Below are 108,560 nucleotides of genomic sequence, written 5' to 3'. Positions count from 1 at the left end.
CTCGCCATCTCCATTTTCAGTTTCATTCCGAAGGCGTTGGTGACGGTTCCGCTCTTCTCGACCCACACCCCGGCGGGAATCACGAGGACGTCGCCCCTCAGGTCCTCCACCGGCCTTCCGATCACGACGTAGGCCCCGCTCTCCGGGATTCCCGTTATTCCTGCCTTCAACAGTCCGGCGGCGTTGACCCCTTCATGGAGGATCAGCGTTGGAACGTCGAGAGGCTCTCCCCCTTCCACTATCGCAACGTCGTAGCCCTCCTCGACGATTTCCTTGCCCTTCAGGAGTATCTTGAGCAGCGGGAACTTCTCCAGGTCCGCCTTCAGGAGAACCCTCCTAGCGTTCCTTATGTCGTCCAGCGTGGCCGTGGATATGCCCCCGCTCACGGTTGAGCCTACTGGAATACCCCTCTCCTCGGCGAAGGCCTTGAGCCGGGCGATTTCTTCGTTCGTCAGCTCCGGCGTTAAGATCAGGGCGTAGCTCCTCTCGGAGAGGAACTTCTTGGCCTCTTCCCAGCCCACGGGTTCACCGTTGAGGAGCGGCCCGGCTAGGTCTTCGGCCCAGGGTCTGGCGAAGCGGCAGTAGTCGCAGAGGTGGCCGTTCCATGAGTTCTCTACCCTCGAAGCCCTCACGAGCATGCCGTCGTAGACCTCCACGTTCATCTCGCAGGCGAAGGAGCAGCCGTTGCAGACGGTTTTGACGGGCTTCGTCTTCCAGGGCCCGGGCTTGACGAACGGAAGCTTCTCGGTTATTGCCCCAACCGGACAGAGGTCTATCATCTCCCCGATGAACCTACCCTCCACCTCCCCGAGGCTCTCCCCGAGCGGCGGCGAGATCCTCGTCTTGAATCCGCGGAAGAGGTAGTCCAGCACACCCTCTCCGGCTATCTCGTGGGTGAAGTTGACGCACTGGCCGCAGAGGACGCACTTGTTGTTGTCGAGCGTCACCCACGGGTGGCTCTCGTCTATCTCGAACTTGTTCTGCTCGCCCTCGAAGGCATACTGTTCGGCACCGTAGAGCGTTGCATACTCCCTCAGCTTGCAACGGAAGACCTCCATACAGCCGCAGCTCATACAGCGCTGGGCCTCTTCAAGAACCTGCTCCTCGGTTAGGGCCGGCTCGACCTCCTCGAAGGTTCTCTTCCTCTTCTCTGGATCGAGGAGCTTCACCTTCGCCCTCGGCTTTCTTTCAACGTCCTCGTAGTCCTTCTCGGTTACTTTCTTCCAGTGGTTGTAGGGCCTGAGGTCGAAGAGAACTCTATACAGGTCGTCGTCGCTTAGGACTTCCTCGATGTGCCTCTCGGGCTCGGTGAGAACGGCTTTAGCCTTCTCCAGCTTTCCCTTGAGATATAGGTCTATCATTATCGCGGCTCTTCTTCCTGTGGCTATGCTCTCGATGACCGTTGACGGCCCGAGGACGAGGTCGCCGCCGGCGAAGACGCCGGGAACGCTCGTCTGGAGCGTCACCTCATCAACGAGGGCCTTTCCGCGCCTCGCCTCGATGCCGAGGCTCTTCAGGAACTCCTCGTCGCAGTACTGACCTATGGCAAGGATAACGTTGTCCGCTTTGACTTTAAACTCCGAGCCCTCAATCGGTATCGGCCTCCGCCTTCCGCTGGCGTCCGGCTCGCCGAGGCGCATCTTGATGAGCTCTACCTCCTCGACCTTCCTGTCTCCGAGAATCCTCACCGGGTTCGTGAGGAACATGAACTCAACGCCTTCCTCCATGGCCTCTTCCACTTCCCTCTCGTTGGCGGGCATCTCTGCCTTCGAACGGCGGTAAACGACGGTAACCTTTGCACCGAGCCTCAGAGCCGTCCTTGCAACGTCCATGGCCGTGTTTCCACCGCCGACGACTATAACGCGCTCCCCGAGCTCGACCCTCTCGCCCATGTTGACCTTCCTGAGGAACTCTATGCCGTGCATGACGCCTTCAAGCTCCTCGCCCGGAATCCCCATTTTCCTGCTTCTCCAGGCACCGACGCCGAGGAATACGGCATCATACTTCTCGCGGAGCTCCTCAAGGGTCACGTCCCTTCCGAGGGCGGTGTTGGTCTTCACCTCTATTCCCGTGTTGATTACGGTCGCTATGTCCCTGTCCAGAACGTCCCTCGGCAGCCTGTAGGGCGGAATGCCGTAACGGGTCATTCCGCCGAGCTCCGGCATTGCCTCGATTATGGTAACCTCGTGTCCCATCGTCCTGAGGTAGTAGGCGCAGGCAAGGCCAGCCGGCCCGCCTCCGACGACGGCTATCCTCTTTCCGGTTGAGGGCGGAATCTCGGGCATCCACGGGCCGTGCTCAAGGTCGTAATCTGCCGCGTATCTCTTCAGCTGCCTTATCGCGAGGGGCTCCTCCACGAGGTTCCTCCGGCAGGCGTCCTCACAGAAGGCCGGGCAGACCCTTCCAAGGACAGCCGGTAGGATGTACTTCTCCTTCATCAGCTTAACCGCCTCGTGATACTTGCCCATCGCTATGAGCGCGAGGTATCCCTGAACGTCGCTGTGGGCCGGACAGCCGTCCTGACAGGGGCCGATACAGTCGCCGTAGTGGTCAGAGAGGATGAGCTCAAGTGCCGTCTTCCTCATCGAAACGACTTCGTCGCTGAGGGTCTCCAACTCAAGCCCTTCCATCGGCTTGAGTGTGCACGAGGTGGTGACTCCCCTCTTGGTGGAGACGAGACAGAGCCTGCATGAGCCGTAGGGATCGAGCTCGTTCGTGTAGCAGAAGCCGGGAACGTGCTCCCCGATTTCACGGAGGAAGTCTATGAGCGGCTTTCCTTCCGGAGCGTCGATTTCCTTCCCGTTGACTATGATTTTGACCATTTCACTCACCCCCCGCATCGACTATCTCTATGGCGTTGAACCGGCACACCTCGTAGCAGGTCCCGCACTTGATGCAGGCAGACTGGTCGATGACGTGGGGCTTGAGCTTCTCGCCGCTTATCGCCTTCACCGGGCAGAATATAGCACACGCCGTACAGCCGGTGCACCTGTCGGTGATGATGACGTACCTGATGAGTGGCTTGCAGACCTTGGCGGGGCATTTTCCTTGGATATGGGCAAGGTATTCGTCCCTGAAGTAGCGGATGGTCGTTAGAACGGGGTTAGGTGCCGTCTGCCCGAGACCGCAGAGCGAACCGGCTTTGACCTGATATGCGAGCCGTTCGAGCTTTTCGAGGTCTTCCTCCGTTGCCTCGCCCTTGGTGAACTTGTCCAAGATTTCCCACATCCTTTTAGTGCCTAAACGGCAGAAGGTGCACTTCCCGCAGGATTCCTTCACGGTGAAGTCGAGGAAGAACTTGGCGACGTCGACCATACAGGTGTCCTCGTCCATGACGACCATTCCGCCGCTCCCCATTATCGCGCCGGTCGCGTTCACGCTCTCGTAGTCAACGGGTGTGTCGAAGAGATACTCCGGAATGCAGCCTCCTGAGGGACCGCCGAGCTGGACAGCCTTGATCCTCTTGCCGGTCTTGGTTCCTCCGCCTATCTCGTAGAGTATCTCCCTCAGCGTCATTCCCATCGGAACCTCAACGTTTCCGCCGTGCTTTATCTTGCCCGACAGGGCGAAGACTTTGGTGCCCTTGCTCTTCTCGGTCCCTATCGAGGCGTAGGCCTCCCAGCCGTGCTTGATTATCCACGGCACGTTCGCCCACGTTTCCACGTTGTTGATGTTGGTGGGCTTGTCCCATAGACCCTTTTGGGCCGGATAAGGCGGCCTCGGCCTCGGCATTCCGCGCTTGCCCTCTATCGAGGCTATCAGAGCCGTCTCCTCACCACAGACGAACGCTCCGGCGCCTTCCTTGATGACGATGTCGAAGGAGAACCCGCTTCCAAGGATGTTCTCACCGAGGAACCCCCTCTCGCGCGCCTGCTTCAGCGCTATCTTCAGCCTCCTTATGGCGAGCGGGTACTCTGCTCTCACGTAGATAAAGCCCTTCGTCGCTCCAATCGCGTAGGCACCAATTATCATACCCTCTATCACCCTGTGCGGGTCGCCCTCCAGGACGTTCCTGTCCATGAATGCTCCGGGATCGCCCTCGTCGGCGTTACAGACGATGTACTTGACGTCTCCCTTGGCTTCCCTCGCGAACTTCCACTTTAATCCCGTCGGGAATCCCGCACCGCCCCTTCCACGAAGCCCGGACTTCATGATGACGTCTATTATCTCCTCGGGCTTCATTTTGAGGGCCTTTTTCAGCGCCTCATAGCCACCGGCCGCTATGTACTCGTCGATGTTCTCGGGGTCTATGTAGCCGGAGTTTTCGAGCACTATCTTCCTCTGCTTGGCGAAGTAGCCATCAACGTCCCAGGTCTTCCTCTCGCCGTTCTCCCACCAGTCGCGCTTGACTATCCACTCCTCTATGGGCTTTCCGTTGATAACGTGCTCCTCTATAATCCTAGGAACCTTCTTGGGGTCGACGTGGCCGTATGTGATTATCTCCTCATCGGTGATGATGTCCACGAGGGGCTCGCGGTAGCACATGCCGACGCAGCCAACTATCTTGAGCTCCACGTCGAGGTTTCTCTTCTCGATCTCGGCCTTTATGGCCTCATAGGTTTCTCTCGCTCCCGCTGCTATCCCACAGGAGTTCATGCCGACGGCGATGGCCTTGATTTCAGACATCGAGCTTCCCCTCCCTGAGCTTTCTCATCAGTTTCCTGACTTTATCCGGCGTGAGCTTGCCGAATACCTTGTCGTTTATCATTATGACCGGTGCCAGGCTGCAGCATCCGAGACAGGCGACGCGCTCCAGCGTTACGAGGCCGTCCTCCGTCGTCTGTCCCTCTTCAATTCCAAGCTCCTCCGTTATGGCCTGGGATATATTCACCGCACCGTTGACGTGGCACGCCGTCCCGTGGCAGATTTTGACGACGTATTTTCCGAGGGGCTCGAAGCGGAACTGGGCGTAGAAGGTGGCCACACCGTAGACCCTGCTGAGGGGAATTCCGAGGTAGTTCGCAATCTCCTCAAGGGCCTCCCTGGGAAGGTAACCGAAGCGCTCCTGGGTTCTCTGAAGAAGAGGGATTAGAGAACTCGGTTCCGGCGGATAAGAGCGCATGTAATCGAACGAGGCTTCCATCTTGCATCACCGCAAGGATTTTTCGGAAAAGTTTCGACGTTAATGTTTATAAGAGTGCACTAAAGTACAAGTTTGTAACATCTGGTTGGCAACCATTTGTTTGAAAAATTCTTAAATCAATCCTTTACAAACTTAAAATTGCAAGCCCATTCAAGGCGGTGATGCCCTTGAGATACATAAAACTACCTTCCGAAAACTTTGAGAGGTTCTTCAAGTCACTTGAGGCCTGGGGTACCCTGTATGCCCCGGTAAAGAAGGGTGGCATCTATTCTTTCCAGGAAGTCCACGACCCGGCGGAGATAGCGCTGGACTACAACAGAACCATGCTCCCGCCGAAGAAGTTCTTCTTCAGGCCCAGAGAAGCGGTTCTCCGCATGAAAAACGGCCACTGGGAGGAAGAGATCGAAGCAGAACCGATGGTTCTCTTTGGACTCCATTCCTGCGATATCCACGGTCTGAAGATACTCGACAAGGTGTACCTCGACGAGCCGGCCGACCCGTACTACAAGAGCAGGCGTGAGAAGACCCTGATAATAGGAATAAGCTGCATGCCCGACGAGTACTGCTTCTGCAAGAGCCTCGGAACGCACTTCGCAATGGACGGCTTCGACCTGTTCCTGCACGAATTGCCCGACGGCTGGCTGGTCAGAATCGGGAGCGTCCGCGGCCACGAGATAGCCTGGGAGAACGGCGAGCTGTTCGAAGAGGTGACCGATGAGGACCTCGCCAACTTCAAGGAGTTCGAGGAGAAGCGCGCGAAAGCCTTCCAGAAGGAAGTCCCGCAGGAAGGCCTCGCCGACATGCTCGATTTAGCGTACAACAGCCCAGTGTGGAAGAAGTACGCTGAGATATGCCTCGCCTGCGGTAACTGCAACATGGTCTGTCCAACGTGCCGCTGCTACGAGGTCTGCGACAGCTGGATGGACGCATACAGCTCGGTGCGCGAGAGGCGCTACGACTCGTGCTTCATGGAGAACCATGGACTCGTCGCTGGAGGCCACAACTTCAGGCCTACGCGATTGGACCGCTTCAGGCACAGATACTACTGCAAGAGCTACTTTGACCCCACTGCCGGCTACAACTGCGTCGGCTGTGGAAGATGCGACGAGTTCTGCCCGGCGAAGATAGAGCACGTTAAGGTTCTTGAGGAGGTAAGGGGGTCCCTGAAATGAGCGAGAACCCGTACCAGACGTACGACGCAAGGATTCTCGAAGTGAAGGACCTAACGTCGAGGGAGAAGCTCTTCACACTGCGCTTCCTCGACCCCGAGGTTGAGGCCAAGTTCGACTTCAAGCCGGGACAGTTCGTCATCGTTGACATCCGCGGCTTCGGAGAGTTCCCGATAAGCATCTGCTCCTCACCCACGAGGAAGGGCTACTTCCAGCTCTGCATCAGAAAGGTTGGCAGGATGACCAAGTTCGTCCACAAGATGAAGGAAGGGGACGTCGTGGGAATCCGCGGGCCCTACGGAAACGGATTCCCCATGGAGAAGATGGAGGGCTCAAACCTGATTCTTGTCGCGGGCGGTCTCGGAATGGCACCCCTACGCTCGGTGCTCTGGTACGCCATAGACACCGGCAAGTACGAGAAAGTCTGGCTGCTCTACGGAACCAAGGCCTACGAGGATATCCTCTTCCGCGACGAGATAATACACCTCCTCAAGCACGGCGAGGCCATGAACTGCTCGGTAAAGCTGGCGTACGAGGTTGAGAGCCCATCGTGCATCTACCTCGAACAGGGCTTCTCGGACAGGGTGTGCAAGGGTGTCGTCACCGACCTCTTCAGGGGCGAGGAGTTCGACGTTAACAACACATACGCCCTCATCTGCGGCCCGCCGGTCATGTACAAGTTCGTCATAAGGGAGCTCCTGGACAGAAAGCTCTCACCTGGCAGGATTTACATGACCCTGGAGAGGCGCATGCGCTGCGGTGTCGGCAAGTGCGGCCACTGCGTCGTCGGAACCAGCGTCTCCATGAAGTACATCTGCCAGGACGGCCCGGTCTTCACCTACTGGGACGCTCTCTCCACGAGGGGGTTGATATGATGGACAAGCTCAAACTGGGGGTTTTCGAGCTTACCGACTGCGGCGGCTGTGCCCTCAACATGCTCTTCCTCTACGAGAAGCTCTTCGACCTCCTCGAATTCTACGAGATAACCGAGTTCCACATGGCGACGAGTCTCAGCGAGGAGAACCACTACGACGTCGCCCTCGTAACCGGAACCGTCTCGACCCAGCGCGACCTGAACCTGCTAAAAGAGGCAAGAAATCACTCCGAATACCTCATAGCCCTCGGAACCTGCGCAACCCACGGCTCGGTTCAGGCAAGCGTTGAACTCCCCATCAGGGAGAAGCTGAAGGCGGTCTACGGGGACGACGGCAACCCGATGCGCGCCCTCGACTCCAAGCCGGTCGTCGAATACGTAGCCGTTGATTTCGCCCTACCTGGCTGCCCGTACGACAAAAACGAGGTCTACCAGGTGCTTATGGACATAGCCAAGGGCATCGAGCCCGTCAGGAAGGACTATCCCGTCTGTCTGGAGTGCAAGCTCAACGAGTACGAGTGCGTGCTGGTAAAGAAAGGCCTTCCCTGCCTCGGCCCGATAACCTACGGCGGCTGCAACGCCGTCTGCGTGCGCTCGGGTCTGGGATGCATCGGCTGCCGCGGTCCGCTGCCAGGCGAGGTGAATCCGGCCGGGGAGTACGAGATACTCAAGGATCTCGGCTACGATGACGAGTACATCATAAGGAAGTTCAAGACCTTCGCGAGGTGGGAGCCATGATAATCGAGCTCCGCGAGTTCACGCGCGTTGAGGGCAACGGAAAGGCCGAGATAGTCATCGAGAACGGCGAGGTAAAGGACGTCAGGCTTAAGATCATCGAGGGGCCGAGATTCTTCGAGCTCCTGACCCTCGGAAGGCACTACTACGACGTTCCTGACCTCGAGGCCAGGATATGTGCCATCTGCTACCTCTCCCACAGCGTCGCTTCCGTCCTAGGAATCGAAAGGGCCTTCGGCGTTGAGGTTCCGGAGGAGATTGCCCTCATCAGGGAGCTCGGGCTCATAGGCGAACTGCTCGAGAGCCACGCGCTGCACCTGTACCTCCTCGTTGCGCCGGACGTGTTCGGTTACCCAGACGCCATAAGGATGGCCACGAAGCACGGGGAGCTGGTGAAGGAGGGCCTCGCCCTGAAGGCCTTCGGCAACAGGATAAGGGTGATGGTAGGCGGCAGGGAGATACACGGAATAAACGTCAAGCCCGGCGGCTTCGGCAGGTATCCAACGGTGGAGGAGCTCGAAAGGGTGGAGAAGGAAAGCGAAGCCCTCCTCAGGCTGGCGAGGAGAGCTGTGAGGCTCTTCGCCCAGCTGGATCCATACGGCGCCCAGGCAAGGCACTTCGTCGCCACCGACGGCTACCTCTGGGGTGAAAAGCTGGTCTCTGACGAGGAAGGTGCCTTCCACTACACCGAGAGGATAGAGGAGCGCTCCCTCGTCTACAGCTTCGCCAAACAGAGCCGCTACAAGGGTGAGGCGTTCTTCGTCGGGGCGCTGCCGAGGCTGCTCCTCAAGTCGGAGATGCTCACCCCCGGGGCCAAGAGGCTCTTCGAGGAGCACAGGGAGAAACTGGAGACCGGCTACGTCAGCTACAACAACCTGGCCCAGGCGATAGAGCTCGTCTATTCCCTCGAGAGGGCAAACGAGATAGCGAAGACCCTGCTCGATAGGGGCATCGAAGGGGAGAACGTCCCGGTTGAGCCCAGGGAGGGCGAGGGGATAGGCTACGTCGAGGCCCCGAGAGGGGTTCTGATACACCATTACAGGATAGACGCCAACGGTAAGGTCGCCTACTCCAACATAATAACCCCAACAGCGCTGAACCACGCGATGATGGAGGCCAGCCTGCTGGAGGAGGCGAGGAAGCTGTACGGTGAGGCCGACGAGAGGGCGATGATAGGAAGGCTCGAGGAGACCGTCAGGGCGTTCGACCCGTGCATCTCATGCTCCGTCCATCTGGTGAAGCTCTAGGCCGGCGAAAGATTTTTCCATTTTTATTTTCCGTACGTCCCCAATAAAGGGTGCTGGGCCGAGGATTCTTCCAAAACGTTTATATCTTTCCCAAATAACCTTTAAAAGGTGAGAGCCATGGAACAGGAAAAGGTCGCCGAAATCATCGACTCTGTTCTGCCCGGCGAAACGGTTCTGGTAACATACACCACATCCTACATCCCCGAATTCGCCCTGAAGTTCTTCATTGAGTACTCAAAGGAAAAGGGCATCCCCCTCGTTATTGATGATAATTTCGACACCCTTCACGCCATTATAATCCACGCTAAGACCATGGGACTTTCCCTGGACTTTGACAACGTCTACGTCCTGAAGACCGGGGGCAAGTTTGAGATAGGAAAAGTCCTGGCGAGGGTTCCGTTCCACCCGGATCCGAGGGTTTACCTCAAAAACTACGAGGAGAGCAGCGTTAAGGTCTTCAAGGAAATCCCCTCCCCGATGATAAACCTCGTCCTCGGGCTTGAGAACCTCTTCCTCGTCACGAGAACTCCCCTCGACACGTACCGCATCATACTGGCCATGCAGAGGTTCACAGGAAACGAAAGGAGGAAGGCGTTCTACCTGGTCAACGAGGGGATAATGAAGAGCCTCCCCGTCAAGAGCCTCTACGAGCTGGAAAGGATCTCCACGACGGTCATCAGGCTGACACCGTACCACACGGGAGCGGGGGTTAAAGTCCTGAAGAGCATCAACCCGAACTTGGTTGGCCTGGAGACGACGATAGACGCAGGGGGGTGGAGCTGATGGAGGCCCTCAAAAAACCCGTTCTGATTGCAGAAAAGGACCTAGACGAACTGCTGGAGCAGATCTGGCCAGGAGGGACCACCATAGTCGAGAACAGGGCATCGCTGGGGATAGAGTTCTCACTCCACGCATTCATCCAGTACTCGAAGAAGAAGGGAATCCCCCTCATAGTCGAGGACATATTCGACACACTACCGGTCTACATGACGCACCTTAGACTGATGGGGGTTCGGGTGAATGATTCCGACGTGAAGGTCATCAAGGTCGGAGGAACCCAGGAAGCCGGGGACGTAATAGCGAAGATAAAGTTCGGAAACGACCCCTACGTCTACCAGGAAAAGATCGATAGGGAGCTCCGGAAGATAACGGGCGACTCCATGTACGTACACCTCGTCCTCGGCCTAGAGAGACTGCTGGTCCTTCAGGGCGACGTCCGCAGCATCTACACCCTTATGGGGCTGATAAAGCAGAAACTTGGGGACGAGAGGAGAATCAACCTGTACCTAGTAGAAACGCCCATCATAGAAACCCTCGACTTCAATCCCCTCCCGATGCTCGAGGATCTTGCGACGTCGGTGATAGAACTCCAAGACGAGGACGAACTCATAGATATAAAGTTGAAAAAGTCGGTGTTCACCCTGCTCATGCACAGGGATCACCTGCTCGTCTCCCCGAGGGAGATACTGCGGTGGTGGATGTGAGCTTTCGGAGGTAGAATTCGCCGCGAGCGGCGATAGAGTGGCCCTCATGCTGGAGAACGGGATGTCCGCCGAAGAGGGGGATGTGCTGGAGGTATACCCGTGATAATACCGGGGAGCAACACGGGGCAAGTTTTAATTCCCCTTCGCCAATTTCTTCCGGGGGAAGAAGATGGGAATTTTCAAACGGTTCAGAAAGAAAAAGGACGAGCCGGAGATAGTCTCGAGGCACCCCGTCGGAAAGTTCAAAGTCATCGGGACGACCTACGTCCTCGGAAAGCAGGTTTTGGGTGGAGTTGTGCTTGAAGGTATCATATACCCAGGCTACAAGCTCAAGGGCGGGGGAATAGCGCTCGTTAGGGAGATACACATCCAGAACCGGAAGGTGGATTTCGTCGTGGAGCACGACGAGGCGGCCCTGGTTCTCGAGGGAAAGCTGAAGGTCAAAGATGGCGAAATCATAGAAGTTTACCGATCGTGAGGTGATGGTATGATAATCTGGGACGACCACTTCCACGTTGACCCCTACAAGGGGCTCTTCATTGAGGCCGTGAAGCAGTTCCACCGCGCTGGAGGGACGCATCTCGTCGTCGTTTACAAAACCGCCCACGACTACGGCTTCCCCGGGCTGAAGGCGGAGGACTTTATGAAGGCGATGGACTTCCACATCGAGCTCGTCGAGAAGATAAACAAGGAGACGCCCGTCAAGGCCTACGCCGTCGTCGGTGTGCACCCCGCGGAGTTCGTTTATCTCGCAGAGGAGAAAGGCCTCGAATACGCCAGAAACGAGGTCATGAAGGCCCTTGAATACGCCCAGAGGCTCTGCCTTGAGGGGAAGGCCATAGCCATAGGCGAGATAGGCAGGCCACACTACGAGGTGAGCGAGGAAATCTGGCAAGCGAGCATCGAGCTGATGAAGTACGGGATGAGCCTGGCCAAAGAAGCCGACTGCGCGGTTCAGCTCCACACCGAGAGTTTCGACGAGGAGAAGTTCAGGGAGCTTGGAAGATACGTGAGAGAGGTTGGAATAAAGCCGTATAAGGTCGTCAAACACTTCTCGCCGCCGCTCGTGAAGGTGGCAGAGGAGGTTGGAGTCTTCCCGAGCATAATAGCCAGCAAGAAGAACATCAAGGCGGCGATAGAGCAGGGGAACAGGTTCATGATGGAGACCGACTACATAGACGACAAGCGCCGTCCTGGTGCGGTGCTCGGGCCGAAGACAGTGCCGAAGAGGACGAAGGCATTCCTCCAGAACGGCCTCTTCACCGAGGACGACGTTTACAAGATTCACGTCGAGAACCCGAGGAAGGTCTATGAGGTAGAGGTGGAGGAGTGATCAAGAGTCATCACTTATTACCTCCACTCCTTTAATTGTCCTCCACTCAATGTTTATAGTACTCCTTGAATCAACTCTCTTAAGCTGTAACCAAGTATCATCAAAAACATTTTGCAAGATTCCAATGAACTCACGCCCATCTTGGGTATAAACTCTTAAAGTGATACTTTTACGTTCATTGGACAGTTTGAACCATTCTTCCCTAACTAGTTTGTCTTCTTTTTTGGAAAGACCCCATCCTAAAAGAATAATTGTTCCAAAAACTATTAGATAAACAGCTAAAAATTGTTCAGCAGAGTTTGAATTTAGAGTAGCTATCCCAAAAGAAGCTATAAACACCAAAGAACTTCCAAGATATATCCTGCTAACGGGATACAGGAAACTGTCCTTAAAAGCAAAAACAACATACGTTGCAAGTAGCATTAAGAACCAAGTAACAGAAGCCCACAATAACAGGATAATTGCGAGCGTGTTAAAAGTTAGAGGCGAAAGTTTATCATAGTACATGCCTACATAGCCTATAGTAAGTACAATAGGAATTAACAGCCCCAGCAATATCCCTATTGGAATTCCCCAAAACACTTCTCTCTGAAGATGCCTGCTGCCTAATTTAGACTGGGCATTTTTCTTGAGATTGTTTACAATATCCTTGAAATTCGGACTCTGTTCCAAAAGTATTCTCACAACGTTCTTACGTGAGGTCTCCCATGGAAAGTGCTGAGTAAAGTAGTACATTAAAATTGCAGATAGCAAACTAGCGGTACTTCCAATAATCGTTGAAATCGTAGTCAAGTCCATTGCTTTCACCTCATACATAATCCAATTATTTTGTTAAAGCCCTCACCAAGACGCCGCCTTCCTAACCACCCTCACAGTCCCGGGCCCTCCGATTTCTCCCTCCACTTCAAAGATTTTGCCAAGGAACTGCTCCACAACCCAGACGTTTGTGACGAGGTGGCTGGTGATCTCCGTTACCCCTATCTCGCCGCCCGCGAAGGCCAGGAACGGTATCAGATGGTCGCCGAGGAACCTGTCAACCGCTTTTCCGCCGGTCAGCTGGTCGAGAAGCTCATCGGCGGCTTCCCTGCCAACAACCTCTGCCGACTTTCCGCGTTTTCCAAGGGCATCCCCTCCGAGCCTCAGCGAATCTGTCTCAGCCCAGACGACGATGCCGCTTCCCGGCCCAAGGGAGCGTGAGATCTCGGTCTCTATCTCGACTGGGACGCTGTAAAGCTCCTCAAGCCTCTCCCTCGCTGCCTTTGCCTGCCTCTCAGCGACGTGGGCCGGCAGATTTGTTGCGTGGCTTATCCCGACGAAGCGCTCCACCTTGCCCCATTCGATGGCCTCCAGGGACTTCCTCTCCTCCCAAGGCTCGATCCTTCCGGTGACCAGCCCGCCGCCCTTCGGGTAGTGGCCCCTTCTCCTGATTTCGAGCTCGGCCTCAACCCCCATCTTTCCGAGGGCGTAGAGCGTTACGTTCTTCAGGTAGTCAGCTGGAGGGCTCCAAGGGACGTCGGTTCCGCCGGTTATCTCAAAGCTCCCGCCCGTGAAGGCCATCGCCGGTAGCAGAGCCTGAAGCACGAGGGTTATACTACCGGCGGTCTTTATGGGAACGCGGACGTGCCTTGGCTCGGCCTTCCCTGGAACGAACTCAAGAACCGTCGAGCCGACCTGGGCGCCATTAACCCTTGCGCCGCTCAGCTCCTTCAAGGCCAAAATCCCGTGGAGGTGCTGCGGTCTGAGACCGGGGTTTGGTCTGTTCGCGCGAATCTTGACGATTTTAACAGGCTTTTCGGTGATGACGGAGAGGGCTATGGCGGTCCTCAGTATCTGCCCCCCACCCTCGCCGTAGGAACCGTCTATCACTATCATCTCTCCCACCGTTAGGAGTTTCGATGGGAACGCTAAAAATTTTGCCGAAAGGCTTTTACTCGGTGAAGTCAACTCCAAGCGGTGTGAGTATGGACGAACTTGAGTTCTGCATCAAGAGCATGAGCTATCCCCTGGGCATGCCCATCGAGAACCTCCGGAGGGAGAGGGGCCGCGTTGCCACGATTTCGGGGGATACCCTGGTTGTGCCGGAAGCTCCCCTGGCGGTCGGGTGTTACCTCACTGCCCTGGTCGTCTTCGCAAGTCTCGACGTGGTGGACAGGAAACGCCTGAGCGACGATTACCAGAGGTTCGAGGAGTTCAGGCTGAAGATTCTGGGCTCAGAACTAGGGAACGCCGTTGGAAAATACCTCAGAGAACCCTGGGAGTACATCCGGGTGGAGACCTCAACGGCCATAGACTGGCTGGAGTTCGAGAGGCGGGAAGAGAAGGTACGACCGTACCTTAAAAGAATCGTGGAGCTCAGGGAGAGAACTCCAGACCGCTCCGAGTTTCTAGCGAAGACGGACTTTCTGAGAGAGCTGAGCGTTGACGATGCTCTGCTCTTAAGCTACCTGGCCGACGAAGCAGGGCTCAGGGAGCTTGTAAACGCCGCCTTCGGCAAGCACAACAGAGATTTCCGCGGGATGGTCGTTCGCTACTTCAAGGCCCTCCGAGGTTGAGCCTCACAGCGAGGGAAAGGGCCTCCTCAGGAGAAAGCCGCTTCCGTGTCATGAGGGCCCTGACCAGCCTGGCCAGGGCATCGACGTTTCTCAGATTCAGCCTCTCAGGGGGATAGTCGAGGAAACGCTCCGGCTCAACCCTGAAGCCCAGTCTCTCCGATAGCTCTGCCGCGAACTCCTCGACGGTGAGGGGCGGGAGGCGGACGATGGCGGGAAAATCCAGGGAGGAATACTTCCCCGCGTCCTTCGTTTCCACAACAATGGGAAAATCCCTCTCCTTTTCAAGCAGTTCGTAGACTTCCTTGAGCGGCGGCTCCCTCAGAAGAACCGCGTTTGGAGGGAGGACTTCTCCCAGCTCGGTTCCCCTCAGGTTCTCGACGAGAACGTCAACGCCGAGCGAGAGCACGTCCAGTGGCTCGAACTCGGGAACGGGCTCTTCCTTCACATCCTCCCCCTTTTCGAAGGTTATGCGCTGATAGAGAGCCTCGCTGACGAGCGTGAACTGGTAGATCCTCTCAACGCCCTCCAGGTAGAGAACCCCGTTGGAGAGTAGCCTGAGGCCGAGCCGGGCGAGGGAGGCGCTGAGCGAGGCCTCGCTCTTCGTTGTTATCGCCTTCCTCTCCCCTACTTCCTCGCTCCCCCTGCTGACGAGACGGTAGTCGCCGGGAAAGAGGCCCTTGGCACTGAAGAACTCCTCTAGGGTCTGCTTTGCCTTCTCCTCGCTGACCGCGTAGACCTTGATGAACTCCACGTTTTCATCGCGGTCAACTCCTATCAGCACGACCGCGTCGCGCCTTTCCTTCGGAATCAGTATGTCCTCCATACCCATCGCCGGTTCGTTTCTGCTGATTTGATGGCCAAAAATCGAGAGCGCGGAAGTTAGAAGCCCTTCAGAGACCCTCTTTAGAGACGCTCGTTAGAGACACTCTTCAGAGATGCTCATTAGAGACTCATTGCCCCCAGGAGCTCCCCGGTGTCGAGGTTGACTATCCGCACCTCCCTCTTCCTGGTGTCGAGCAGGGCGACGCTCTTCACTCCCGTAACGTAGCCGCAGACCTCGCCGGGGTTGACGAGTATGGTCCTGCCCTCCTCGCGTATCTCGTAGCGATGGGTGTGGCCGACTATGACAACGTCGTATAGCCTGCTCCTGGCAAGCGCACGGACGATGCGCTCGTCGGTACCGTGGGTTACGGCTATCTTCATGCCGTCGGCCTCGATTTCCAGTATCTCGTCGTAGATGCCCAGTGCCTCGTAGAGGCCTTTCCTTTCGCCGTCGTTGTTGCCGAAAACGCCCTTGAGAGGCGCCTTGAGCTTCTTGAGTTCCCTAGCAACGAATGGGGCAACGTAATCACCCGCATGAATAACCAGCTCAACGTTCCTCCCGTTGAACAGCTCGACCGCCTTTGCAATGGCGGGCAGGTTATCGTGGGTATCGCTCATTATCCCTATCAGCATGCCCTCACCCATGAGGATTACACCCTCAAGGCTTATAGGATTAACCGTGAAAATATGTGAAAACTCCCAGATTTTTTCATAGAAAATCCGGGCAAAAAAACAATAGCAAAATTAATAGGTCTCTGGGAGGATGGGTATATTCGAGAGGGTGATGTCATGTTCACCGGTAGAGCCGTCATAGCGGTTAAAATCCTCCGTCCTCTGGGCGACTGGAGCGCCGGCGACGTCGTTCTCCTTGAGGACTGGAAGGCAAAGGAACTCTGGGAGGCCAAGATAGTCGAGGTTATCGATGAGACCGACAAGGTCATAGGAGAGATAGACCGCGCGATAGCGGAGGAGCGTGAGAACGAGCCCCTGATGCCCCTGCCCGCCGGACTGTACGAGAGGGCCGAGTTCTACATGTATTACCTGGAGAACTACGTGAGGATGAACGCCGGAGAGGGGATAGAGACCATAAACGTCAAACTGACCAAGCTCGCAAACCTGAAGAAGAAGCTGGAGCACCTGAAGACGATACGCTTCAACAAAATCCTGAAGGCGGTTATGCTGAGGCCCAACAGCCTGGAACTCCTCTCAAGACTCTCGCCGGAGGAGAGGAGGATATACCTCCAGCTTTCCAGAATCAGAAACGAGTGGCTGGGTGAGGAGTGATGGACAGGGAGGACATGATAGAAAGGTACGCACGCTTTCTGAGGGAGTACGTGGACGACAGCGGAAACGAGGTCTACCTGAACAAGCTCAAGGATTTGCTCACGGTTACCCCAAAGCGCTCACTGGCAATAGACTGGACGCACCTCAACTCCTTCGATCCGGAGCTTGCTGGAGAGCTCCTTGAAAACCCCGAGGAGAGCATACTCGCCGCGGAGGATGCCATTCAAATAGTTCTCCGCGAGCCGCCCCTCCTCAAGGAGGAGGAGTTCAAGGTTCATGCGAGGTTCTACAACCTTCCGAGGACTCTCCTCGTCAAGGAACTCGGGAGCGAGCACATAAACAGGCTCATTCAGGTGGAGGGTATAATCACGCGCGTGAGCGAGGTGAAGCCCTTCGTCGAGAAAGCCGTCTTCGTCTGCAAGGACTGCGGCAACGAAATGGTTCGCCTCCAGAGGCCCTACGAGAACATAGTCAAGCCGAGCAAGTGCGATGCCTGCGGTTCCAGAAACGTTGACCTCGACGTCGAGAAGAGCCGCTTCATAAACTTCCAGAGCTTCCGCCTCCAGGACAGGCCCGAGAGCCTCAAAGGCGGCCAGATGCCGCGCTTCGTTGATGCGATACTCCTCGACGACCTGGTGGATACCGCCCTGCCGGGCGATAGAATCCTCGCCACCGGAATCCTCAGGGTCATTCTGGAGCAGAAGGACAAGAGGCCAATATTCAAGAAGGTTCTGGAAGTAAACCACATAGAGCAGCTCAGTAAGGAGATTGAGGAGCTGGAGATTTCACCGGAGGACGAGCAGAAGATACGCGAGCTGGCCAAGAGGAAGGACATCGTCGATGCCATCGTTGACTCCATAGCTCCCGCCATATGGGGCCACAAGACGGTTAAGAAGGGCATAGCCCTGGCACTCTTCGGCGGTGTACAGAGAACTCTCCCGGACGGAACGAAGCTTCGCGGTGAGAGCCACGTTCTGCTCGTTGGAGACCCTGGAGTGGCCAAATCCCAAATTCTCCGCTACGTTGCCAACCTGGCACCGAGGGCGATTTACACGAGCGGTAAGAGCTCAAGTGCAGCCGGTTTGACGGCCGCAGCGGTTCGCGACGAGTTCACAGGTTCGTGGGTTCTTGAGGCCGGTGTTCTTGTCTTAGCGGACGGGGGATTCGCGTTAATCGACGAGTTCGACAAGATGAGCGACAGGGACAGGAGCGCGATACACGAGGCACTCGAGCAGCAGACCATCAGCATCTCCAAGGCGGGTATAACCGCAACCCTGAACGCGAGGACAACGGTTATAGCGGCAGCTAATCCGAAATACGGCCGTTTCAACCGCCACAAGTCCCTCCCGGAGCAGCTTGACCTTCCACCGACCCTGCTCAGCCGTTTCGACCTCATCTTCCTGCTCCTCGACGAACCGGACGAGAAGGTCGACTCATCGATAGCCGAGCACATTCTCAAGGTGCGCCGCGGCGAGGCGGAAGCCGTTACGCCCAAGATACCATACGAGCTGCTCAAGAAGTACATAGCCTACGCGAGAAAGAACGTCCATCCCGTTCTGAGCAGGGAGGCGATGGAGGAGATAAAGCGCTACTACGTCAGGATGAGGAAGGGCTTTAAGAGGCCGGGTGAGGACGACGGCGTGCAGCCGATTCCCATAACCGCGAGGCAGCTCGAGGCCCTGATAAGGCTCAGCGAGGCCCACGCCAGGATGCGCCTCAGTGAAACCGTCACCAGGGAGGACGCGAGGGCGGCGATAGCGATAATCGAGGACATGATAAGGAAGATAGCCGTTGACGAGGAGGGGACGCTGGACGTCTCGATACTGGAGGTCGGCAAGAGCTCCAAGAAGATAAACAAGATCGACAGGATGGTTGACATCATAAAGAGCCTGGAGAGCGAGGGAGAGTTCGGAGCCCCGGAGGACAGGATACTCGAGGCGGCAAAGCAGGCCGGTCTCGGCTCGGAGAACGAGATAAAGAAGCTCATCAACGACCTCAAGCGCGACGCCAGGATATACGAGCCACGCGCGGGCTTCTACCGCGTCCTCTGATTCCCACCCTTTCCCCACGCCAAAAGGTTATAAACGTCTCCCGGTAGTTAAGATGGAGGTGAGGAAAGTGAGCGAGAAGAAGGTTGACTTTTACGATTTCGAGGGTCTGCTCGATAAGGCTTACGAGGAGCTTCCCGAGAACGTCAAGCATCACACTTCCCGTTTCGAGGTTCCGGCCGCGGTCGTCACGATAGCTGGAAACAGAACTATAATCGAGAACTTCGTGGACATAGCCGAGGCTATGAACCGCGACCCGAACCACCTGCTCAAGTTCATTCTGCGCGAGGTGGCAACGGCTGGAACGCTTGAGGGAAGGCGCGTCGTCCTGCAGGGACGCTTCACACCGTACCTGATAGGCAACAAGATGAAGAAGTACCTCAAGGACTACGTCATCTGTCCGGTCTGTGGAAGTCCGGATACGAAGATTATCAAGCGCGGACGCTTCCACTTCCTCAAGTGTGAGGCCTGCGGTGCCGAAACGCCTATTCAGCACCTTTGAATTCCCTTTTCTTTCCGGGGTTTGACGGTCGATAAAAACTCTTTTAAACTTTACAAACTACAAGTAGGCGACACTCTCAGCAGTCAGGGGGAGTTCTCATGAGCATGGAAGAGAAGGTTAACGACCTGTATGAGAGAAAAAGGAAGATTCTTGAGATGGGCGGCGAAAAGGCCGTCGAAAAACAGCACGCTAAGGGGAAGCTAACCGCACGCGAGAGGATTGAGAAGCTCCTCGACCCCGGAAGCTTCGTGGAAATCGGCATGTTCGTCAGGCACCGCGGAACCGAGTTCGGCATGGACAAGAAGGAGCTGCCCGCGGACGGCGTCATCACCGGCTACGGTACCATCGATGGAAGGCTCGTCTTCGTTTTTGCCCAGGATTTCACCGTCATGGGCGGTTCCCTCGGTGAGATGCACGCGGCCAAGATAAAGCGCGTAATGGAGCTGGCACTCGAGGCTGGAGCGCCTGTGATAGGCCTCAACGACTCCGGCGGTGCCAGAATCCAGGAGGGTGTTGACTCGCTCAAGGGCTACGGCGAGATTTTCAAGATGAACACCATTCTCAGCGGTGTCGTTCCGCAGATAACCGCGATAATGGGACCCTGCGCCGGCGGAGCCGTCTACAGCCCGGCGATAGGAGACTTCATCCTCATGGTGGACAACCCGGCGAGCTTCATGTTCATCACCGGCCCGCAGGTTGTCAAGGCCGTGACGGGTGTGGAGGTCACGCCGACCCAGCTCGGTGGAGCCATGGTTCACGCCCAGCGCGCCGGACAGGCCCACCTGGTCGGTAAGAGCGACGAGGAGGTTCTGGCGCTCATAAGGCGCCTCGTGAGCTACCTGCCCTCCAACAACATGGAGAAGCCGCCGCGCGTCAAGACTAACGACCTGCCCTTCAGGAAGACCGAGAGCCTCTACTCCATAGTCCCGGACGACCCGAACAAGGGCTACGACGTGAGGCAGGTAATCTACGAGATAGTTGACAGGGACGAGAACGGCAACCCGGACTTCCTCGAAATCCTTCCCTACTTCGCCCCGAACGCGGTCGTTGGATTCGGAAGGATGAACGGCCAGACCGTCGGTATAGTTGCCAACAACCCGATACACTTCGCCGGCGTTCTCGACATAGACAGCTCCGACAAGATTGCCAGGTTTGTTAGAACCTGCGACGCCTTCAACATCCCGATAGTCACCCTCGTTGACGTTCCGGGCTACCTCCCGGGAACCCAGCAGGAGTACGGTGGAATCATAAGGCACGGTGCAAAGGTCCTCTACGCCTACTCCGAGGCAACCGTTCCGCTGGTCACGATAATCCTCAGGAAGGCCTACGGCGGTGCCTACCTCGCCATGGGAAGCAAGCACCTTGGAGCTGACTTCGTCTTCGCCTGGCCCACGGCGGAGATAGCGGTCATGGGTCCGGAGGGAGCCGCCAACATCATCTTCAGGAAGGAGATAGCTCAAGCCGAGAACCCGGAGGAGGTTCGCCAGCAGAAGATACAGGAGTACAGGGAGCGCTTCGCCAACCCGTACGTTGCAGCGGCGAGGGGCTACATAGACGACGTCATAGACCCTGCCGAGACGAGGGCAAAGATAATACTCGCTCTCGAGGCCATGGAGAGCAAGCGCGTTAAGCTGCCGCCGAAGAAGCACGGCAACATACCGCTGTGAGGTGTTAGCATGGTTGTGATGAGCGAGTTCATGGAGGGCCTGAACCTGACGGTGCTGGGTGTCACAATAGTCTTCATGGTGCTCAGCATCCTGGCGGTCGTTCTCTACGCGGTTGGCTGGACCGAGAGAAGGCTGGTGGAGCGGGAAAAGCCAGCCCCCGCTCCGGTTCCACCCTCAAAGGTCGAGGCCAAGGAGGAAAAGCCGACTATACCCCCGAGGGACCTCGCGGTCATAACGGCCGCGGTTCTCGCGTACACCGCCGAGAAGGCTTCACAGCTCAGGCCGCTGCCGTTCAAGAGGAAAGTTTCAGACGCCTGGCGCCTCTACGGCGTCCAGTCGAGCATGGAGGAAGTTGAGGACTTCAACTACGAACTTGGGAAGTGGTGAAGATGGCGAAGGTCAAGGTCATCGTGGATGGTGTTGAGTACGAGGTTGAGGTTGAGGATCTCGGAATGGGCCGCTTTAAGGTTGCCTTTGAGGACAAGGAGTACACCGTTGAGGCGAAGGGCCTGGGAATCGATATGAGCGCCCTGAGCGCCAGTGCTGCCCCTGCAACCGCCACTCCTGCGCCCGCACCTGTTGCTGCTCCGGCTCCAGCCCCGGTTGCTCCGGCGGCGCCAACTCCCGCCCCGGCCGGGGAGGGTGCAGTTACAGCCCCAATGCCAGGCAAGATTCTAAGAATACTAGTCAAGGAAGGCGATGAAGTCAAAACCGGCCAAGGACTCTTAATCCTCGAAGCAATGAAAATGGAGAACGAAATTCCCGCACCAAAGGATGGAGTAGTAAAGAAAATCCTCGTAAAAGAAGGCGACACCGTCGACACCGGACAAACACTAATAGAACTAGGGTGAAGGGCCATGGTTGGACTCGTGGAATCGATAATAACGTTCTTCCAGGGCATGGGACTGATGAACCTCACGGCGGGCAACGTGATAATGATAATAGTCGGCCTCACGCTGGTCTACCTGGCCATAAGATACGAGATGGAACCGCTCCTGCTGCTCCCGATAGGTATCAGCGCGGTGCTGGTGAACATACCCCTCGGCCACCTGGCCAACTGGCCCATAGCCCCGAACCTTCCGGAGCATATAGCGGACAACATATTCGCAACCCTCAGCTACCTCAACCAGCAGTACGGCCCGCCCGGAATCTTTGATATCATCTATTACACCCTTATAAGGACGGAAATCGTCCCGCTCCTGATATTCTTCGGTCTGGGAGCGATGACGGACTTCGGTCCGATGATAGCCGACCCGAAGACGGCACTCATGGGTGCGGCGGCGCAGATAGGTGTGTTCATAGCGATGCTCACCGCTCTGGCGCTCGGTTTCAACCTCCACCAGGCGGCGAGCATAGGCATCATAGGCGGCGCCGACGGGCCGACGACGATATACCTCACCACGAAGCTTGCACCGGAGATACTCGGAGCGACGGCGGTAGCTGCATACAGCTACATGAGTCTGGTCCCGCTGATTCAGCCACCGATCATAAGGGCCCTCACGAGCAAGGAGGAGAGGCGCATAAGGATGGAGCAGCTCAGGCCGGTGTCAAAGAGGGAGAAGATAATCTTCCCGATAATCAGCATGATCGTCATCGGCCTCCTCGTTCCCAGCGCCGCCCCGCTCGTTGGAATGCTCATGATAGGCAACCTGTTCAGGGAGAGCGGCGTCGTCGAGAGGCTCAGCAAAGCTGCCCAGGAGGAGCTAATGAACATCGTCACCATATTCCTCGGCCTGGGCGTCGGTTCGACCATGAGGGCCGACAGCTTCCTCACCCAGGAGACCCTGATGATACTCGGTCTCGGAATAGTCGCCTTCGCCAGCGCCACCGCCGGCGGCGTGCTCTTCGGAAAGCTCATGATGAAGCTCTCCGGAGGAAGAATAAACCCGATGATAGGCGCCGCGGGAGTTTCGGCGGTCCCGATGTCGGCGCGCGTCGTTCAGAGGATGGCCAGCGAGGAGGACCCAGGAAACTTCATCCTCATGCACGCGATGGGTCCGAACGTCGCCGGAGTCATAGGAACCGCGGTGGCCGCTGGAGTTTTCCTGGCGGTTCTCGGGTGACTTCCCACCTTTTTGTCAATTTTTGAATGAAAAGCTTAAAATAGGAGAAGAGCGCTTTAGGTTAAAGCGGTGGTGAAGGAAATGCGTGTGAAGACTTTAATGACTCCAGACCCAGTGGCGATAGAGCTTCCGGCAACGAGGGAGTACGCCCTCAGCCTCTTCAGGAAGCACAAAGTAAGGTCATTCCCCGTCATCAACAAGAACACGAAGGCCCTCGTCGGAATAATAAGCATAAAGCGTGTTCTGCTCCACCCCGATGAGGAGCAGCTCGCAATGCTCGTTAAGAGGGACGTTCCCACCGTCAAACCAAACGATGACCTGAAGAAGGCCGTTAGGGCCATGCTCGAGATGGATTACAGGCGCGTGGTTGTGGTTGACGATGAGAACAAGGTTCTGGGAATTCTCACGGTTGGGGATATCGTGAGGCGCTACCTGGCGAAGAACGAGAAGCTGAAGAACGTTACCATCGAGAGGTACTACCAGAAAAACGTCGGCGTCGTCTGGCACGGGACGCCTCTCAAAGCCGCCCTCAAGGCGCTCCTCCTGTGCAACGCGATGGCAATCCCGGTCATCGACGACGAGGGCAACCTCGTGGGCATGGTTGACGAGACAGACCTCCTGAAGGACAGCGAGGTCATAAGGGTCATGAAGCAGACGGCACTGGCCGCCTCCAGCGAGGAGGACTGGATACTCGAAAGCAACCCGACGCTCCTCTTCGAGAAGGCCGAGCTCCAGCTCCCCAAGAAGCCCGTCTCGGAGATAATGAACCGCGAGCTCGTCGTTGCAACGCCCCACATGAGCATTTACGACGTCGCCCAGAAGATGGTTCAGTACCACATCGAGCAGCTGCCCGTCATCAAGGGAGAGGGAGAGCTCGTCGGCATCGTCAGGGACATGGACATCATAAAGGTCATCCTAAACAAATGAGCCCGCAAGGGCTTAAGGTATTCCCCTTTTCTTACGGGTGATATTCGTGAGGGAGGTAAGGCTGTCTCTCTTTGGTTTTGGAAACGTCGGCAGGGCCCTCGCGCGGGTTCTGATTGAGAAGGGTTCCATCTTCCGCGAGAGGTACGGTCTGGAGTTCAAGGTCGTGAGCATAGCGGACACCAGCGCCGTCGTCTGGCTTCCCGAGGGGGTAGACCTCAGGGAGGCGCTCATGGTAAAGGAGAACTTTGGAAGACTCTCCTCATGGACGAACGACTACGAGGTTTACAGTTTCACACCCGAGGAAGCGGTCAGGGAAATCGACGCAGATGTCGTTATAGACGTCACTAACGACAAAAACGCCCACACCTGGCACCTGGCGGCGCTGAAGGACGGGAAAGCCGTCGTCACGAGCAACAAACCGCCCCTGGCGTTCCACTACGCCGAGCTGATGAGGGAGGCGGAAATGAGAGACCTCCCATACCTCTTTGAGGCCACCGTGATGGCGGGAACACCGATAATAACCCTCCTCCGCGATGGGCTGAAGGGCGACACGGTGGAGAGGATCGAGGCGGTTCTAAACGCCACCACGACCTTCATTCTAAGCCGGATGGAGTCCGGGCTGGATTTTGAGGGGGCACTTAAGGAAGCCCAGGAGCTCGGGATAGCCGAGCGCGACCCCAGCGGGGATGTACTGGGTATAGACGCCGGATACAAGGCAACGATACTCCACTGCCTGGCCTTCCATCCAGTGACATTCAACGACGCTCATGTTAAGGGCATAGCGGAGGTAACCCCAGAGGACGTGAATAGAGCCATGGAGCGCGGAAGGACCCTGAGGCTGGTAGCGACGGTGGAGGATGGAAAGGTTAGGGTGGAGCCCAGGGAGGTGCCCCTCGACGGTCCCCTCGCCGTTGAAAGCCACGAGAACGCCGCGGTTATAAAGACAGACCTGCTCGATGAGCTGGTCATCAAAGGGGCAGGGGCGGGGCTGAAGGAGACGGCGAGCGGCGTGGTGAGCGACATTATAAAGGCAGCACTGAATCTCTGACCCAAACTTTTTTAATCCGCGTGCAAGCCCTAGCTCAGGTGAAACCATGGAGCACGTGATAGCGCTCCACCAGGTCTACGCGGAGCTGATATTCCGCGGACTGAAAACGGTAGAGCTGAGGAAAGCCAGGGCGTTCAGCGAGGGAGACACCGTTTTCCTCTACGTGGCGAGGGGAAACCCCTACGAGCTGAGGGACACGCTGAGAAGGCTCGGCCTCCACGAGGAGCAGACGCTGACGCAGAGGGGAACGATAGCCGGCGGCTTCGAGGTGGGTGAGGTAATAAAGGCCGACCTCGATACGCTCTGGGAGATGACAAAGGAAACCAGCGGTTTGGCCCTGGTTCACGGGGAGAACGGGAAGCGCTGGCTGGGCGAGTACATCAGGGAGTACGGTTACGCATTCACGATAGAGAAACCGTTCCTTTTCAAGGAGCCCATGAGCAGGGAGGAGATGAGGGAGCGCTATGGAGTTCACGTCGAGGGCATAATCCATCTCTCGAGAAAAACTAGAAAGCCCTGGGTGAGGGCTCTAATAGAGGACCTCTTGGCGCGGGAGGCCGTGTATCTCTAATCGTCTTTTTCCTCGCCTTCTTCCGGCTCAACGATTACGTAGGGGCCGAGACTGAGGCTCTCGATTTCCTCCTGCGTCAGGAGTCTGCTCTTCACTTTCTCGCCGATGAGGGCGCTGTTGCCGAGGGGGTCCATAATCCGCACTGTGAGCGGTTTTTTGCCCTCCTTGACCTCCTCGATGTACTGGAGTATTTCGTCGGCCTTTTTGGCGGCCTCCTCGTCGCCCTCGCCCTGCCGGAAGTGCTTGGCCATTACCAGCGTTTCTCTAACGCGTTCAAGGATTCCCTCGACGTTGGTGACGAAGCCCTCAGCGGCAGGCCCGGGCTCTATCTTGACGCCGATTTCCTCCAGCTCTATCGTTCCACTCTTACTCCTGACGACGCGGGTGAAGAGGTCCTTTTCCTCCTCAACCTTTACGCTGTAGAGCTTCGGAGGCCTGTCCTCCAGTATCATGACGTCGGCGTTTCTGTAGCCGCACTTCTCGCAGATTATCGTGCTCTCCATGACCTTCCCGAAGTAAGGAATGTCGTGAACGTACTGAAGGGCCTTGAGCGTGCCCTTACCGCCGCATATTGGACAGTCTCCCAGCCGGATTTCCTGAATCTCTCCTTCCCTCTCGGTCATCTCTCACCACCGAAGAATAGACTCAATTAACCCTTTATAAAATCGTAGGATAGAAAAAGAAAGCCGTCACTTGGTTATCCTGATGTCCGCCGGAACGAGAATCAGCTTTATCTCGTGCTTGCAGATTTTAGCGGCCTGTCCGCCAAGGGCGCTGACCATTCCCTTTATCTGCTCGGCAACCTTCTCAAGAACCTCCGGCTTGACCTCAAGCGGGGTGAGGTCGACCAGGATTATGTTGCCGTTCTGGAGCTCCTCGGAGATTCTCTCGAGGTCGGCATAGCTGGTAACGACGATCTTCTTGAGGTACCTGACCTGGGGCTTGACTATCTCCTTAGCAAGAACATCCTCCTCGAGAGGAATGACATCGATGTCACGCCTAGGAGCAACCTCCTTTTTAATCGCCGCGGGCGGCTTCTTCTTGGCCTTTTCGTCCTTCTTTTTGAGGCTGTCAAACAATCCCATAACTGTTCCCCCCAGTTAATCGTAAGGCTGGATTAATTTGGGCATTGGTGTTTATATCTCTTTCTGAAAACCCCCCAACCCCTCCTCTTCACGCAGCCGGAACAGCCCGAAGACGCTGAGGAGGAAGGTGGCAACTGCGAAAGCCAGGGGTACGTAGGTGTAGAAGTCCCACCCCCAGGTGAAGGAGGCGTTGTAGATGAGCCAGACGCCGAGGGTAATCGAAAAGAGCGCAAGCGTCAGGTAGAGCTCCTTCTTGGAGCCTCCAGCAACGGCTAGCCTGAGGAACTGGAGCAGGAAAAGCACCAGCACCGCGATGGCTATGACGTCAACGAAAAGGGAAGCCCCCATATCAACCACCCGGAAGGTGAAAAGAAAAGGTTCACCCGGCCTTGACGGCCTCAAGAACCTTCTCCCTGATCTCTGCGGCCTTCTTCAGGGCGAGGTCAACCGCGTACATGACCTCCTCCAGCTTGAAGCTGCCGCCCTCGCTCTTCTGGACCGAGGAAATCATGCCGTTCTCGTCGGTGGTTATCGTTATCCTGCCGTCCATGACGCGCTCCTCGTCGAGGTTCGGGTCGGCCAGCAGGTTGCCGCCTATCTTGGCTATGGTCACCGGGATTGGCACCCTGCTCACCGGAAGCGGCTCGTACTCGTCGAGGACCTGAACCTCGTCCTTCTCCTCGTCGTAGACGACCTTCGGGATCTTCGTGCTCAGCAGGGCAGCTATGGCACCTATTCCACTGGCATCGAGGAGGTTTCCGTCGTAGTCGAGGACGTGGACGTCGATGAAGACGACGCGGACGAGCTTGCCGGGGACTATGACGAGCTTCTCAAGCTCCACCGCCTGGCTCTCTCTTATGCCCCTGTCCACGACACGCGCCAGCTCGATGGCGTTCTCGTCGGGCGGCCCCGGCTCGAAGCTCGGGGAAGCGAGCGGCACGAGCTCGACGTTAGTCGTTATGACTCCCTTCTCCGGGAGGTCGGGGAAGGGCTCACCCATGTCCACCTTTATGCCGACGAGAACCTGGGTGTTGCCGAGCCTCACCCAAGCTGAGCCTTCCGCCTTCTCGATGACGTTGACCCTGACCTCAAGGTCGCGATAATCCTCAAGACCGCGGCCGTCTATGCGCCTGCCCTCCTTGAGGAGGCTCAGGATGTGGTCGCGCATTATGCTGGCCATCACTTCCATCTCACTCACCTCCACCGACCTCCTCGGCTATCTTGAGATACTTGACCTTCAGCGCCTCGCGCTGCTTCTGGTAGACCGCCTTGGCACCCTTGATGGCGAGCCTCACGGCCTCGACGAACTCATCCTTGGTGAGGTAGCCGTCCATCTGGAGCAGCGTTATGTCGTTCTTGAGGGGCATTATGGCAACTGGAACGTCGGCCTCGCCGTAGTTGTCCTCGTCCTTGTTGAGGTCGAGGACTATCTCGCCCTCTATCTTACCGGCGGCGCAGGCGGCGACCAGGTCCCTCATGGGCACACCCGCATCCGCCAGGGCGAGTGACGCTGCCGTTATTCCGGCGACCCTCGTTCCCGCGTCGGCCTGAAGGACCTCGATGAATACGTCTATGGACGTTCTCGGGAACATCTCGAGTATGAGTGCCGGCTCAAGAGCGCCCCTTATGACCTTGCTTATCTCGACGCTCCTCCTGTCCGGACCGGGCTTCTTGCGCTCCTCCACGCTGAAGGGCGCCATGTTGTACCTCACGCGGAGTATGGCCCTGTCCGGTCTCTGGAGGTGCTTGGGGTGAATCTCCCTCGGACCGTAAACGGCAGCGAGAACCTTGTTCTTGCCCCACTCAACGTAGGCAGAACCGTCGGCGTTCTTCAGCACGCCAACTTCCATCTTTATAGGCCTGAGTTCGTACTTCTTTCTCCCGTCTATTCTCTTCCCGTTCTCATCTATGAGCTTTAAACCCTCTGGCTTGCCCATCATTCTCCTTCACCCTCTCCAGCATTTGGCTCTTCAATCTGGGGTATCTCCTCAACGACTCCCTGCTCCTTGAGCTCCTGGAGTCTCGTCATGAGAAGTTCCTTGACCCTGTCGGTCAGTCCCTGGGTGTGGCTCTCCCTGTTCACCTTGAGTATCGCCTCGATCGCGAGCTTCTCCATCTCTTCCTTCTTGCCGCTGACCCAGACCCAGCCGTTCTGGCCGACTATTATCCTCGTCCCGGTCAGCTTCTTGATGAGGTTTATCATCGAACCGCCCTTACCGATGAGCCTCGGCACCTTGGAGGGCGTTATCTTCACTATCTGCCCTCCCCTGAGCGGACCGCCCTTGAAGGGCATGCCCCTCGTGGTCAGGTCTATCTGGTTTATCTCGTTGTACGCCTTTATCCTGGCGTAGATTATGTCGCCGATGTCGAATATCTTCCTCAGGTCGGTCTTCAGTATGTCTATGCGCTCCTCAGTGGCGTCCTGAACGCGCAGGTTGGCCTCGTAGGGTGCCCCTATGTCAACGCTCCAGTTGGAGAACCTGACGTCGGTTATCTTGCCGAGAACGTTGTCGCCCACCTCTGGGATGTACGGTCCCTCGAGTGGTATCACCCTTATGGCGTCTCCCCTGATCTCAACCAGTCCAACGACCGTCGAATATATCCTGTTGCCTTCTCTGAACGTTCCTCTTCCGCTCTTAAACGGTCCCTGGGCAAGCAGAGTCCCAGGAACCACCAGTTCCCTATTCTTTACAAAAATCCGTCTCATAGTCCCTTCCTCTCTATAAGTTTAGTTACCGCATTGCCCTTCGTGAGGGCGTTAAGCTTCTCATAAAACTCGTCCTCAATTCCCCCAGGAATCTCGATGAGGAACAGCCACGAACCGTCGCTGGCCCACTCCTCGCGCTTTATCGTTCCGAACTTCCTTACCTCCCCGTAGGCCTTGCCGACGTAGTCACCGGGTATCTTGACGGCTATGACCTTCAGCTCCATCTTTATCGGGAGAAGCGGCCTTATCGCCTTGATGACTCCGGGAACCTGTGCCTCGGCGTCCTTGAAGAGGTCAATGTGGACTCCAGCTTCTTCCATCGCCCTGAGGATTCTATCAACTGGGTGCGGGTAGCCGGTCCTCGGGTCGACGGCGTGCCTGTGGATCACGGTCGCTATGTAGCGCCTCTTGTCCTCGAGCATCTGCCTCCTCTGCTCCGCCGTCAGCTGAACCTCCCCCTTGCGGAGGATTATCTTCGCCACCTCGTAGGGGTCACTGGTGCCGAATATCTTCTCCATCTCGTGCTCGCTGGCCTTGTCGCCCTTGTGGGCGTCCTTGAAAACGTAGGGAGTGGCGAGGATCTCCTCAACGGGGACGTCCTTGCCCTCCTTGAAGTCCCTCGCCAGGTAGGGGTCAACGAGTATCTCGAAGGTCTCGCCGTGCGTCTTCAGACGGGCGATGACGGCTTTATCAACACTTATGGGCATCGCCCGTCACCTCAGTAGTTGCTGTCCAGCTCGGAGTAGTCCTCTTCCTTCTCCTCAACTTCCTCTTCCTTGACCTCTTCGAGGATTTCATCGAGGTACTTGGCAACGTCTTCCTTGCCGAGCTTCTTCCAGCGCTTGTCCTCCATCGTTATGTACGCGACCTCTATGCTGTCCGGACTCGGCTCCTCAAGGGTCTTCGCGAGGGCCATTATGGCGAGCTTTACCGCTCCCTCCATGTCTATGTCGTCGGTGTAGTGCTCCTCGAAGATGGCCATGGCGGTGTTCCTGCCGCTGCCTATCGCGACGGCCTTCCACTCGAAGTAGGCCCCGCTCGGGTCGGTCTCGTAGAGCTCCGGCTTGTCGTTGACGCCCGCCATTAGAAGGGCCGCACCGAAGGGCCTCACACCGCCGTACTGGGTGTGAGCCTGCTTGAGGTCGCAAATCTTCTTCACCAGAACGGTGAGCGGAACAGGTTCGCCGTAGGTGAGCCTGTAAACCTGGGCCTCAAGCCTGGCCCTGTCAACGAGGACTCTCGCATCGGCTATTATGCCGCTCGGAGCGGCGGCTATATGGTCGTCGATCTGGAAAATCTTCTCGTAGCTGCTCGGCTCGATGAGCTTGCTGGTTATCCTCTTCTCAACGGCGAGAACGACGCCTTCCTTCCACTTAACACCGACGGCGGTTGCTCCCCTCTTAACGGCCTCCCGTGCGTAGTTTACCTGGAAGAGCCTTCCGTCAGGGCTGAAAACAGTAATGGCCCTGTCGTAACCTGCCTGTGGTGGTACAAACGCCATTTTACATCACCTCTAACGTATTATCGTCATATCTCCTACTCTCTGGCCATAATTCTCGGACGGCCTAATTAAGCTTTTCTATTCACCCCGCAAGGCGAGCATCGCCATCTTTCTGGCTATTCTTCTGGCGAACTCCAGGGGAATGAATGCTATCACGAACAGTATCGCGGCCAGAATCAGCGACGGCTCCCGGCCGAGGGGCTGAACTATCATCATACCGAAGGCCACTATGAGAAACCCCATGCCAAGCGCGAGGAACCTCCTGTACGTTTTGTTCATTACCTCAAGGGTCTCCTCCATTCCTCTCACCGAGGCCTTTTTATTTGAAACCCGTTTTAAGTCTTTGGTGTTGCCGATGGAGTGTCCGTTCTGCAACGCGAAGCGGGAGGCGATTCTTTACGATGACGGAATCATCAGGATACTCGTTGACTCCTATCCAGCGAACAGGGGACACCTGCTGGTCGTCCCGAGGCGGCACGTTGAGAGTCCAAACGAACTGAGCCCGAAGGAGAAGGAGGCGCTACTGAGGGGAATAGAGCTGGCGATGGAAAAGCTGACCCGGGCCCTGAGGCCGGACGGCTTCAACGTTGGGATAAACCTGGGAAAGGCCGCCGGCCAGACGGTTCCCCATCTACACGTCCACGTCATCCCACGCTGGGAGGGAGACTGCGCCCACCCGCGGGGCGGCGTCAGGAAGGCTGTACTGGATCTGGAGGACGAGAACCTCAGCCTGAGGGAGCGCTGGGAGAAGAACAGGATGAGCGATGAAGAAATCGAGATGCTAAGGAAGGCGTTCAGGTCCTGAGCGGGTACTTCCTCCCGTTCTTCTCAAGCTTCCTCTCGAGGGCCTCGTCCAGGTCTATGCCGAGCTCGTGGGCGAGCAGCGTGAGATAGATAACGACATCGGCTATCTCATCGGCTATGGCCTCCTTTTTGGCCGGGTCTTCGACGGCCTCGAGTATCTCCTCGTCAGTCTCCCACTGGAAGTGCTCGAGCAGTTCGCCCAGCTCGACTGCCGCCGATATGGCCAGGTTCTTCGGCGTGTGGTACTCGGCCCAGTTCCTCGCATCTCGGAAGGCGACGACCCTTTCCTCAAGCTCCCTAAAGTCCATGGGACCACCTCAGTAGGCATGGGCGTCGGCATTCCTGAGAAGCTCAAGGAGTCTCAAAAACTCATCGAGCTCCTCCTCCGAGAAATGCTCCTCAACGTCGTCCTCAGGGTCGAGTTTGGCGAGCATCTCGCGCGCCTTCATCAGGTCATCCAGGTCCTCCTGAAGCTCCAGGGCCCTCTGAGCAAACTCGTAGCTCGTGTGCGGGCTCTCAAAGACCCTGTTCTGGTTCGCGATTATCGCTATCTTCAGGTTGGCTATGGTCTCATCGACCAGCTCGATAAGTTCCCCCACCTTCATTTTCACCACGTATTAACCTACACGCGGGGGTATTTAAGCCTCCCGAAAGGTTTTTACGTTCAATGGGATGAAATCCATACGGTGGTCGGAGTGGACTTCGACCTCTTCATGGAGAGGTACGGGTATAAAATCCTGTTCGGCCTGTTTGGGCTTGTCATTCTAACGATAATTGGGGTTCTCGCACTCTCGGTCTATACGGCTCTCAGGTTCTACGGCCTCTTCGCGGGAGGATTGCTCCTGCTGCTGGGAGCTGTCTACGCGTTCACCGTTAAGAGGCGCGTCCTCGATGCGCAGGCGCAGGCCCACGCGAAGTACTTCTACGATGACAGGAGGAGGTAAAAGGGATGGACCTGGGACTCTTTATGGAGAGGTACGGGTACAGGCTCCTAATGGTGCTCTTCGCCTCCATCGTGATTGGAGTAATCAGCATCCCGTTTCTCATCATGTTCTGGGGCTTCTCGGGCTACGCACCTGTTGCGGGCGTTATCACCGTGGTGGCCTTCGTCCTCGGGGCCATCTTCGTAGTGGCACCCAGAGAGTGGCGCTCGGAGACCATAACGAGAACCTGGTTCAGAACACCCAACGAGGTCTACTACGACAAGAACGAGAAAAAACGGCGGTGATTTTCCGAATATTTTTCGATTTTCATTGACACTTTTCTGAAGGTAGAGTTTTAACCCCCTACACAAAGAAACTACGGTGGTCATAGTGGAAGCGATTAAGGCTTATCCTTCTGATTCAACCGAAGTCAAGACCAGGAAGCGTGAGAAAAAGCTTCTCATGGGTAACGAAGCCATCGCTTATGGTGCCCTCGAAAGCGGCGTTGTCTTTGCGACAGGCTATCCCGGGACACCCTCGACCGAGGTCATCGAAACGATAGCCCATCTGAAGCCAGAGGTATTCGCCGAGTGGGCGCCCAACGAGAAGGTGGCTTTGGAAGAAGCGGCTGGAGTCGCTTACACCGGCCTGAGGACGCTCGTCACGATGAAGTGCGTCGGTCTCAACGTCGCCGCCGATCCGCTCATGAGCCTCGCCTATTCAGGCGTTGAAGGAGGTCTTGTAATCCTCGTCGCCGACGACCCTGGACCGCACACTTCCCAGACCGAGCAGGACGACAGGTACTACGGAAAAATCTCCCTTCTGCCGGTTCTTGAGCCTGCCGATCCTCAGGAGGCCCATGATTTAATCATCTACGCCTACGAGCTGAGCGAGCGCTACAAGGTTCCGGTCATCTTCAGAACCACCACGAGGGTGAACCACACGACGAGCGACGTTGAGGTCGGCGAGTTCGTCGAGCTTGACAGGAAGCCCGTCTTCAAGAAGGACATCGAGAGGTACGTCAGGGCGAGCATGGAGGGCAACAGGAAGAGGCACAGATGGCTCAACGAGACGCTGGCAAAGATAGAGGAGGAGTTCAACTCAATGCCCTTCAACTGGGTCGAGGGGGACGGTAGAATCGGCATCATCGTCGAGGGCGCGCCCTACAACTACGTGCGTGAGGTTCTCCCGAAGATCGAGGGTGATTTCAAGGTCCTCAAGCTCTCAACGCCACATCCTCTTCCGAGGAAGCTCGTCGTTGAGTTCCTCAAGGGAGTTGACTTTGCAATAGTGGTTGAGGACGGCGCGCCGTTCCTCGAGGAAGATGTCAAGATTGCCGCCTACGAGGCCGGCCTCAACGTCCCAATCTACGGGAAGAGAACAGGCCACTTTCCGCTCGAGGGCGAGCTCACTCCGAGCCTTGTGAGAAACGCACTGCTGCGGCTCATCGGCGAGGAGGGGGAGACCTACGAGAAGCCGGAGGATGTCAAATACGCCGAAAGCCTTGCCCCGAAGAGACCCCCGGTGATGTGCCCAGGCTGTCCGCACAGGGGCTCCTACAGGGCCGCGCTGGACGCTCTGAGGGACCTCAGGCTGGGCAGGTTCAGCGTCCCGATACACGGTGACATAGGCTGCTACGCCCTCTCGCTCCTCCCGCCGCTCGAAGCCATCTGGACCGAGTACGTGATGGGCGCGAGCATAAGCCTCGCCAACGGGCAGAGCGTGGCGCTGAACAAGAAGGTGATAGCCACCATCGGCGATTCGACGTTCTTCCACAACGGAATCCAGCCGCTGGTCGATGCGGTCTACAAGAACCTGAACGTTCTCGTCATGATACTGGACAACAGGACGACGGCGATGACCGGCCACCAGCCCCATCCCGGAACCGGCGGAAGCGAAACCGGCAGGAAGTTCAACGAGATCGACATCGAGGCGCTCGTCAAGGCCCTCGGAGTGAAGTACGTGAAAACCGTTGACCCCTACGACCTCAAAGCAACGAGGGAAGCGATAAAGGAGGCCATGCAGGTCGAAGGGCCTGCGGTGATAATAGCGAAGCAGGAGTGCGTTATACCGGTCATAAGGCGCGGCGAGATAGGGGAGATACCGCTCGTCATCGAGGAGAAGTGCACCGGCTGCAAGGCATGCATACTCCTGACCGGCTGTCCGGCGCTCGTTTACGAGCCGGATACCAACAAGGTCAGGATAGACAACCTGCTCTGCACCGGCTGCGGCGTCTGCAACCAGACGTGCCCGTTCGACGCGATAAAGTTCCCGAGCGAGCTGGAGAGGGGGGCCTAGCCCCTCACTCCCTCCAAACTTCAAGAACCATGAAGCGCCTCACGAGCGGGTTCGGGTAGAGCTCCCAGCCGATTCCCTCGGTTTCGGCCTCGATTTCCCCGAAGAGACCACCCTCGCGCGGGTCGAGGCTCTCACCGTAGATTTTTCCGGGACGGATTTCAACTTTCATATACCTCGGCAGGCCGACGATGGCCTTGCCGTGCTCCCTCGCGTAGTCAATCGCCCACTTGGCGGTGTAGAGGCCCGAGTAAATCTCCGCTATTCTAACCGGGACGCTGGACTTGCCGATGGCGACTATCTCTATCCCGGTCTCCTCCCAGAATTTCTTCGCCAGGGGCTGAAGGTCCTTGGCCAGGTCCTTCCATACTTCCTTGCCGCGGTCGGTTATCGTCAGAGCGTCGATCGTCGGCTCATCGAGCTTCCGCACCTCGATTCCACCTATCGTCGAGTCGAGGTGTATCACGTCGGGCTTAACTTCCCTCGCGAGTTCAACGGCCAGAAAAGCCTCCTCCCGAACGGCCTGCCTTCCGCTCATGTCGTAGTCGAAGGGATTCCCGTACCTCACCACGCTCATCGTTGCCGTTCTGTATGGCCTCTCCACAAGAACGGCCGCCGTGGCTATTAGACCTATTGGATTGTACTCCTCATCCAGCAGGGCACCACCCGTGTCAGCGGCGACTATTCTCATCGCAACCACCGTTAAGGACCAATTACCAATATACGAAGGGAGTCAAATATACATTGGTGATAGCGTTGGATGGGTCAGGCGATATTGTTTATGAAGCTTTGGGTTCTTACATAGACGGCCTCTGCGGTTCGGTGTTTCTGGGAACCGCCAGGGGAAAGGTCGTCCTGTACAAGATGGGGACGTATCCCCTAACGCCCACGGGGGAGCCCCTGCCGTTTCTCAACGTCTTCTACTCCCATGGCATGCTCGAGATAACCGGAATATGGAACCGCGACGGCAAGAGCGGGGCGTTTCTGCTGAAGATGGTTCCCTCCGGGATAGAGGTGAGGGACGGGGGCATCATCTACATAACCTTCCACCCCTCTGACGGCGGCATAGTGCTGGTCACCCTCTACGGAAACGAGGGGCTGGCGAAGACGCTCGAGGGCGCTGTTCTGGACTGCAGAACGGAGAGAAGGGAAGACGAGAAGATGCTCTCCTCAATGCTGGGGATAAGGTCGATCATTCCCCCGCAGTGGGAAACATCGCATCCCTGAGCCTCTCCACATCTTTTCTCATGGCCTTTATTGTTCCCTCATCAAAACTAGTCAGTCGAGAATAGCGGAATATAACCCCGTGGATTTCAGGATGCCGGCTCTCAAGGATTCCCATCATCTCGGCCACCGGCATGAGAAGCCCCGTGTCCAGGTAAACCAGGTAGGCCCCCATCGTGTAGAGGGCGTCCATATAGGCGTTGTACGCCATCTCAAAGCGTCTCTCCTCCAGATAGTATTCTGCACGGCTCATATACGCCAGGGCCTTTTCCTTTAGGGCCTTTTCCATCGCCGACACCACGCATGGTTTATAAGGGGAGACCTAATAAACCTGTCGAGGGATATGAAGGCGGAGAGACTTGCCTGGGCCATCATAGTGCTCATCATAGTCTACATAACATGGAAGGCCATAAGCCCACTGATAACGCCGATATTCTTCGGCCTGATTCTGGCCTACGCGGCCTATCCCATACACAGGAGACTCGCCCCCAGGCTCGGCGAGATTCACTCCGCGGTGCTCCTCACGGTGGGAATGCTAGGCCTTGGCGGCGTGGTGACCTTCGAGCTTTTAATGATATCCGTTCAGGTCGCAGCATCTTTCTACCAGAGCGTCGTTGACTTCTTCAGGTGGCTAATGACACAGCCGCTGCCCCCCGAGGTTCTCGATTTCCTCCAGAACTTCTTCAATCAACTCATTCCAAGGTTGTCGGACTACATATCGAAGCAGGCCTTCTCCCTCCCCATGTACCTCCTCCAGCTCGTCGTCTTCCTATTCACATTCTACTACGCACTGTCAAACGCGCATGAGATAGCGGAGGAGATACGGCTGGCGATTCCGGATAAGAACCGCCGTCTGGGCGAGGAGATACTCGAAAGTCTCAACAAGACCCTCGGAGCGCTGGTGAGGGCCTGGCTGGTTTTGAACGTCATAAAGGGTGTTCTGATGACGTTTGCCTTCCTCCTGTTCGGGGTCTCAGACCTCTACACCGCGATAGTGGCCGGGTTCCTGACCTTCATCTTCTCCTTCGTTCCCCTCTTCGAGGGCTGGATGATATGGCTCCTCGCGGCCGCGTACTTCGCCAAGGAGGCCATGTACCTCCACGCGATTGGGATAGCTATCTACGGCTTCCTCCTGGTCTCCCCGATGCCAGACTACACGATAAGGCCGATGATGGTCGCCAAGGACGCGAACCTCGACGAGACCCTCGTCTTCATAGGAATGATAGGCGGAACGTGGGCCATGGGAGTGAAGGGCCTCATAATAGGTCCTATAGTGCTCAACCTTCTCCTGGTTCTCCTGAAAGAATGGAAGAGGGTCATATCAGGTAGAGAACCTTCACGCCGGCCCTCTCCATCTCCCTCAAAGCCCGCTCCTCATCCTGGGGTTTGATTCCCTTCACCGCGTCGCGGAGGAGGTAGGTCTCGAAGCCGTTCTTAACCGCATCGAGGGCCGTTGCCTTAACGCAGTACTCCGTGGCGACGCCGCAGACGTAAACCCTCTTCACACCGTTTCTCTTCAGTATCTCTGCCAGGTTCGTCCCCTCGAATCCCGAATATGCCTCCTTATCCGGCTCCGTGGCCTTTGAGACTATCACGGCATCGGCCGGAAGCTCCACTACGAACTCCGCCCCGGGAGTGTTCTGAACGCAGTGCCTCGGCCACGGGCCGCCCTGCTCCCTAAAGCTGACGTGGTTCTCGGGATGCCAGTCGCGCGTGGCAACTATCAAAGCCCCTCTCTTCCTGAACTCCTCGATGTAGCGGTTGCACCTGGGTATTATCCTGTCTCCCCCTGGAACCGGCAGGGCTCCCCCTGGCATGAAATCCCTCTGCATGTCAACGACGATGAGCGCCTCCTCGGGCATGACATCACCCCAAAATAGAATTCGGCGGGATCGTTAAAACGGTTTGCGGAATAGAAGGAAAAGCCCTCACAGCTCGAGCCGGTCTTTAAAGCGCGACATGTCAACGCCCTTGTCCATGCCGAAGAGATACGCCAGAACCTTCTCGTCGAGGTCGCCATAGCGCTCGCGCATGGATTTGATGCCCTCAAGAACCTCCTCCCACTCCCAGCCGAGGGAATTTGCTATATGCATCACCATCTCGTTGAAGAAGTCCTCCTCGGCCTCTTCCTCCGCTAGCAGGGCTTTGTTGACCACCAGAACCCCTTCCCGCTCCTCGAGGAGGCCCTCCTCCAGGGACTTCGCTATAAGCTCCTTCACGGCCTTCACGTCCATCAGGCGGAGACTGAAGGCCAGTATCCCCACGAGCTCACTCCTGGTGAACTCAACCGAGCCCTTATACTCAACCGCGCGTTTTATCGGGTGCACGCAACCACCTAACTTTTTTTAGGGCCAGGAAATAAATAAACCTTTGCATAACTCCGTTAGATGTTTAAGCACCCGCGAGAACTCTAAACGGTGATGCCAATGGAGCAGAGGACTCACAGGCTGACCTCTGAAAAATTGGTTGGAAAACCCGTGAAAATTGAGAAGGATTACGCGGAAGTCATCCTCGAAACGACGGAAGAGATGGCCGTTGATGAATACGGGCTCGTTCACGGCGGTTTCACCTTTGGCCTGGCCGACTACGCGGCGATGCTCGCCGTCAACGAGCCGACTGTCGTCCTCGGAAAGGCCGAGGTCAAGTTCCTGAAGCCGGTCAAGACAGGAGAAAGACTTCTAGCGAGGGCCAGGATAGAGGAAGACCTCGGAAGGAAGAAGATAGTAAAGGCCGAGGTCTTCAACGAGAGGGACGAGAAGGTCTTCGAGGGAACCTTCCACTGCTACGTTCTCGAAAAGCACGTGCTCGAATAAGCCAAAATTTTTTTAAACCTGAATATCGAAATCCGATATCGGTGTTCGATATGAAGTACCGGGACTTCTTAGCCCTGCACATACTCCACCACGCGAGCGAAGAACCGGTTACAGGCTCGTTTCTGATGAAAGAACTTGAGAGACACGGCTACCACATCAGCCCGGGAACCATGTACCCACTCCTTCACTCCCTGGAGGGGGAGGGCCTCCTCAAAAGCCACTGGGAGGTCCGGGGCGGGAGACGGGTTAGGGTCTACGAGATAACGGAAATCGGCCAAAAAACCCTCGACGAGGGCAAGGAAAGGCTGAGGGAACTCTGCCTCGAACTGCTGGGGGAATGAGGAATGGAAGAAAGAGAAAAGAAGATATTCGGAATAAGCTGGAACGTCTTCCTGCTCGGAATCGTCAGCTTCCTCAACGACATGAGCAGCGAGATGATAATGCCCGTTATGCCGAGCTATCTGATGGAGGTTCTCGACGCCGGAAAGCTGCTCAGCGGTTCCGTTATGGGCGCGATAGAGAGCATGAGCTCGCTGTTCAAGGTGGCCTTCGGCTACGTGAGCGATAAGTTCCGGAAGCGGAAGGCCTTCGTCTTTGCCGGTTACGCCCTCTCAACCCTCGCCAAAGGTGCCCTGGCATTCACCCGCTACTGGTGGGACTTCCTCCTCCTGCGCGCGGTGGACAGGATCGGGAAGGGCATAAGAACCGCCCCCCGGGATGCGCTTATAGCGGAATCGAGCGAGAAGGGGAAGACCGGAAAGTCCTTCGGCTTCCACAGGATGATGGACACCCTCGGAGCCGTCGCCGGTCCGCTCGTTGCTATAGCACTCATCGAGCTCCTGAAGAGTCTTCCGGCGGAAACGGCCTACCGCTACATCTTCCTGATCTCCGCGGTTCCAGGGGCGATATCGCTCTTCGTCATAATCCTCTTCGTGAAGGACCGGGGCGGTGAGGTCAAAAGGAAGATCAAGGGTATCTCAACGCTGAAGGACAGGAACCTGCAGCTCTTCCTAGCGGTGGTGGCGATAGGTGCCCTCGGAAGGTACAGCTACGCCTTCACGATGTGGAAGGCGCAGGAGCTCGGCTACTCCGTCGTCCAGAGCATAGCCTTCTACGCCCTCTTCAACCTGATCTATGCCCTCTCGGCCTATCCCCTCGGAGTTTACTCCGATACCTTCGGCAAGAAGAGGATGATAACCATGGGCTTCGGAGTTGCGGCCCTAGCGGCTTTAGCTTTTGCATACGCGAGGAACTTCTACACGCTCATAGCGGCCTTCGTGCTCTACGGGATTTACATCGCCATCGAGGACACGATACCCAGGGCGTACATGGCGGATCTGGCGAGGGAATACGAGAAGGGCACTATAATAGGGGCATACCACACGGTCTTCGGCGTCTTCGTCTTCCCGGCGTCGGTGATAGCGGGCTGGCTCTGGGGGAGCTACTCCCTGACCTATGCCTTCACCTTCGCCGCAGCTATGAACGTCGTTGCCATGGTCCTAATGGCCTTCGTGAGGGAGTGACCGCTCCCTCAAATTTTTGAGAGAAAAGGTAAGGGCAGGCTGAAAATCATGCGCCCATCTTTTCAAGCTCTTCCTTTCCAATGAGCAGGGGTCTCTCAGCCTCAATGACGTAGCTGAGCTCCCACTTAACTTCACCCTTGTTCATCGCCTTTGCGTAGCGCTCGGCGATTTCCTCCGCCTCCTCGAGCGAGGAAGCCTCGACGATCCTCCGGACGTACCATTTCATGTCGCCGAAGCGAAGCTTGAACTCCGCCATGTACATGGCCATCACCGTAGAGAGTTGGTGGGGAACTATAAAAACCTAAGGCTCAGCGGCCCGGTAGATTCCGTCCTCCCCGGTGGCCTCGAAGATTTTCCCGCCTTCTTTCGTCTTCAGTTCGACGATCACGGCCGAGGGCCTTCTCTCAACTTCCTCCTCAACCTTCCGAGTGCTGAGAACCTGAATGAATGCATCCCCAAGCCTCTCGAACTCAAAAACCAGGGCATCTTCTTCCCAGCGATGGCCGCGGTAAGAAACGCCCCCCATTTTAAAAGTAACCTCAAGAACTATTCTCATCAACATTCCTCCAAACATTGCTCATGAATCCCTCGCTCTGCGATGTTAAAAAGGTTGGCATTGAAAGAAAAGGAAAGCACTTTCAGCCCGTCTTCTTCAGCTTGACCACCTGCTTCGCGAATTCCTCAAGCACTTCCTTGCGCATACCCTCGAAGAACTTTATAGAGCCGGCGTAGCTGTGGCCGCCGCCCTCGATTCCCGCGCTCGGCAGGGCCTCCTGGAGCTTTGGAATTATCTCGTTTAGGTCGAAGTTGTAAGCCGCCATGCCGTCCGCGGCCCTGACCACCGCGAAATCCGGACCATAAGCCAGGGTGAGTATCGGCGCGTCCTCGCCGTACTTCTCCTTGAAGTGGTCGTGTATAAGACCAGAGAGCTTGCCCGGGCTCGGATAGCTGAACTTTGGAGCAAAGAGCTCGATGTCTATCGTGTTGAACCTTATCCCGTTCGGAAGGACGACGCTCTTGACGTGCGGCAGCGAGGCCTTCAAAGCCTTCTCCTGCTTCTCCTTGACCTCAGGGTAGATAGCGTTGATGAGCTCGCGGTGTCTCTGGAGATTGCCGGTTAGGAGGAGTATCTCGTCGATTACGCCGTGTCCGTCCATGAACTTCCAGAAGTAGGCCTCGTGGTCTATCACCTCGGCTATCTTCTTGAGGTCCTCCTCGTCGAGGCCCTTGGCCTTCTTGGCTATCTCAAGGTACTGGTAGAATTCGGAGGCCTTGCTCCTGTCACCTGTGCCAGCTATGGCCGGCAGGTGCTTTATCCTGTCTTCCACTTCGGGGTTGATGAAGCGGGCCACCTCGGTTGCCAGCATTCCCGCCGTTAGCTCGTAGTAGCCGCGCTTTATGTGGTGCGGGTTGACGTGCACATCGACGTAGTCGTCGACCTTGGCCCTGTCCTCGCTCACCCACTCGCGCGGGTCGTGGTGGTCTATGACGACTATCGGGACGCCGAAGGCCCTTATGCGCTTGTAGGCAGGAATGTCCTCGCTCGTTCCGCCGTTGTCCACTATGACGAGCAACGGCAACGGATCGCCGAACCTCTCGTGGTCCTCGACCATGAAGATGATATCCTTGAGCACATCCTCCAGCTCGTAGAAGGGCGCCCTGCTCGGTCTGCGCTTGAAGAGCTTCCACCTGGCGCCGGAGTCCGGCGAGACCTCCTCGATGAGTGGAACTATCGCGTACTCCAAAGCCAAGCCGGAGGTGTAGCCGTCGGCGTCGGCGTGGTGCCTCAGCAGTATCGGCCTGCCCTCGTAGATCGCCCTGCGTATCATGAAGGCGGCCTTCATTATCTTCGGCTTCAGAGCCTCAAGAACCTCGCTCTCAATGAGGAAGCCGACATCCTGGGGCTGGGCGCGCCTGTCGAGCTCCTCCTCTATGCGTCTCTTAACTTCGGCAGCCTCCGGCCCCCAGAGCCTCGCCATGTCGCTGGTCTCTATCTGAATCTCGCCGGAGTGGAAGGCCACCTTACCTATTATCTCCACGATGTCGCCGACGTTTATGTTCGGGTAGGCCCTAACCCCGGGCGCCTCGAAGGCGGCCGCCCACGTTATGCCCGTTCCATCGGTTATCGTGAAGACCGTTGGACCGCCGGTCACCTGTATCTGGGTGACCTTGCCGCGAAGCCTGACCGTCTGGCCCGCCATGTCCTTGCTCAGGTCACGGATGAGCGTCACGGGAAGCTCCTTCCGCACAACCACTTCCTTGTAGTGCTTGAGCGCTGACTCGATGAGGTCTATCTCGCCCTTGTCGGGCCTCACATCGAGAACCTGAACCAGTATCTCGTCGCCGGGCTTGTACTCCCTGCCGCCGAGGAGGTCCTTCCTGCGTATCAGGCCCCTGACGTGCGGGTTGAGCCTGACGAATACGCCGAAGCGCTCCACCCTGTCTATGGTTCCCTTGTAGACGTTCCCAACTTCTATGTCCTCCACGTCGCAGGTCTTGTCGAGAACGTAGACGACCTTGTACTTGCGCATGCAGTCCGGGCAGACCCAGGTGGTCTCCATGCCCGGCTCCCAGGGTTCCTTCACCTTGCCGCAGATGTCACAGGCAAGAACCCTACCTGTTCCGCCGCAGGTCGGGCAGGTGTCGTAAACCGGCACTACACCCTTCCCGTGGCACTCCGGACAGGGTATCTCGTCAACCTCGTCCTCAACGCCTATGTAGTCGAGGTTGCGATAGCCCTTCAGCTTCTCCCCAACCTTGAAATCGGCAGGAACGTAACCCCAGCCCTCACAAACGGGGCACTCCTTCTCGCCAACCTTAACCTTCCCGGTTCCGTGGCACTCAGGACAGTCCTTAACCACCATGAGCATCACCCTAGAAATCTCTCGTCTGAGAGACCTAGGCAGACGGTGGCTTATAACCTTTTGTCTCCGCCCTACCGAAGAAGCCCCAGAACACCACCATCGAGAGGCTGTACAGGAAGGCGGTTATCAGGAACGGCCAGACCAGGGACATGTCGAAGAGAACGCCGCCCACGTACTGGCCCACCCCGAAGGTAGCCGTCCAAGCCAGGCTGTTAAGCGCCATCGCGGTGGAGCGCTCCCCTTCCTCGAAGAACCCCATCATGAAGGAGTTCCATATCGGGTTGACTATGTTCATCAGTATCGTCCTGAGGATGTATATCACCGCCGCAACGGGGAAGGCCGGCGAGAAAGGAAGGGCACCTATGAGAATGCTCGCAGTCCCGTTGAAGGAGACGATGGTCTTAACACTGCCGAACCTATCGGATATCATGGGCAGCAGGAACATCCCGATCCCCATTATGAACTGCTGGAATGCGAAGAGCCAGCCTATGCTCTCCAGGCTCGTCCCAAAGCGCTGGTTGAACCAGAGCCCCATGTAGGGAATCGCTATCCCCGCGCCCAGACCTATCAGCGCCCCTGGAAGGGCGAGGCGGCCTATCCTGACGAGGAGGCTCCTGTCGAGGTTCAGCCCGCGGGAGTGTCTCTCAAGGACGGGCCTGACGAAGAGAACTATCGCGAACCGAATAGGTATGACCACGAGAACCAGGGAGAACACCCCTCCATAGCTCAGCCAACGCGAGAGAAAGCCGGCGACGAGTATCCCGAGGGCGGAGGCTATCGTGCCGATTCCCGAGGAGAGGCTGAACAGGTAGTGCCTCTTCCCGTCCTCCACCTCCCCGCTGAGCAGCGCCATGAATGAGGGAGACTCCAGTGCCATGCCCATTCCTATCAGGACGCCACCCAGGGCGAGCATCCAGAGGGTTGGGTGGAGAACCTGAACGAGCCTTCCGAGGAACATCATGCTCACTCCAAGGAGGACGGTTCTCTTGTAGCCCACCCTCGCGCCGAACGGGCCCGAGAACAGCAGAACCGCCGCCTGGGCCAGAGTTGAGAGCGAGAAGACCACGCCTATGTTGGTGTAGTCGAAGCCGAGCGATTTGAGGTAGAACGGGAAGATAAACCAGGCTATGTTGCCCCCGAAGGCGGAGGCGAATGAGTAGGCAACGAGCAGCCATGCGTCCCTTCCGAACCCGCGGTAGTTCTGCAGTGACATGAACGTTCAGACCGCGATTTGAGTATATAAACCTACCTCCCCATCCACCGAAAGATTTATTAAAAGAATCGGGAATTACTCAGCGTTTAAATCAAAAATGAGGCTCAATTCTGGCTTGAGTCGAGAAGGTAAAATCAGGAGAAAATGGTAAAATAAGATTTTACATTTCCTCCATGAACTTCTCCACGGCGAGTCTGGTCTCCTCGTAGGTCTTTCCTGCCAGGATTATCACCTTGTAGCTCGGGTTGTGCGGATTCTTGAGCTCCTTTATCACGTAGCCCTTCTGGTTTATCTCGTCTTTGATAGCGTTGACCGTGTCCTTGCCGTAGGCCTGCTCCAGCAGCTCCCACGCCTTGTTGCTGACCCAACCGCCGACGATTATGACGTTCTTGTCAGCTGGGAAGTCCTTGAGCTGGGTGTCCTCGACTATGAAGTCGTAGACGTCGTCCGTTGCTTCGATCTTCGGCGCGGTTATGGAGACCTTCTTGGTCACGGACGCAACGCGCACGAAGCGGTAGCCCTCTATTCCGGTTATCTTACCGTCGTCGTTCTTCGTGAACACCGGCGCTATCTCGAGTCCCCACTCGGTGGGCAGCTTCAAAGCGGAGCCCTCGCCGATGAAGACCCTCTTGAAGCCGGCGAGGCTCTCGTTGACGTGGAGGTAGAGGACGTAGAGGTTGTTGGCGGGGTCTATGTCCCAGACCCACTGGCCGCTGTAAACGTCGCCGTCCTGGTACTGCCTGACCTTCTCGTAGTGCCAGTAGTCGTAGGTGACCATCTGGGCATTGTTTATTCCCACGAAGAAGTCGGTGGGAGTGAACACGAAGAGTTCCTTAACGCCCCTCTCAAGGAGTTCGTTTATCCTTGAGGACGGGTACGTATCAAACCATTCGAAGTCCTCGTTCCCGCTGGAGTCAACGTACATGATGTAGTAGTTGCCCTTGTCCATCGTCTTCTGTTTGATTATGCCGCTGGGGTATGTGAGGTCAACCAGCATCTCCTCCTGGTTGATGTTGATATCAACGAACTTCAGGGTCCAGCTCCCGACGGTTATGCTCTCTCCCAGGGAGCTCGTCGTTGATTCGACTTCCGTGTAGGCGTAGAAGTACATGGTGTCCTTCCCGTCGACCGTCGTTGAGATAACCTTGTAGTCCCCGCCGATGTTTAGGGGAGTGGTGTTCTCGTTGAAGATTATCTCGACGCTCCTGTCGGTGAACTCAGCGGCTTTTTTAGTGGAGTTGAAATCGACCCGCGAGAAGTTGACCTGAATAACTATGCCATGCCCAACCGGTTCGTCGCTGACGTTAACGCCGACGTCGGGCATGTCAACGGAGTTGAGCTTGTAGGTCTGGTTTTCATCGGGAATAAGCACGCTGTGGTACTCGACGGGCACAGAAACGGTTTTCGTGTACGTCCCCTGAGAAACACCCTGGAGAACCAGGAATGCACCGAGCCTCGAACCCGTTATGGCGTCCTCACCTATGTGGAGCGGCACACCGTTGACTATCTTGGTGGTCGGGAGGACTATCACTGTGTTCGAGGAATTGATTCCCGTAATCGCTGCGTTAATCGGCGTAAGGAGCAGGCCCAGAACCACCAGGCCCATAAACAGAACCAAAGCCTTTTTCATCGTTTATCACCGATTTAAAGTGCATCTCAACCTTTATAACCTTTCCCCGGAAGTTACTTCTGCGATGATGAGTGAATCCAATACTGACCGGATGATGAACCCCGAACCTGAGCATCGGATTGAAAACGAAGGGCGAACTGGAATGGAGAGACGTCTCGAAGAACTGTACTCCAGCATTGAAGAGTTGAAAAGAGAGAACGAGATGAGAAAAGCCCCGGACAAGCTCGGCTGGGACGACATAGCCCAGGAGATAGTCGGGGCTGTCACCTTCGCCCTCCCCTTCCTGTTCACCGCGGAGCTCTGGGAGATAGCGAAGGACATCTCCATTGAACGTTCAATCGCGGTACTCTTCATGACCCTTGGCATTGCGTACCTGTTCATAGCCAAATCTCGGATAGGGAACCTGAAGAGGGAGGAACTCTTCCACATCCCCAAGCGACTCCTAACCGTCACGGGAATAGCGTACTTAATCTCGGCCGTTCTGATATACGTGTACGGAATCAACAACCTGGCCGACTTCACCCTCGGCCAGTACATCAACGCGACCATACTTATAAGCACCTTCGCGGTGATAGGTGCCATAACCGTTGATATGGTGAAGTGAATGAGGGTAATAACCGGAGACAGGTTCGAGGCCTTCGCAGATGAGAAGGCCATTCTATTCCCCGAATACAGGAAAAACCGCGATGAGCTCATAGATTTCGTGGATTCCCTGAGCGGGGAGGAGACCGTCGTTACGGCGAGTCTTGAGCTCATCGATTTAATCGCCTGGAAGTTCAGGCGGGGCGAGGAGAACGTCCTCATATACTCCGACACGGGGAAGAGCCTCACAATGAAGGAGGTCTACGAGCTGAGGAAGTACCTCGATTTCGACGTCCGCGGTGGCTTTTCTGGGGAGAAGGCGAGGTCAAGTGTCCTCTTCGTCGAGGGGAAGACCGACTCCAAGTTCTTCAAGGCGGTCTTCAAGAAGCTCTTCGAGTTCAAGGAGAGCAGAGAGGCCCCATACAGCCTGCGGTTCATCGAAAGAGTCTTTGAGCGCGACAACTTCGACCTGCTGAAGCGCGAGGAGGACGAGTACTACATCGCGGTGCTGCCGAGTGAAGGCAACTCCGGGGTGATAAGGAACCTCGGCAACTTCCTCAGGGCCATGGACGTCTTCGACTTCACAGTCGAGAGGCTTGGAGTCGCCATTGACATCGATGAGGACAGAGACGCCGCCCTGGCCTCGATAACCGGAAAGCTCTCCGGCTTCAGGCACAGGAAAACACCCCACGGCTACCTCGTCGGGAGAACCGAGGTGGTTCCGCTGATAATCGGCCTGCCCTTCGGGGACGAGGTCATCGAGTGGAAGAAGCCGACCGTCGAGGATTTGATGCTCCACCTCATAGCGCGGGAGGGGCTCCTGGAGAGAATAAAGCCGGGACTCAAGGCCCTCAACGAGAGCCTCGGGAGGAAACTCAAGCCCAAGGAAGTCATGTACCTGGCCCTTTCTGCCTACGGCCACTGGGGCAACCTGGAGGGCTTCTACGAGCTGTTCGTCATACGCTCACGCTTCAGAAACCTCAAGGCGGTTCTAAGGGAGGCCGGACTCATGGAGAGCCTAGCCTACCTGGCAGGTAGGGAGAGGGGGCGTTGAGTTTTTATCCTCCGAGAGAAATCCAGACCGGTGGTGAAGATGAAGCTCGTTTCATTCGACGTCTGGAACACACTCCTAGACATCAACGTCATGCTCGATGCAATGGCCGTCGAGCTCTCCAAGCTGATGGGGGCGTGCATAGTAGACGTCGTCGAGGGAATGATGCTCTCCCGCGAGAGGATAAAGCGCATGAGGGCCCAGACGGCTGGAGACCCCTCTAGGGCTCTCGAAGAGAGCCAGGAGATGCTGGCGGAACTCCTGGGAACAGACGTCGAGCTCGTCAAGAGGGCCGCCGCGAGGGCAACCCTCAACGTTGGCGACGAGATAGTCCTCCCCGGAGCGAAGGAGGCGCTGGAGGGCGTCAAGAGAAAGGGCCTAAAAGTTACCGTGACGGGCAACGTGATGTTCTGGCCGGGTTCGTATACCCGGCTCCTGCTGGAGCGCTTCGGGCTCATGAACTTCATAGACAAGACCTTCTTCGCCGACGAGGTTCTGGCTTACAAGCCGATGCCCGAGATGTTCAAAAAGCCGCTCGAGGTTTTTGGTGTGGAGCCGGACGAAGCTATACACATCGGAGACACTTACGCGGAGGACTTTGAGGGGGCGCTGAGGACAGGCATGTGGGCGGTCTGGATAAACCCCGAGGCCGAGGAGGTCAGAAAAGTCCACGAGAGGGGCTTCGAGGTTCCAGGGGTTGAGGGGATTCTGGAGGTGCTGGAAAGGATAGAAAAGGAGGGCTAGCGAAGGAGTCTGGCATTTACATAATTTTTGGCGGCCAGATACTGTTTCTCGTCCGCAGTCAGAAAATCCGAGTTCAGCGCCTCGGCCAGGGCTATGTAAAGGGCGTCGTAGATCGTAATGTTCTCACTCAATGCTATTTCCAGCCCCCGCTCGAAGAAGTTTTGCGCCTCAAACGTGAGCATGCCCTCCCAGATGAGTTTGAGGACAGTTATAAGGTTTCTGCCGGCCTCTTCGGTGGCTCTACCCCTCCTAATGGCCTTCCATATAGCGTTCATTCCTTCAACGAAGGCATAGTCCAGCGTCGCCGTGCTGGAATCGAGCTCAATTCCCTCCCAGCCTGGTTCCTTGAGGAGAACCCTGACGAGAACCGAGGCATCAACGACTATCACGGTCCTCCCTCACTGACTTCGCTGCAAACCCCTTCTCAACAGAAACCGGCGTGCGTTTGAGTATCTCCATGGCCTCTTTTATCTTCTTTCTCCGTTCTTCCTCGTCTATGCGTCTTCTTATGAACTCTCTAATCTCCTCGCTCCAGTTTATGTCAAGCTCCTTCATCTTAAGCTTCAACTCATCGGGAACGCGGACAGTAACGATGGCCATGTAATACACCTCGAAATACAATTTGAAATACATGGATAAAAAGGTTTCGAAGGGTGTCACTTCCTCCCCTTCGGCTTAAGCCATGCGCCGAGGCCGACCTGCCTCGTTTTCTGATACCTGAGCTCCTCCTTCTTGTAGCCGAAGGCCTTCAGAATCCTCTCCACGGCCGGCAGAACCTGGTTTTCGATGTAGTACTCCGCGTCGTAGCGGTGCTTCGTCGGGTCGAACTCGTCGAACGGAATCGCCCTGTCGCCTATCCTTCCGGAGCCCTTGAGAACGATGTAGCTTATCACCGTGCCTGGGCGTATCTTTACTCCCCTCGCCGCGAGGCGCTTTGCTATGGCCACGTGGGGGCCAGTGGCCTTGTAATCCTTCAGCTCCCTGGTAATCTGCTCGTGGATGACCAGCTTCTCCGGCGGAACCTCGTATCTGCTCAGCTTTTCGGTAACGTCCTTGACTATCCTGACGGCCTCCTCAACGTCACCGTGCCTCAGTATGGCCTCTAAAACCCTCGCCTGGGTCTCCTTGGCTATCTCGCTCCAGTCGCGCCGGACGATTTCAAGCCCGCGCGTGGTTATCTTGCCCTCCTCGTCTATGACAGCGTACTTCTTCTTCGTCACGAAGAACCCCCTGATGTAGAAGCCCTCGTATTCGAGTTCGAGAAGTCCCGGGAGTTTGGGGTTGATGTAATTCAGGAACTCCTTCGCCTTCTTCTTGACCGTCTCGGCATCCTCTCCAGGAATTGTGGCGTGCAGCCCATCGGTGTCCGCGTAGAGCACCTTGAAGCCAAACTTCTCCTCCAGCTCGCGGATCACCATCTCGATGTAGTCCCTGCCCCAAGCTGTAACGCTCTCGGCGCACTCCTTGCAGTACCAGCGGGAGCGGGCGTAGCCGTAGTAGCCGTAGAAGCTGTTGGCAAGGATCTTGATAGCCCTCTGCCTGTAATCGAGGAGCTTCTTCTCCAGCGGGTCTATGCTGGCCTTCATCCTCTTCTTTATCTTCTGTCTCTCATCGAGAAGGGAACCCAAAAGGCTCGGGATGAAGCCCGGGACGTCCTTACAGAACTTATGACCTACCTGGGGAGCCCTGTCGTACTCTTTACAGCCCTCGCGGTTTAGGGTGTCCGGAGAGACGTTGTGGGTGATGATGATCGAGGGGTACAGGCTGCGGAAGTCCAGGTAGACTATGTTGTCCCACAGTCCACGCTCCGGCTCCTTAACGTATCCACCCGCGTAGCCCCCACGCCGTCTCGCAAGTTCCCGCTCGTCGGGCTTGTTTGGGGCGAGCTCGTTCCTCTCGTAGGCCTTCCTCAGGAGGAACCACTCCACGAGGTTGCCGGTGCTTGAGCGGGAGACGTCCCAAAGGCTCTGGCCTATCAGCCTTGAGAGCTGGGCCTCCATCGGGAAGAACTCCCTACCGAGTTCAAAGGTGACCTTCGCGTCCTCCATGGAGTAGTGCGCGACCCTTTCGAGTCCCTCACCGGTCTCCCAGGCCCTGGTTATCTCCTCCGGGTAGACCTTCTCCTTCGGCTTTCCGAAGACGGCCTCATAGACGGCCTCAAGAGTGTAGGTTGGAAGGTTTATCGTCCTCCTTATGACGGGGTACAGGTCGAAGTGGATCCTCCCCTTCACCTCGACCGCAAACCTGTCTCCCATGCGCTGTATTTTGGGCTCGCTCCCATCTCTCCCGAGAGTGAACTTTATCCCAAGCTTCTCGCACCGCTTCTTGAGGTAGGTGAAGTCGAAGTTGTCGCCGTTGTAGGTTATGAGAACATCTGGATCCTTCTCCTTTACAACCTTGAGGAAGCGCTTTATCATCTCCTTCTCGGTGGAGACGACGTCAACGTAGGGGAGGTCTATCTTTTTCCACGTTATGACCCTCGCTTCGCCCTCGTCGGCGTAGCTTATCATGAGAATTGGCCCTGTTCCGAACTCCTCGCCCTCGTGGTAGAGCGTCTCGATGTCGAAGGAGAGCAGCTTGAGCTCCTCGTCGCCCTCCATCGGGACGAGGTTCTTGTCTATGAGGTAGCGCTTGGCGAATGGTATGTCGTATTCGTAGATGTCAACGACGGCAGGATGCTTTCGTATCTCGTCCCTTATCGCCGGGACGTCCTGGGGGTGGGTGAAGTAGAGAACCCAGACCTCCAGGGGCCTGCCGAGGAACTTCTTCTTCACCTTCTCGGCGCGCTTCACCTTAACGACCTTGCCGTGTCGCCCGGCGGTTATCTTCTTGACGTCCTCTATGGCAGAATCGTCCTTCAGGAGGGCGTAGATGTAGGGCTCGAACTCACGGTCGTATTCTATCTTGAACTCGCCGTTTTCCTTCTTGAATATCCTTATGACGGGCTTCCCATCCTCGGTGATGTAGTCGGTATCGAGGATCATAACCAACACCTGTGGGATTATCGACGTGGGAGCTAATAAACCTCACCACCACCTTTTTAAACTCCCCCGCAAAGCCCCGTCCATGGAGCTGTTTTACCGCGTGAGCTTTCAGGAAGTGGTGGCGGACGCGTTAAGCTTGGTTGAGGAGCGCGAGCTCTCATCGAAGCACGCCCTTGAGAGGGTCTTCAAGAGGGTGTCGGGTAGAGACCGGGACAAGGCGCGGGGATTGGCTCATGCCTACGTCTTCGAGATAGAGAAGTGGAGGGCGAAGATAGACTTCATAATCAACTCCGTCCTCAAGGGTTCGAGGGTCGAAGACCTGGACCCATACCTGGCCAACCTTCTGAGGATAGGCACCTTCGAAATCCACTTCAGGAAAGTGCCGCCGGCGGTGGCCACGGACTCAATAATCAGGGTCGTTAAGGAGCACTTTGATTTCTCCCGCGCCAAGTTCGTCAACGCGCTCATGCACTCAATAGAGAGGTTCGACGTTGAAAGTGCCCTAAAGAGGCTCAAGGAGAGGGATAGAATCGAGTGGCTCTCCGTCCGCTTCTCTCATCCCCGCTGGTACGTCGAGTACGCGGTGGAGCTTTTGGGCTACGATGAGGCGGTTAGGTTACTCCTGAGCAACAACAGGCCGCAGAGGTACTACGTCAGAGCAAACACCCTTAAGACGGACGTGGACTCGCTGAGGGACTACCTCGAGGAGAAAGGCGTGAGGACGGCCTTAACTCCCGTTCCGGACGTCCTGAAGGTCCTCGAATATAAAACTCCGGTAACGAGGCTCGACTGGTACAGGGAAGGGAAGTTCGTTATCCAGGATTTAGCCTCTGCCTACGTCGCCCACGTACTGGCTCCCGAACCCGGCGAGAGGGTTCTCGACCTGGCGGCAGCCCCCGGGAGCAAGACCTTCCACGCGGCGGCGCTGATGGAGAACAAAGGCGAGATAATCGCGGTCGACTACTCCTACGACAGGCTCATGCGCATGAGAGAGAAGATGAAACTCCTCGGAATCAAGAACGTCAAGCTCGTCCATGCCGACGGCCAGAGCTTTAAAGACAAGGCCAAGTTCGACAGGATCATCCTCGACGCGCCGTGCTCAAGCTCCGGAACCTACCGGCAGTTCCCGGAAGTGAAGTGGCGCTTCGATGAGAACAAGATCAAGCGCATCGTAAACGTCCAGAGGAACATGCTCCGCAACGCATACGAGAACCTTAGGGAAGGCGGGGAGATGACCTACTCGACGTGCTCGATAAGGATCGACGAGGACGAGGAGAACGTACTCTTCGCGATTGAGAGGGTTGGGCTTGAACTGATAAACTATCCCTTCGACTGGGGAGACAAGGGCTTCCTTGAACTCGGCGATAGGGTTTTCAGAGCGTGGACGCACAGGCACGACTGCAACAGCTTTTTTATCGCAAAATTGAGAAGGGCGGATTAACCGCCCCCAAGTTCCTTCATGGCCTCAATGAGCACGTTGATGGCGTCCTTCTCGGTAACGTAAGCCTTTCTGACGAGGTGCATCTTTGGATACGTCGGTATGGCCCCCCAGACGCGGAGCTTTATGTCGTCGAGGTTGTCCGTGTCCCAGGCTTCCATTATCATCTGGGTTGCGTTCTCGTGGAGTTCCTTCGCCAGCGAAAGGGTGTCGTTGTCAACCCCGGCGGCACTTGCGTTGGCGTATATCTCATCGAACTCGTCGTGAAGCTTGAAGAAGTACATCGTCCATACCTGGGCGATGACCATCATGCGGTTGTACACGAAGAACGACTGGGGAACGTCGAACTTGACGTCGTCTATGAGAACCGCGGTATCTTCAATATCGTCACTGGCATCAGCGACTTCTAGAACAAGGGTTATCTCCTCGCCTCCGTACTGGGAGACGTCCACACTAGCTGTATAGATAGGGGTCATATTATCAAGAACCACGCCATCCTGGTTGTTTACATCTTGGAAATACGGCACGGCCGCGGTAATATAGGGGATACTTCCATTGGGAAGCGTTGCAGCGACTTTTCTTGTCCCATCAGGAAGCTCGACATAGGCGTAGAAGTAATCGTTGTAGGGGGGGTAATCATCCGAGACCATTCTCCACTTAAAAGATAATACCCTTGCACCGCGTGGGACCCTAAGGGTTAAGGTCAACCGCACAACGTCGTATGCATCCTGGCCCGTAACAGGTTGACCGTCCTCAACGTGTATCCCACTAACATTCTCAACATCGTAGTCAGCACCCGCTGTAACGTATCTCGCATCACCGGAGCTCAGAATTACATAGGAGTCCCCCTCAATCGGGAAACCGAGTAGCGGCTTTGTGGTCACCAAAATCTGCTCTTCAACCCCCTTGAACTCCGCACTGACGAGCGAATTCCTGAAGTTGGAGTTTAGAATCGCGTTCGCCTCATCCGTGGCGTCCCTCGTGATGACGCTCCCGTAGACCGCCCCCGTGGGAGGAGATGAAACCACGAAAACCAAAAAGAGCGCCATAACCCAGAGGAAGTTTCGTGTCTCCACTCCACCTCACCTTGGTTTGATGTATGTCATGAAACTATTTAAATATTTTCAAGAAATTCCGGAAATTTTTCGAAAAAATTTCGAAAACCGCTCACAGCGGCTTCCTCTTGACCGGTCCTCCGGGTTTCTCCTCCTCGAATATCTCCGCGGTGAAGCGGTAGACCTTCGTGCTCTCATCGAGCCAGCAGTCGGGCGGAAGGCCGGCCTTCCAGCAGGTCTGGGCCAGAAACTCCTCCTCGTCCCAGCCCCACTCTATCGGCACCTGCGGGAGCAATAGGCCAGAGTAGATGCCCTTCTCAATTATCAACCCATCGCGGCCAACCTTTATCTTCTTCGGCCTTTCCTCCGGAGGTCCTTCAATCGGCTCAGGGGGCGTCAGAACGCTCACCTCGATAACCAGGTCGTTCAGCTCACTCTCCCTCACGGGCGGGAAGCGCGGATCGTCAACGGCGGCGTAGATGGCCGCCTTTATCGTGGCTTCGACGAGCGGATATACCGGAAGGGGAAATCCAATGCACCCGCGAAGGGCCATCTGGGGCGGTGCATGGCGCTTGTTAATGGTCACGAAGACGCCCATCTTCTCCCACAGCTCCGGAGGGGTATCCTCGGGAGGCTTTATCGTTCTCCCGTTTCTAAAGTACTCCTCTATCGCCCTCCTCGCGAGCCTGACGAGGAATTCTCCCCACTCATCCTTGATTTTGTACATCGTCCTCACCCGTCGTTCCTACGGTGAGAAGGGTTATTTACCTTTCCCGCAAAGCTTAAAAAATTGCCGAAGGAAGTTAAGTCGGGTGTCGAAAGTGGTGATCGCTGAGTTCGTCATCGTCCCCCTCGGAGAGAGAAGTCTGAGCAGGTACGTCGCCGAGGTGGTAAAGCTTTTAGAGAGGAAGGGTGTTAAATACCAATTGACACCGATGGCAACCATAATAGAGGTTCCGACCGTGAGGGAAGCTTTCGATATAATCGAGGAGGCGCACGAGCTGATGTTCAAACTCGGCGCTTCGAGGGTTTCAACGACCGTAAGGATCGACGACAGACGCGATAAGCGCGTTCGCATGGAGGACAAGGTGAAATCAGTCCTCGAAAAGGCGAGGGGTGGTTGAGATCAAAGCACTGATTCTCGCTATAGACCGCGATGATGATTTTGGACAGAAGGCCGGCGTTGAGGGGCCGGTGATAGGACGAGACGCCTGCGTAGATGCAGCCCTCAAGCTCAGCCTGGCCGATCCCGAGGACAGCGACGCCAACGTCGTTTACGCCGCGGTTAAGCTCTACGATGGGCTGAAGGAGAGCGGCGAGTTCGAAGACGTTCAGGTGGCCCTGATAACCGGACACCCTAAGGTGGGCGTCAAGAGCGACCTGGAGCTCGCCAGGCAGCTGGAGCTCGTCCTTGAGAGGTTTCCGGCGGATGGCGTCATCACCGTCACCGACGGCGCCGAGGACGAGCAGATATTCCCGATAATAACCTCGAAGGTGCCGATAATAAGCTCCCACAGGGTAGTCGTCAAACAGAGCGAGGGCATAGAGACGACCTACTACATCATCTACCGCTACCTGAGGGAGATACTCAGCGATCCGGAGGTCGCAAAGGTAGTCCTCGGAATCCCGGGAATGATACTCCTACTCTATGGAATCGCGAGGCTGATAGGGGTCTGGTATCCCGAGAGTGTGAAGATAATCTCCGCGACGATAACCGGCACGATACTCCTCTTCATCGGCGGTTACTTCTTCACCAAGGGCTTCCGCTTCAACTTCAGGGAGACCATAGCGAAGCAGTTCATCTTCGTTATATCAGTCATCGCGGGCGCCCTCATAATCGGCGGAGGCGCCATAAACGCCTACTTCAGACTGGAGGAGTACGCGAAGGAGATAATCGGCGGCTGGCCCGGAACGCCGCTCCTGGCAACGCTCATCTACATAAACGCCATAGCGGCCCCGCTGATAATCGGAATCTCCGTGATGATAATGGGAAAGAGCATACAGGCGTACCTTCGGAAGGACTACCACATCTGGTACTACGTCTCGGCGCTCCTCCTGATGCCCGCGCTCTGGATAACCATCGACCTGACGACCAGGTACGCGATGGCCATACTCACGATATCCGACATAGACGTCTTCGCGAAGTTCCTGCTCGCCCTCGCGGACGTGGCGGTGGCCGTTCTCGTTGGAATCTACATGAGAGGAAAAGTTAGGGGATGGGAGAGAGTTGAGACTGGAACGAGCACTTGATGAGTACGAAAAGAGGAGAAAGAAGGCCGAGAAAGAGGTCGAGAAGGTCAGAAAGAAGTACAACAAACACCTCGAGAAGAAAATCCGGGAGATTCTAAAGAAAATAGACTCCCTGGAGAAGAAGGACGTTCCCAAGAACGTGGACGAGAATATAAAGAAAATCGTGACCGCGGAGAAGAAGAACTACGTCACGGCACTGAGGAACGCGCTGGCCAGCATAGAGAACATGGACGACCTCGGGAAGCGCCTTCCAGACTTAGCCAAGCTTCACGTGGGACACGGGAAGTACCTCCTCATAATCTTCGAGAGGGACGTCTACGCCATCAACCGCCTGTTGAAGGAGCTCAACGAGGAGTACGTGAAATACTACAACGAGCTGGGTAGAAAAGGCCTGCCCGACCTCAGACTCAGGGAGCTCATCACGGAAGAGGAGAAGACTAGAGAGAGCATTGCCACCGCGGAGAAGGAGAAGCTGGAGCTGGAGAAGAAGCTGAAGGAGAAGGAAGGAGAACTGGATGAATTCTACCGAGAGCATGGATTTGGGGAGCTTGAGGAGAACATAAAAAGTCTCTCCTCCTCGCTCCGAACTGCCGAAATGGAGGTTCGCTCGAAGGTCTCAAAGCTCCAGAAGCCGATAAAGCGGATGCGCCTCCACGAGCCGATAGCGGACGAACTCGTAAGGGACAGTTCCGTGGCCCTTAGAAAGCCGGACGAGTTCATTTCCCTGCTCCAGAGGATATACCCCAGGCTCGACGGCAAGTACAGGAAAACCGCCCAGTGGCTGATAGAGAACCTCAAAGAGAGGGCAGAGGCCATCGAAAGGGAGAGGGAGAAACTCTCCGAACTCGAAAGGAAGAGGGACAAGATTCTGGCGGATGGAGAGGCCAGGAAGAAGGAAATATGGGAGATTCAGAGGCTCATCGAGGAGAAGGAGGCCGAGATACGGAAGCTCAGACGCCAGCTTGAGCACCTGGAGAGGGAGCTGGACGAGAGTCTGGCGAGGCTCGAGGAGATACTCGGCGAATCGATAGAACGATAGGTTTATGAATTAGGCTTCCCTAATTCTTTTGGGTGGTGAGCATGTTCAAGGTGGACAGACTTCGATTCGGAACGGCCGGAATACCAATATCAACCCCAAAGCGCTCAACTATAGACGGGATAGCCCACGTGAGAAACCTTGGCCTCGATGCGATGGAGCTTGAGTTCGTCAGGGGCGTTAATCTGAGGCCGGAGCTGGCCAAGAAGGTAAAGTACGTGGCGAAGAAGCACGACGTTCTCCTGACCGCCCACGCGCCGTACTACATCAACTTGAACGCGGCTGAGAAGGCCAAGGTCGAGGCCAGCAAGAAGAGGATAATCCAGAGCGCCGAGCGCCTGTACGACGCGGGCGGATGGAGCGTTGTTTTCCACGCCGGCTACTACCTCAAGCAGGACCCGGAGAAGGTCTACCAGAGGATAAAGGGCGAGATCAAGGATATAGTGAGCAGTCTCCAGGACAGAGGGATAGAGGTGTGGATAAGGCCAGAGCTGACAGGCAAGCCGACCCAGTTCGGAGACCTGAGAGAGCTGGTGAGGCTGAGCGAAGAGGTCGAGATGGTTCTGCCGACGATAGACTTCGCCCACGCCCATGCGAGGCACGCCGGAGAGTGCAACACCGCCGAGGAGTGGCGCGAGATGCTCTCCCTGATGGAGGACAGGCTCGGAAGGGAAGCCCTGGACAACATGCACATCCACATAAGCGGCATAAACTACACCTCGAAGGGCGAGAGGAACCACCTGAACCTCCAGGAGAGCGACATGAACTGGGAAGACCTGCTGAGGGTTCTCAAGGAGTTCAGGGTCAAGGGCGTAGTCATAAGCGAGAGCCCGAACATCGAGGGCGATGCAATTCTGATGAAGAAGAAATACGAGGAGATACGGGTTTAAGCCCTCTCAATCCTCCCGTATCTTTCCATGATTTCGAGGAGCCTATCAACCGGAAGGGCGTACCTCACGTGCCCGTTTCCCTCGATGGTTCTGGCCTGCAGGAGCGCGTTGATTACAGCCTCCTCAGTGGCTTCGGCGGCTGCCCTAAAGAGCGGGCTCAGAGCGTTGTCGGGAAGGAAGCTGAGCAGATGGGCCTCCTTATCCAGCGGAACGGTCTGGGCGGTGGAGAATGCCAGAACCACGTCGCCGCTCCCGTGGTAGGCGTAGCCCCCGGTTCTCGCGAGCCCGACAACCGCCCTCTTCCCCAGCCTTCTCAGCTGCCTCGCTGTCAGAGGCGCGTTCGTGGCAACCACCATCGAGATGCTCCCCCTTCCGGAGGTTCCCCTGCCCGGATAGTCCTTCAGCTCAAGGCCAACGGGGACCCCTGCTACCGTCAGGTCCTCCCTCCTGCCGAAGTTCGCTAAAACGAGGGATGCAACCGCATACTCCTCGCCGCCGATTTCGACGACCCTCGACGATGACCCTATCCCGCCCTTGAACTCGAAGGCGCTCATTCCGGTGCCGGCACCAACCGAGCCTTCTTCGAAGTCGAGTTTCGCGTTTTTGACGGCCTCGAAGTAGTGGTCATCTCGAACGGCCATCTTTCTGATGTCGTTTAGGTAAGAATCGTTGCATTCCATGACGACTGGGGAAACGCTCTTCAAATCGGGGTTCAGCTCAATCATGTGCTTGACCATAGCGTTAGCGACCGTATAGACGCTCAGCGTGTTGGTCAACGCTACCGGCGTCTCGATGTAGCCCAGCTCATCGACCTGAACGAAGCCTATCGGCTTGGAGAAGCCGTTCATGACGAAGGTGGCTGAGAAAAGCCTCTCCCTGTATGGGTTCTTGACGGGAGGAAGCAGAACGGTAACCCCGGTTCTGATGTCATCCCCCTCGATTATCGTTGAGTGGCCGGCTTTAACGCCCAAATCCGCTATTGAGTTCCTTTTTCCGTGAGGGTGAAGCCCAATCCTTATTCCCAGCTCGGGAGCCTTCATGGTATCACCGGTGATAAATAGCATGCTGGACTTAACAACCTTGCCCAATCAACTCTTATAAACCTCTAAAACCGAGTTGTCACCATGGGGTCAAGGCTCTCAAAGCTCTTCCTGCTCATCCCTCTGGCCTTCCTCGTGGTCTTCTTCTACGTCCCGTTAGTCAGTATTCTAAAAACCGGCCTCTGGGAGAACGGCCTCACCCTCAAACACCTCTCCGCCGTTCTGGCCAACGACTACCACAGGAGGGTCATCCTCTTCACGATAGGGCAGGCGATAGCCTCAACCCTCCTTACCCTGGCACTCGGCCTTCCGGGGGCGTACATATTCGCCAAGTACGACTTTCCGGGGAAGGGCACCATAAAGGCGGTCTTAACAGTCCCGTTCGTCATGCCCAGCGTGATGGTCGCATTGGGCTACATACTCCTCTTCGGAAAGAGCGGCTTCATAACCGGGCTCATCGGCCGCGATCTGGGCATAATCTACTCCTGGAAGGGCATTCTCCTCGCCCATGCCTTCTACAACTTCCCGATAGTTATCCGCATGGTCTCGTCGCTGTGGCAACGCGTAAACCCCCACTACGAGGAGGCCGCGATGGCACTCGGAGCCAAAGGCTGGACGCTCTTCAGGAAAGTTACCCTGCCGATGATCTCCCCGGCGATTTTTGCCTCCGCGATGCTCACCTTCGTGTTCTGCTTCCTGAGCTTCTCGATTCCGCTCATCATCGGCGGTTACCAGTACGCCACGATAGAGGTGGACATCTTCACCTCGATAATGGTGCTCCTTGACTTCAAGACCGGCTCGGCGCTGGCCATAATCCAGATAATCCTCAGCATGGGCTTCATGTACCTCTACCTGAGGGCGCTCGATGCCTACGCCAAGCGCGAGGAGCAGCGCGTGTTTAGAAGGCCCCGGCCCTTCACGAGGCGTGACTGGCTGAGCCTCAAGGGCCTGCTCGTTGGAATATACTCCCTAATCGTCTTCCTCTTCATAGTCTCCCCGCTACTGGCTGTCCTCTACGACTCCCTGCGCTTCAACGATGCCTGGAGCCTCGAATGGTACAGGAGAATATTCTCGACCGAGTACAACCCGATGTTCGGGGCGACAACGCTTGACGCGGTAAGGAACTCACTCACATTCGGTCTGGCGACGATATTCCTGTCTGTTCTCGTGGCACTTCCAATAGCCTACGCCCTCCACCGGTGGAACTTCAGGGGAAAGAGGCTCTTCGACGTCCTGGTGATGCTCCCGCTGGCTAGCTCTGCCATAACCCTCGGTCTGGGATACATAAGGGTCTTCCACACCACGCCCCTCTACTTCACCGCCTGGATAATCATAGCCGCCCACACCGTCATAGCTTATCCCTTCGTGCTCCGTGCCGTTTCAACGTCCCTGAAGAAGATACGGCCGAACCTCTGGGAGGCGGCGCTGAGCCTGGGAGCCAAGGAGTGGAAGGCCTTCCTGAGGGTGGAGCTTCCGCTGGCCCTGGGTGGAGTCATCGTTGGCGCGATATTCGCCTTCGCCATAAGCATAGCGGAGCTGGGAGCGACCTACATGCTGGCCAAACCAGAGTACACCACCATGACCGTGGCCATATACAAGTTCCTCGGGGCGAGGCAGTTCGGCTCGGCCTCGGCCCTGGCGGTTCTTCTTATGGCCGTCTCAACGCTCAGCTTCCTGATAATCGAGAGGGTAGGTGAGGAAGTATGGTGAGGGTGGAACTGAAGGGAGTCCTCAAGGAGTGGGAGGATTTCCGGCTTGAGATAAGCGAGCTCGACGTCAAGGACGGTGAGTTTCTCACGCTCCTCGGGCCGAGCGGCTGCGGAAAGACGACGACGCTGAGGATGATAGCGGGCTTTGAAAAGCCGGAGAGGGGAGAGATACTCTTCGACGGAAGGAGGGTGAACGATTTACCGCCCTACGAGCGCGGGATAGGCATAGTCTTCCAGGACTACGCGCTGTTTCCCCACATGACGGTCTTCAAGAACATCGCCTTCGGCCTTGAGATGAAGAGGCTTCCAAGGGCGGAGATAGAGAGGATGGTAAGGTGGGCGCTTGAGCTGGTCGGTCTGGAGGGCCTCGAAAACCGCTATCCGGAGCAGCTGAGCGGCGGCCAGCAGCAGCGTGTTGCCCTCGCGAGGGCCCTGGTCGTCGAGCCGGAGGTTCTTCTCCTCGACGAGCCCCTCAGCAACCTCGACGCCAAGATAAGGGAAAGGCTTAGGGGAGAGATAAAGAGAATCCAGCGCGAGCTCGGCATAACGACGATATACGTCACCCACGACCAGGAGGAGGCAATGGCAATAAGCGATAGAATTGCAGTCATGAACGTCGGCCACATTGAGCAGGTTGGAAAACCGCTGGAGCTCTACTACCGCCCAAAGACCGAGTTCGTGGCGCGCTTTCTGGGTTTGAGCAACATACTGGAGCTTAAAGCCGAGAACGGTAGGGCCTGCCTTGGAGGGCTGTGCTTCGACGTCGGAAGAAATGGGAAAGTGAGGGTATTCTTCAGGCCAGAAAGCGTCTACGTAAAACCCGGCGATACCGCTGAAATCATTGACTACGAACTCCTGCCCGGCAGGATAAGGCTGAGGCTCGGGGTTGGGGGTGAGGTAATCCTCGCGGAGCGCTTCCTCGACGAGCTGCCCTTCGGCGTTGAGGCGATGCCCGAGCGGGTAGATGTGGAGGTTAGGAGCTTCTCGGTGCTGGATTAGGCCATCCAAGTGCAATTTTTCTTTCGGCCTTTCTTCAACATTTTTCTGTCAAAAAAACCTTTAAAAAACTAAGTTATTAGCAAAAATCAGTCAATCCAAGGGGTGAAGCTCATGGGATGGTTCGAGAACTACTTCGAGTTTGAGAGGTACGGCACTGATATGAAGACCGAAGTGCTCGCAGGAATGACGACATTCATGACCATGGCGTACATTCTCTTCGTGAACCCGGCGATCCTCAGCGATGCCATGGGTAAGGAGGCCTTTAACTCGCTCGTCGCCGTCACGGCCCTCGCCGCGGGGCTTGCAACGATTCTCATGGGAATTTACGCCAAGAAGCCCTTCGCCCTCGCGCCGGGAATGGGACTGAACGCCTACTTCGCCTACAGCGTCGTCCTGGGTATGGGCTACGACTGGAGAGTAGCCCTCGCGGCGGTCTTCGTGGAGGGTCTGGTGTTCATAGTCCTCAGCGTTACCAAGGTGAGGAGCGCGATAATCCACGCGATACCCATAAGCCAGAAGTACGCGATCGGAGCAGGTATAGGTCTCTTCCTGACCTTCATAGGTCTCAACGACGTGGGTCTCCTCACGGCGGTCGTGAACGACGCTGGGGTGCTTCAGTTCACCGGTCTCAACACCTCCGCGCTGACCAGCGGGGAGATACTGCTCTTCTTCTTCGGCCTGTTTCTGACGATGATTCTCATCGCGCTCCGCGTCAAGGGCTCGCTGCTCATCTCCATCATAGTCACCAGCGTCATCGGCTGGATTACCGGTCTGGCCCCCTGGCCCGAGCACCTGTTCTCAACCCCTGACATCAGCTACACCTTCATGCAGATGGACCTTCAGGGTCTCCTCAACGTCGGTGCGATAGGAGTTATATTCGCCTTCTTCATGGTGGACTTCTTCGACACGCTGGGAACGGTTACGGGCCTGAGCGCCAAAGCTGGTTTCCTGACCAAGGAGGGCAAAGTCCCCGACGCCGAGAAGATACTCCTCACGGATGCAATAGGCACGACCGTCGGAGCCGTCCTCGGAACCTCAACGGTCACGACCTACATCGAGAGCGCGGCCGGAATAGAGGAGGGCGGAAGGACTGGAATGACGGCACTCGTCACCGGTCTGCTCTTCCTCGGCATAGGCCTCTTCATAGCACCGCTGGCGGGGGCGATTCCGGCCTTTGCAACAGCCCCGGCCCTCGTTATAGTGGGTTACTACATGCTCAGCGCCATCAAGGAAGTGAACTTCACGGACCACACCGAGGCGATTCCGGCCTTCCTCGTGCTCATAACCATACCTTACACGTACTCGATAGCCGACGGGATAGGCATAGGCTTCATCAGCTACACGATACTCAAGCTCTTCAGCGGCAGAAGGGAAGAGATACACCCGCTCATGTACGTTCTGTCCCTGATATTCGTGGCGTACTTCGCCTACCTCGGCGGGGTCTTCTGATTCCACTTTTCTTTATCATTCCAAAGAGAACAGCAAAAGTTTGAGAATCACTTGGACTCGGCGTTCTCGGCCAGCTTCTCCTTGATGAACTGCTTGAGGACGTAGGGACACTGCTCCTGTATGTACTGGGCGAACTCCCTTATCCTCTGTACGGTTATCTCGCTGACGTAGTGCTCGAACTGACAGGCGTCGTGCTCGGCTATCTCAGGCGGAATGCCGAGGATGTCAATGAAGAACTGCGTGAGGAGCAGGTGCTTTGAATACGTTGCCTCCGCTATATCCCTGCCCGCGTCAGTCAGCAGAATCCTATCGTACTTCTCGTACTCCACCAGACCCTTCTCAGAGAGCTTCTTCAGGGCATCGACGACGCTGGGCGGCTTGACGCGCATCATCTTGGCGATGTCCTTGACGCGGATGACCCCTTTGTTCTTGTGAAGGATGTACATGGTCTCGAGATATTCCTCTTCCCTCTTGCTTACCTCCAACGACCTCACCTGTCGTTAGGTTGACCAAAAATGTTTAAGTAGTTTTCGCACCACAGGAAACTTTGCCTGAGTGAAGTTTCATCAAGGTTAGTAGCTCTTTTCAAAGAGCGTTCTTTAGCAGCGTGATTCCTCCAAACCTAACTCCAGAAAAGTCTTCCTTCCTGCTGAACTACCAGAGAACAAGAGAGTGCACTACAAAAACTGCCCTTGGAACAGGGTTCAACTTTAAAACTCCGAAAGTTAGGTAGTTTCGCTCATATTCTGGCGTCCTTTGGACGCTTTGTGGAAAGTGAAACCCTATAATCTGACAGTTGAAGAGAGCCGATTGAAAACAGGCATTTTTAGAAGAGCACTCATTCTTTCCGTCAACGCTTCGTGGGAAGCGAAGCTTCCCGACGTGTTGAGACAAAAGTCTCAACATGCGAAGCAAAGGGTTGTTATGGCGGGCCGGACGGGATTCGAACCCGCGGCCACGGGGTTAAAAGCCCCGCGCTCTAACCAGGCTGAGCTACCGGCCCACGCCCGATGGGATAACGGCGGAGAGATTTTATAAGCTTTGCCCCGAAACTTTTGCCTGCGCAAAGTTTCATCAAAGTTTGTGATTCCTTCGTGGATTGCTGTTTGGGCGGGTTTTCACTTGAGTTGGCAGTTTTGATTGGGATTCATCATCTGGAAGATGCACTTCAATGGGTTCAAGCTTTTTAGCGCTCCTTTGGAGCGCGGGTTGAAGTCGAACCCGCTAAAAACGTCTTTTGACATGAATCCAACGTACAATTCAACCACTAAAACAAAAATCCACTAAGAACCCGACCACTCAAAAGGAATCACGACCTTTTGATCAAACTTTTCGCCAGAAAAGCAAACTTTGCTCTGCAAAGTTTGACCAAAATATTCCCTTTTTGTCAAGTTGGCTGGAACCTAACGCGTGCACTCTGGACTTACTGGGAACAAGGGTTTAACTTCGAAACAATCCATTAATCAGGTTTCACGATTATTCTGGCGTTCTTTGAACGCCTTGAGAGAGTGAAACGCTATTAGAGTGGCAATTGGAGCGTAAACCACTTAGAAGACAAGCATTTTTAGAATTGCACGCGCTCTTTCCGTCAACGCTTTCGTTAGAAAGGGTTGTATGGCGCCCGGGTCGGGATTTGAACCCGAGTCACGGGAGTGACAGTCCCGTATGATGGGCCTGGCTACACCACCCGGGCGTTTGAGTGGCCGGCGGCGTCCCCGGTTTCCCGTCCCCTCCCGGAGGACAGTACACCCGGGATCGCTGGCGGGCTTAACTTCCGGGGTCGAAACGAGACCGGGTGTGACCCCGCCGCTATGACCGCCGCACCGCTGTTAACCTTTCGAGTTGGGTTTATAAAGATTACGGTCGCCTCGGAGTCCACACTCACGCCCTGGCCCCCACAGAGTAGCCAAAGCTTTTTATACATGCAGAACACAAGTTAACAGCCGGACGCACCAGGAGGGTCAAGATGAACACCACTCTCCTAATGGTAGGCCAGGCCCTGAGCCTCTCGGCCAAGTTCGCCGTTTCGGCGGTACTTCTAATGGTCTACATACAGTCACGACGAAAATCCGCGTTCATCTGGGCCATCGCCTGGCTCGTGGCGGCCATGAGCATAGTGGCCGATGCCCTCGGGATTCTCCAGTTCGCCGCGTTGACCGAGGCGACGTCCTCCTCGCTGCTGTTCCTTGGCTCCCTGGTATTCCTCTCCGAGGAACTCGGGAAGAACCTCAGATACTCGGCCCTGTGGGCAGCCCCGCCCCTCATCGCAGCGGTCTACGGCATTTTCCTTGGAGATAACTGGAACTCGGTCGTTGGAATTCCCTACGGGGTTTCTGCCTTCTTTATAGTTCTCTCGGGTGTTCTAATCGTTGCCTCCATCGATCCGAAGTTCAAAAGCGCCAAGCGTGCGGCATTCGCCCTCGCCATCCTTGGGGCCCACAAGATGGATTACCCGTTCCTCAGGACCGTGACGTGGTTCGCACCGATGGGCTTCGCCATAGGCGCGGCATTGACCGTGGTCGCGGCGTACTTTATGGCCCGAATGGTGCTGTCCAGGGAGTTCATAAACCTCACGGGAACGATAAGGTTCGAGATAGACCCCGGCATCGAGCTCGTATCGAGCAGCGAGTACCGCAGGGTAAAGGAGGACCTCAAGGGCTACCCCGTGCTCGCGTTCATCAGGGAGCTGACTCCCCCAGACGAATGGAAGGCCTACTTCCTGACAAGTCTGCCCGGGAGGGACACGATAGCTCCAACGAACCTTCCCAGAATTCTGGAGCTCTCGGGGAGGTACCTCCGGGAGGCCGAGATGAGGGGAGTGACCGGCGTCGTGGTCATCGACGGGATAGAGTACCTTGTTATACACAACGGGATAACGGCCGTGACCAAGTTCCTCGGGACGCTCAGGGACCTCGTGATACTGAGGGATGGCAGGCTGGTAGTGGTGGTAGACGAAACCGCTCTGGAGAAAAAGGATTACTTGACCATAAAGCGCGTTCTCATCGGAGGGTAAACCCTATAAGAGAGGGGCCCAATTTTCAATGTGGTGATAATAATGGGACTCCTTGAGGACAAGGCCCTTGTTGAGGCTGCACTGTTCGTTTCTGGAAGGCCGCTGAGTGTGAAGGAGCTCTCAAGGGCTCTAGGAATAAGATCGCTAGACTACCTCGAAAAGCTCATCGAGCTTATAGCCGCAGAGTACGCCGAGAGAAAGAGCGCGATAGAAGTTGTGAGAGTCCTTGGGGACAAATACGTCATGCAGGTAAAGCAGGAGTACAGCCAGCGCGTCGTTCACCTCATGCCGAGACCTGACCTGAGAACTGGCGAACTGAAGACTCTGGCCCTTATAGCCTACCTCCAGCCGATAGAGCAGAGCAAGGTGGTGAAGCTCAGGGGAAGTCAGGCGTACGAGCACATAAGGAAGCTCCTCGAGATGGGGCTGATATACGCCGAGCCGTACGAGAGGACGAAGCTCCTCGGAACGACTCCAAAATTCGCCGAGCTCTACGGCTTCCCCGAGAACGACCCCAACATCATAAAGGAGGCGTTCAAGAAGGTCGTTCACGCCGAGTACAGCGACCTCATAGCGAAGCTCGAGGGCAAAGGGGATGGCGAAGAATCTCAAGAACCCCAGGAGATTGAAGTGGAGACCTCTATGGAGGGCGAAGAGTAATTCCTTGGCCCTTCAGTCACTCAATTTTCCTTCAGAGGAGGAAATCGCCCTTCCTTTCTGAAAATTGGCCCCTTGGACCGAGTTTGGAGAAAGGTTTAAATAGTCCGAGCTATCATTACCATTAAGGTGAGTGTTATGGGAGTGTTAACGAAGGAGCAGATTATTGAGATGATCGAGGGGCAGAAGGGCCTCTCGAGGGATGAAATCGAGAAGAGAATATCGGAGATAGCCTCCCGCGAGGGAATCTCCGAGCACGCGGCGGCGTTGATGCTTGCCGAGGAGCTCGGGGTGAATCTTGAGGGCAAGGAGGAGCTCCTCCACATAGCAGACTTGGTTCCGGGAATGACCGGCGTTAACGTCGTGGCGAGGATTCTGAGGAAGTACCCGCCCAGGGAGTACCAGAAGAAGGACGGCTCCACCGGACAGGTGGCCAACGTGATAATATACGATGCCACCGGAAAGACGAGACTCGTTCTGTGGGACGGCCTCGTGACCAAATATTACAACGAACTCAATGCGGGAGACCTCATCAAGATAATCGACCCCAGCGTCAGGGAGGGCCGGAACGGCGTCGAGCTGCACGCCAACTTCAGGACTAGGATAATCCTCAACCCGGAAGACCCGCGCGCCGGGGAGATACCCCCGATCGAGGAGGTCAGGAGTTACAACTATCAGCGGAGAAAGATAGGTGAGCTGATGGGAGGCGAGCGGTTCATTGAGGTTCGCGGGACGATTGCGAGGCTCTACCGCGTTACCGTCTACGACGCCTGCCCGCAGTGCAGGAGGAAGGTCGACTACGACCCCGCAACGAACAGCTGGGTATGCCCGGAGCACGGCGAGGTTCAGCCGGTTAAGATAACGATAGTGGACTTCGGCCTCGACGATTCCACGGGATACATAAGGACAACGCTCTTCGGAGACGATGCGGCCGAGCTGGTGGGCAAGGATCCAGAGGAGATAGCCGAGAAGCTCAGGGAGCTCGTCGAGAACGGCCTGACGCTCAGGGAAGCCGGAAGGAAGCTGGCAGAGGAGGAGTACTACTATCTGCTCGGCAGGGAGGTAATCGTCAGGGGCAACGTCGTGGACGACAAGTTCCTCGGGCTCATCCTGAAGGCCTTTGGATGGGACGAGGTTGACCCGAAGCGCGAGATCGCCAGGGTGAGGGCCGAGCTGAAGGAGGTCCTCAAGGATTTGGTGTGAGGTGTTGACGATGGAGGAAGTTAGGTTCAGGCGCAGGAAGCCAGCCGTCGAGAGAAAGATTGGGGAGATAAGGGAGGACGACACCAGGGTTTCGCTCATCGGGAAGGCCTTCAAGGTCGACAAGATGGATTACACCTTCTGGCTCGACGACGGAACGGGTGTCATACTCATCGAGAGCGAGGAGAACGTTCTTCCCGAGAACGGGCAGATCGTCAGGGTCATCGGAAGGGTCATCAGGAACGAAGAGGGGATGCACATCTATGGCGAGGTCGTCCAGGACTTCAGCAATGCAGACTTGGATGCACTGGAAGAGATCAGGGAGCTTGAGAGGAAGGTCCTGCCCAAAGTCGAGGGCATCATAGAGTTCTTCGGAGGTGAGGGACTATGAAGAAGCGCCTTCCAGCGAGCAGGGTCTACATCAAGGACATCATAGACGGCTACTACGTCAAGAGCGAGGGCGACTTCGAGCCAAACTACCTGATAACGAAAGATGCCAGAAAGGTCTACCGCGTTAAGGTCGTCGCCACGGTCGTCAGAGACCCCATGATGAGCGAGGACGAGAGCTACGGAAGGTTCCAGATTGACGACGGCACCGGAACGATGTGGGTCTTCGGTTTCAGGGAGAACACCCGCTTCATAAACCTCGTGAAGAAGGGCGACCTGGTTCAGATTATCGGAAAGGTTGGGGAATGGCGCGACGACAAACAGATACTCGTCGAGGGCATAGCGAAGGTCGAGCCGAACATGTGGATACTCCACCGCTTCGAAACGCTGAAGGAGAAGGCCGAGCACGCCAAGAAGGCCAAGATAGCCTTCGAGATATACGACCGCTACGGGATAACCGCCAAGGCCAAGGTCATAGCCAAGAACAAGGGCGTAAGCGAGGACATGCTCATGACCATAGACGAGCTCTACACCATGATGCTCGAACAGAGGAGCACCGAGGAAGCCCTCTTCGAGGAGGAGGTCGTCGAGGAGGAACCCAAGGCAGAGAACCCGGAGCTTGAGAAGGCCAAGAAGGCCGTCCTCGACCTGCTCCGCGAGAAGGGCAAAGCACTATCGCACAAATTCATAATCAAGAAGCTCTCGAAGGAGATCGATGAGGAGCTTATCGAGGAAGCGATAACCCAGCTCCTAGCGGAGGGCGAGATATACGAGCCGGAGATCGGCTACTACGAGCCGCTTTGAGGCTCCTATCTTTTTTCTGAAAAAAGAGAAAAGCTAGTACTGCTCCCTCATCGTCCTTATGACCGGGTCATGGATCAGTGTTGAGGTTATGCTGTCCACCATGCGGAAGAACTCGTCGCGTCCCTTTTCGAGCGGCATGTTCTCCAGGCCTATCAGCTCGCATTTTCTCCCGAGTATCCACTTGCCGAGCACTATCTTCTCCCTGTCCCCCTTCCTGGCGTCTATCCTCGCCAGACCGTAGGGAATGTCGGCCGTCCACCAGTTGGCCTTAAAGGTAACGCGCCAGCCCGCATCCTCAACGGCTTCCACGAGTTTTTCAAGGGTCTTTGCAGGCCCGTAGGGCGTTTTAAATGTGATGACAGTCCACAGCTCCTCGGATTCGAGGTTTCTCACGAGCTCATCCTTAAACTCCATACCTCCACCTCCTCACACTATCGCGGCTATTATGAATGCCATGACGGCCAGGAAGATGCTCACCTTGAACAGCTTCTGGGCCCTGTGTGCCGATTCCCTGTCCTGGTTCTTAAGTATAATGTACGCGGCGTAGAGTATGATCAGGTCAACCGGCACCATTGCGTAATAACCGAGGCCGACACCGGCCCTCACCGGCAGGAACGAGGCCACCACAGTCAGAACGGCAAAGAGGGCCCCGATGTAAGCCGCCTTCTTCTCGCCCCATATTATTGGAAGCGTTCTGGCGCCCTTGGCAACGTCGCCCTCAACGTCCTCGATGTCCTTTATAACCTCCCTGGCAACGTTTACCAGAAAGGCACAGAGCGCGAGGTAGCCGGCCAGGCCGATGTGTTCAACGGCGAGGGCTCCGTAGAGCGGCGTCGCACCGGTGAGGCCAGCAACTACGAGGTTCCCTATGAACGGGAGTGGCTTGAGCTTCCAGGCATAGAGAATCATCGCGGCGTAGGCGATAATCGCCAGGATGAACGCCCGGATGTTTATGAGGTACGCAAGAGCCAGGCCGACCGCTAGCAGGAGCAGTGAGTAGTAGAGGGCGGTTTTTCTGCCCATCGCGCCCCTGGGAAGGGGCCTCTCGGGCCGGTTGATTTTATCTATCTCGTAGTCGAAGTAGTCGTTTATCGTGTTGCCCCCCGCGCAGCCGAGGGTGACGACCAGAAAGACCAGAACCGCCGTGGCCAGGTCCGGAAAGTGTCCAACCGCGACTATCGAACCCAGAACACCCACTACTCCGGCAAGAACGCAGTTGTGGGGCCTGGTTATCTCCACAAAGGCTTTGAGTTCCATTAGGGACACCTAATTCGATTAGGTTATTGCCTTAAAAATCTTTGCTAGAGCTCCTCCCTCCGGAGAAGGCCAAGCTCCTCGCCCGTCTCAAGCACCCTTATCCTGCCAAAGCGGAGCTCAACCGCTCTACCAACTTCCTCAGGGGGGAGGGGCGTCAGAACCTGTGCTTTCATCTCGCCGAAGTTTATCCACTTGAGTATCCCTACGCCTAGGCAGAGTCCGTTTCCGTCGATGAAGCCCACCAAGAGGTTGCTCAGCCTCTCAAAATCGACCGCATGGATTACCGAGCGGCCGTACTGCCTGGGATCGGGCTCGACATCGGCCTTGACAACGACGTACCGCTCGCCCCTCCAGCCGGCTATGACGAGCCACCTAAAGAGCGCCGAGAGAAGGTCCCTCTCCTCATGAGTCAACGGCCTGCCCCTGAAGAGCTCCGTTCCGGTGGGAACAGTCTTCGAGAGGTCGACCTCGACGAGCGAGGCGTTCGAGAAGTAGGCCCTCCACTTCTCCCTCCGGACTTCCCTGCGCTCACCCCTCGAATGCTCCCTCGCCTTTTCGCTGACAGACAACGTTGCTACTTCCCCGTAGGGGGAGAGAAGCCTCCGCAGGTGGGAGAGCTCGTCGTTCCTCTCGAGGAAAACGATGAGCTCTGGTTTCACGAGCTCGGCCTTGAGGCGCTTCATCTCGATGCCCGGACCGGTGACGAAGCCGGTCGTGTCTATGAGGACCACGTCGGCTTCCTCTGAAGCCATGTCGGTCAGCCTCTTAACCCCGACGGCCATCTCTCCCGTGTAACTCCCGGGGGTTATGGTGCCTATGAAGTAGTGGGCATATGCCTGAAGTTCACCAATTGACTCAAAGGGACCCTCGGGAAAGGCGAGGCTTATCGTGGCGGGGGGAAGGATACCCTTCTGGCCGACGTCGCTGTCAACCACCGCAACCCTGAGACCCTCATCAATGAGCCGATTGGCTAGAAACGTTAGCAACGTCGTCTTCCCACTGTCGGTGGCGCCTATCAGCATGACCTTTGCAGGTCTCTCCAAGCTAAGTATCCGCTCAAGGAGCTCAAACCTGTCCGGCGGAACGTCCTCCGTGTAGGTCGCTTTGTTCATGTGAGTTCCTAGGAGGCTGGAATTAAAAAGCTAACTTTTGGAAAGACTTATAAGAGTGGTAGTGGCCATAATCCATGGAACCAAAAAATTTGACATAAGACTTAAAAATAGTTGGCTTAATAAAGCTGTAAACGCTAATCTTGCAAAAGGAGGTTTCGGAGATGGAAGGGAGGTCAACTCTTACCCCAAGGCAGATAAGGCTGCTCAGGAAGTTCTACGAGGAAGGAAAGACTATAGAGGTGCACACCGTCGAGAAGACCCAGGACGAGCTTGCGGAGGAGCTTGGAATCACCAGACAGGCCCTCAGCAATCATCTCAAGGTGCTTAAAGAACTCGGCTACATAAGGACCGGAAGGGGCTTCATAGACCTCACGGACAAGGCCCTCGACCTTCTCGGCGAGAAGAAGGGCGACGTCTTCGTCTTCGTGAAGATAGAGCCCACCAAGAGAAAGCACGTCTACGAGCACATCAAGGAGCTCAAGATAAAGAAGATATACCGCGTCACCGGCGACATAGACCTCATCATCGAGGCCGACAAGACGAAGCTCGACGATATCCTCGAGGAGATAGCCTCACTCGACGGCGTCAAGGAGACCATCACCCACATCGTCCTCGAAGTCCTCTGACTTCGTCTCCGCGGAGGGCCGCTTCCTGCCCTCTTTAAGCTTCTTCTCCATGAGCTTCCTCAACTCAAGGAGGTTCTTCCCGAACTTGGCGGATATTGGAACAAAGGTCTCGGGCACCTCGCTGTAGGGAACGCCGAACTTCTCGGCTAGAAAGTTTATCGTCCTCTGGAGGTTCCTTATCTTGTCCATCTTGTTGACCGCGACTATCACCGGGATTCCCAGCTCCCGGAGGAAGGCATAGAACTCCACATCTATCGGTATCTCCCCGCGCTTCTCCCAGCGCTCTATTATCTCCGGGGCTGCTTTGCCGTCAACCACCAGAACCGCCAGCTCGATGTCATCGGCGTTGTCCTCGATGAAGTGGACTATCTCGTCCTTGATCCTCTCCTGCTTCGCCTTTGGAACGCCGCTCATGAAGCCGAAGCCGGGCATGTCCACAACCAGCTTTCCGCGCCAGTTTATCTCCACGGGCTTCCTCGTGACTCCGGGCCTCTTGCCCCTCTTGACCCACTTGCCGGTCAGGCGAAAGATGAGCGTGCTCTTGCCAACGTTCGAACGTCCCACGAATATTATCATCCCTCTCACCGTAAGCGATGAAGTTCTTTCGCCTTATAAGCCTTGGCGGAAAAGTTAAGTAGGCGAAGGGATAAGTCCCAACGGTGGTGTTTTATGGTAGAGGGTGGCGAAACCAAGGCCAACCAGCTCATCAACAAATTCGTCATATCCCTGACGGACGGAAAGATACTGGGCTTTGTGACCGACATAAACGTCGAGGTTGAGGGTGACCAGTTCTACTTCATCCTCAAGATGAAGGAAGTGGAGAACCTAGGAAAGGGCCAGAGCATGTTCTCCAGCGAGAAGAAGCTCAAGATAAGGCCGAGCGATATAGTCAACGTTGGGCCGGACGTTATAATCCTCGGGAACGGCAAAGTCCCGCCGCTCAGGGAGATAGAGAGGCTGAACCAGATAGCGGAGGAGTACAACTCCCTGGTTAGGGAGCTCGAGGCCAAGGAGAGGCTCATCGAGAAGCTCAAGGAGGAGAACTACGAGCTGACGAAGAAGCTCGATGAGATACAGAGAGAACTGAGAAAGCTCCAGGTGATGAAGGAGGACTTCGAGCACCTCAAGGAGCAGCTCGTCAGGCAGGAGGGACAGCTCGAGATGGCCAAGGACTACATAAGGCTCTTAGAGGGACTCAGACACGACATCGACAAGATAAAGGACGATGTGGACAAGCTCATCCAGACACAGCTGGAAGAAGTGGTCAGGGCGATAATCAACGAGGAGCTGAACGCAAGGGGATTAAAGAAGACGAGCTTCATTTAACCGAAGAGCTGCGTTCCAAAGGCGTGAAGGAGTATCTCAAGGGCAACCAAGATGAGCGTAACCGCTATGACGCCCCTCGGGCTTATCTTTATCGCCCTGGTGTCCTCGTCGAAGAACCTCATGAGACCGGCACCGGTTGGCGGAAGCGTTGTTCTTTCTTTTGCCATTCATCTCACCCCTCAAGGAGTGCCTACGGGCGCTAAGGTATAAAAAAGTTTTGATTGAGGGTTCTCCTCTGAAGACGTGCTGAATTTTTACAAGTTTTTCCTTCTTGAATAGCAAGTTAATTCGGTCACAATCTTTATATATGATAAAGTCAATGTCCACACAGCAGGTTCTGTCTGGGTGAATCTAAAGCGGAGCGCCCGGAAGCAAGCGACCATTTTCACCCAGCGGCGCTCTCTCTGGCAAGAACATATGAAATTTATTTGATACATGGGAGGTGTTCGTATGGCGATGTTCCTCGTCACCCACCGCTATTCAGATGAAGAGAGCATCGAAGCAACCAAGGAAGCTGCCGATTTCTTCAAACGGCTGCCCCTCACTGGCGATGTTGAGTTCCTCGCCTCCTACAATTTCGTCGGCGGAAGCTACACGATATGGCGGGCCAAGGACAGAGAAGCCCTCGAAGAGTACATGAAAACAATAGATGCCCCAACCTTCCACAAGAACATGGAGATCACCGAAATAGTCCAGAGCTACCCTCCAACGGTTGAGTACACCGTCAGGCTCTGGGAGATGCTGTACCACATGAGCGGCGGCTGACCTTCCATTTTATTTTTAGAGGAAACTTTTTAAACACCAAACCACAGCGCTCACTGGATAAGGGGTTTACCCAATGAATCCCGCTAATGACATAGGAGGTGGGAGGAAATGGCGACCTTTAAGCTCGTTATATCCAACCCTAAGAACGGCATAGCCAGACAGGTTGAGATAAGCGGCGAAGGAGCCGAGAAGCTCATAGGAAAGCGCATAGGAGAGGAGATTCCCGCGAGCGAGCTCGGACTCAACCTCACCGAGATCTTCGGGGAGGAGATTCCGGGCAACGTCAAGCTCAGGATAACCGGTGGTACCGACAAGGACGGCTTCGCCATGAGGCCCGACGTCCACGGCCCGAGGAGGGTCAAGATCCTCGTTTCGAAGGGCCCTGGCTTCAGGCCGAAGGAGAGGGGCGAGAGGAGGAAGAAGACCGTCAGGGGCAACACCATCAGCCCCGAGATCGTCCAGATCAACATGAAGCTCGTCTTCTGAGCTTCCTCCTTTCCCCAAACTTATCGCTTTTCTGTCCCGCTCAAGTTCTCCCCATCGAGGTAACCTTAATAAACCGGCCAACGCTCTAAATTTAGGGGTGAGAGAAGATGGCAAAGAAGAAGGAGTTTAGACAGGCCGAGGTTAACATCGGAATGGTTGGTCACGTTGATCACGGTAAAACAACCCTCACAAAGGCTTTAACCGGAATCTGGACTGACACCCACAGCGAGGAGCTGAGAAGGGGAATCACAATCAAGATAGGCTTCGCCGATGCGGAGATAAGGAAGTGCCCGAGCTGCGGCAGGTACTCCAACTCGCCAGTCTGCCCGTACTGCGGCGCCGAGACCGATTTCGAGAGGCGCGTTTCGTTCATAGACGCCCCCGGCCACGAGGCGCTCATGACAACGATGCTCGCAGGTGCCTCCCTCATGGACGGTGCCGTTCTCGTCATAGCAGCAAACGAGGGTGTCATGCCCCAGACCAGGGAGCACCTCATGGCGCTTCAGATAGTCGGCAACAGGAACATAGTCATAGCCCTCAACAAGATTGAGCTTGTGGACAAGGAGAAGGTCATCGAGAGGTACCACGAGATAAAGGAGTTCGTCAAGGGGACGGTTGCTGAGAACGCCCCGATAATCCCGATTTCGGCCCTTCACGGCGCGAACGTTGACGTTCTCCTCGCGGCGATAGAAGAGTTCATACCAACCCCGAAGCACGACCTCAAAAAGCCGCCCAAGATGCTGGTTCTCAGGAGCTTCGACGTCAACAAGCCGGGAACCAAGCCCGAGAAGCTCGTCGGTGGCGTCATCGGCGGTTCGATAATCCAGGGCAAGCTCAAGGTCGGCGACGAGATAGAGATTCGCCCGGGTGTCCCCTACGAGGACCACGGCAGGATAAAGTACGAGCCGATAACCACCGAGATAACCTCCCTCCAGGCCGGAGGAAAGTTCGTGGACGAGGCCTATCCTGGAGGACTCGTCGGAGTTGGAACCAAGCTCGACCCGTACCTCACCAAGGGCGACCTGATGGCCGGAAACGTCGTTGGAAAGCCCGGAAAGCTCCCACCGGTTTGGGACGAGCTCAGGCTTGAGGTTCACCTCCTTGAGCGCGTTGTAGGAACCGAAGAGGAGCTCAAGGTCGAGCCGATAAAGAGGCGCGAGGTTCTCCTCCTCAACGTCGGAACGGCCAGAACTATGGGTCTCGTCACGGGGCTCGGCAGGGACGAGGTCGAGCTCAAGCTCCAGATACCCATCTGCGCCGAGGTCGGCGACAGGGTCGCCATCAGCAGGCAGGTCGGCTCAAGATGGCGCCTCATAGGCTACGGCTTCATAAGGGAGTGAGCCCTCTTCTTTTCCATTAACTTTCGGTGAGGCAGATGCCTGAAAGACGGGAATGGCTGGTGATTCCGGACACGAACTTTCTCCTGGTTCCGGGACAGTTCGGTGTCGACATAATCGGCGAACTTAACAGAGTTCTCGACGTGAGGTTCAGAATAGCCGTTCCGAACGCCGTCCTCCAGGAGCTGGAGGTCATAGAGAGGAAGTCCCGCGGAAAGGACCTAATGGCCATTAGAATGGCTAAAAAGCTCGTGGAGAGGTTTGAGGTCGTTGAAATAGGCCGCTTTGGTGAGAGGCCCATAGACGACCAGATCTTCGACTTCGCGGTCAAGAACGAGCGGGTAATAGTCTGCACCAACGACAAGGGACTGAAGAGACGCCTCCGCGAGAGGGGAATCCCGGTCGTCTACCTCCGCTCGAAGAAGATACTCGAGCTCGAGGGCATGCTGGAGTGAAAACCTTAAAACACCCTCTTCTCCACGTCCTTGGGTGGAAAAGATGTACACGGAGGAAGAACTGCTGGGCGAGATTAGGGAACTCCTCGGCGACGAGGAGCTCTACGGGCTCTACGAGAGGGCCTTCATGGAGTACCACTACTACTTCGAGACGACCAACTACATCGTGCTGAACGTCTACGGCTTCAACGACCACGGGCCAATTCACGTTCTGCTCACGACCAGGCGCGCACTGGAGCTTCTGAACATCATTAGGAAGTTCGGAATCCAGACTACGGCTGAGAAGCTCGGTAAGCCCTTCCGCTGGAGCAAGTTCATAGTGGCCTTCGGAGCACTGTTCCACGACACCGGGAACATGATACACAGGATAAACCACTACGGGTTCAGCGTTCTCCTGGCGGAGCCGATAATAGACGCCCTCGTGAGGGAGTTCGGAACGGATGACCCTCTCCTCCTCAAGGCGCTCACCCTGAACGCCATCTACACCCATGATGAGGCGGTTCCGTGCACCACCATAGAGGGCTCGCTCGTTACGATAGCGGACGGCTGCGACATGGAAGCTGGAAGGAGCAGGCTCGTCCACAAGAGGGACAAGGTCGACATCCACGCCGTCTCGGCCCTGGCCATCGAGAGGGTGGAGATAAGGGAAGGGGACGAGGAGCAGCCGATACTCATCGAGATATGGATGAAGCACCCCGCCGGAATCTTCCAGGTGGACGAGATACTGACGAAGAAGGTCAAGAGCTCCCTCCTGGGCGGGAGGGTCAGGCTCAGGATACACACCGGCACCGAGGTAATGGAGAAGGTTATTTAACCCTCCACCGTTTCTTTATCCATGCTCCTCGATGCGTACCGCGACCTGAAGTACCTCCTCAACAGGGGCTACCGGAAGAAGTACGCCCTCGAGTTCGTGGCCAACCACTACAGGCTGACAAAGGGTGAGCGCTACCTCCTGGCCAGGTGCGTGTTCTCGGACGAATGGATAGATGAGGTAGGAAGAAAGCTCCTAATGCCGGAAGAGCTCAGGGGCAAGGTTATTGGGATAGACGGCTTCAACGTCCTAATAACACTCGAATCGCTCCTCGAAGGAAGAGCTATACTCTGCGAGGACGGGCTAGTGAGGGACTTGAAGTACCAGGGAAAGTACCGGCTCAACGAAGGCACGGAGCGGCTCCTCAGCGACCTCGCCCGCGCCCTCGGGGGGCTGGGCGTTGAAAAGGCCGTGTTCTTCTACGGCTCGGCGGTTCCAAAGAGCGGGGAGGTGAAGGGGCTGACAGAGAAAGCCCTCATCCGGGAGGGGGTCAACTCCGAGGTGAGGCTCGTCAAAAGCCCCGACTTCGAGCTCAAGGCCTTCGAAACAGTCGCAACTGCCGACATCGGAATCATATCAAAGGTTCCCCACGTCTTCGACCTGGCAGCGTACGTGGGAAGACTCGCCGGATGGGAGGCTGGCGATCTCTTTGAACTCCTGGGAAAAGCGTATTCAGAGAGGTATTAACATTCAGATGGCCCTTTTAGAGCTACAAAGACGTTTGAAGCCTTGGAAAATTTTTAATACATTCGTGTACAAGGTAGGTGTATATTTCGCAGTACCCGCTTTTCTTTTTTTGGCGGGTGATGGAGGAGATTCGTATGAAGGGAACCGGGGCAATCTTGCTGGCCTTTCTGATTGTGGGGATAGTCATCGCCAGCGGCTGTATGGGCGGCGGAACGACTACAAGCTCCTCATCACTAACCACCTCCGCCGGTGCCTCGTCAACTTCAACGTCTTCAACACCTTCCGAAACGAGCAGTTCAAGCCCCTCACCGAGCACCACATCCACCTCGGTGCAGACGACAACGACCACCCAGGAGCAGACAACCACAACCACTTCATCCGTGGAAACGACCACGACGACCTCCACCCCGACGGAGGAAGCGTACTGGGCCCATCCCTGGGAATACGCACCCATCGAAGTCAACGGGGAGAGGTACATCATAACGTACTATAAGTACGACTACAAGGTACAGCCCGACCAGAACTCCCCGACCTACGAGTATATCGTCGAGAAGAGCGTTGAGAAGACCAAGGTTCACGTCTACGGAATGACCGTAACCGGAAGCAAAATAGACTACAAAGAGCACGATGCGTACGCCTACACTACCGTCGTGACGCCCGTTAAGGCCGCATCACTAAAGGACAAGCTCACAATCACTGTGTGGTTCGTCTTCAACAGGAGCGAGGCGTTCCTCTATCCCTGGGACGTTCTCTGGATAAGTTACCTATCCCCAACCTCACGGGACAGGGAGTTCGTCGGAATACAGGTTCAGTACGGAGACAGAACGTTCCTCCTCACCAGCCCAGCGCCCTACAGAAACGACCTCCTGCCCTACTTCGAGGGGGATAAGGACATACTGAGCGACATAAACGAGGACATGACCTACCTGTACATGGGGTGGATGGCCACCCTGCACTTTGGAATCTGGTACGCGTGGGAGAACAAGAACGTGCTCATCCCGCAGAGCGGCGTATGGAGCGATATGCAGGGGCACAGCTGGGCATGGAACACCAAACCCGACGGAACCGCGTCGTTCTCGGGAATCACCTTCAAACTCGTTGATTTCGAGTGGAAATACCAGGGTTCACCGGAGGGCGTTTCGATGGACGGGAAGGGCAAGTTCTCGCCATACCTTCCGCTCCTAGTAGAGGGAGACGGCCACTACTCCTACAGCGACCCCAAGACAGGGGAGAAGACCGTCATATACGCGTACTTCAAGCTCGAGGACCTCAGGCTGGAGAAGGTGAGTTCATGAGGCGTTTCGTTTTTGTCCTCCTTCTTTCCCTCATCGTGATAGCGAGTGCATGCGTGGGTTCCCAGGGCGGAACATCAACCTCCCCCACGACGTCAAGCGAGCCGTCGACGAGTCAGCCCGAAACTACTACGACCCCTGAACCATCAACCTGGGACATGAAAATAGTCTGGAGTGCCGACACTGGGGGAATACCATTCATGGACATGAGCCCGGACGGAAGCCTCTCGGCGGCCATAGAGTGGGACCGCGGTCGTCTGTACCTGGTCAAGCCGGACGGGAGCAACACGACCCTGAACCTCAGGAGGGATGAGGGCGAAATAGTGCCGGTGGTTTCGGGCGTGGTAGTGGTCGGAGACCAGGCCTGGGTTCTGGCGTCGTACGGAGGATTCGCGGGGATAAGAATCTTTTCCTGGAACGGTCTTGCCGGCGAGGAGAGACACGGCGGACCGGGAGCCGTTGCCGACTACATGCTCCGCTCACCGAGCGGAAACCACGTCTGCTATCTGGTGACGGTATCCCCCACGGAGCAGGAGCTCCACTGTGACGGGGAAAAAGTCACGCTCACCCCCGACGATTACGACCTCAAGTCCGTCTCGGACTCCGGGCTCGTCGTTCTGTCGGAAAAGGACCGTGCGTTCGTTTTCAAGGACGGGGGAAGAATCCTGACGTTCAACACGAGCAGGGTACTCGCTTACCGCGATAAACTGCTGGTGAGCGAGAACGGAAAGCTGAGGATTTTCTCCGAGGACGGAAAGTTACTGGCCGAGGGGAGCTACCCATTCGACCAGACGATACTGCTCAAGTGGACTCTGATCCCCACTGGAAGATACCTGCTCTGGCACGAGTCCTTTGGGGACACCCACGTCCTCACGTGGGACCTCACGGACGTCGGAATCCTGCCGGGCTTCCCGTACTTCGCAAACGAGAACTTCGCCGTTACCTCGAAGGATGGCGTAATCCACTGCTACTCGCTGAAGGACCTCCACGAGGTCTTCAGCGTGAAGGTTCCCGGCGATTCGCTCGGATACATAAAACTGAGCGACGACGGGATGGTCATGCTTGTCTCGGGGGAGACCGGGGGGTTCTGGCTTTACACTGCAGAAAATGTCACGTTTAAATATGATAAAAACCAATAAACTGTGGAGGAGGAGGTCAACATGAAAAGTAGGAGTTTGGCATTGTTTTTGGTTCTTGTTGTCCTAATGGGCGTAGTGGCAAGCGGCTGTCTCGGTGGCGGGGGAGAGGAGAAAACCTCCCCCAGTGAAACGTATCAGGAGAGTAGTGGGGAGACGCATGAGACCAGCAGCAGCCCAAGCGGGGGAGGAGAGTCCGGGGTTTCAACCTGGATGACTCCCTGGGACGCCTACAACCCAGTCCAGATTAACGGCCAGAGCTACTACATTAACTACATAAAGTACACGTTCACCGTCAAGAGTTCCGAGGGGGAGCGCTCCTACGAGGTGATAAAGCAGAGGGGCTACGTGAAGGCTCACATATACTCCGACGACAACGGAAAGAAGGACCTGGGGGAGTACAACCTCTTCGCCTACTACGGGAAGATAACCCCGTTGAACGACCCCGACATGAACGGGCCGCTCGAGTACCTCATACTCATAAAGGAGAGAACGAAGGACACCGACGCCTACTTCCTCACCCCCTTCCCGGACTTCGGGGCCATGATGTCGGGAACAACCGCGGTCATCGAGGCATCGTACGGCGGCAACTACTTCTACTGGAGCAACCCCGCGGCGATAGGCAAGTACTCGGAGCTCCCGTACACCGAGGGGGATTTCGAAACCATCATGGGTGGCATATCGGGCTCCACAATCCAGGGCTGGATGGCGATGGTGAGTTCCGCCGCCTGGAGCGGGCTTGAGGAGCACGACCTATCAAAACCGGACGAGTACAGTTTCTCGTTCATGGGTATTGGGTACAACTACAAGATCGAGCCGGATGGAACCGTGAGCTTCGGAGGAAAGAGCTTCAAGGTGAGCAACGTCGAATGGAGCTGGACCTTCGGAAACGTTAAGGGCCAGGGAAAGGCCAAGATAGCGCCGGAGCTGCCGATACCCGTGGAGACCGAGGGAACGTTCAGCCAGATGGGCGGCGAGAGCTACTACTCAAAGCTGAATCTGGAGGACCTAAAGTTATCGAAGGAGTTTGAGGGAATAAACGTCGAGATAGAGCAGAGCACATCCCCAGGGGAAACCGGAACTTCCACGGAAACCCAAACGGAGACTCCAACCTCAACTGAAACGCCGGGCGAAGGTTTATCGGACAACTGGCAGCTCGCCTGGGACGCGAGTAAACCCATAACCATAAACGGCGAGGAGTACGTTGTGAAGGAGGTAACCTTCGATGCGGACTACCATGTCTCCGGCGGCTCTCACGTCCGTATGCTCATCAGAAAAGGCTACTACGAAACTAAACTCAACGGAGAGGACGTTTATGCCCTCTACGCCATCCTCAACATCGGTGGGGAGACCTACAACTACACGGTCTACGTTGAGCCGGACTACCTCGACGAGTACACCTCGGGAATCCTGTGGGTTCCGGCAGTTTACGACATGATCAACGGCCCGGACTGGGTTAAGATCGAGGTGACCGGACCGAGCTGCCACTATTCAATGGACGATTCGGGGAACATGGAGGGCGACTACAACTGTGGCTACATAAGCGACGACTTCCAGCAGTACAACATGGTGTGGAGTTACCCAACAGGCTTCTACGGCGGAATCTACGGGGACGTGCTCACCTACGTAACCTTAACCAGCAACGGACAGGGTTACACAGTTGAGCCAGGAGACGATGTATCCCTAGCGGGCATGGAGTTCAAGACGTACAGGGTAACATGGAACGGCGTCGTCCAGGGTGGGCTGGCCCAAGCCAACGGAGGCACGATAGTTGCACCGGAGCTTCCGTTCCCCGTTGAGGTAACCGCCTCGCTCACCATGCCCGGAGGCGGGGCCATATACGTCCATGCAAAGCTTATCGATATAAAGCTCGAAGAGGCCAGCTAGTAAGCAAACTTTAAATCTTTTCTTACATTATTTTTACCCATGTTCGGCGAGCACGAGCTGAAAACCCAGTTCATCAAAATCATCGACAAGAAAATCCACCTCGTGGAGAGTTCTGAGGATACCGTCCTTTATCGGAGGGACGATGTGAGCGTGCTCATAAAGCGGGGCGGCGAAAATCTTCTGGTTCTTCCGGCCCCCGCCGAGGGCTACGGTGTGAAGTTCCTGATGATAAAGCTCTCGGAGAGGATAGCCGTACCCCCCGGGGAGAAACTGACCGGCTACCTCTCGGCGCCCATAGACATCTCCGTACGGAGCGGGAATATAGAGATAGACCGCTTCGTCGTCGGAAGGGAGAAATACGCACTCTACGGCGAGAAAACCATCGGGGTTATAGCGCGCTATCATGTTAGCGACTTCTACGGGGAGATACCCGACTCACCGGGGATCGTGAAACTGATTATCAACAATCCAACGGAGAGCTGGAAGCTCGTGGAAAAGATAGTGTTCCCGATAAGGAACAGCGTGATGTTCTACTCCGAGGACAGGGCGTATTATCCGCTGATAATACTCACCACGAAGGAAATCTACGAGGTCAACAACACAGGAAATCCGCCTGACGGAACGCTGAAGCCAACCCACGAGGCTGAACCGCTCCCCAACTTCAGGATGAGGTGGTGACCATGGCAACGAACAACACAACGGTTCCCCGTCCAGAGATACCCGTGGACATAGGCGTCTCACTCTTCACTTTGATCGAGGCCGCCCTGATAATAGCGGGCATGATAGTTCTGGGCAGGCTCATGAGGCGCTTCATCCTCAGAAAATCCAAGGAGACGACCCTCACCTGGATAATCAACGAGGACACGGCGGATATAATCTTCCGGATGTTCGTGCTCGGTGGAATAATCTGGGCCCTGTACCTGCTCGGCATAATGAGCTATGAGGTATGGAACACCACCGTGGGGAACATAGCCTTCGCGATAGGGTTCTTCTACTTCGCGTACCTCATAGCCAAGAAGTCCAAGGATTACATGATCGCCAGCTCTGGAAAGGAGGCCCGGCCGGATGTCATGGTTAAGGCAAAGATATTCTACTACATCTTCCTGACCGTGGCGTTTTTCCTAGCCCTCAACTTTGCGGGGGTAAGCGGTGAGCTGAGCGCGGTTCTGGCGGCCATTGGAATAACAGGTATAGTCCTCGGTTTCGCGGCTCAGACCGTTGTTTCGAACTTCGTCTCCGGAGTCTTCATGTACTTTGACAAGCCGCTCTCGATAGGCGACCAGGTGCAGATAGGCGAGCTGGAGGGCGTCGTTGAGGACATAAGGATACTCTCGACGAGGATAAGGGCCTGGGACGGGACTCTGATAAGGATTCCAAACGAGAAGCTCTTCAACAGCAACATAGTGAACTTCATGCGCTACCCGGTGAGGCGCGTGGACGTTGACATGGGCATATCCTACAGCGCCGACGCTGAGAAGGCCATCCGAATAATAAAAGACGTTCTGGACGGGATACCCCTTGTTCTGGCCGAGCCGGAGCCCCTGGTTTACGTCAACGAGCTCTCGGACAGCGCGGTTATGATCGCCATACGGGCATGGGCACCCAGCGAGAAGTGGTTTGACGTCAGAACGAGAGTCATACGGGACGTTAAGAAGGCCCTAGACGAGGCCGGAATAGAGATACCGTTCCCGCAGAGGGTGAACTGGTTCGCCAACGAGCTGAGGGTGAAGGTGGAGGAAAGCGGGGAAAGGGAGGAAAGGGCTTAGTCTCCCTTCTTTTCCATCAGGGCGTAGAAGAATCCTATGGTCCCGTGCCTGTGGGGCCAGGCGCGCATCGTCCCGGGCAGAAAGCCCTCATCGTATGGCCCATCGAGCGGAATCAGCGCGGCGTCACCGTGCCTCTCAAGGAACCACTCCACCACTTCCTCGTTCTCCTCGGGGAGCATGGAGCAGGTTGAATACAGCAGCCTGCCTCCGGGTTTGAGGAGCCTCCACGCACTCTCAAGAAGCTCCCTTTGAAGTTTCACGACCTTTGGAATGTTTTTCTCACGGAGACGCCATCGAAGCTCCGGGTTCTTCGCTATCGTTCCATCGCTGGTGCACGGCGCGTCGAGCATCACCCTGTCGGCTATTCCCTCCCCCAGCATCTCCGGCGCCTTCCTGCCGTCCGCCCTGATGGTCTCTGCAATCTCAACGCCCGTACGCCTGAGAACCTCCTTCATGCGCTTTATCCTGGCACCGTCCACGTCGAAGGCGTAGATTTTCCCCTCGTTGTTCATCAGCTCGGCCATGTGGGCGGTTTTACCCCCTGGGGCGGCGGCCAAATCCACGACCGTTTCTCCGGGCTCCGGAGCCAGAACCAGAGAGGCAACCGCTGCCGCCTCCTCCTGCGCTATGGCAAACCCCTTGTTGAAGAGCCATTCCGGGTTGAAGGGATCAAGGATTCTGAGAACGGTATCAACCCTACCGCTCCTCTCGAACCTGACGTTCTTTTTCCTCAGGTATCCCTCCACGTCCCCAGGGCTTGCCCTCAGTAGGTTAACCCGGATGCTCGTCGGCAGGGTCTCGTTGAGCGCCTTGAGAAGAGCCTCCGCCTCGTCACCGAGGAGTCCCCTCATCCCAGCTATGAACCACTCGGGAAAGAGGTAGTCCCATTTGAGGCGCTTTTCCTCGGTGTCGATGACCGGTACGTACTCTAGGATCTGCGGAAGGAGGTCGTAGTAGTAATAACCCACGTAGGGGTGCGTTTTCTTCGACAGAAACTGGGCGAGGCCCTTCAGATGTTGCCGCGTCCTTTCACCGGGATCCCTGAAGACCGCCACCTCAACGGCCACCCTGAGCGTCGCCCTGAGCCAGGGGTCCAGGATGAGCGGAGAAACACCCACCAGTTCCTCTATTACCTCGTCTATGAGGCCCAGCCTCCGCTGAATTGAATAGAATATCCCCGTGAGCTTGGAGTTCTCCCAGCCCTCGATTTTGTACCTCGCGAAGGCCTTTCTCTTGGCGCTCTGGCTGGGCTTGATTTCCTCCCCGAGCTTCACGGCCTCTATAAGGGCATACAGTTGCCTGTCGCTGAGCTTGAGTTTTCCCAAGTTCATCCCTCCGATAGGGGAAGCTTGGCTCAGGCCGTTTTGAACCTTTCCATGACCCTGGCCGCGACCTTCCGGACTTCCTCATCGTTCGATTCAAGGAGTTGCAGGAGGATTGGCTCAAAAACTGTCCTGTCTATCTCTGGGCGAATTCCCCACATGGTTATGGCGTCGAGCACCATGAGCGCGGGGAACTGAAGCTGGGGGTCCGTCAGGGCATCCTTCAGAAACTGCAGAACCCTGGACACGGCCTCCTCGTCCCAGGTGTAGATGAAGTAGTAACCGAAGAACTCCAGCGCCGGGAGCGGGCGCTCCTCGAGGAAGGACAGAACGCTCTCAAGAACGTCCCTCCTGCCCCCGCGGGAGGCAAGAAACGCCAGGATCTTCGCGGCCTTGTTCCTCTCCCATGGATTCCTGGACTCAACGATCTCAAAGAGCGCTGGGATCAGGGGGTGGAGAGCCTTGAGCTCCCCGTTGTTCAGTCTAGAGACAAGCTTGGAGAGCACCCACAGGGCGTTCGATCTCCTTTCCGCATCGCGGGAACGCAGGAAACTCTCCAGCTCCGATACCGACTCGGGCCTTGTGCGGAGGACCTCGGCAAGCGCCGAAGCGTCACCATCGTCAACTAGCTTTTCTATTGGGGGCAGCTCGGGGACATCAGCGACCTCTTCGGAAGGTGTTTCCTCCACCTCCACGGGTCGCGAGCTGGGAGCGGGAGGAGAGAACTCAAGAACGGCAGCCGAACCCCCAGAAGGGCCGCTAACGACCTGAAACCGGGGAGTGAACTCCTCTATTCCCTCCAGCTCCAGGGTTTTGGACAGCCACCTCAGGAGGAACTCGTCCCCAAGGGAGATGGCCAGGTCCATGGCCATCGAGTATTCACCATCCAACACAAGTCTGTGGAGAACGTTCTTGGCCTCCTCGGGCCTGGAACGGTAATGAGAAGAAAGGAGCTCCTCGATTCTGCCCTGGAGTTTTTTCGCCTTTGAACGTATCAGGAAGTCACCGCTCTGAACCGCGACCCGTTTAACCCTGGAGAGAACTCCGGGCAGGGTCTTTATCGCCTCCTCCGGAACCTCCGCGCGAAGTGCCTCTGAGAGCACGTCAAGCACGAAGTCCACGAGGAGGTCGTCATCCTCACTCAGGAGCAGGTCCGAGGCCTCTTCAAGTAGGGTTAGGAGGCTCTTGGCGTCCCCGGTGAAGACGAATATGTTGAGCAGAAGCCTGAGCCCCATCGCCCTGAGGCGCGGATTCTCGTGGGAGACCAGCCAAGAGACTTTGGAGCGAACGGCAGGGGAGGGATGGGAAACCGTGAGTTTGGCCACGAGGTCGCTTATCTCGATAGAAGTGAACTCCATCCCCGGATCCTTGATGAGCTTGACCAGGACATCCACGAGGCACAGAAACTCATCCTTTCTCAGGGGAAATCCATCCACCAGCGCGGAGAGAACCTTGAGAGACTTCGTGACCAAGCGCGTATCCTTGGACTCCAGCGCAGATAGTATCGTCCCAAAACCGTTGTTCATGACGAGGAGCTTCGTCCTGTCGTCTCCCTTCTTCAGAACCTCGCCGAGTGCAAGAAGCGCCCTAACCTTGGTGTTCTTATCGCCATGCCCAATCAGGTCTAGGAGCATTAGAAGAACGTCACTGTCCCTGAGGGCCAGCTCGACTGCCTCGTTTATCTGCCACGAGAGGACCATTTCGCGAAGTTCATCCTTGGATGGGATAGTCCTTTCAAGCGGCACGATGAGTAATATAACTAACTTGACATATATCACTTTCGCTTGAAATATCCGCGGAGGTCATTGCTCCCTTGAGAAGCCCAGCAGATCCGCGAGCCTCGGATCGACCCCTTCGGGATCCTCCTCCCAGAGCTTCATCAGCAGGGCCGTGCCGCCGATTATCAGGGCGAGGTTAAGAGCCTCCTCCACGCGACCCTCGATGAGAAATTCCCTCATAACATCAAGCGCTTCATCCTTCCTGGGGCTGTAGTAGGAAAACAGAACCTTCTCCACCTCCGTCCTCACGTTGGAAGCCCTGGAACGGATGAGAACGTTCTCAGCCCCGTTTTCGATGTCCTTGAGAATCGGCAGAAAACCGACCAGCGGACCCATCATATCTGGGGACATGTGGAAAGCCAGCACCTCCTCGAGGAAATCGAGGCCAGCCTCCACCAGAAGCACGTTGTCGCTCGTCATGAGCCCCGAGATGCACTCCAGAACCGCACGACCCTTTCCGTCCAGACTCCCCGAGTTCAGGAAAAGACGCATTCCAAGGGCCTGTAGGTAGAGGTTATCGGAGGACAAAAGCTCGTTTATCCTCTCCCTGCTCTTCCAGCTCAGGGGAGGCATCTGAAGCTTGCCGAAGAGGTCTAGAACCGAGAGGTACAGGAAGGTGTCGTTCCTCTCCACGACTGGGACAACCGCGTCTATGAGCGCCAAGAGCCGGAGTTCGTCGATCTGAACCCCATCGAACAGCCGCAGGAGAACCTCTATCGTTCTTGAGACTATCCTGCCGTCCTCGTCTCCAAGAAGAACCGTCAGTCTGTTAAAGCCGTTTCTAAGGACGGCGGACTTTATCCGCCCGTTCTGCTCCTTGAGGAGCTCTCCGAGTGCCGTTAGCGCCCTCAGGCGCGTTGCGGCATCCTCGTCTCTCAGGAGACCAAGGAGGGACGTCACGACGTACTCGTCCCCGTTGGCAATGTCAATTATATCCATCGCCCGCCAGGACATCACCAGCTCCCTAATTTGATCCATGGGTTCCACCCCTCATTATACCCACGAGATATTGAACTTCATCCAATATATTGTTTTCGCTTCACATGCGTTGGAACCTGTACACATCAACGGAGATTCTCTCCAGCCTCTTCCGATGGAAGAAGAACTGGGCCGGAATCTCAAAGGGAAGGGTTACTCTATGCGTTATCGAAAAACCGAAGTCTCTCACAAAGGCTTCGATGAAGCGCCTTACCTCGGGCTTGGCCAGGTGGATGGAGTACACAACGTCGCCCACCTCAAAGGCCTTGGTCAAAAAGGGCCTGTCGGCGTGGGGGTTCTGGCTGCCGAAAGGTGGGTTCATCACCACGGTGTTAACACTCGCCGAAAAATCCGAGACGTGGGTGTGGAGGACCTCAACACAGTCCGCCAGCCCAAGGCGCTCCACGTTACCGTGGAGAACCTCGACGGCATCGCCGTCAACCTCAACCGCGTAGACCCTCTCAGCGCCGAGGAGGCAGGCACCGACGGTCAAAACCCCCGTTCCTGCACCCAGGTCGGCAACAACTCTACCGGCGATATCGCCCCGGGAGTGCGCCAGCCAGAGCAGTTCGGCCGCGACATTCCCAGGGGTTCGGTACTGTTCAAGCTCAGGTTTTGGATTCCTGAAGCCCTCCAGCCGGGAGAGAGTCATGGCAAGGTGTTTTTTCTTCAATCTCTCACCCCGTGAAGCGCTATGCCCATCGGCTCGTCGGTCTCGCGCCTCCCGCCGAGTATCTCATCGAAGGCGTACTCCTCGCGAAGGCCCAGGAGTATCTCGACCTCCGGCGGCGTCAGCACCGGCTTCCTCCAGTTCTCGTAGTCGTCTATCGGAACGCGCGGGCAGGCTACCACAACGTACGCATCGAAGTCGAAGCCCTCGAGGGCGGGGTAGTTGATGTGGTTCATCGCTATGAGTCTCGCGTACTTCCCGTGTTCGCGGAGAAGCTTTACCACGCGCTTTGCCTCGGCCAGGCGAAGCTGTCCTTTTTTGGTGCTCGTTATCACGCCAAAGCGCTCCGCATCCATGGCCTTCGCTATCTGTGCCCAGCGCCTCCTGATCAGGCGCTCCGCTTCTTTATCCATCCAGACCGCATCGCCTGAGTACGGGTTGACTGCGAGGGTGGGCTTCCGGGTTGCCAGGGCAACGCCGATGGGGTGGAAGTAGCCGGCGCCGATGAAGAGAACCCCCTCCCCGTCAACCTTCGCCGCGGCAAAGTTGCAGCCGAGAACCTGACCCGGCCAGCTGACGCGCGAGTCCCCATGGTCCACAAGGACCTCGAAACCCTGCTTTTCCAAAAACTCCCTCGCCCGGTCGAGCTGGTGGATGTGCTGAGCGGTCGTGACGAGGGCTATCCTCCTTCCCAGCTTCCCGATCTCGCTCAGGTTCTTCTCGAGGGATGGAACCACATCAACGTTCGCAAAGGCGGGAACGAATATCGTTGGGACCTCGAGGTGAAGGCGCATGTAGGAGTGACCGAGGTGTATCAGAGCATCGCAGCCGAGGAGCCTTGCCTCCCTATCGGCGGGGTCGCAGGCACCGTAGTTTATATCCCCACTTATTATCGCCTCTATCCCGTTCTCCTCAAGGAAATCCGCCAGAGACTGGGCCTCCCTCTTCAGCCCCTCCGGCGTCTGAATGAGCACCCTCTCCACGCCAAGCTCTCGCAGGGTTTTCAATATCTCGCGGGTCGAAACCTCGTGCATGGAACCACCACACTGTGTAGCTGGGAAGCGTTTAAATGTCCATCGGCGTCAATACCATCGGAAAGAGTTAAAAGCAAAAAATCGCAACATGAAACGGTGAACAACGTGGTAGAGTTCACTGAGATTCTTGGCGAGGCATGGGGCAGGTTCGAGGAGACCAAATGGCTCCTGCCGGTTCCGGTCATAATGAGCCTGATGGACTACGGGAAGGTCATCGGAGTCCTGAACTTCGAGGGTACCCATGTTGGAATCCGGTTTCCGCTCCCCGAGCCCGCGCCGACACTCTGGAGCTTCGTCTCCCTGCCGGCTAATGCGTCCGGCCTGACGTTTTCCACCCAGGGTCTCATGGTCATGGCCCTCTTCATCCTCCTCGGGAGCTACCTCGAGGCGGGTTACCTTGGAAGCATAAGGGATGCTCTGCGGATGGTGGAGGGAAGCTTTCTCGATAATGCGAAAAGGGACTTTTTCGAGTTCCTTCAGTTCAATCTGATGCTGTACGCCGTTATGGTTGTCCTAATCATCCCCCTCATGGCAATGCCGTCCATGTTCCTCCTGGCCTTTCCGGCGCTCCTCGTGTTCCTGTACGCGATCTACGGGACACCGTTTCTGATCTCGATCCACGGGCTTGGATTCGGCGATGCCCTGGGGGAGAGCATCAACCTGGCGAGGATGGGCGGGGAATACCTGGACTACGCCCTCAAGTACCTCGCCTTGGGGGCGCTGATTTCAGTCCCGTTGACCTTCATCGTGACGAACACCGGGCTACCGGGTCTCGTGGTGGGATTACTGCTCTCAGCTCCCCTCTCCCTGACCCTGAGCGTCGCCACGGTTCTCTTCTTCATGGGACAGATGGAACATCAATAGACATCAATGGCTTTCAGTAAACCTTATCAACCATCGATGCACATATTACTTCTGCCACTCGGAGGTGGTAGCATGAGAAGGGAAATCGGTGTAGTTCTGGGATTTTTGGTTCTCCTGGCAATGGCCAGCCCAGTTTCGGCATTCAGCAAGGGCGGGGGAGACTACTGGCACCCGTACCCGACCAACGTGATACCCGGGGACATCGTCATAGGCCACGGCGAAAAGAGCGACTTCTTCATACCCGGCTACTGGACGCACACTGGAATCATAGCCTACTATGACACCTATTACGGCGATTGGGTGGTTATAGAGGCCTGGGAGTCGGGTATAAGGATGGTCCTGCTCTCGGACTTCCTCAGCAGGTACGACACAGTTGCCGTTCTTCGCGTCGCCACAAGCGACTACGTGAGACAGAACGCGGTTTACTTCGCCTACTATCAGCTGGGCAAGCCCTACGACTGGGGCTGGTGGACGAAACAGGTGTATGGCGACAGTTACTACTGCTCCGAGCTCGTCTGGGCAGCCTACATGGCAGCCGGTGGTCCCGATATAGACGCGCACCCCGGCTGGACGTGGACCTACCTGAACGGCGTCGCCCCGCAGGAGATTTACGACGACGGGGATACCTACGTGGTCTACTACCACTCGGTCTGAGCTTTCCCCTTCTTTTTATGCAATTCTGTTGAACAATCGTTCATGCAACCCTCGTAATCGGGCAAAATATCCTTGAGGAATACAAAGCTATTTATTGGTTAATGTCAAAGTTCTAACAAAGTCCCGGAGGGATATGTATGAGGAAATACGCCCTATTTGTGCTCTTGCCCCTTGTTTTTCTGGCGTTTCAGTCCCCGGCCCTCGCCCTCAGCGGTGGAGGGGGAAGTTACGAGCATCCTTATCCAACGGACGTGATGGTCGGGGACGTGGTTGTGGGACACAGCCCGAGCAGCGATTGGCTCATTCCCGGCCACTGGACGCACAGCGCCATGGTAGCCTACGAGGAGAACGGTGAGTGGTACGTTGTGGAGGCGTGGTTCAGCGGGGTTAGGATAATCACCCTGAGGGAGTACATGGCCCGGTACGACGAGGTCGCGCTCCTGAGGGTCTCGACATCCGGGGAGGTAAAGGCCAACGCCGTTGCCTTCGCCATCGCCCAGCTCGGGAAACCCTACGATTTCGCAGTTTGGACGAAGCAGGTATATGGAGACCGTTACTACTGCTCAGAACTCGTTTGGGCCGCATACATTGCGGCAGGTGGTCCAGATATCGACGCCCACCCACACTTCTCGTGGAGTTACCTCTGGGGAGTGGCCCCCCAGGAGATATACGACGACGGTGACACCCACGTGGTCTACCAGCACTCCGCTTGACCTTTTCCCACTCTTTTTGCCGGACAGAAAGCCTTAAATACTTTCAACGTCAATAATACCTCGAAGTTCGATGCATCGAGGTGACAGGCATGAGTGATTTTATCATAACGACCACCGAGAATATTCCCGGCTACCGGGTGGTCGAGGTCAAGGGCCTCGCGAGGGGCGGCATAGTCAGGGCCACCCACGTCGGAAGGGACATAATGGCGTTCTTCAAGAACCTCAAGGGCGGAGAGGTTCAGGAGTACACCCAGATGCTCGCGGAGGCGAGGGAGGAGGCATTGAGGAGGATGAAGCTCCACGCTGAAGACATGGGGGCAAATGCCGTCATAGGGGTCCGCTTCATGACCTCCGCGGTCGCCTCTGGCATGGCCGAGATATACGCCTACGGTACGGCGGTGGTCGTTGAGAAGATTGAGGAGGAGTGAGCATGTATCTCCTCCCGTTCCCCATAATAGGCGGGCTGCTGGCGTGGGCAACGATTTACTTCCTTGGCTTCGAGAAGCAGAGGTGGGGAGAGTTCGCCCTCGGTTTGGCCGCGTTCTTCATAGCCATGATTATCCAGAACCCCGTCCAGCAGCTTCCCCTCCTCGGGATGGGAATAAAGTCCAACGCCGACGTTATAGCGAGAGGAACCGCGTTCACCATAGGTGTTTCGATATGGCTCGGTCTTATCGCTGGGATAATACAGGAGGGAGCAAAGTACCTCTTGGTGAAGGGAAAGAGCCTGAACACGGGACTCTTCCTCGGCCTGGGCTTCGGGATAACGGAGGTCTTCGTCATCGCCGGGGCGGCCCTCGCGGGAGCGCTGGCGACCGGAAAGCCGCTCGACGTCCCGCTAAGCACGGCACTCATCTCGATGGTGGAGCGCTACTTCGTCGTCCTGTTCCACGTGGGGACCGGAATATACCTCGCGTACGCATACAGGGAGGGCTACGGGAAGACCGGCCTTATGGCGATTATAGGAATCCACACGGTCATCGACTCGATGGCGGCGTACTACCAGCTCACGAAAAGCGCACCGGTCATGTACGCGGTAGAAGTTATAAGCGCCCTCGCCGCACTGGGTCTGCTGTACTACACGATTCCGAAGGCGAAGCTCGAGCTTCCGGAGGAAGAGGCCACCCTGTGGTGAGCGACGTGCTGATGGATAGAAAGGAGAAAGCCCTCAAAAAGCTGAGGAAGGACCTTCGCTCAGGACTCTACTCCTACCTAGTCCTCCTGCTCCTGGAGCGGGAAGGGGAGCTGCACGGCTACGCGATACGGAAAAGGCTCGAGGAGCTGAGCGACGGCAGAATCGTGCCGAGCGAAGGGGCACTCTACGACATCCTCAAGAGCCTGAAGAAGAGCGGACTGGTTCAGGACACCTGGGCGGAGGTCGGCGGGAGACCGAGGAAGTACTACTCCCTGACGAAGCTCGGACGGACGGTTCTAGAGGAACTCAAAGCAGATGTGGATGCAATACTGGAGACCTTTGAAAAGATGGAAAAGGCGGAGAAGGGCATCAGCTCTCTAAAGCCTTAACTAGGTCTTCTCTGTCCAGCTTTTTTGTTATCCCCATCTCAACGGCGTGCTCGAGCACGTAATCGGGAAGTTCCTCGCCGAAGAAGGCCTTCACACCCTTTCCGGGGAAGTAGAAAGCGTAAACGCGGACGTTTTTATCGAGGCACCTGCCCCTCGCGACCATGAAGCCCTTCTCGGCGTTAACCCTCACAATCTCCCACGAGAAAACCTCCGCGAGGCCGAAAAAGGCCTCAAAGAGCTTTACTCTGGCATCTTTCAGAGCCTTGTTTACAGCCTGCCGAGAGATTCCGAGGGCCTCGGCTATTTCAACCTCGCGCATCCCCTTCGCCTTCATCAGCCAGACCCTCTCCATGCCCTCGGGGAGTCTAAGCATTTCTCATAGCCTCCCGGATGAGTTTTAGAACCTCCACCCCTCTATCCGAGGATAGCAGATAAGACTTTCCGTCCGCGACTATGAGGATGAGATCGCCCTTTTGGAAGGTCTTGACTATAAAAACTATCAGCAGGACGAAGAACGCCCCAGGGATGAGGGTTTTTGGGCCCCACTTGTAGAGGGGAAACGCCACCAAGAACGCAGCGCATACGAACGCTGCCAAGCGGAGGAAGGTCTTTTCGCTTTTTGGGAGGGTCTGTGCAAGGAAGAAAACTGTGAAGGTAGAGATTACAAAGACGTCCATGTAGAGCCTGAGTCCGTTATTCCCTGCATTCAAAATCACGAGGTCAGCGAGGGCCCACAAAACCACCGCGAGCCAGGTGAGGGAGTAGGCTTTGAAATGCCTCGTTATGCTTCCCCTGTCAAGCCTCGATAGGAGAGATATCTCCTCGATGGAGCTCAAATCTATCTCCTGCCTTATGAACCAAAAGCCGTAGAGGAGGACGAGCTTTCCGTCTCCAATCTTGGCGCCCATGCCAAGTGATAAAGCCCATGAGAGTATGAAAAAGGGCTCCACAGGAAGTCCAGTAAGCCTGGAAACGTACCACGCGACTGATATTCCAATAACTCCCATCGAGAATAGAAATAGCGGGAGACCCCTAACCGGAAAAGGGCCCGCTTTAATCAGCCGCATTCTGAAATCCCCTCCCATCCTGAAGTTGGACCATTTCCCTCAGAACCCTAAAAGCCTCTCCCCTACTCTCGATGGCTATCAGATAGCTCCTCCGGGAGGTTTTCAGGACAATATAATCCATTCTGTAATATCCAACGAGCAGCAAGAAAGCCATGAAGGTTGCCATAAAAATTGAGACCTCATCAATGGAGCCTGGTTTCACGCGGTTCACGAGAAAACCAAGAACTGGGGGTAAAAGAACGAGGGAGAAAGCTTGGGTTTCTCTCTTGAAGGGCAAAACCATGAAGCCCAGGTACACCAGCCCGGTGGCCTCAAGGACGAACCAGCTGTTAAGGCCGTACTCCGCCACCAGAGGGGAGGTGAGGATTTCAACAAACGCGAAAATTATGACGGAAACGATGAGGATGAACATCCCCGGAAATTCTCTCGCCATGACGGCGTTCTCCAGGCGATTGACGGTCTTCAACTCCCTGATCTCGGTAACTCTGACCTCGGAGCAGAGCCTTCCAAAGAAGTACCGGAACTTCAGCCTCTCCCCTTCAACCTCGACGGACGTTCCCCACGACGCGGCCAAGAAAAACCAGCCCAGGAGGGAAATCCAAACGTAGCCTAGGATAATGGGAACAAACAGAATGAGGGCACTGCCCGTGGCAGCCAAGAAGAGCTGAAAGCCAGAGAAATTCATCGGCACCGCGCCCTCGATCCGCATACCCATCACCTAAGTGTCAACCTATGTAAGTTGACAAAATATTTAAGCCTTTCGATGGGTTTAAATAATTTCACACATTCCTCACCGTGGTGATGGCATGTCCCTTGAGGAGCTCTACCGCTACATAAACTGGCGAATGAACCCGGGGGACGAGAGGGCGAGGGAGAGGTTCGAGAAGATAGAGGAGTTCTTCAAGAAAATCTCCGGCGAACTGCCTTCGAAGGGCAGGGTTCTGGATATATGCGCCGGAACCGGCATAGCGGGCGTTGCCCTCGCCAAGGTAACCGGAGCCAGACGTTTGACTGTCCTCGATGCAAGAAAGGACGACCTCGAGCTGGCGAGGGAATGGCTCAGAATGGCAGGGATACATCCCGAGCTTAGAATGGTTCAGGGGGATGCTAGGGAAGTCGGAAAGCTGGTGGACGAGCACGACGTTGCGGTGCTCTGGGGGTTCACAATGCCGCACTTCGACCCCTTCGATGCGGTCAGGCTCTTCGCAGGGGTTGCCCTGTCGCTCAGCGATGATGGTGTTTTCCTGATAGAGGACATGGACAGGGTTTACTGGATAATGTACCGCATCGGCTACAGGAGGTTCCTGGTTGAGGGAAGGAGGGACGGCCATACGATAGCGTCCATGCACGAGGGCTACGACTTCGTCAGGGGAACTTTCAAGAGGGGCTACTACCTTCTGCCGGAATTCAGGAGGATAAGCGGCGTGGACTTCCATTACTGGGACATCTCAACGCAGCTCGCAATCGGGAGGATGTTCTTCAGGGAGGCCCGGCTCATACCCGGGGAGAGCCGAGGCGTTGAGAACACCTGGGGCGTGCTTTACTTCAGGAAACCGAGAAAAGACGTGGCAGGGCTTGTGCTGGAGGACTTCAGCGCTCCGCTTTGAACCTCATCTCTATTTCCTGGCTCGCGTTGCCGTTTTTAATCACCAGGTAGTAGCCCTCGCCGGAAACGTTGATGTCGAGGGTGACGTTCGTGACGTTCTCCCATCTCATGAGGACGTTATCGCTGTTGCCTTCAAAGTAGCCGGATTTCGACGAGACCACGTAGGCGGAGAAGGGCCTCTCGGCGAGTATGTAGCCGGCTATGTGGGAATTCACGGGCAGAATCTCGGCCTGAACGTCGTTCGGCCCAAAAAAGATCCTCTGGTATGAGTAATCATCGGGAAACATCTCCGCATTGACGACTAGGGTAACCACCACCGCCACCGCAACGGGCACCAGCAAAAGGAAGTATCTTCTCCCTCTCGTCATCAAATACCATATTTGGCCTTAGTTCTTAAAACCCTTTCGAATCATTGCCCCAAAAAGGAAACAGGGGATAGAACGGCGATTTTTCATGAAGATCCTGCAAGGAAGGAACGCAAAGGTTGGATGTTATTGCATTCATCCAACCCGGTTTTGATAATATCACAACCGAATTGCCAACACTTCATAACCTTGGGAGGGAACATGGGAAAATTTCAAAGAGATGAAAAGTCAGGGCGTGTAGAACTCGGGCCTCCTGTCGGCGAATACATCGTTGATGTCGTTGAGCCTCTTGTCCCGCGCGAGGGAGAGGTCAACCTCGACGACGGCCACCTCCTCCCTATCCTCGCTCCCCATGGCCAGCACCTCGGCCTTCGGTGAGGCTATGGTGCTCTTGCCTATGAACCTAAGTCCGCGTTCCTCCCCAATCCTGTTCGCGGTTATCGTGTAAACCCGGTTCTCCAAAGCCCTGATCGGCATAGCCCTGGGCGCGTAGGGCATGACGAGGTTGCTCGGGTGGGCTATGATGTCGGCACCCTTTAAGGCAAGCGTTCTAGCACTCTCCGGGAAGAACCAGTCGAAGCACACCATGACGCCGACCTTCGCGATGCCGATGTTGAAGACGTGGAAGCCAAGGTTGCCCGGCTCGAAGAAGAGCTTCTCGCGGTAGAAGAGATGAATCTTGCGGTACTTTCCGATGTAGCCGCTCCCTATCGGCCCGGTCATCACAGCCGAGTTGTAGAGTCTCCCCTTCTCGTCCTTTTCGGCGGTTCCGGCGACTATGAAAACTCTCAGCTCCCTCGAAAGCTCCATCAGAAACTGAGTCGTTGGTCCATCGGGAATCTGACCCGCAACCTCATCAACCTCATCCCGGCTCTCGAAGTTGTAGCCGGTATCAAAGAGCTCCGGCAGAACGACAAGCTGGGCACCCTTATCGACCGCCTCACGGATCAGCTCCTCGGCCTTGGAATAGTTAACCTCCGGCTCGAGAAGGGCCGGTTCCATCTGAACGTAAGCCACCTTCATGCTACCACCGTCCTAACATCGCCCGCGAGATAGATAAGGTTAGCGGAAGGTCTTTCCAAACCTCAGACCCAATGACATTGGCAGATAAATCCATTGTTGTTTTAAATCAGCCATTGCGATAGGAACAACAACGCATTAATCGTAAAAGCTAGATATGTTTACGGAATGACAGCAAAAAGGACCAAGAGACGTGAAAAGTTGGGGAACTCAGAACCTGCTCTCACACGGCTTTTTGGGGCAGTTGGAGCAGCGCGGCAGCTTTTCGACGGTTCGAAGGTAATCGACCCTTTCCCATGGAAAAGCTTAAAAAGGGACCGCTGGAGCTATGGCTGGAGAGAAAGTCAGGGGTGATGATCATGAAGAGGCGCCCAAGGAAGTGGAAGAAGAAGGGAAGGATGAGGTGGAAGTGGATCAAGAAGAGGATTAGGCGCTTGAAGAGGCAGCGCAGGAAGGAGCGCGGACTCATCTGATGCTCCTCTTCTTATCCTTTTGCTTGGTGGTTCCATGTACTCTTTTGAATCCTTTGAGCGGCTCTCAATGGAGATTGAAACTCCCAGAGGGAGAACTCTCCTGATAGCCGACCCCCACATAGGCTTTGAACTATCCCGGGGGCTGAGGATACGAACTCACTTCGAGGAGAGCCTCGCGGAGTTCATAGCCGAAAAAGACCCCGACCTGCTGATTCTGCTCGGCGACCTCAAAGAGCCGATAGGACTGAGCTTCACGATGAAGCGCCTCCTTATGGGTTTCTTCTCTGATCTCCGGGGGATACCTACGGTGATAACCAAGGGAAACCACGACGGCAGGATAGAGGAGGTGGCCGAAAAGTTTCCCAACGTTGAGGTCGTCGAGCATGCACTCATCGGAGACCTTCTGTTCCTCCACGGGCACACGAACCTTCCAAGGGTGGAGTTTTCGGAGGCCTACCTGGGACACATACATCCAGCGTATACGTTCAAGAGCGGCGGGACATCCAGGAAAACGAAGGTCTTCTTCCGCGTGGGCAAGTTTTTAATCCTCCCAACCATCAACCCCTTCATCGAGGGCTTCGATGTAAGGCAGGGGATAAAGATGGTGCCCTTTCTGAAGGATTCAAGGGAGGGTGAGGCGTTCCTCCCAGAGGGCATTTACTTGGGGCGTGTTCCGCTCTAGGAACAAGAGGTTGCCGTTTTGTCCCGCCGGTGGGGAAAGTTTATTAAGGTATGAAGGGAATACTTCATAGGTGGGATAAAAGTATATCAGGTGACCCGGAGATGAGTGACGTCTACGAGAGACTTGAGACACTGCTGCGTTCGCTTGGGGTTAAGAAGACAGAGCTGCGGATATACCGCCTCCTCCTTGAGAAGAGCGAGCCCATGAGGATAACCGAGATACAGAGGGAGCTCGGCATAAGCGAGCGCTCGGTTAGGGAGCACGTCCTGAGCCTGTACCGCAAGGGCATACTCAGGAGAAGGCTCATCGAGCAGGGATGGCTGGGCTACGTATACACAGCCGTCTCACCGAGCGAGGTCCTAGAGCACCTGAAGGAGAACCTGATAAAGAGGATAAACGAAATCGAAAAGGAGCTCAAGAACCCCTCCAAACAGAGGAACTAGAGTACCTCTATAACCCCAGTCCTCTCCAACAGGGCTAGGAGCTTCTCCAGCTTCTCTTCTTCAACTTCCCCGAACTCCTCCTTCAGCGCGCGCATTGCATCGTCCTTCGGGAGGAGCTCGCCGAGCATGAGAAGCTCGTGGAGGTGCACCAGCGTTTTCCTGTCCTTCGTCAGCTCTTTGAACTCCTCGTAGGCCTTTTCGTCGATGCTCTTTATGAGCGCGCCCGATACCTGCCCTTTTCTAACCCACCGCATCCAGGACTTCCTCTCGAAGGGGTGACCGCTCTCGATGCCCAGGAAGTGCGAGTCCCTGGCCAGGCCCATCATGACTAGCTTCTCCGCGTGTTCGGTGTCCCTCTCGAGGGAGAGCTCGCCGAGGTACTTCATGGCGTAGCCGCGCGCAAAGCGCTGGAGTTCCTCGGTTTCAGCCTTGGCGAGTGCCAGGGCGGTGGCCAGAACGGCCCTGCCGATGACCTCTATGCTGGTTTTGCTCACCTTCTCAACCGTGTCCTCGCTGGAGTGATAAAAGCGGTCCGGCCAGGTTATCGGCATCACCGACGGGATTCCAAAGAAGTTGAAGACGTCGTGGTCGCTACCCATCTCATAGGGGTAGCTCTTGAGCTTTAAACGCGGCATTGGACTTCCCGAGAAGCTCTTTCCGGCGGCGTTGGAGAGCCCAAGGAAGTACTCCAGAAGGCCGGAAACCACCGAGAACCTCGACAACGGAGTCCTTACGAGCATTATCGTTGAGCCGGCCCTGTCCTCGCTTCCGGCCACCATGTCAAGGTTTATGACGGCGTAGTACCTGTCCAGCCCCGCGTAGTTCTCCACGAAGGCCTGGGTTCCGTAGTACTCAGGAATCCACAGGAAGGCGAAGCCGAATCGGAAGGAGTCGTCGTGGAGCCTCCCCAGAACCCTCGCGAGCTCCATCAGCATGGCGCTTCCGGAGGCGTTGTCGTTGGCACCTGGCTTCGGATGACAGATGTGGGCGGTGAAGAGAACGAAGGGTTCCCTTCCCACCTCCGCGTAGAGGATCGGCAGAACCTGACGCTCGTTTATTTGGGTCTCAACTTCAATCTTCGCCTCGACTTTCTCCCCGGAGTTCAGCTTTCCCACGATGCCCTTTGCCAGGCTTTCGGGAATGGCAACGGCGGGAATCTTCGCCCATTCTAGGTCATCCTTGGTGAGGAAAAGGCCGATGTAGGGAATCGCATCTCCAGTTCCCTCGCGGTAGGCGATGAATCCTAGGGCACCGGCCTCATTGGCCTTCCTGTAGGCGTCCCGCCAATCCCTTCCGACCAGAACTATCTTCCCCTCCGCGTTCTCCCAGTCCTCCTCGCGGGCTATGTGCACGACCTCACCCTCTGCCTTTCCGCTCGGTGAGTGGGCCATGACGACGAGGGGACTCTGGGATGTCGTCAGTGTTTTCTCCAGAACCTCCACCTTTCCGTGCACCAGGTCCCATGCTATGGGGGACTTCAGAGTCAGGAACCAGCTCTTCCCGTCGTAGAACTCCTCGTAAAGCTCCACGTTGATTCCCCATATCCTTAATTCCTCCCGGATGAAGCGAACGGCCTCCGGGAGCTCCTTTGAACCCTGTATCCTGTGGAACTGGCTTATCTCGGCTATGTAGTGCAGAACGTTCGAAGGGTCAAAAACCTCGGCTTCCTTTAAAAAGCTCCTCATGACTATCCCCAAGCATAGTTCTCCTGAGGAATATTTAAGGTGCTCGCATAGAAAAATGGAAATCAGCGCCCCATGTGAAGCATCCTCGGTGGCTTCAGATGCTTCAGCGTGTCGAGGAGGTCGGGTGGAAGAAGGAGCCGCGTGGTCTCAAGGAAGCGGACGAACTCCACCTCCGGAGCCCCGGCCGTCTCTTCGGCTTCCTCCGGGGCCACCTTGGGCTTCGGCCGCTCCTCACCGGCGGTTTCCTTTCCGAGCCCCTTCCTTATCTCCTCCTCCCGCTTCTTCGCCCCGTCCAGCTTTCCACGGTTGTAGGCGTTCTTGACGAGCTCGTAGACGCCGAGCTCCTGTGCCCTCGCGTAGAGCCTCTCCCTGCGCTCGCGGACCCATTCCGCCCACTCGCTGTGCCCCTTGTATCCCACGAAGTAGCCGAACTCGTAGGCCTCCTGTACGAGCTTCTTCGCTTCCTCCATGCTTCCACCTCAGAACGGCGCCTCCGGATAGACCCTGATGCCCTCTTCGGTGAAGCGGAGTTTCTTGAGGTTGCTGTCGTGGGCAACGCCGTGCATCTTCAGAACCTGGAGGGCCCTTATCATCTGGTAGTTCTTCATGAAGTGGTGGAGGACTATAACGCCGTCGGTGAGGTAGTAGTCCTCCGTGTAGTTCTCGGAGCTCATCATCTCGGCCACTATGAGGCACGTAATCCCGCGCTCGTGGAGCTTCCTTATGAACCTGCCCAGCGCCATCCTCTTGTGCTCGGGGTCGAGAACCGAGTACTCCAGCGACGTGAACGAGTCTATGACCACCCTCTTGACGCCCTCCGCCTCGATGATGCGGAGGATGTTCTCAAATATCTCGCTCCAGGTGAACCTCCTCCCGGCTCCGAAGATGCTCTCACCCATGTCGTAGAAGAGTATCCTCTTCGACTTGAGGTGGGTTAGGAGCCCGAAGTTGTACCTGAGCATGTCCTGGGTTATTATCTTGGGATGCTCCAGAAGGGATATGAATAGCCCCTTCTCATCGTTTTTGGCGCCCTCAACCAGAAACTGAATCCCGAAGGTCGTTTTTCCGCTGCCAGGGGGCCCGATGATCAGGTACACCCTGCCGGGGATAAAGCCTCCACCGATGAGGTCGTCGAGTCCCGGAACGCCGGTTGAAACCCTGTCAAGACTCTTGAGGAGTTCTCCCACGTACATGATCACTCCCTCCGTATTACATAAACGTTCCCAGGGTATTTAAGGTTGAAGTGTCCAATGATGTCCAGATGAACCCACAATGTGAGAAGCGGTTTGAAGCGTGACGTAACCGGATGACACATAGAGAAGCCAAACTCCGCCCTCTGAGAAGCCGGGAACCAAAGGAGCACCGAGGCCATAACATTGTGAGGCAAACAAACGGATAAGAATCCCAAAAGGTTTATATCGCAGCCCAGGTTACTACCAATCATGAGAACCGGGGCCTCGGAGAGAATCTTCGGGTTTCTCGTAACATGGCTCACTGGTGGTCTCCTCCTGCTGGAAGACTACTTCAACCCCTCGTGGTTCTTCAGGAAGCGCATCTGCCTCGGGATTGCGGACATCGAGTGGAGCCTGCGGTGCCACGATTTCTTTGACCTGCTCTTTCTGGTGCTCCCCATCGCCGCCGTGGCCCTAGTCACATGGCTCTTCAGGAGATGGAAAGACGCGGACGGTCTTTCGCTCTTTGCCCTCACGGTCGCCTTGGGGTTTCCCGGAACGCTGGCCTTTTTCATCCTTATCGCGATGGCGATCTCGAAAAGGCTCCCCACTGGAATCGGAGAGGAGTTTGCCCTGGTCATCTCCTTCGTTTACTTCATAACGGTGATAGGAGTTGCCGCCGGGGCGCTAGCCCCACGTCACGTGCCTGTTGACGAGGAAGCGCACGACGAATGAAACGACTATCCCGATCAGGTTGGCGACGAGGTAATACAGCCCCAGGTAGACGAGGCCGGCGTAGATGAGCCACTGAACAACGGCCCCGGTTAAAGCCGCTATGTGAAACGTGAGGAGCCTCCTCCAGAGGGGCTTTCTCTTGAGATCCCTGAACGTCCAGAGATCGTTCCAGGTGAAATTGTTGAGTATCGCCAGCTCGGTCGCCGGGACGTTGGCGAGTATCTTGTCCCAGCCAAAACCGGAGACGAAGAGCCAGAGAAAGCCTTCGTTTACGAAAACGCCGGAGAGACCGACGAGGGTGAATTTGATCAGCCTGTCCAGCTCCCCCTCCCAGCGCATGAGCCTGTAAACGTGCCGGAGGTAGTTAAGCATCGTCTTCGTCCCCAGCTTGCTCTCCCCGGCTTTCCTGAGACCGAAGGTGAAGGGAACCTCGGCAACCTTCCCATATTTGCCCTTGATTAGAATCTCCATGAGGATTTTGAAGCCGACTGGATTCAGAGTTACACCCTCAACTACCTCCCTCCTGAGGGCAAAGAAACCGCTCACCGGGTCCTTGACGTTCCTTATCTTGGGTAGCGCGAGGCGGCCTATCATTATCGCGCCTTTGGAGATTAGCTTCCTGTACCAGTACCAGTTCCTCACGCCGCCGCCCGGAACGTATCTGCTCGCTATCGCTATGTCGGCACCGTTTTCAATGGCCTTCAGAAGCTTGGGAATAACCTCCGGCGGATGCTGAAGGTCGGCGTCCATGACGACGAAGACATCGCCAGAGGCCTCTCTGAATCCCCTTATCACGGCCGAGGAGAGGCCCTTCTCCTCGGTACGGCGTATCACCTTGACGGGGTACCTTTCACTCAGCTCTTGGGCAAACTCCCAGGTTCTATCGGGAGAATCGTCGTCAACTATGATGATTTCGTAATCGTAACCCTCAAGCGCTCTGCTGATTCTATCGAAGAGTTCCTCAAGGTTCTCCCTCTCGTTGTAGGTGGGAACTATCACGCTGATTCTCAAGGGGCTTCCCTCCACCTTCATCAAACTGTTCCGTAAACTTTATAAGTCCTGCCCCCGCCCTTAAGGGCGGGCATGGGGCCGTGGGGTAGCTTGGCCTATCCTTCCGGCTTCGGGAGCCGGGGACCCGAGTTCGAATCTCGGCGGCCCCACCAGAAAACAAACTTTTCTGGCGAAAAGTTTGATCAAAAGTGGGTGATCCTTTTTGACTGGTCAGAATTTTTAGTGGGGTTTTGTTTTAGTGGCCGAATTGTACGTTGGATTCATGTCAAAAGGACGTTTTTAGCGGGTTCAACTTCAACCCGCGCCCCAAAGGAGCGCTAAAAAAAGCCGAACCTATCAAGGGTTGCATTTTTTGGAATGAATCCAACCAAAATTGCAGATTTCAACTGAAACCCCCTGTTGCCTAGCGAATTCTAAGTAAGGAATCACGAACTTTGATGAAACTTTGCATGGCAAAGTTTCAGCGTTGACGGAAAGAGTGCGTGCAATTTTGAAATGCTTGTGTTCTAAGTGGTTTGCTCTTTAATTGACGGTCCTACAGTGTTTCGCTCTCTCAGGGCATCCGATAGACGCCGGAAAAGAGTCACAAACTTTAGTGAAACTTTGCCCAGCAAAGTTTCGAGGGATAAAATTTATAAATCCCACCCTGAACCTATCAACGGGCACAGCCCCGTGGTGTAGCGGCCAAGCATGCGGGACTCTGGATCCCGCGACCGGGGTTCGAATCCCCGCGGGGCTACCATTCAATCGGGCTCCAGACCTTCGAACCCCACAATCTTCCCCATTCTTAGTTTGACTTTCGAACCGCACATTATACTTCAAGAAGTATTCCCTTGGTTCCCAGTATTCCCACGTTACCATTGGGGGAGGTTCAATGTCCCAACCTCCGTGGGAATTTGTCCAAGATATCGTTGGATTTTTTCCAATATATAGTAAAATCCACAATAATGTTGGAAGGCCCGGCCAGAGAACAGGAAGATAACGGGAGTATTTCCAAGGTCCGTTTTGAAAACAGGAGATTGAACCAAGAATGGGTATAAAACAGCCCCAAATTCCAAAATCGGACTTTTCAGGAACTTTTAAATACTTTAGCGCTGAGTTTCAAAGTGATGTTACATACGTATTGCTTAACATGGAGGGGGTGAGGATGTGAGCAACGTAGTTAACCTGGAGGTTGAGATTATGAACCTCCTCAGGGTCCACGGATCACTCAGTGTCGCTTTTCTGACGCGGTTCCTCAATGAGAGAGGCATTTTCTGCACGAGGCAGAAGGTTGAGAGAACCCTCAGGAAACTAGTGGAGCAGAAGAAGGTGGAAGCATTCTACACCAATGGGAATAAGAGAAAGCATTACAGGTTGCGGTGATACAATGGGCGCGACAACCACGATACTCGGAAACGACAGAAGAATGCTGATGATAGAGTACCTCAAGGAGAAAGATGGAAGGGTTGAGCTCAGGGAGCTAGTTGAGTACATAGCCGAGAGGGAAGGAGACACAGATAGGAAGCACAGGAAAAGCGTCTACGTCAGCCTGGTTCAGACCCACATCCCCAAGCTGGAGAGGGAGGGCGTCATAACCTTTAACCACGGCGTCGTCACGCTCCTGAAGGTTCCCGACGATGTGACCGTTTACATGGAGGTAGTCAACAAGCACGACATAAGCTGGAGTACCTTTTACATGGGAACGTCGGTAATATTCATCATCGCGGGCTGGTACTTGGGCAGCATGCCGTTGTTGCTGGCTGCCATGGTGTATCTGGTCATAAGCCTGGTACACCACAACAGGGTAAAGAGGCTGTTTTAGCAGAATACTGCTATAACCTGTCTCTTCTAATCAAACTGGGCCCTTTTACCCCTGGTAATGAGGGATTACCACCCAGTAAGCCGGAATTTACTATATAGGTTGACATCACTATAATCAATGAGACATCCCCATGATGGCCTTCGCCTAGGGTGTCGGTTTGGAAAACATGGAGGAATGTACCATGAAGAAAATTTTGGCCCTCGGTATGCTGGGGCTGATGATCGCGGCGGCCTTTGCACTAGGCACCAGTGCGACCTTCAGGGACTATCGGGTAAACAGAAGTCTCCACATTGATGTGGTTACAGACGACAGTGAACTCATCGATTTGACACCGGTCCAGCCCTACGCATACATTAATGATAGAGGCAAGCTAGTTATAGACTTTTCTAAGAACAACCCCAACTGGCCAGGAAACCCAAATTCGCCATACTTCAATGCATCATGGAACAACACAGACTTGGGCTCAGGCCTTAGCAAAGGTTCGAGATATAACTTCGACGAAATCTTCAATGTAAGCAACCACTTGTGGGAAGACATGAACATTACTGTTAGGGTCGTGTCCTCAAGTAGCAACATTAGATTCTACAACCCTGACGGGAAGATCTATGTTACTGGTACCAGTAACAAACCAATAGACTCAGATAGTGCGGTATCGTATGACGCCAAGGATGTATGCTTTGTTCTGACACCAGGAGACGCAGTTAGCATAGGAATGGAGATCAATGCCGGACAGGAGTCCTATGATGCAACCATAACAATATACGCGTACCCTGAGGGAGACGAAGACTTCGTCTGTGGACCAGGAGGTGTCTGAAATGAGAAAGATTATGGGCCTGTTCGCCCTTGCTATTGGCCTCCTCGTTGCAGTTGCTGCCACTAGTGCCACCTTTGCATACTTTGAGGCGCAGAGAGACGTCCATATTGAGGTCGTCTCTGACGAGAACGAACTTATTGACCTAGAACCCCTACAGCCTTACGCATACACAGGAGAGGGAGGAGTTCTGACAATTGCCATCAGAGAAAACAACCCTAACTACCAAGAAGGATACGGAAAAGGCGTTAGCCCAGACTCAATCTACGTCTTCGAGCACGTTTTTGGGGTTAGCAACCACTTGTGGGAAGGTATGCCAATCTGCGTCGAGATCAACTATAATGACGACGAGTACAAGTTTTTCGTAGGCGACTACACTGGCGGATACGGAGACTCACCAATATACTTCATACTCCAGCCCGGAGAAATGAAGGCTGTTGGTATCGTCATAAACAGTACGGGCTATGATGCCGGAGACGCAATCGCGGATGACATAATCATCAAAGCATACGCAGACCTTAGTAACTGTGAGCAGGGGTGAATGTTTCATTTTAGGAGCGTTTGCTCCATTTACGTTTTACATTATTGTCTGAGGAGGGAGTGATGTGAAAATTGTCAACAATATCTTGATTGGAATGGGCTTGGTTATTATCCTCTTAATAGGCATTGGTACTATCTATCCTAATGATGCCCTCCAAGTGGTAGTGTATGGTGCTCCCAATCAGGCAATCTCCCTTGAAACTCCACTCCCTCCATATGCTCATCCAAGCAACGGAGTTCTGAAGGTGGATATTACTAATCGCAGTCCGTTTTATCCCGGATTTGGCAATGGACTCAGCAGAGATAGCGTGTATGTGTTTGATGATGTATTTACAATCACGAACAACGAAAGTGAGACAGGATATTCAAAAATTTGTGTTACCCTTATTTCTCAAACTGCATGGATTTCATTTTTTGAGGGGAACTTTAATGGAAATTGGACACAAACTTTGGAAATAGAGATTACCGCGAATGAGACCCTACATGTAGGGATGCGTTTTGACACGCATGATGTAGAACTGGGTGAGCATGCAACTAGTATTCAAATAACCGCTGTAGGGGGAAGTTGCGAATGAACAAAATAATAGAGTATTTCATACTAACATTCCTTGTAATTCTAGTTATAGGTTCCCTTTTAGGTGTCTTAATGAATAGACCAATTTTTGTATCATATGCATATTCAAACAGTATGACCCCAACAATAAGTAAAGGCGATGTGTTCTTTATAAATCCATTCTCAAGGAACCCAAACGTCGGCGATATTATAGTCTTCAATGCTGGAGGTACTTGGACTGTCCACAGGGTCGTAGGAGTTGTATCCGGTGGATATCTGACTAAGGGGGACAACAATGTTGCAACTGATCAGTTAAACAAGGAAATCCCTCCCATAAAGAGATCTCAGATTGGAGGAAAGGTCATCACTTTTGGCGGCAAACCCGTAGTAATACCAAAATTGGGGCTATACATAGACAAGGATCTAACCCCCAAAGCAAAAATGTTCCTCGCAGGAGCTCTAGTCATTTTTGGGGTTATTTTATTCACTCTGGGAGACGAGAAGAACACAAGAAAGAAACGTTCTAAGTTTATACAAATAAAATTCAAGACATTATACTTGATTTCGTCAATGTTTCTCCTGATAATGATCTCTGTCGCTACTTTTGTCTCGTGGCAAGTATTCCCTATAGAATATGCCGTAACTTCAGCCGGCGGACAGAGAGAAGGTTGGTATCTTCCAGGAGAGACGTTCGAACAAAAGCTAACTATACAGAATAACAATTTTTATCCCATGTTATATTTTGTTTCGCCAGAGAGTTCTACCATTGACAAAATTTCCCAGACAGAATTCACTTTGAATAGGAATGAAGAAACAGCCTTGAGTGTGATGATT

General features: G+C 55.6%; 126 protein-coding genes, 4 tRNA genes and 1 rRNA gene (2 of these 131 cut by a window edge). 75 read left to right on the top strand and 56 right to left on the bottom strand.

Annotation, left to right across the window (positions count from 1 at the left end; genetic code table 11):
• The 3 genes in view from CDI07_RS00950 to nuoE are tightly spaced (at most 1 nt apart) and all read right to left on the bottom strand, a layout consistent with a single transcriptional unit that may run on beyond the window.
• On the bottom strand, positions 1-2,822 hold the 5' portion of the coding sequence (locus tag CDI07_RS00950; RefSeq protein ID WP_088179833.1) for an NAD(P)-binding protein. The gene continues 34 nt to the left of window position 1, outside the view; only the first 2,822 of its 2,856 coding nucleotides appear in the window; it begins with the start codon at positions 2,820-2,822; the stop codon falls past the left edge of the window.
• 1 nt (position 2,823) lies between these two features.
• Positions 2,824-4,626 (bottom strand): NADH-quinone oxidoreductase subunit NuoF, encoded by a 1,803-nt coding sequence (nuoF, locus tag CDI07_RS00945; protein ID WP_088179832.1) that lies wholly within the window; start codon positions 4,624-4,626, stop codon positions 2,824-2,826.
• On the bottom strand, positions 4,619-5,083 hold the full coding sequence (nuoE, locus tag CDI07_RS00940) for an NADH-quinone oxidoreductase subunit NuoE (protein ID WP_088179831.1): 465 nt from the start codon (positions 5,081-5,083) through the stop codon (positions 4,619-4,621). The genes nuoF and nuoE overlap by 8 nt, the downstream gene beginning before the upstream one ends.
• 167 nt (positions 5,084-5,250) lie before the next feature.
• Between nuoE and shyB the strand changes: the two genes are divergently transcribed.
• The 8 genes from shyB to CDI07_RS00900 all read left to right on the top strand — a co-directional run bounded on the left by shyB (position 5,251) and on the right by CDI07_RS00900 (position 11,925).
• On the top strand, positions 5,251-6,255 hold the full coding sequence (gene shyB / locus CDI07_RS00935; protein ID WP_088179830.1) for an NAD(P)-dependent hydrogenase/sulfhydrogenase 2 subunit beta: 1,005 nt from the start codon (positions 5,251-5,253) through the stop codon (positions 6,253-6,255).
• Positions 6,252-7,127 (top strand): NAD(P)-dependent hydrogenase/sulfhydrogenase 2 subunit gamma, encoded by an 876-nt coding sequence (gene shyC / locus CDI07_RS00930; protein ID WP_088179829.1) that lies wholly within the window; start codon positions 6,252-6,254, stop codon positions 7,125-7,127. The genes shyB and shyC overlap by 4 nt, the downstream gene beginning before the upstream one ends.
• The gene (gene shyD, locus CDI07_RS00925; RefSeq protein WP_088179828.1) at positions 7,124-7,864 is read left to right on the top strand and encodes an NAD(P)-dependent hydrogenase/sulfhydrogenase 2 subunit delta; all 741 of its coding nucleotides are present in this window, start codon (positions 7,124-7,126) and stop codon (positions 7,862-7,864) included. Before shyC ends, shyD begins: the two co-directional genes overlap by 4 nt.
• A complete protein-coding gene (gene shyA / locus CDI07_RS00920; RefSeq protein WP_088179827.1) occupies positions 7,861-9,108 on the top strand; it encodes an NAD(P)-dependent hydrogenase/sulfhydrogenase 2 subunit alpha in 1,248 nt (415 codons plus the stop codon). Before shyD ends, shyA begins: the two co-directional genes overlap by 4 nt.
• A 117-nt stretch (positions 9,109-9,225) precedes the next feature.
• Positions 9,226-9,891, top strand: coding sequence for a DUF257 family protein (locus CDI07_RS00915; RefSeq protein ID WP_088179826.1), 666 nt, complete (start codon positions 9,226-9,228; stop codon positions 9,889-9,891).
• Positions 9,891-10,592, top strand: a complete 702-nt coding sequence (locus tag CDI07_RS00910; protein ID WP_088179825.1) for a DUF257 family protein — start codon at positions 9,891-9,893, stop codon at positions 10,590-10,592. The genes CDI07_RS00915 and CDI07_RS00910 overlap by 1 nt, the downstream gene beginning before the upstream one ends.
• Before the next feature lie 169 nt (positions 10,593-10,761).
• The gene (pbp11, locus tag CDI07_RS00905) at positions 10,762-11,070 is read left to right on the top strand and encodes a tRNA-binding protein Pbp11 (RefSeq protein ID WP_088179824.1); all 309 of its coding nucleotides are present in this window, start codon (positions 10,762-10,764) and stop codon (positions 11,068-11,070) included.
• Positions 11,071-11,079: 9 nt separating this feature from the next.
• On the top strand, positions 11,080-11,925 hold the full coding sequence (locus tag CDI07_RS00900) for a TatD family hydrolase (protein WP_088179823.1): 846 nt from the start codon (positions 11,080-11,082) through the stop codon (positions 11,923-11,925).
• Here the strand turns inward: CDI07_RS00900 and CDI07_RS00895 are convergent, their stop codons facing one another.
• Positions 11,926-12,732 (bottom strand): hypothetical protein, encoded by an 807-nt coding sequence (locus CDI07_RS00895; protein WP_145954964.1) that lies wholly within the window; start codon positions 12,730-12,732, stop codon positions 11,926-11,928. It abuts the gene before it with no gap.
• Between the two features lie 33 nt (positions 12,733-12,765).
• Positions 12,766-13,797 carry an RNA 3'-terminal phosphate cyclase gene (gene rtcA, locus CDI07_RS00890; RefSeq protein WP_088179821.1) on the bottom strand — a complete coding sequence of 344 codons (1,032 nt, stop codon included), beginning with the start codon at positions 13,795-13,797 and terminating at the stop codon, positions 12,766-12,768.
• 89 nt (positions 13,798-13,886) lie between these two features.
• On the opposite strand from rtcA, the gene CDI07_RS00885 reads away from it, so the two are divergent.
• Complete coding sequence (locus tag CDI07_RS00885; protein WP_088179820.1) at positions 13,887-14,477, top strand: hypothetical protein; 591 nt, start codon at positions 13,887-13,889, stop codon at positions 14,475-14,477.
• Here CDI07_RS00885 and CDI07_RS00880 read toward each other — a convergent pair.
• On the bottom strand, positions 14,458-15,300 hold the full coding sequence (locus CDI07_RS00880; protein ID WP_168169226.1) for a hypothetical protein: 843 nt from the start codon (positions 15,298-15,300) through the stop codon (positions 14,458-14,460). The two genes, CDI07_RS00885 and CDI07_RS00880, sit on opposite strands and share 20 nt — an antisense overlap.
• 119 nt (positions 15,301-15,419) lie before the next feature.
• On the bottom strand, positions 15,420-15,932 hold the full coding sequence (locus CDI07_RS00875) for a metallophosphoesterase (protein WP_088179818.1): 513 nt from the start codon (positions 15,930-15,932) through the stop codon (positions 15,420-15,422).
• Between the two features lie 156 nt (positions 15,933-16,088).
• Between CDI07_RS00875 and CDI07_RS00870 the strand changes: the two genes are divergently transcribed.
• The 10 genes from CDI07_RS00870 to CDI07_RS00825 all read left to right on the top strand — a co-directional run bounded on the left by CDI07_RS00870 (position 16,089) and on the right by CDI07_RS00825 (position 25,409).
• Positions 16,089-16,583: a hypothetical protein gene (locus tag CDI07_RS00870; RefSeq protein WP_088179817.1), complete on the top strand. Its 495-nt coding sequence runs from the start codon at positions 16,089-16,091 to the stop codon at positions 16,581-16,583.
• Positions 16,583-18,634, top strand: coding sequence for a minichromosome maintenance protein MCM (gene mcm, locus CDI07_RS00865; protein WP_088179816.1), 2,052 nt, complete (start codon positions 16,583-16,585; stop codon positions 18,632-18,634). Before CDI07_RS00870 ends, mcm begins: the two co-directional genes overlap by 1 nt.
• A 52-nt stretch (positions 18,635-18,686) precedes the next feature.
• Positions 18,687-19,133, top strand: coding sequence for a translation initiation factor IF-2 subunit beta (locus CDI07_RS00860; RefSeq protein WP_088179815.1), 447 nt, complete (start codon positions 18,687-18,689; stop codon positions 19,131-19,133).
• A 98-nt stretch (positions 19,134-19,231) separates the two neighbouring features.
• Positions 19,232-20,800 carry a carboxyl transferase domain-containing protein gene (locus tag CDI07_RS00855; protein ID WP_088179814.1) on the top strand — a complete coding sequence of 523 codons (1,569 nt, stop codon included), beginning with the start codon at positions 19,232-19,234 and terminating at the stop codon, positions 20,798-20,800.
• An 18-nt stretch (positions 20,801-20,818) separates the two neighbouring features.
• The gene (locus CDI07_RS00850; RefSeq protein ID WP_088181517.1) at positions 20,819-21,187 is read left to right on the top strand and encodes an OadG family protein; all 369 of its coding nucleotides are present in this window, start codon (positions 20,819-20,821) and stop codon (positions 21,185-21,187) included.
• A gap of 2 nt (positions 21,188-21,189) precedes the next feature.
• On the top strand, positions 21,190-21,651 hold the full coding sequence (locus tag CDI07_RS00845) for an acetyl-CoA carboxylase biotin carboxyl carrier protein subunit (protein ID WP_088179813.1): 462 nt from the start codon (positions 21,190-21,192) through the stop codon (positions 21,649-21,651).
• A gap of 6 nt (positions 21,652-21,657) precedes the next feature.
• On the top strand, positions 21,658-22,863 hold the full coding sequence (locus tag CDI07_RS00840; protein WP_088179812.1) for a sodium ion-translocating decarboxylase subunit beta: 1,206 nt from the start codon (positions 21,658-21,660) through the stop codon (positions 22,861-22,863).
• Positions 22,864-22,944: 81 nt separating this feature from the next.
• On the top strand, positions 22,945-23,790 hold the full coding sequence (locus CDI07_RS00835; RefSeq protein ID WP_088179811.1) for a CBS domain-containing protein: 846 nt from the start codon (positions 22,945-22,947) through the stop codon (positions 23,788-23,790).
• 46 nt (positions 23,791-23,836) lie between these two features.
• Positions 23,837-24,838 (top strand): homoserine dehydrogenase, encoded by a 1,002-nt coding sequence (locus CDI07_RS00830; protein WP_088179810.1) that lies wholly within the window; start codon positions 23,837-23,839, stop codon positions 24,836-24,838.
• Positions 24,839-24,884: 46 nt separating this feature from the next.
• Positions 24,885-25,409, top strand: coding sequence for an ASCH domain-containing protein (locus CDI07_RS00825; protein WP_088179809.1), 525 nt, complete (start codon positions 24,885-24,887; stop codon positions 25,407-25,409).
• On the opposite strand, the gene CDI07_RS00820 is transcribed toward CDI07_RS00825, so the two are convergent.
• The 9 genes from CDI07_RS00820 to CDI07_RS00780 all read right to left on the bottom strand — a co-directional run bounded on the left by CDI07_RS00820 (position 25,406) and on the right by CDI07_RS00780 (position 31,002).
• Positions 25,406-26,032, bottom strand: a complete 627-nt coding sequence (locus CDI07_RS00820; protein ID WP_088179808.1) for a ZPR1 zinc finger domain-containing protein — start codon at positions 26,030-26,032, stop codon at positions 25,406-25,408. The two genes, CDI07_RS00825 and CDI07_RS00820, sit on opposite strands and share 4 nt — an antisense overlap.
• 66 nt (positions 26,033-26,098) lie before the next feature.
• Positions 26,099-26,494 carry a cell division protein SepF gene (locus tag CDI07_RS00815; RefSeq protein ID WP_088179807.1) on the bottom strand — a complete coding sequence of 132 codons (396 nt, stop codon included), beginning with the start codon at positions 26,492-26,494 and terminating at the stop codon, positions 26,099-26,101.
• 51 nt (positions 26,495-26,545) lie between these two features.
• Entirely contained in the window at positions 26,546-26,842 is a 297-nt protein-coding gene (locus CDI07_RS00810) for a hypothetical protein (protein ID WP_088179806.1), read from the bottom strand.
• A 31-nt stretch (positions 26,843-26,873) separates the two neighbouring features.
• Complete coding sequence (rrp42, locus tag CDI07_RS00805; RefSeq protein ID WP_088179805.1) at positions 26,874-27,683, bottom strand: exosome complex protein Rrp42; 810 nt, start codon at positions 27,681-27,683, stop codon at positions 26,874-26,876.
• Between the two features lies 1 nt (position 27,684).
• Positions 27,685-28,434: an exosome complex exonuclease Rrp41 gene (rrp41, locus tag CDI07_RS00800; protein WP_088179804.1), complete on the bottom strand. Its 750-nt coding sequence runs from the start codon at positions 28,432-28,434 to the stop codon at positions 27,685-27,687.
• Positions 28,431-29,201, bottom strand: a complete 771-nt coding sequence (rrp4, locus tag CDI07_RS00795) for an exosome complex RNA-binding protein Rrp4 (RefSeq protein ID WP_088179803.1) — start codon at positions 29,199-29,201, stop codon at positions 28,431-28,433. The genes rrp41 and rrp4 overlap by 4 nt, the downstream gene beginning before the upstream one ends.
• On the bottom strand, positions 29,198-29,908 hold the full coding sequence (locus CDI07_RS00790; protein ID WP_088179802.1) for a ribosome assembly factor SBDS: 711 nt from the start codon (positions 29,906-29,908) through the stop codon (positions 29,198-29,200). The genes rrp4 and CDI07_RS00790 overlap by 4 nt, the downstream gene beginning before the upstream one ends.
• 11 nt (positions 29,909-29,919) lie before the next feature.
• On the bottom strand, positions 29,920-30,702 hold the full coding sequence (psmA, locus tag CDI07_RS00785; protein ID WP_088179801.1) for an archaeal proteasome endopeptidase complex subunit alpha: 783 nt from the start codon (positions 30,700-30,702) through the stop codon (positions 29,920-29,922).
• A gap of 78 nt (positions 30,703-30,780) precedes the next feature.
• On the bottom strand, positions 30,781-31,002 hold the full coding sequence (locus CDI07_RS00780; protein WP_088179800.1) for a hypothetical protein: 222 nt from the start codon (positions 31,000-31,002) through the stop codon (positions 30,781-30,783).
• Positions 31,003-31,057: 55 nt separating this feature from the next.
• On the opposite strand from CDI07_RS00780, the gene CDI07_RS00775 reads away from it, so the two are divergent.
• Positions 31,058-31,507 carry an HIT family protein gene (locus tag CDI07_RS00775; RefSeq protein WP_088179799.1) on the top strand — a complete coding sequence of 150 codons (450 nt, stop codon included), beginning with the start codon at positions 31,058-31,060 and terminating at the stop codon, positions 31,505-31,507.
• Here CDI07_RS00775 and CDI07_RS00770 read toward each other — a convergent pair.
• Positions 31,497-31,814, bottom strand: a complete 318-nt coding sequence (locus tag CDI07_RS00770) for a nucleotide pyrophosphohydrolase (protein WP_088179798.1) — start codon at positions 31,812-31,814, stop codon at positions 31,497-31,499. The genes CDI07_RS00775 and CDI07_RS00770 overlap by 11 nt on opposite strands.
• A 9-nt stretch (positions 31,815-31,823) precedes the next feature.
• Positions 31,824-32,111 (bottom strand): hypothetical protein, encoded by a 288-nt coding sequence (locus CDI07_RS00765; protein ID WP_088179797.1) that lies wholly within the window; start codon positions 32,109-32,111, stop codon positions 31,824-31,826.
• An 81-nt stretch (positions 32,112-32,192) separates the two neighbouring features.
• Here CDI07_RS00765 and CDI07_RS00760 point away from each other — a divergent pair, with 81 nt between their 5' ends.
• The 3 genes from CDI07_RS00760 to iorA all read left to right on the top strand — a co-directional run bounded on the left by CDI07_RS00760 (position 32,193) and on the right by iorA (position 34,727).
• A complete protein-coding gene (locus CDI07_RS00760; RefSeq protein ID WP_343232453.1) occupies positions 32,193-32,450 on the top strand; it encodes a hypothetical protein in 258 nt (85 codons plus the stop codon).
• A gap of 5 nt (positions 32,451-32,455) precedes the next feature.
• Positions 32,456-32,734, top strand: a complete 279-nt coding sequence (locus CDI07_RS00755) for a hypothetical protein (RefSeq protein WP_088179795.1) — start codon at positions 32,456-32,458, stop codon at positions 32,732-32,734.
• Between the two features lie 85 nt (positions 32,735-32,819).
• Positions 32,820-34,727: an indolepyruvate ferredoxin oxidoreductase subunit alpha gene (gene iorA / locus CDI07_RS00750; RefSeq protein WP_088179794.1), complete on the top strand. Its 1,908-nt coding sequence runs from the start codon at positions 32,820-32,822 to the stop codon at positions 34,725-34,727.
• Between the two features lie 4 nt (positions 34,728-34,731).
• Here the strand turns inward: iorA and CDI07_RS00745 are convergent, their stop codons facing one another.
• Positions 34,732-35,415, bottom strand: a complete 684-nt coding sequence (locus CDI07_RS00745; protein ID WP_088179793.1) for a DUF4152 family protein — start codon at positions 35,413-35,415, stop codon at positions 34,732-34,734.
• 56 nt (positions 35,416-35,471) lie between these two features.
• On the opposite strand from CDI07_RS00745, the gene CDI07_RS00740 reads away from it, so the two are divergent.
• The gene (locus CDI07_RS00740; RefSeq protein WP_226996592.1) at positions 35,472-35,951 is read left to right on the top strand and encodes a hypothetical protein; all 480 of its coding nucleotides are present in this window, start codon (positions 35,472-35,474) and stop codon (positions 35,949-35,951) included.
• Here CDI07_RS00740 and CDI07_RS00735 read toward each other — a convergent pair.
• Positions 35,917-36,237 carry a hypothetical protein gene (locus CDI07_RS00735; protein WP_088179791.1) on the bottom strand — a complete coding sequence of 107 codons (321 nt, stop codon included), beginning with the start codon at positions 36,235-36,237 and terminating at the stop codon, positions 35,917-35,919. The genes CDI07_RS00740 and CDI07_RS00735 overlap by 35 nt on opposite strands.
• 54 nt (positions 36,238-36,291) lie before the next feature.
• Here CDI07_RS00735 and CDI07_RS00730 point away from each other — a divergent pair, with 54 nt between their 5' ends.
• On the top strand, positions 36,292-37,338 hold the full coding sequence (locus tag CDI07_RS00730; protein WP_088179790.1) for an AI-2E family transporter: 1,047 nt from the start codon (positions 36,292-36,294) through the stop codon (positions 37,336-37,338).
• On the opposite strand, the gene CDI07_RS00725 is transcribed toward CDI07_RS00730, so the two are convergent.
• Positions 37,265-37,810, bottom strand: coding sequence for a nicotinamidase (locus CDI07_RS00725; protein WP_088179789.1), 546 nt, complete (start codon positions 37,808-37,810; stop codon positions 37,265-37,267). The genes CDI07_RS00730 and CDI07_RS00725 overlap by 74 nt on opposite strands.
• A 66-nt stretch (positions 37,811-37,876) precedes the next feature.
• Positions 37,877-38,275, bottom strand: a complete 399-nt coding sequence (locus CDI07_RS00720) for a DUF2240 family protein (protein ID WP_088179788.1) — start codon at positions 38,273-38,275, stop codon at positions 37,877-37,879.
• Positions 38,276-38,374: 99 nt separating this feature from the next.
• Here CDI07_RS00720 and CDI07_RS00715 point away from each other — a divergent pair, with 99 nt between their 5' ends.
• From CDI07_RS00715 to CDI07_RS00705, 3 genes are read left to right on the top strand one after another with little or no spacing between them, the layout of a single operon-like run.
• Positions 38,375-38,761: a PaaI family thioesterase gene (locus CDI07_RS00715; RefSeq protein WP_088179787.1), complete on the top strand. Its 387-nt coding sequence runs from the start codon at positions 38,375-38,377 to the stop codon at positions 38,759-38,761.
• Between the two features lie 50 nt (positions 38,762-38,811).
• Positions 38,812-39,102, top strand: a complete 291-nt coding sequence (locus tag CDI07_RS00710; protein ID WP_088179786.1) for a PadR family transcriptional regulator — start codon at positions 38,812-38,814, stop codon at positions 39,100-39,102.
• Positions 39,103-39,105: 3 nt separating this feature from the next.
• On the top strand, positions 39,106-40,284 hold the full coding sequence (locus CDI07_RS00705) for an MFS transporter (protein ID WP_088179785.1): 1,179 nt from the start codon (positions 39,106-39,108) through the stop codon (positions 40,282-40,284).
• 46 nt (positions 40,285-40,330) lie between these two features.
• Here CDI07_RS00705 and CDI07_RS00700 read toward each other — a convergent pair whose 3' ends face one another.
• The 5 genes from CDI07_RS00700 to CDI07_RS00680 form a co-directional block, all read right to left on the bottom strand.
• On the bottom strand, positions 40,331-40,546 hold the full coding sequence (locus CDI07_RS00700) for a hypothetical protein (protein WP_088179784.1): 216 nt from the start codon (positions 40,544-40,546) through the stop codon (positions 40,331-40,333).
• 39 nt (positions 40,547-40,585) lie between these two features.
• Positions 40,586-40,840: a hypothetical protein gene (locus CDI07_RS00695; protein WP_088179783.1), complete on the bottom strand. Its 255-nt coding sequence runs from the start codon at positions 40,838-40,840 to the stop codon at positions 40,586-40,588.
• 82 nt (positions 40,841-40,922) lie between these two features.
• Positions 40,923-43,148 (bottom strand): DHH family phosphoesterase, encoded by a 2,226-nt coding sequence (locus CDI07_RS00690; protein WP_088179782.1) that lies wholly within the window; start codon positions 43,146-43,148, stop codon positions 40,923-40,925.
• Between the two features lie 34 nt (positions 43,149-43,182).
• Positions 43,183-44,361 (bottom strand): MFS transporter, encoded by a 1,179-nt coding sequence (locus CDI07_RS00685; protein WP_088179781.1) that lies wholly within the window; start codon positions 44,359-44,361, stop codon positions 43,183-43,185.
• A gap of 160 nt (positions 44,362-44,521) precedes the next feature.
• Positions 44,522-45,991, bottom strand: coding sequence for an S-layer protein (locus CDI07_RS00680; RefSeq protein WP_088179780.1), 1,470 nt, complete (start codon positions 45,989-45,991; stop codon positions 44,522-44,524).
• Positions 45,992-46,133: 142 nt separating this feature from the next.
• Here CDI07_RS00680 and CDI07_RS00675 point away from each other — a divergent pair, with 142 nt between their 5' ends.
• Genes CDI07_RS00675 through CDI07_RS00665 form a run of 3 tightly spaced genes read left to right on the top strand, consistent with a single transcriptional unit; the run spans position 46,134 to position 48,368 of the window.
• Positions 46,134-46,595 carry a DUF2391 family protein gene (locus CDI07_RS00675; RefSeq protein ID WP_088179779.1) on the top strand — a complete coding sequence of 154 codons (462 nt, stop codon included), beginning with the start codon at positions 46,134-46,136 and terminating at the stop codon, positions 46,593-46,595.
• Positions 46,596-47,627: a DUF3226 domain-containing protein gene (locus CDI07_RS00670; protein WP_088179778.1), complete on the top strand. Its 1,032-nt coding sequence runs from the start codon at positions 46,596-46,598 to the stop codon at positions 47,625-47,627.
• Positions 47,628-47,666: 39 nt separating this feature from the next.
• Positions 47,667-48,368, top strand: coding sequence for an HAD family hydrolase (locus CDI07_RS00665; RefSeq protein WP_088179777.1), 702 nt, complete (start codon positions 47,667-47,669; stop codon positions 48,366-48,368).
• Here CDI07_RS00665 and CDI07_RS00660 read toward each other — a convergent pair.
• From CDI07_RS00660 to CDI07_RS00650, 3 genes are read right to left on the bottom strand one after another with little or no spacing between them, the layout of a single operon-like run.
• Positions 48,365-48,757, bottom strand: a complete 393-nt coding sequence (locus tag CDI07_RS00660; protein WP_088179776.1) for a type II toxin-antitoxin system VapC family toxin — start codon at positions 48,755-48,757, stop codon at positions 48,365-48,367. The genes CDI07_RS00665 and CDI07_RS00660 overlap by 4 nt on opposite strands.
• Positions 48,744-48,968, bottom strand: a complete 225-nt coding sequence (locus tag CDI07_RS00655; protein WP_088179775.1) for a hypothetical protein — start codon at positions 48,966-48,968, stop codon at positions 48,744-48,746. Before CDI07_RS00655 ends, CDI07_RS00660 begins: the two co-directional genes overlap by 14 nt.
• 56 nt (positions 48,969-49,024) lie before the next feature.
• Positions 49,025-51,352 (bottom strand): DNA polymerase, encoded by a 2,328-nt coding sequence (locus CDI07_RS00650; RefSeq protein WP_088179774.1) that lies wholly within the window; start codon positions 51,350-51,352, stop codon positions 49,025-49,027.
• Between the two features lie 82 nt (positions 51,353-51,434).
• Between CDI07_RS00650 and CDI07_RS00645 the strand changes: the two genes are divergently transcribed.
• Positions 51,435-52,793: an RsmB/NOP family class I SAM-dependent RNA methyltransferase gene (locus CDI07_RS00645; RefSeq protein ID WP_088179773.1), complete on the top strand. Its 1,359-nt coding sequence runs from the start codon at positions 51,435-51,437 to the stop codon at positions 52,791-52,793.
• Here CDI07_RS00645 and CDI07_RS00640 read toward each other — a convergent pair.
• The gene (locus tag CDI07_RS00640) at positions 52,790-53,866 is read right to left on the bottom strand and encodes a choice-of-anchor L domain-containing protein (protein WP_088179772.1); all 1,077 of its coding nucleotides are present in this window, start codon (positions 53,864-53,866) and stop codon (positions 52,790-52,792) included. The genes CDI07_RS00645 and CDI07_RS00640 overlap by 4 nt on opposite strands.
• Positions 53,867-53,957: 91 nt before the next feature.
• Positions 53,958-54,572 carry a TIGR00296 family protein gene (locus CDI07_RS00635; protein ID WP_088179771.1) on the bottom strand — a complete coding sequence of 205 codons (615 nt, stop codon included), beginning with the start codon at positions 54,570-54,572 and terminating at the stop codon, positions 53,958-53,960.
• 94 nt (positions 54,573-54,666) lie between these two features.
• Between CDI07_RS00635 and CDI07_RS00630 the strand changes: the two genes are divergently transcribed.
• From CDI07_RS00630 to CDI07_RS00615, 4 genes are read left to right on the top strand one after another with little or no spacing between them, the layout of a single operon-like run.
• On the top strand, positions 54,667-54,969 hold the full coding sequence (locus tag CDI07_RS00630) for an MTH1187 family thiamine-binding protein (RefSeq protein WP_088179770.1): 303 nt from the start codon (positions 54,667-54,669) through the stop codon (positions 54,967-54,969).
• The gene (locus CDI07_RS00625) at positions 54,962-56,095 is read left to right on the top strand and encodes a DUF373 family protein (protein ID WP_193432406.1); all 1,134 of its coding nucleotides are present in this window, start codon (positions 54,962-54,964) and stop codon (positions 56,093-56,095) included. The genes CDI07_RS00630 and CDI07_RS00625 overlap by 8 nt, the downstream gene beginning before the upstream one ends.
• A complete protein-coding gene (locus CDI07_RS00620) occupies positions 56,073-57,134 on the top strand; it encodes a hypothetical protein (RefSeq protein ID WP_088179769.1) in 1,062 nt (353 codons plus the stop codon). The genes CDI07_RS00625 and CDI07_RS00620 overlap by 23 nt, the downstream gene beginning before the upstream one ends.
• A gap of 41 nt (positions 57,135-57,175) precedes the next feature.
• Positions 57,176-58,021: a deoxyribonuclease IV gene (locus CDI07_RS00615; protein ID WP_088179768.1), complete on the top strand. Its 846-nt coding sequence runs from the start codon at positions 57,176-57,178 to the stop codon at positions 58,019-58,021.
• Here the strand turns inward: CDI07_RS00615 and CDI07_RS00610 are convergent.
• A complete protein-coding gene (locus CDI07_RS00610; protein WP_088179767.1) occupies positions 58,018-59,061 on the bottom strand; it encodes a P1 family peptidase in 1,044 nt (347 codons plus the stop codon). The genes CDI07_RS00615 and CDI07_RS00610 overlap by 4 nt on opposite strands.
• Positions 59,062-59,145: 84 nt before the next feature.
• On the opposite strand from CDI07_RS00610, the gene CDI07_RS00605 reads away from it, so the two are divergent.
• The 3 genes from CDI07_RS00605 to CDI07_RS00595 all read left to right on the top strand — a co-directional run bounded on the left by CDI07_RS00605 (position 59,146) and on the right by CDI07_RS00595 (position 63,218).
• On the top strand, positions 59,146-60,771 hold the full coding sequence (locus CDI07_RS00605; protein ID WP_088179766.1) for an iron ABC transporter permease: 1,626 nt from the start codon (positions 59,146-59,148) through the stop codon (positions 60,769-60,771).
• A complete protein-coding gene (locus CDI07_RS00600) occupies positions 60,765-61,769 on the top strand; it encodes an ABC transporter ATP-binding protein (protein ID WP_088179765.1) in 1,005 nt (334 codons plus the stop codon). Before CDI07_RS00605 ends, CDI07_RS00600 begins: the two co-directional genes overlap by 7 nt.
• A gap of 111 nt (positions 61,770-61,880) precedes the next feature.
• Complete coding sequence (locus tag CDI07_RS00595) at positions 61,881-63,218, top strand: NCS2 family permease (protein WP_088179764.1); 1,338 nt, start codon at positions 61,881-61,883, stop codon at positions 63,216-63,218.
• Between the two features lie 47 nt (positions 63,219-63,265).
• Here the strand turns inward: CDI07_RS00595 and CDI07_RS00590 are convergent, their stop codons facing one another.
• The 4 genes from CDI07_RS00590 to rrf form a co-directional block, all read right to left on the bottom strand.
• Positions 63,266-63,703: a metal-dependent transcriptional regulator gene (locus tag CDI07_RS00590; RefSeq protein ID WP_088179763.1), complete on the bottom strand. Its 438-nt coding sequence runs from the start codon at positions 63,701-63,703 to the stop codon at positions 63,266-63,268.
• A gap of 440 nt (positions 63,704-64,143) precedes the next feature.
• A tRNA-Lys gene (locus CDI07_RS00585) sits at positions 64,144-64,221 on the bottom strand.
• A 612-nt stretch (positions 64,222-64,833) separates the two neighbouring features.
• Positions 64,834-64,911 (bottom strand) — tRNA-Asp (locus CDI07_RS00580).
• An 8-nt stretch (positions 64,912-64,919) separates the two neighbouring features.
• Positions 64,920-65,041 (bottom strand): 5S ribosomal RNA (gene rrf, locus CDI07_RS00575).
• A 143-nt stretch (positions 65,042-65,184) separates the two neighbouring features.
• Between rrf and CDI07_RS00570 the strand changes: the two genes are divergently transcribed.
• The 5 genes from CDI07_RS00570 to CDI07_RS00550 all read left to right on the top strand — a co-directional run bounded on the left by CDI07_RS00570 (position 65,185) and on the right by CDI07_RS00550 (position 69,279).
• A complete protein-coding gene (locus CDI07_RS00570; protein WP_088179762.1) occupies positions 65,185-66,231 on the top strand; it encodes a DUF835 domain-containing protein in 1,047 nt (348 codons plus the stop codon).
• 42 nt (positions 66,232-66,273) lie between these two features.
• Complete coding sequence (gene scpB / locus CDI07_RS00565) at positions 66,274-66,891, top strand: SMC-Scp complex subunit ScpB (RefSeq protein WP_088179761.1); 618 nt, start codon at positions 66,274-66,276, stop codon at positions 66,889-66,891.
• A gap of 135 nt (positions 66,892-67,026) precedes the next feature.
• The gene (locus tag CDI07_RS00560; protein WP_088179760.1) at positions 67,027-68,091 is read left to right on the top strand and encodes an OB-fold nucleic acid binding domain-containing protein; all 1,065 of its coding nucleotides are present in this window, start codon (positions 67,027-67,029) and stop codon (positions 68,089-68,091) included.
• Between the two features lie 10 nt (positions 68,092-68,101).
• On the top strand, positions 68,102-68,479 hold the full coding sequence (locus tag CDI07_RS00555; RefSeq protein WP_088179759.1) for a replication protein RepA: 378 nt from the start codon (positions 68,102-68,104) through the stop codon (positions 68,477-68,479).
• Positions 68,476-69,279, top strand: coding sequence for an OB-fold nucleic acid binding domain-containing protein (locus CDI07_RS00550; RefSeq protein ID WP_088179758.1), 804 nt, complete (start codon positions 68,476-68,478; stop codon positions 69,277-69,279). Before CDI07_RS00555 ends, CDI07_RS00550 begins: the two co-directional genes overlap by 4 nt.
• Before the next feature lie 33 nt (positions 69,280-69,312).
• Here the strand turns inward: CDI07_RS00550 and CDI07_RS00545 are convergent, their stop codons facing one another.
• Genes CDI07_RS00545 through CDI07_RS00535 form a run of 3 tightly spaced genes read right to left on the bottom strand, consistent with a single transcriptional unit; the run spans position 69,313 to position 71,648 of the window.
• Positions 69,313-69,693 carry a ribonucleoside-triphosphate reductase gene (locus tag CDI07_RS00545; RefSeq protein ID WP_088179757.1) on the bottom strand — a complete coding sequence of 127 codons (381 nt, stop codon included), beginning with the start codon at positions 69,691-69,693 and terminating at the stop codon, positions 69,313-69,315.
• A gap of 12 nt (positions 69,694-69,705) precedes the next feature.
• Positions 69,706-70,536 (bottom strand): geranylgeranylglycerol-phosphate geranylgeranyltransferase, encoded by an 831-nt coding sequence (locus tag CDI07_RS00540; RefSeq protein ID WP_088179756.1) that lies wholly within the window; start codon positions 70,534-70,536, stop codon positions 69,706-69,708.
• A 44-nt stretch (positions 70,537-70,580) separates the two neighbouring features.
• Entirely contained in the window at positions 70,581-71,648 is a 1,068-nt protein-coding gene (locus CDI07_RS00535) for a Clp1/GlmU family protein (protein WP_088179755.1), read from the bottom strand.
• Positions 71,649-71,809: 161 nt separating this feature from the next.
• Here CDI07_RS00535 and CDI07_RS00530 point away from each other — a divergent pair, with 161 nt between their 5' ends.
• Entirely contained in the window at positions 71,810-72,274 is a 465-nt protein-coding gene (locus tag CDI07_RS00530; protein ID WP_088179754.1) for an Lrp/AsnC family transcriptional regulator, read from the top strand.
• Here CDI07_RS00530 and engB read toward each other — a convergent pair.
• Positions 72,221-72,850 (bottom strand): GTP-binding protein EngB, encoded by a 630-nt coding sequence (engB, locus tag CDI07_RS00525; RefSeq protein WP_088179753.1) that lies wholly within the window; start codon positions 72,848-72,850, stop codon positions 72,221-72,223. The genes CDI07_RS00530 and engB overlap by 54 nt on opposite strands.
• Positions 72,851-72,943: 93 nt before the next feature.
• Between engB and CDI07_RS00520 the strand changes: the two genes are divergently transcribed.
• A complete protein-coding gene (locus CDI07_RS00520) occupies positions 72,944-73,600 on the top strand; it encodes a hypothetical protein (RefSeq protein ID WP_088179752.1) in 657 nt (218 codons plus the stop codon).
• Here the strand turns inward: CDI07_RS00520 and CDI07_RS00515 are convergent.
• Positions 73,597-73,767: a preprotein translocase subunit Sec61beta gene (locus tag CDI07_RS00515; RefSeq protein WP_088179751.1), complete on the bottom strand. Its 171-nt coding sequence runs from the start codon at positions 73,765-73,767 to the stop codon at positions 73,597-73,599. The two genes, CDI07_RS00520 and CDI07_RS00515, sit on opposite strands and share 4 nt — an antisense overlap.
• 283 nt (positions 73,768-74,050) lie before the next feature.
• Here CDI07_RS00515 and CDI07_RS00510 point away from each other — a divergent pair, with 283 nt between their 5' ends.
• The 11 genes from CDI07_RS00510 (at position 74,051) to CDI07_RS00455 (ending at position 84,222) form a co-directional block, all read left to right on the top strand.
• Positions 74,051-74,365, top strand: a complete 315-nt coding sequence (locus CDI07_RS00510; RefSeq protein ID WP_088179750.1) for a hypothetical protein — start codon at positions 74,051-74,053, stop codon at positions 74,363-74,365.
• Positions 74,366-74,473: 108 nt separating this feature from the next.
• On the top strand, positions 74,474-74,851 hold the full coding sequence (locus CDI07_RS00505) for a 30S ribosomal protein S6e (protein WP_088179749.1): 378 nt from the start codon (positions 74,474-74,476) through the stop codon (positions 74,849-74,851).
• 107 nt (positions 74,852-74,958) lie between these two features.
• Entirely contained in the window at positions 74,959-76,191 is a 1,233-nt protein-coding gene (gene eif2g, locus CDI07_RS00500; RefSeq protein ID WP_088179748.1) for a translation initiation factor IF-2 subunit gamma, read from the top strand.
• Positions 76,192-76,226: 35 nt separating this feature from the next.
• Complete coding sequence (locus tag CDI07_RS00495) at positions 76,227-76,643, top strand: PIN domain-containing protein (RefSeq protein ID WP_088179747.1); 417 nt, start codon at positions 76,227-76,229, stop codon at positions 76,641-76,643.
• 43 nt (positions 76,644-76,686) lie between these two features.
• Positions 76,687-77,457, top strand: a complete 771-nt coding sequence (locus tag CDI07_RS00490; protein WP_088179746.1) for a metal-dependent phosphohydrolase — start codon at positions 76,687-76,689, stop codon at positions 77,455-77,457.
• Between the two features lie 21 nt (positions 77,458-77,478).
• On the top strand, positions 77,479-78,141 hold the full coding sequence (locus CDI07_RS00485; RefSeq protein ID WP_088179745.1) for a DUF434 domain-containing protein: 663 nt from the start codon (positions 77,479-77,481) through the stop codon (positions 78,139-78,141).
• 119 nt (positions 78,142-78,260) lie between these two features.
• A complete protein-coding gene (locus CDI07_RS00475; RefSeq protein WP_145954963.1) occupies positions 78,261-79,436 on the top strand; it encodes a hypothetical protein in 1,176 nt (391 codons plus the stop codon).
• A complete protein-coding gene (locus CDI07_RS00470) occupies positions 79,433-80,572 on the top strand; it encodes a hypothetical protein (RefSeq protein ID WP_088179742.1) in 1,140 nt (379 codons plus the stop codon). Before CDI07_RS00475 ends, CDI07_RS00470 begins: the two co-directional genes overlap by 4 nt.
• 21 nt (positions 80,573-80,593) lie before the next feature.
• Positions 80,594-82,456, top strand: a complete 1,863-nt coding sequence (locus tag CDI07_RS00465) for a hypothetical protein (protein WP_088179741.1) — start codon at positions 80,594-80,596, stop codon at positions 82,454-82,456.
• 39 nt (positions 82,457-82,495) lie between these two features.
• Positions 82,496-83,134, top strand: coding sequence for a DUF432 domain-containing protein (locus CDI07_RS00460; RefSeq protein ID WP_088179740.1), 639 nt, complete (start codon positions 82,496-82,498; stop codon positions 83,132-83,134).
• Between the two features lie 2 nt (positions 83,135-83,136).
• Positions 83,137-84,222, top strand: a complete 1,086-nt coding sequence (locus tag CDI07_RS00455) for a mechanosensitive ion channel family protein (protein WP_088179739.1) — start codon at positions 83,137-83,139, stop codon at positions 84,220-84,222.
• On the opposite strand, the gene CDI07_RS00450 is transcribed toward CDI07_RS00455, so the two are convergent.
• From CDI07_RS00450 to dph2, 5 genes are all read right to left on the bottom strand, one after another.
• The gene (locus CDI07_RS00450) at positions 84,219-85,547 is read right to left on the bottom strand and encodes an RsmB/NOP family class I SAM-dependent RNA methyltransferase (protein ID WP_088179738.1); all 1,329 of its coding nucleotides are present in this window, start codon (positions 85,545-85,547) and stop codon (positions 84,219-84,221) included. The genes CDI07_RS00455 and CDI07_RS00450 overlap by 4 nt on opposite strands.
• A gap of 29 nt (positions 85,548-85,576) precedes the next feature.
• Positions 85,577-87,289, bottom strand: coding sequence for a hypothetical protein (locus CDI07_RS00445; protein WP_145954962.1), 1,713 nt, complete (start codon positions 87,287-87,289; stop codon positions 85,577-85,579).
• 57 nt (positions 87,290-87,346) lie between these two features.
• Positions 87,347-88,300 (bottom strand): hypothetical protein, encoded by a 954-nt coding sequence (locus CDI07_RS00440; RefSeq protein ID WP_088179736.1) that lies wholly within the window; start codon positions 88,298-88,300, stop codon positions 87,347-87,349.
• Positions 88,301-88,361: 61 nt separating this feature from the next.
• Entirely contained in the window at positions 88,362-88,973 is a 612-nt protein-coding gene (locus CDI07_RS00435) for an METTL5 family protein (protein ID WP_088179735.1), read from the bottom strand.
• Positions 88,970-90,004 (bottom strand): diphthamide biosynthesis enzyme Dph2, encoded by a 1,035-nt coding sequence (dph2, locus tag CDI07_RS00430; protein ID WP_088179734.1) that lies wholly within the window; start codon positions 90,002-90,004, stop codon positions 88,970-88,972. The genes CDI07_RS00435 and dph2 overlap by 4 nt, the downstream gene beginning before the upstream one ends.
• Before the next feature lie 96 nt (positions 90,005-90,100).
• On the opposite strand from dph2, the gene CDI07_RS00425 reads away from it, so the two are divergent.
• From CDI07_RS00425 to CDI07_RS00400, 6 genes are all read left to right on the top strand, one after another.
• Entirely contained in the window at positions 90,101-90,868 is a 768-nt protein-coding gene (locus CDI07_RS00425) for a hypothetical protein (protein WP_145954961.1), read from the top strand.
• A 72-nt stretch (positions 90,869-90,940) separates the two neighbouring features.
• Positions 90,941-91,522, top strand: a complete 582-nt coding sequence (locus CDI07_RS00420; RefSeq protein WP_088179732.1) for a YiiX/YebB-like N1pC/P60 family cysteine hydrolase — start codon at positions 90,941-90,943, stop codon at positions 91,520-91,522.
• Positions 91,523-91,659: 137 nt separating this feature from the next.
• Positions 91,660-92,235, top strand: coding sequence for a YiiX/YebB-like N1pC/P60 family cysteine hydrolase (locus CDI07_RS00415; RefSeq protein ID WP_088179731.1), 576 nt, complete (start codon positions 91,660-91,662; stop codon positions 92,233-92,235).
• 89 nt (positions 92,236-92,324) lie between these two features.
• A complete protein-coding gene (locus CDI07_RS00410; protein WP_088179730.1) occupies positions 92,325-92,663 on the top strand; it encodes a heavy metal-binding domain-containing protein in 339 nt (112 codons plus the stop codon).
• A gap of 2 nt (positions 92,664-92,665) precedes the next feature.
• Complete coding sequence (locus CDI07_RS00405; RefSeq protein ID WP_088179729.1) at positions 92,666-93,370, top strand: YhfC family glutamic-type intramembrane protease; 705 nt, start codon at positions 92,666-92,668, stop codon at positions 93,368-93,370.
• A gap of 5 nt (positions 93,371-93,375) precedes the next feature.
• Entirely contained in the window at positions 93,376-93,759 is a 384-nt protein-coding gene (locus tag CDI07_RS00400) for a PadR family transcriptional regulator (RefSeq protein ID WP_088179728.1), read from the top strand.
• Here the strand turns inward: CDI07_RS00400 and CDI07_RS00395 are convergent.
• From CDI07_RS00395 to CDI07_RS00385, 3 genes are all read right to left on the bottom strand, one after another.
• Positions 93,740-94,132, bottom strand: a complete 393-nt coding sequence (locus CDI07_RS00395) for a sigma factor-like helix-turn-helix DNA-binding protein (protein ID WP_088179727.1) — start codon at positions 94,130-94,132, stop codon at positions 93,740-93,742. The two genes, CDI07_RS00400 and CDI07_RS00395, sit on opposite strands and share 20 nt — an antisense overlap.
• Entirely contained in the window at positions 94,125-94,667 is a 543-nt protein-coding gene (locus tag CDI07_RS00390; protein ID WP_145954960.1) for a hypothetical protein, read from the bottom strand. Before CDI07_RS00390 ends, CDI07_RS00395 begins: the two co-directional genes overlap by 8 nt.
• Before the next feature lie 145 nt (positions 94,668-94,812).
• Entirely contained in the window at positions 94,813-95,535 is a 723-nt protein-coding gene (locus CDI07_RS00385; protein ID WP_088179725.1) for a hypothetical protein, read from the bottom strand.
• 97 nt (positions 95,536-95,632) lie between these two features.
• On the opposite strand from CDI07_RS00385, the gene CDI07_RS00380 reads away from it, so the two are divergent.
• Positions 95,633-96,433: a class I SAM-dependent methyltransferase gene (locus tag CDI07_RS00380; RefSeq protein ID WP_088179724.1), complete on the top strand. Its 801-nt coding sequence runs from the start codon at positions 95,633-95,635 to the stop codon at positions 96,431-96,433.
• On the opposite strand, the gene CDI07_RS00375 is transcribed toward CDI07_RS00380, so the two are convergent.
• Both CDI07_RS00375 and CDI07_RS00370 read right to left on the bottom strand, forming a co-directional pair.
• Positions 96,417-96,800, bottom strand: a complete 384-nt coding sequence (locus tag CDI07_RS00375) for a multidrug transporter (protein WP_088179723.1) — start codon at positions 96,798-96,800, stop codon at positions 96,417-96,419. The two genes, CDI07_RS00380 and CDI07_RS00375, sit on opposite strands and share 17 nt — an antisense overlap.
• Before the next feature lie 225 nt (positions 96,801-97,025).
• Positions 97,026-97,820, bottom strand: coding sequence for a nitrilase (locus CDI07_RS00370; RefSeq protein ID WP_088179722.1), 795 nt, complete (start codon positions 97,818-97,820; stop codon positions 97,026-97,028).
• A 504-nt stretch (positions 97,821-98,324) separates the two neighbouring features.
• On the opposite strand from CDI07_RS00370, the gene CDI07_RS00365 reads away from it, so the two are divergent.
• Both CDI07_RS00365 and CDI07_RS00360 read left to right on the top strand, forming a co-directional pair.
• Positions 98,325-98,972: a metallophosphoesterase gene (locus CDI07_RS00365; protein ID WP_088179721.1), complete on the top strand. Its 648-nt coding sequence runs from the start codon at positions 98,325-98,327 to the stop codon at positions 98,970-98,972.
• 101 nt (positions 98,973-99,073) lie between these two features.
• Positions 99,074-99,415 carry a transcriptional regulator gene (locus CDI07_RS00360; protein WP_088181515.1) on the top strand — a complete coding sequence of 114 codons (342 nt, stop codon included), beginning with the start codon at positions 99,074-99,076 and terminating at the stop codon, positions 99,413-99,415.
• Here CDI07_RS00360 and CDI07_RS00355 read toward each other — a convergent pair.
• From CDI07_RS00355 to CDI07_RS00345, 3 genes are all read right to left on the bottom strand, one after another.
• Positions 99,412-101,100, bottom strand: a complete 1,689-nt coding sequence (locus tag CDI07_RS00355; RefSeq protein WP_088179720.1) for a DUF4910 domain-containing protein — start codon at positions 101,098-101,100, stop codon at positions 99,412-99,414. The two genes, CDI07_RS00360 and CDI07_RS00355, sit on opposite strands and share 4 nt — an antisense overlap.
• A 62-nt stretch (positions 101,101-101,162) precedes the next feature.
• Positions 101,163-101,570: a hypothetical protein gene (locus tag CDI07_RS00350; RefSeq protein ID WP_088179719.1), complete on the bottom strand. Its 408-nt coding sequence runs from the start codon at positions 101,568-101,570 to the stop codon at positions 101,163-101,165.
• 9 nt (positions 101,571-101,579) lie between these two features.
• On the bottom strand, positions 101,580-102,293 hold the full coding sequence (locus CDI07_RS00345; RefSeq protein WP_088179718.1) for an ATPase domain-containing protein: 714 nt from the start codon (positions 102,291-102,293) through the stop codon (positions 101,580-101,582).
• Positions 102,294-102,542: 249 nt separating this feature from the next.
• On the opposite strand from CDI07_RS00345, the gene CDI07_RS00340 reads away from it, so the two are divergent.
• A complete protein-coding gene (locus CDI07_RS00340) occupies positions 102,543-103,007 on the top strand; it encodes a hypothetical protein (protein WP_088179717.1) in 465 nt (154 codons plus the stop codon).
• Here the strand turns inward: CDI07_RS00340 and CDI07_RS00335 are convergent.
• A complete protein-coding gene (locus tag CDI07_RS00335) occupies positions 102,960-104,018 on the bottom strand; it encodes a glycosyltransferase (protein ID WP_088181514.1) in 1,059 nt (352 codons plus the stop codon). The two genes, CDI07_RS00340 and CDI07_RS00335, sit on opposite strands and share 48 nt — an antisense overlap.
• Before the next feature lie 74 nt (positions 104,019-104,092).
• On the opposite strand from CDI07_RS00335, the gene CDI07_RS00330 reads away from it, so the two are divergent.
• The 8 genes from CDI07_RS00330 to CDI07_RS00295 form a co-directional block, all read left to right on the top strand.
• Positions 104,093-104,170: transfer RNA gene (locus CDI07_RS00330), tRNA-Pro, on the top strand.
• Between the two features lie 514 nt (positions 104,171-104,684).
• Positions 104,685-104,760 (top strand) — tRNA-Gln (locus CDI07_RS00325).
• 407 nt (positions 104,761-105,167) lie between these two features.
• The gene (locus tag CDI07_RS00320) at positions 105,168-105,383 is read left to right on the top strand and encodes a hypothetical protein (RefSeq protein WP_088179716.1); all 216 of its coding nucleotides are present in this window, start codon (positions 105,168-105,170) and stop codon (positions 105,381-105,383) included.
• Between the two features lie 4 nt (positions 105,384-105,387).
• Positions 105,388-105,822, top strand: a complete 435-nt coding sequence (locus CDI07_RS00315; RefSeq protein WP_088179715.1) for a hypothetical protein — start codon at positions 105,388-105,390, stop codon at positions 105,820-105,822.
• Between the two features lie 166 nt (positions 105,823-105,988).
• Positions 105,989-106,636, top strand: a complete 648-nt coding sequence (locus CDI07_RS00310; RefSeq protein ID WP_226996629.1) for a DUF1102 domain-containing protein — start codon at positions 105,989-105,991, stop codon at positions 106,634-106,636.
• Position 106,637: 1 nt separating this feature from the next.
• The gene (locus CDI07_RS00305) at positions 106,638-107,174 is read left to right on the top strand and encodes a DUF1102 domain-containing protein (RefSeq protein ID WP_088179713.1); all 537 of its coding nucleotides are present in this window, start codon (positions 106,638-106,640) and stop codon (positions 107,172-107,174) included.
• Positions 107,175-107,238: 64 nt separating this feature from the next.
• Positions 107,239-107,748: a DUF1102 domain-containing protein gene (locus tag CDI07_RS00300; protein ID WP_088179712.1), complete on the top strand. Its 510-nt coding sequence runs from the start codon at positions 107,239-107,241 to the stop codon at positions 107,746-107,748.
• Positions 107,745-108,560, top strand: partial view of a signal peptidase I gene (locus tag CDI07_RS00295; protein ID WP_088179711.1) — the 5' portion only. It continues 255 nt past the right edge of the window; only the first 816 of its 1,071 coding nucleotides appear in the window; it begins with the start codon at positions 107,745-107,747; its stop codon lies beyond the right edge, outside the window. The genes CDI07_RS00300 and CDI07_RS00295 overlap by 4 nt, the downstream gene beginning before the upstream one ends.

The sequence above is a fragment of the Thermococcus sp. 5-4 genome (assembly GCF_002197185.1).
In the GTDB taxonomy this organism is placed as follows: domain Archaea; phylum Methanobacteriota_B; class Thermococci; order Thermococcales; family Thermococcaceae; genus Thermococcus; species Thermococcus radiotolerans.
Note: the sequence above shows the minus strand (reverse complement) of the source record. Positions and strands in the feature narration are given on the sequence as shown.

Excerpts from the sequence above, each read along its gene's own strand:
- nuoF (WP_088179832.1), bottom strand. The coding sequence starts at position 4,626 with ATGTCTGAAATCAAGGCCATCGCCGTCGGCATGAACTCCTGTGGGATA.
- nuoE (WP_088179831.1), bottom strand. The coding sequence starts at position 5,083 with ATGGAAGCCTCGTTCGATTACATGCGCTCTTATCCGCCGGAACCGAGT.
- shyC (WP_088179829.1), top strand. The coding sequence starts at position 6,252 with ATGAGCGAGAACCCGTACCAGACGTACGACGCAAGGATTCTCGAAGTG.
- shyD (WP_088179828.1), top strand. The coding sequence starts at position 7,124 with ATGATGGACAAGCTCAAACTGGGGGTTTTCGAGCTTACCGACTGCGGC.
- shyA (WP_088179827.1), top strand. The coding sequence starts at position 7,861 with ATGATAATCGAGCTCCGCGAGTTCACGCGCGTTGAGGGCAACGGAAAG.
- CDI07_RS00915 (WP_088179826.1), top strand. The coding sequence starts at position 9,226 with ATGGAACAGGAAAAGGTCGCCGAAATCATCGACTCTGTTCTGCCCGGC.
- CDI07_RS00910 (WP_088179825.1), top strand. The coding sequence starts at position 9,891 with ATGGAGGCCCTCAAAAAACCCGTTCTGATTGCAGAAAAGGACCTAGAC.
- pbp11 (WP_088179824.1), top strand. The coding sequence starts at position 10,762 with ATGGGAATTTTCAAACGGTTCAGAAAGAAAAAGGACGAGCCGGAGATA.
- CDI07_RS00900 (WP_088179823.1), top strand. The coding sequence starts at position 11,080 with ATGATAATCTGGGACGACCACTTCCACGTTGACCCCTACAAGGGGCTC.
- rtcA (WP_088179821.1), bottom strand. The coding sequence starts at position 13,797 with ATGATAGTGATAGACGGTTCCTACGGCGAGGGTGGGGGGCAGATACTG.
- CDI07_RS00885 (WP_088179820.1), top strand. The coding sequence starts at position 13,887 with ATGGACGAACTTGAGTTCTGCATCAAGAGCATGAGCTATCCCCTGGGC.
- CDI07_RS00880 (WP_168169226.1), bottom strand. The coding sequence starts at position 15,300 with ATGGAGGACATACTGATTCCGAAGGAAAGGCGCGACGCGGTCGTGCTG.
- CDI07_RS00875 (WP_088179818.1), bottom strand. The coding sequence starts at position 15,932 with ATGCTGATAGGGATAATGAGCGATACCCACGATAACCTGCCCGCCATT.
- CDI07_RS00870 (WP_088179817.1), top strand. The coding sequence starts at position 16,089 with ATGTTCACCGGTAGAGCCGTCATAGCGGTTAAAATCCTCCGTCCTCTG.
- mcm (WP_088179816.1), top strand. The coding sequence starts at position 16,583 with ATGGACAGGGAGGACATGATAGAAAGGTACGCACGCTTTCTGAGGGAG.
- CDI07_RS00860 (WP_088179815.1), top strand. The coding sequence starts at position 18,687 with ATGGAGGTGAGGAAAGTGAGCGAGAAGAAGGTTGACTTTTACGATTTC.
- CDI07_RS00855 (WP_088179814.1), top strand. The coding sequence starts at position 19,232 with ATGAGCATGGAAGAGAAGGTTAACGACCTGTATGAGAGAAAAAGGAAG.
- CDI07_RS00850 (WP_088181517.1), top strand. The coding sequence starts at position 20,819 with ATGAGCGAGTTCATGGAGGGCCTGAACCTGACGGTGCTGGGTGTCACA.
- CDI07_RS00845 (WP_088179813.1), top strand. The coding sequence starts at position 21,190 with ATGGCGAAGGTCAAGGTCATCGTGGATGGTGTTGAGTACGAGGTTGAG.
- CDI07_RS00840 (WP_088179812.1), top strand. The coding sequence starts at position 21,658 with ATGGTTGGACTCGTGGAATCGATAATAACGTTCTTCCAGGGCATGGGA.
- CDI07_RS00835 (WP_088179811.1), top strand. The coding sequence starts at position 22,945 with ATGCGTGTGAAGACTTTAATGACTCCAGACCCAGTGGCGATAGAGCTT.
- CDI07_RS00825 (WP_088179809.1), top strand. The coding sequence starts at position 24,885 with ATGGAGCACGTGATAGCGCTCCACCAGGTCTACGCGGAGCTGATATTC.
- CDI07_RS00820 (WP_088179808.1), bottom strand. The coding sequence starts at position 26,032 with ATGACCGAGAGGGAAGGAGAGATTCAGGAAATCCGGCTGGGAGACTGT.
- CDI07_RS00815 (WP_088179807.1), bottom strand. The coding sequence starts at position 26,494 with ATGGGATTGTTTGACAGCCTCAAAAAGAAGGACGAAAAGGCCAAGAAG.
- CDI07_RS00810 (WP_088179806.1), bottom strand. The coding sequence starts at position 26,842 with ATGGGGGCTTCCCTTTTCGTTGACGTCATAGCCATCGCGGTGCTGGTG.
- rrp42 (WP_088179805.1), bottom strand. The coding sequence starts at position 27,683 with ATGGAAGTGATGGCCAGCATAATGCGCGACCACATCCTGAGCCTCCTC.
- rrp41 (WP_088179804.1), bottom strand. The coding sequence starts at position 28,434 with ATGATGGGCAAGCCAGAGGGTTTAAAGCTCATAGATGAGAACGGGAAG.
- rrp4 (WP_088179803.1), bottom strand. The coding sequence starts at position 29,201 with ATGAGACGGATTTTTGTAAAGAATAGGGAACTGGTGGTTCCTGGGACT.
- CDI07_RS00790 (WP_088179802.1), bottom strand. The coding sequence starts at position 29,908 with ATGCCCATAAGTGTTGATAAAGCCGTCATCGCCCGTCTGAAGACGCAC.
- psmA (WP_088179801.1), bottom strand. The coding sequence starts at position 30,702 with ATGGCGTTTGTACCACCACAGGCAGGTTACGACAGGGCCATTACTGTT.
- CDI07_RS00780 (WP_088179800.1), bottom strand. The coding sequence starts at position 31,002 with ATGGAGGAGACCCTTGAGGTAATGAACAAAACGTACAGGAGGTTCCTC.
- CDI07_RS00775 (WP_088179799.1), top strand. The coding sequence starts at position 31,058 with ATGGAGTGTCCGTTCTGCAACGCGAAGCGGGAGGCGATTCTTTACGAT.
- CDI07_RS00770 (WP_088179798.1), bottom strand. The coding sequence starts at position 31,814 with ATGGACTTTAGGGAGCTTGAGGAAAGGGTCGTCGCCTTCCGAGATGCG.
- CDI07_RS00765 (WP_088179797.1), bottom strand. The coding sequence starts at position 32,111 with ATGAAGGTGGGGGAACTTATCGAGCTGGTCGATGAGACCATAGCCAAC.
- CDI07_RS00755 (WP_088179795.1), top strand. The coding sequence starts at position 32,456 with ATGGACCTGGGACTCTTTATGGAGAGGTACGGGTACAGGCTCCTAATG.
- CDI07_RS00745 (WP_088179793.1), bottom strand. The coding sequence starts at position 35,415 with ATGAGAATAGTCGCCGCTGACACGGGTGGTGCCCTGCTGGATGAGGAG.
- CDI07_RS00735 (WP_088179791.1), bottom strand. The coding sequence starts at position 36,237 with ATGGAAAAGGCCCTAAAGGAAAAGGCCCTGGCGTATATGAGCCGTGCA.
- CDI07_RS00730 (WP_088179790.1), top strand. The coding sequence starts at position 36,292 with ATGAAGGCGGAGAGACTTGCCTGGGCCATCATAGTGCTCATCATAGTC.
- CDI07_RS00725 (WP_088179789.1), bottom strand. The coding sequence starts at position 37,810 with ATGCCCGAGGAGGCGCTCATCGTCGTTGACATGCAGAGGGATTTCATG.
- CDI07_RS00715 (WP_088179787.1), top strand. The coding sequence starts at position 38,375 with ATGGAGCAGAGGACTCACAGGCTGACCTCTGAAAAATTGGTTGGAAAA.
- CDI07_RS00710 (WP_088179786.1), top strand. The coding sequence starts at position 38,812 with ATGAAGTACCGGGACTTCTTAGCCCTGCACATACTCCACCACGCGAGC.
- CDI07_RS00705 (WP_088179785.1), top strand. The coding sequence starts at position 39,106 with ATGGAAGAAAGAGAAAAGAAGATATTCGGAATAAGCTGGAACGTCTTC.
- CDI07_RS00700 (WP_088179784.1), bottom strand. The coding sequence starts at position 40,546 with ATGTACATGGCGGAGTTCAAGCTTCGCTTCGGCGACATGAAATGGTAC.
- CDI07_RS00695 (WP_088179783.1), bottom strand. The coding sequence starts at position 40,840 with ATGAGAATAGTTCTTGAGGTTACTTTTAAAATGGGGGGCGTTTCTTAC.
- CDI07_RS00690 (WP_088179782.1), bottom strand. The coding sequence starts at position 43,148 with ATGGTGGTTAAGGACTGTCCTGAGTGCCACGGAACCGGGAAGGTTAAG.
- CDI07_RS00685 (WP_088179781.1), bottom strand. The coding sequence starts at position 44,361 with ATGTCACTGCAGAACTACCGCGGGTTCGGAAGGGACGCATGGCTGCTC.
- CDI07_RS00680 (WP_088179780.1), bottom strand. The coding sequence starts at position 45,991 with ATGAAAAAGGCTTTGGTTCTGTTTATGGGCCTGGTGGTTCTGGGCCTG.
- CDI07_RS00675 (WP_088179779.1), top strand. The coding sequence starts at position 46,134 with ATGGAGAGACGTCTCGAAGAACTGTACTCCAGCATTGAAGAGTTGAAA.
- CDI07_RS00670 (WP_088179778.1), top strand. The coding sequence starts at position 46,596 with ATGAGGGTAATAACCGGAGACAGGTTCGAGGCCTTCGCAGATGAGAAG.
- CDI07_RS00665 (WP_088179777.1), top strand. The coding sequence starts at position 47,667 with ATGAAGCTCGTTTCATTCGACGTCTGGAACACACTCCTAGACATCAAC.
- CDI07_RS00655 (WP_088179775.1), bottom strand. The coding sequence starts at position 48,968 with ATGGCCATCGTTACTGTCCGCGTTCCCGATGAGTTGAAGCTTAAGATG.
- CDI07_RS00650 (WP_088179774.1), bottom strand. The coding sequence starts at position 51,352 with ATGATCCTCGATACCGACTACATCACCGAGGATGGGAAGCCCGTCATA.
- CDI07_RS00645 (WP_088179773.1), top strand. The coding sequence starts at position 51,435 with ATGGAGCTGTTTTACCGCGTGAGCTTTCAGGAAGTGGTGGCGGACGCG.
- CDI07_RS00635 (WP_088179771.1), bottom strand. The coding sequence starts at position 54,572 with ATGTACAAAATCAAGGATGAGTGGGGAGAATTCCTCGTCAGGCTCGCG.
- CDI07_RS00615 (WP_088179768.1), top strand. The coding sequence starts at position 57,176 with ATGTTCAAGGTGGACAGACTTCGATTCGGAACGGCCGGAATACCAATA.
- CDI07_RS00610 (WP_088179767.1), bottom strand. The coding sequence starts at position 59,061 with ATGAAGGCTCCCGAGCTGGGAATAAGGATTGGGCTTCACCCTCACGGA.
- CDI07_RS00605 (WP_088179766.1), top strand. The coding sequence starts at position 59,146 with ATGGGGTCAAGGCTCTCAAAGCTCTTCCTGCTCATCCCTCTGGCCTTC.
- CDI07_RS00600 (WP_088179765.1), top strand. The coding sequence starts at position 60,765 with ATGGTGAGGGTGGAACTGAAGGGAGTCCTCAAGGAGTGGGAGGATTTC.
- CDI07_RS00595 (WP_088179764.1), top strand. The coding sequence starts at position 61,881 with ATGGGATGGTTCGAGAACTACTTCGAGTTTGAGAGGTACGGCACTGAT.
- CDI07_RS00570 (WP_088179762.1), top strand. The coding sequence starts at position 65,185 with ATGAACACCACTCTCCTAATGGTAGGCCAGGCCCTGAGCCTCTCGGCC.
- scpB (WP_088179761.1), top strand. The coding sequence starts at position 66,274 with ATGGGACTCCTTGAGGACAAGGCCCTTGTTGAGGCTGCACTGTTCGTT.
- CDI07_RS00560 (WP_088179760.1), top strand. The coding sequence starts at position 67,027 with ATGGGAGTGTTAACGAAGGAGCAGATTATTGAGATGATCGAGGGGCAG.
- CDI07_RS00555 (WP_088179759.1), top strand. The coding sequence starts at position 68,102 with ATGGAGGAAGTTAGGTTCAGGCGCAGGAAGCCAGCCGTCGAGAGAAAG.
- CDI07_RS00550 (WP_088179758.1), top strand. The coding sequence starts at position 68,476 with ATGAAGAAGCGCCTTCCAGCGAGCAGGGTCTACATCAAGGACATCATA.
- CDI07_RS00545 (WP_088179757.1), bottom strand. The coding sequence starts at position 69,693 with ATGGAGTTTAAGGATGAGCTCGTGAGAAACCTCGAATCCGAGGAGCTG.
- CDI07_RS00540 (WP_088179756.1), bottom strand. The coding sequence starts at position 70,536 with ATGGAACTCAAAGCCTTTGTGGAGATAACCAGGCCCCACAACTGCGTT.
- CDI07_RS00535 (WP_088179755.1), bottom strand. The coding sequence starts at position 71,648 with ATGAACAAAGCGACCTACACGGAGGACGTTCCGCCGGACAGGTTTGAG.
- CDI07_RS00530 (WP_088179754.1), top strand. The coding sequence starts at position 71,810 with ATGGAAGGGAGGTCAACTCTTACCCCAAGGCAGATAAGGCTGCTCAGG.
- engB (WP_088179753.1), bottom strand. The coding sequence starts at position 72,850 with ATGATAATATTCGTGGGACGTTCGAACGTTGGCAAGAGCACGCTCATC.
- CDI07_RS00520 (WP_088179752.1), top strand. The coding sequence starts at position 72,944 with ATGGTAGAGGGTGGCGAAACCAAGGCCAACCAGCTCATCAACAAATTC.
- CDI07_RS00515 (WP_088179751.1), bottom strand. The coding sequence starts at position 73,767 with ATGGCAAAAGAAAGAACAACGCTTCCGCCAACCGGTGCCGGTCTCATG.
- CDI07_RS00510 (WP_088179750.1), top strand. The coding sequence starts at position 74,051 with ATGGCGATGTTCCTCGTCACCCACCGCTATTCAGATGAAGAGAGCATC.
- CDI07_RS00505 (WP_088179749.1), top strand. The coding sequence starts at position 74,474 with ATGGCGACCTTTAAGCTCGTTATATCCAACCCTAAGAACGGCATAGCC.
- eif2g (WP_088179748.1), top strand. The coding sequence starts at position 74,959 with ATGGCAAAGAAGAAGGAGTTTAGACAGGCCGAGGTTAACATCGGAATG.
- CDI07_RS00495 (WP_088179747.1), top strand. The coding sequence starts at position 76,227 with ATGCCTGAAAGACGGGAATGGCTGGTGATTCCGGACACGAACTTTCTC.
- CDI07_RS00490 (WP_088179746.1), top strand. The coding sequence starts at position 76,687 with ATGTACACGGAGGAAGAACTGCTGGGCGAGATTAGGGAACTCCTCGGC.
- CDI07_RS00485 (WP_088179745.1), top strand. The coding sequence starts at position 77,479 with ATGCTCCTCGATGCGTACCGCGACCTGAAGTACCTCCTCAACAGGGGC.
- CDI07_RS00475 (WP_145954963.1), top strand. The coding sequence starts at position 78,261 with ATGGAGGAGATTCGTATGAAGGGAACCGGGGCAATCTTGCTGGCCTTT.
- CDI07_RS00470 (WP_088179742.1), top strand. The coding sequence starts at position 79,433 with ATGAGGCGTTTCGTTTTTGTCCTCCTTCTTTCCCTCATCGTGATAGCG.
- CDI07_RS00465 (WP_088179741.1), top strand. The coding sequence starts at position 80,594 with ATGAAAAGTAGGAGTTTGGCATTGTTTTTGGTTCTTGTTGTCCTAATG.
- CDI07_RS00460 (WP_088179740.1), top strand. The coding sequence starts at position 82,496 with ATGTTCGGCGAGCACGAGCTGAAAACCCAGTTCATCAAAATCATCGAC.
- CDI07_RS00455 (WP_088179739.1), top strand. The coding sequence starts at position 83,137 with ATGGCAACGAACAACACAACGGTTCCCCGTCCAGAGATACCCGTGGAC.
- CDI07_RS00440 (WP_088179736.1), bottom strand. The coding sequence starts at position 88,300 with ATGGATCAAATTAGGGAGCTGGTGATGTCCTGGCGGGCGATGGATATA.
- dph2 (WP_088179734.1), bottom strand. The coding sequence starts at position 90,004 with ATGCACGAGGTTTCGACCCGCGAGATATTGAAAACCCTGCGAGAGCTT.
- CDI07_RS00420 (WP_088179732.1), top strand. The coding sequence starts at position 90,941 with ATGAGAAGGGAAATCGGTGTAGTTCTGGGATTTTTGGTTCTCCTGGCA.
- CDI07_RS00415 (WP_088179731.1), top strand. The coding sequence starts at position 91,660 with ATGAGGAAATACGCCCTATTTGTGCTCTTGCCCCTTGTTTTTCTGGCG.
- CDI07_RS00410 (WP_088179730.1), top strand. The coding sequence starts at position 92,325 with ATGAGTGATTTTATCATAACGACCACCGAGAATATTCCCGGCTACCGG.
- CDI07_RS00405 (WP_088179729.1), top strand. The coding sequence starts at position 92,666 with ATGTATCTCCTCCCGTTCCCCATAATAGGCGGGCTGCTGGCGTGGGCA.
- CDI07_RS00395 (WP_088179727.1), bottom strand. The coding sequence starts at position 94,132 with ATGCTTAGACTCCCCGAGGGCATGGAGAGGGTCTGGCTGATGAAGGCG.
- CDI07_RS00390 (WP_145954960.1), bottom strand. The coding sequence starts at position 94,667 with ATGGGCGCCAAGATTGGAGACGGAAAGCTCGTCCTCCTCTACGGCTTT.
- CDI07_RS00385 (WP_088179725.1), bottom strand. The coding sequence starts at position 95,535 with ATGCGGATCGAGGGCGCGGTGCCGATGAATTTCTCTGGCTTTCAGCTC.
- CDI07_RS00380 (WP_088179724.1), top strand. The coding sequence starts at position 95,633 with ATGTCCCTTGAGGAGCTCTACCGCTACATAAACTGGCGAATGAACCCG.
- CDI07_RS00375 (WP_088179723.1), bottom strand. The coding sequence starts at position 96,800 with ATGACGAGAGGGAGAAGATACTTCCTTTTGCTGGTGCCCGTTGCGGTG.
- CDI07_RS00370 (WP_088179722.1), bottom strand. The coding sequence starts at position 97,820 with ATGAAGGTGGCTTACGTTCAGATGGAACCGGCCCTTCTCGAGCCGGAG.
- CDI07_RS00365 (WP_088179721.1), top strand. The coding sequence starts at position 98,325 with ATGTACTCTTTTGAATCCTTTGAGCGGCTCTCAATGGAGATTGAAACT.
- CDI07_RS00360 (WP_088181515.1), top strand. The coding sequence starts at position 99,074 with ATGAGTGACGTCTACGAGAGACTTGAGACACTGCTGCGTTCGCTTGGG.
- CDI07_RS00355 (WP_088179720.1), bottom strand. The coding sequence starts at position 101,100 with ATGAGGAGCTTTTTAAAGGAAGCCGAGGTTTTTGACCCTTCGAACGTT.
- CDI07_RS00350 (WP_088179719.1), bottom strand. The coding sequence starts at position 101,570 with ATGGAGGAAGCGAAGAAGCTCGTACAGGAGGCCTACGAGTTCGGCTAC.
- CDI07_RS00345 (WP_088179718.1), bottom strand. The coding sequence starts at position 102,293 with ATGTACGTGGGAGAACTCCTCAAGAGTCTTGACAGGGTTTCAACCGGC.
- CDI07_RS00340 (WP_088179717.1), top strand. The coding sequence starts at position 102,543 with ATGAGAACCGGGGCCTCGGAGAGAATCTTCGGGTTTCTCGTAACATGG.
- CDI07_RS00315 (WP_088179715.1), top strand. The coding sequence starts at position 105,388 with ATGGGCGCGACAACCACGATACTCGGAAACGACAGAAGAATGCTGATG.
- CDI07_RS00310 (WP_226996629.1), top strand. The coding sequence starts at position 105,989 with ATGGAGGAATGTACCATGAAGAAAATTTTGGCCCTCGGTATGCTGGGG.
- CDI07_RS00305 (WP_088179713.1), top strand. The coding sequence starts at position 106,638 with ATGAGAAAGATTATGGGCCTGTTCGCCCTTGCTATTGGCCTCCTCGTT.